The following is a 112676-nucleotide window of genomic DNA, read 5'->3' as shown; positions in this document are numbered from 1 at the left end:
AGCTGATCGGCCAGATGGAAGACCCGTCACGCGACGACGCGATCTCCGCCAACAACTTTCTCTACGGCCTGACGCTGAAGCACAAGCACGTGCCCGAGATGAAGGAACATGGCCTGCTCGATCGCGCGCCGCTGTTTTCGCCATCCGTCGGCCGCTTTGCGCAGGGCATGATCGTGCAGGTGCCGCTGTTCCTCGAAGACCTCAAGGATGGTGCCACGATCGAGAGCATTCATAGCGCTCTCGGCGCCCACTATGCGGGACAGGATATCGTTACCGTCGTGCCGCTCAACGAGAGCGCGACGCTTGCCCGCGTCGATGCCGAGGAACTGGTCAACACCGACAGGATGAAGCTGTTCGTGTTCGGCGCGGCTGGCAGCCCGCATGTCAATCTCGTGGCGCTGCTCGACAATCTCGGCAAGGGTGCCTCCGGTGCCGCCGTCCAGAACATGGACCTGATGCTGTCGGCCTAAAGCATTCAGAATTTGAAATCAGAGCCGCGGTGAACTCAGTTCGCCGCGGCTTTTCTGTCTTCAAGCGGATATTCGCCGACATAGCCACGCAGATGGGTAATGGCATAGCCGAGGACGACGAGCGCGCCGCCCTGATGCGCAAGCGCCAGATCCAGTGGCACCTGGTAGACCAGCGTCAGAATGCCGATCACGGCCTGCAGACAGACCAGCAGGAACAGGATGACGGCGCGGCCCGTATGGACCGAACCCGGTGCCTTGGACAGTGACACGATCATGTGGATCAGTGTTGCGGCCAGAAGCACATAGCCGCCGCAGCGGTGAACGAACTGCACGGTCTTCGGGTTCTCGAACAGATTAATCCACCAGGGATCGCGCAGGAACAGGTCGGCCGGAACAAAGGCGCCATCCATCATCGGCCAGGTGTTGTAGCTGAGGCCGGCATCGAGGCCTGCGACGAGTGCGCCGAGATAGATCTGGAACAGCGCCAGAAACGCGAGGCCGCCGGCGGCGATATAGGAGTGACGCGTCGGGGCTGCCCCCTGCTTCTGTGGCGTGAGGCCGCGCATGATCCAGACGCAGGCGGAAAAGATGAGACAGGCGATGACCAGATGCGTCGCAAGCCGGTACTGCGAGACGCTGACAAGCTTGGTGAGGCCCGACGACACCATCCACCAGCCGACAAAACCCTGAAATCCGCCGAGTGCCAGCGTGCCGACCAGCGGCCAGCGCAGGCGTTTCTCGATGCGACCGGTCACCCAGAAGAAGATCAGCGGTACGGCGAAGACCAAGCCGATCGAGCGCGCCAGGAAACGGTGCGCCCATTCCCACCAGAAGATCGTCTTGAACTCGTCCACCGTCATGCCCGCGTTGACCAGCTGGTATTGCGGAATGCGCTGATAAAGCTCGAACTCTTCCTGCCATTCTGCCGCATTGAGAGGCGGAATGACGCCGTGGATCGGTTTCCATTCGGTGATCGAGAGACCCGAATCGGTCAGCCGGGTCGCGCCGCCGACCAGGACGAGGCAGAACAGCACGAAGACGACGAAGCCGAGCCAGATGCGGACCGATTTGCGGTCGCGCTCGCGGCGTTTTGCTCCCGGATGGATGACATCGATGATGACGCTATCAGTCGCCGACATGCGGAAACTCCTGTCGTTCGAAGAAAGATCAGCCTTGCACGCGCTTGAGAGCACCATGCGGGCGGTAATCTTTCCGCTCCTGGCGTTGATTTGCCCCAAGGACACGTGCAAAACAAGCCCCGATGCTTTGCGGCATCGCGTCGCGGGAGGAGAAACGCGTTGGTCCCACGCCTGAGAAGTTTCATCGGCACGATCATGATCATCGTGCTCGTCATCGTCTACGCGCTGGCTGCAACCACGGTCGCGACGCTGTTGCTCGCGACATCGCCGTGGTGGGTGCATTTCCTCTACTTCCTGCTGTCGGGGCTTTTGTGGATCCTGCCGGCCATGCTGATCATCAAGTGGATGGCGGGCGCACGGCCGAAAGTCTAGGTTATGCCTGGGTTCACCCCGCATTAACCAGCCGTGATAGTATTGGCGGCGGGCGACACAGCAATAAACAGATTGTTGGTGCACGCTGCCTATTCTCCCCGCTTGAAAGACAGCGGAGCGCGTCATGCCAACCTCGAGACTGATTGAAGAGCTTGCGCCGGCAGGGACATCGGGATCGCCTTCCCGTGAGACTGTCCCGTTGCGTTTCGCGCAGATCGAAATGGCAGTCGCGACGGACATGGCGGATCTGAAGTCCGACTGGCACCGTCTGCAGGCGATCAAACTCAATTCGCTGCATCAGGGTTTCGACTGGTGCGAAGCCTGGGTAAAATCCCACGGCCGCACGCTCGCAGTCGTCGTCGGTCGCATCGGCGGTCGCGCCGTGTTTATCCTGCCGCTCGATATCGTGCTCGAAAAAAGCATCCGCATCGCCCGCCTCCCCGGCAACCATTACAACAATCTCAATACCGGCCTGTTCGATCCGGCACTCGAGGTGGCTTCCGCTGCCGAGCTGAAGCCGTTCCTGCGCATGCTGCGCACGGCTCTTTCTCCTTATGCCGATCTCGTGGTGCTCGATTGCGTGCCGCTCTCCTGGCGCGGCAGTCGGCATCCGCTGGGTGCGCTGGCGACGACCGAGAACCAGAACCATTCGTTCCAGCTGCCGCTTTTTCCGAATTTCGAGACGACGCTCGCACAGCTCAACGCCAAGACGCGGCGCAAGAAATTCCGCTCACAGAGCCGCAAGATCGAAGCAGCCGGCGGCTATGACCATGTGATCGCGCTAGACGCGGACGAAAAGCACGCGCTGCTCGATACGTTCTTCCGGCAGAAGGCGGCGCGGCTGAAAATGTTCGGCCTGCCTGATGTCTTCCACGCATCTGAGATCCGTGACTTCTTCCATCGCCTGATGGACGCGCCGAATGATGGGACAGACACGTCGCTCACCCTTCACGCGATCCGTATGCGGGGTGAGCACGAGGGACATGTGGTGGCGATTGCCGGCGTGTCGCGCAAGGGCGACCATGTGATCTGCCAGTTCAGCTCCATCGACGACAGCATCTGCCCCGAGGCAAGCCCCGGCGAGTTGCTGTTCTGGCTGATGATCGAGAAAAGCTGCCACGAAGGCGCGACACTGTTCGATTTCGGCGTGGGCGACCAGCCCTACAAGCGCAGCTGGTGCAGCCAGGAAACAGTCCTGCACGATATTCTGATCGCCATCACCCCGAAGGGCTCCGTCCTCAAACCGCTGATGGTTCTGGCAACAAGGGCAAAGGCTGCGATCAAGCACAACCCGCGCCTTTACACTCTTTTGCAGAAACTGCGGTCCGCCAAAACGAACAAGGCGGCCTGAAAGCCGCCTTGTAGATCGTGGTTCATGCGGTGTGGCTCACGCCACCTGTCGTCCAGCCTTGCGCGGCGAACTGCGGTCATTGGCGTCAGACATTACCAGCAGGTTGCGAATTCCCTCGCCTTGGAAGTCCTGGACGATCTTTGCGACATCCTCTTCCTTGAACTCAGGCACGGAGAGAATGACCTCCGCCTTTTCGTTGCGGGTCAGTCGCGACAGCATCGGCGCTTCCGCCGGGCCGCATTCGATCAGCACCAGATCATAGGCGTCTGCGAGTGCATCGACGACCATCGGCAGCCGATCGGCGCCCCTCATGGCGCGAACCGGATCGGCAGAACCGAACGGGATGATATGCGCATCCGAGAGACGGTCCGGATGTATGGCTTCCCCGAACGCAACCTCGCCGCACAGCAGATCGGTGATGCCGGCAAGCTTGACGTCCTGCGCCATCAGCCGTGTCGGGCAAGCCGAGCCGGTCATGTCGATCAGGGCGACGGTGCGACCGCGCTCCGAAATTTCACGGGCCAACATCACGGTCGCCGTCGAGCCTGCATCGCCACCGGGCGACACGACCAGGCCGATCGGCACCGCACGGCGCTGGAGGTAGCGGGCAACGGACGCGATCGTGAAGGATTCCTCCTCCCCGTCGTTCGCCGGCGGCGCCACGGCAATTTCTTCGACCGGTGGCTCGGCAGCGATCGAAGCCTCCTGCTTCTGATCAACTTCCGCGCCCTTCGCGGCAGCGGCATCCTTGCGGGAGGCAGCCAGCATTTCCTTTGCCGCCGCGAACAGTCTGTGTTCGCGCTTTGGCCGATCTGCAACAGTTTCTGCCGCAACCGGAGCTGCGGCGGGTGTTGTTGCAACCAAAGCGCCGGCAGGGGTCGGTTCGGGCTCGGCCGGGGCCGGTTCGACTGGAGGCGTTGCGACCTCGTGTGGTGTCAGCAGGAAATCGTCCTCGCGACGGCGATTGAGAGGGCGGAGCGCCCGGCCGCTGAACAGTTCGGCGATGATGACGACCAGGCAGCTGACGATCAGTGTCGCAAGCGTCGCCACGATGACGATCGGAATGACCTTCGGAAAGAAGGGTTCCGACGGTTCGACCGCGCTCGATACGATGCGGGCATCCGCAGGGCTTGAATTGGCGTCGCGGCGCGACGTCGCCTCGCGGTAGCGCACGAGATAGGTTTCGAGCAGCTGGCGCTGGGCAGACGCTTCGCGTTCCAGGGCCCGCAGCCCGACTTCCTCTTCACCGGCCTTGGCCGAATCAGCCTTCAAGCCGTTCATCTGCTGCGTCAGCTGACGCTCGCGGAGCCGTGCAATCTCTCTCTCGTTGTCGAGGCTTGCCAGGATCTTCTGGGTTTCACGCTCGATCTGCTGATTGATACCGCTGAGCTGCGCGCGAAGTCCCCGAAGACGCGGATGGTTGTCGAGCAGGGATGTCGAGAGATCATTGATCTGCGCCTGCAAATTGGTCTGGGTTTCCTTCAGACGCTGGATGACCGCCGATCCAGCGACGTCCGCCAGCGTGTCCGAAGCGCGGCCGGCTCTCAAACCAGCGCGGACGTTTTCCGAACGGGCCTCGGCATTGGCGAGATCGGCGCGAACGCGGGCAAGTTCGGTCGATATATCGTTCAACTGCTTGCTGGAAAAACTGTTGGCTTCGCTGGTCTGGAAAAGGCCGTTCGAGGAGCGGTAGTCCGCCACCTTCTTTTCGGCATCGTTGACGCGGGTCGTCAGGTTGGCGATTTCCGGCTCCAACCAGCGGGCGGTTTCGGCATGGGTGTCCACCTTCGAGCCACTCTGGATCTGAAGATAGGCTTCGGCCATCCGGTTCGGCACATCAGCCGCGAGCTTCGGATCATGCGATGCAAATTCGACGGCGATGACGCGCGAGCCCTCGACCGGATAGACCGACAGCTTTTCGCGGAACTTCTGGATGACCCGGTCTTCCGGATCGATCGCCATCGGATCCTGCTTCAGGCCGACCATCACCAGAAGGTCCGGCAGTGCCGACTGTCCAGCCGGGTCGAATTCCGGGCGATCGGAAAGCTTCAGATCGCGCGCAACCCGCTTGATGAGGTCGGTCGATTGCAGCAGCTGGGCCTGGCTGGTGATGTTAAGCGTGTCCAGAACCGGATCGTTGGAACTGCCTGCCCCTTCCCCGCCGGAGAGGTTCGGCGATCGCGATTCGATCAGCAGCCTGGTTTCGGCCTTGTAGCTGGGTTTGATCAGCGAGGCGCCGACCAGCGCCAGCGCGCCCGCCGCGATCGTGACGGCAAGGATCTTCGCCTTGCGTTCCCAGACGGCCGCGATGACCTGCCTGAGGTCGATATCCACATCCTGATGGCCGCCGTTTACGCCAGACATTGCCCGCTCCAAACTGGTCTATTTGGGCGGACAGTAAATTATCATGGTAACGCTACAGTTAATGAGCCGCGGCTTCGAAGAAAAACCGGACTCTGATCTTGCAGGCATTATTTCCGATGGTCGTCGCGCCTCTCTTTACCGGGCATTAACCCTAATGGATCGATAACAGGCTCGAAATCGTCGAACCACCACCCCGAGCCTGGGACGCGAACATGCTATTCGCCCAAGACAAGAAAAATCCGACGCGCAACCAGCGCGCCAAAACCGTTCTGGCTCTTGCGGCGGCAGCCGTTGCGATGACGCTGTCGGGCTGCGCCTCCTACAAACCGGCTCCCAAAAGCTTTCAGGAAGCGACTATCCAGCCTTACCGGCTGGACAGCGGCGATCGGCTACGTGTCAGCGTCTTCGAACAGCCGAGCCTTTCCAACACCTATACCGTCGATCAGGCCGGCTATATCGCCTTCCCGCTGATCGGTCAGATCACGGCCCGGGGCCAGACCATGCCGACGCTCGAGGGTGCAATCGCCGCCAAGCTCAAGCAGGGCTATCTGCGCGATCCCGACGTGACGATCGAAATGGATCGCTACCGCCCGGTTTTCGTCATGGGCGAAGTCGGACGACCCGGACAGTATTCCTATGTGCCCGGCATGACGGCACAGAACGCCATCGCAATCGCCGGAGGCTTTACCTCTCGCGGAAACCAGCGCGATGTCGACGTCACACGCAAGATCAACGGCGAGGTCATCACGGGCCGTACGACGATTTCCTCACAGGTCCTCGCTGGCGACACGGTCTACGTCCGCGAGCGGCTGTTCTGACATCATCATGTCGGCTGAGGCCCCTCCCTTGCGCATCCTCCATTGTTTCAGGTCGCCTGTCGGCGGGATCTTCCGCCATGTGCGGGATCTGGTGGAAGAACATCGGGCTGCCGGCCACGAGGTCGGCATCCTTTGCGACAGCTCGACCGGTGGCGAGCATGAGGACAGGTTGTTCGACACGATCCGGCCGCAGCTTTCGCTTGGCCTGACACGAATTCCGATGCGCCGTTCGATCGCTCCTTCCGATCTTGCGGCACTCTACAGAAGCTACAAGCATATCAAGAGCTTGCGGCCGGACATATTGCACGGACACGGCGCCAAGGGCGGCGTTCTGGCGCGATTGATCGGCTCAGCCTTGCGGGTTAACAGGTATTGCGTGGCCCGCCTCTATTCGCCGCACGGCGGCAGTCTGCATTTCGACCGGTCCAGTCTTTCGGGCAAGGTCGTGCTGCAGCTCGAACGGTTCCAGGAACGCTTCGGCGATGCCCTGGTCTTTGTCTGCGATTACGAGCGCCGCACCTACGAGGAAAAGGTCGGAAAACCGCTCAAGACGGCGCGCGTGATCTATAACGGCATTGGCGAGGCCGAGTTCGAGCCGGTCCCAGCGGTCATTTCCGCGGTCGACTTTCTCTATATCGGCATGCTGCGCGACCTAAAGGGACCGGATGTCTTCATCGACGCCTTTGCCCGAACGGAACGCGCGGTCGGGCGGCCTCTCTCGGCGCTGATGGTCGGCGACGGTCCGGACCGTGAGCGCTACGAAGCCATGATTTCCGAACGTGGCCTTGGCCGCCGGCTGACGATGATGCCGGCCATGCCCGCCCGCAAGGCGTTTGCCCTCACAAATTTCGTCGTCGTTCCGTCGCGGGCGGAAGCGATGCCCTATATCGTGCTGGAAGCGCTCGCCGCCGGGAAGCCTGTCATCGCATCGCGTGTCGGCGGCATTCCCGAAGTGCTGGGAGTGAAAAGTGCGGCCCTTGCCGTCCCCGGCGACGCCACAAGCCTTTCCGACGTGATGACGCAGGCACTGCAGACACCGGAGTGGCATGACCGCGTCATGCCGAAGCCGTCCGATTTTAAGGCAGTGTTTTCCGCCTCCGTTATGGCGGACGACATGCTTCACTTGTACCAGGATCTACTCGGCCAAATCCCTGACCGAAGGTACAGCTAAAGGCTTCTTTAGCTTCTTTTTGCTACTGGACTGAGACTACTTCTGCGCCTTCGCGGCAGCTGAGTCGAGGATCCTGGCATGAGCCCGCTGAACAAGCCCGATGAATTCGACGTCGAAAGCCTTCGCCGCAAGGTCTCAGAGATGCGTGCGAGCGAGGAGAAGGAAGCGGGCGCGGTCCTCAATCCCTTCGCACGCCAGATCGCCCAGCAGTTCCGCGAAACCAGCTATTCGCCATCCCTGCTGGTCGGACTGATCCGGCTTACCGAATTTGCCGCGATCCTGATTGTCGGCCTCATCGTCGACCTGATCTACGGCGCGACCGAGATGTCGCTTTCCCGCCTGGTCATCATCACCTTCGGTTCTGCCATCACGCTTCTGCTTCTGCAGATTGCCGACACCTATCAGATCCCCTCCCTGAGGTCCGCCAACAGGACCTTGAAGCGGGTTCTCATCACATGGGCCTTCGGTTTTGTCCTGACCAATCTCGCGCTCAGCTTTGCCGCGGGCGGCTGGGTGCCCGTGACCGGTCTCATCGTCTGGTTCTCCGTCAGCTGCGTCGTCCTTGCCGCCGAGCGGCAGGCGATCGCGCTTGGCATCCGCCACTGGGCGCGCAACGGCGTTATGGAACGCCGCGCCGTAATCGTCGGCGGCGGCGAACCTGCCAAGCAACTGGTGCGCGCCCTGGAACGCCAGTCGGATAATGACATCCGCATCTGCGGCATCTTCGACGACCGCAACAGCGACCGCTCGCCGACCGTCGTTGCCGGCTACCCGAAGCTTGGTACCTTTGCCGAGCTTGTGGAATTCTCGCGCCTTGCCCGTATCGACATGCTCATCATCGCGCTTCCTGCCAGCGCCGAGCAGCGTATCCTGCAGCTTCTGCGCAAACTCTGGGTTCTGCCGGTCGATATCCGGCTTGCGGCGCATGCGAACCGCCTGCGCTTCCGCCCACGGGCCTATAGTCACGTGGGCACCGTTCCGATGTTCGATATTTTCGACAAGCCGATCCGCGACTGGGATTCGGTCGCAAAGCGCATCTTCGATATCGTCTTTGCCGTGTTCGCGATCGCCTGCCTCTGGCCCGTCATGCTGGCTGCCGGCATTGCCGTGAAGCTCAGCTCGAAAGGGCCGATGCTGTTTCGCCAGAAGCGCCACGGCTTCAACAATGAGATCATCAACGTTCTCAAATTCCGCTCGATGTACACGAGCATGAGCGACCAGACCGCGATCAGGGCCGTGACCAAGGGCGATCCGCGGGTCACGCCCGTCGGCCGGTTTCTGCGCAAGTCCTCGATCGACGAGCTACCGCAGCTGTTCAACGTGCTGAAAGGAGAGCTGTCTCTCGTTGGTCCCCGTCCGCATGCGGTCAGTGCCCAGACTGGCGAACGCAGATATGTGGACGTCGTCGAAGGCTACTTCGCCCGCCACCGCGTGAAACCCGGCGTGACTGGCTGGGCGCAGATCAACGGACTGCGCGGCGAGTTGGACAGCGACGAAAAGATCCGTGCCCGCACCGCCCACGATCTCGACTATATCGAGAACTGGTCGATCCTGTTCGATCTCAAGATCCTGTTCCTGACGCCGATCCGGCTTCTCAACACGGACAATGCATATTGACGACGCTGGCCGCACATGAGACCCGGCCGTTCAACGTCCAGCTGGCCGTGTTCGCTCTCGTGGCAAACGGCATGCTGGCCTTTGGCGTCTTTCTGTCCGGCTTCGTTATGTCGGAGCCTGCCCCTTACGAACTGATGATGGTGGCCCAGATCGGCCTCTGGTTCCTGTTTGGGCTCAGGATCTCCCGGACGGTCGCGATGCTCATGGCGATGCTGCTGATCTTCAACATTAGCGGCCTGTTTTCCATCTTCGTGATGAAGGATTCGTCCGGCGCCGGTATGTATTATGCGGTCTCGATCTTTCTCGCGCTCACCGCCGTGTTCTTTGCAGCGGTCATAGAGAACGACCATCGGCGGCTGAAGATCATCTTTCATGCCTGGGTGGCGGCCGCCATCATCACGGCCACTCTCGGCATCCTCGGCTATTTCGACGCGTTTCCCGGGGCCCATGTCTTTACCCGCTATAACCGCGCCATGGGCGCCTTTCAGGACCCCAACGTGTTCGGCCCCTATCTGGTCGGCCCGCTCCTCTATCTCCTTTACCGCATGCTGACCGGCCCGGTCATCCGTACCCCCCTTCTCATCCTCGGCATGCTGGTGCTGGCGATCGGCATCTTCCTGTCGTTTTCACGCGCGGCCTGGGGCCTCCTGCTGTTCGGCGCCATCGCACTGATCGTCCTGATGCTCCTCAAGGAGCGCACGACGGCATTCCGCCTGAAGATCCTGGTCATCTCGATTTGTGCCGGCGTGGCTCTCGTGCTCGCCCTTGCGATCGCTTTGCAGATCCCGCAGATCGCCGATCTGTTTTCCAATCGTGCGAAACTGGTGCAGGATTACGACGGCGCGCGGCTTGGTCGCTTCGAGCGGCATAAGATCGGCTTCCTGATGGCGATGGAGCGACCGCTCGGCATGGGACCGATGGCGCTTGGAAAAATCTTCGGCGAAGACGAGCACAATATCTGGCTGAAGACACTCACGACCTATGGCTGGGTGGGTGCGGTGACGTATCAGATCATGATCTGGTCCAGCCTGTGGATGGGTTTCCGCTATATGCTGCGCGAGAGGCCGTGGCAGCCTTTTCTGATGATTGCATGGGTCCTGATCCTGGGACATGCGATGATCGGCAACGTCATCGACACCGACCACTGGCGGCATTTCTATCTCTCGCTCGGCATTCTCTGGGCGTGCGTCGCCCTGGAAAACCGCTATCAGCGAAACACCACTGCCGCGATGCCGCCGTTACAGGCCTGAGTTGTTGCCTCAAGCGCAAGTCCTTGACATTGGGTCGCCTTGCGCCAGATTTCTCGTATGTTGACCTCATCACAAATTCGCGCAGCGCGCGCACTCACCGGCATCTCGAAAGAGGCGCTTTGCGCCGCTTCGGGCCTGTCCGCCGTCGAATTCGACAACGCGGAGGCCCATGACGCACTGCCCGACCCAACCATCAGTGAGAGACTGAGGGCATTCTTCGAGACAAGGGGCGTTATATTCCTGGCAGCCGGCGACGGCGGATCCGGAATGGGACCGGGTGTGAGACTGAAGCAAGACGGTCAGGAAGAGGGCATGCGCCCCGAAGATCTCAACGCCGCAAACGACGATTGAAAAAAACCTGAAACTCGCTGGAACATATTGAGCTCATAGGCGTTCCCGGCGAGAATTGCATAGTCGGGGAAATTCATGACGCGTTCCAATAATCTGTACTTCATCATCGGCGCTCTCGTTGTTCTGGTCGTCGGTCTGGGGTTCTATGTCTACCGCGAAGAAACCAAGCCAAAGGGCGTAGAATTCAGCATCGGCCAGGATGGCGTCAAGGTCGAGGAAAAGTAGTTTCTCCGCGCAAACCGAGCTTAAGAAGTTTCTCTATTTAACGTCGTTTTTATATCCACTGGATATTGGAGGATACCATCCTCCAATATCTGTGAGGGGGCACAATGTCGCATATTACACCCGTCGATCTTCAGCAGTCCGGAATGAAGAAGGTGTGGAGCGTAACTGACTTTGCGCGCCGTTACCGTCTCGACAAGGACGAGGAAAACCGTCTTCTGCAGCTCCTGGGGTCGTTTGCTTCCGAGCAGGAGCTTCTGATGAATGCGAGCCGGACAGCGCGTTTTCGCTAACGCGAACTACTATCACGTGTGCTACGCCTATACTTGCTGATTGATCGCAGGCGGAACTTTACCACTCACAAATCAGTTACATCCCCGTGAATATCTTGCGCCGCAGGCCCTGCCCCGGCTCCATACACGGAGGATACAATGATCAATGTTTTCGCAAAGGCAGGCCTGGCCTTGGCCTTGTCCGTCTGCACCCTTGGTGCGGCCACTGCCCCGGCATCGGCCCAGGACGTACAGCTGCGCATCGGACCTGACGGCGTGCGCCCGGTGATCCGCGACAGGGATCGCGATTACGACAGACGCGATCGCCGCATGGGCTGCAGCCCTGGCGAAGCACGCGCCGCCGCTCGCGACGAAGGCTTCCGTCAGACGGAGATCGTCCGCGCAACTCGCCGCAGCATCACCGTCCAGGGCATGACCCGTCGGGGCCCCGACCGGATCACCTTCGCCAATCGCCCTGGTTGCCCGGAAATCTGAGACTCACCGAAAAGGCCCCGCGAGTGCGGGGCCTTTTTTTGCCTAGAGCTATATCTCGACAACAGCTGCCAAAATGAAAAAGGGTCAGCTCGTGTCTCGGAGCTGACCCTTCTAGATCGAAATGCGCTGGCCGTTACCGCCAGAGATCCAGAACTTTAGAATACGAATGCGTAGAGCAGCACGATTACAAGGATCGGAACGCCCATCGCCCAAAGTACAACACCCTTCAACATCACATTCTCCTTTGTTTTCCTATCTGACAACGCGTCGGGAACACTGACGTTCCAGCCAAATGCAAATTGTAGTCAGATAAGTCGAACGCGGTTCGGGATGATCCATCATTCGTTCACAGGTTCTGGTGAGTGACGTCGCAACAGGTTGGCGTGACGAGAGACGAGTTCGCCCATGGCGAGCTCAGGTCAAAGCGGCTCTGGGGGAGCCTGTCGCCGAAGGAAGAATGGTCGGAATGGCCGGATTCGAACCGACGACCCCTTGACCCCCAGTCAAGTGCGCTACCGGGCTGCGCTACATTCCGCCACATCGCTTCGAGCCGGCGGACCGGCGTCGCGTGAAGCATGCATTCCATACTGACATGATCTTCACCACGCAAGGAAAAAATCGGCTTTCAGTGGATCCTGGATCGAAGGTCTTGCTTCAATAAGAAAGCCGGCCCCATTGTCTGGGGCCGGCCTGTCAGGACGCCTTGGCGACTGCCCTATCAGTAGGGCGAGTAGCACAGCTGGCGCGGGCCGTTATAGGGCTGGAATGTATTGTCATAAGCCCTGTAGGACCGGTAGCGGTTGGCGCACCAGTTGACGTGCGCGCTATTGGCGTTCACGTAACGACGTGGCTGCACGTAACGCGGTTCGGCGTAGCGCGGCTGGGATGCAATGGCGCCGCCAATCAGAGCGCCGGCAGCAAGACCGCCGATGATCGCACCCGAATTATGGCCACGGTAGTGGCGACCGCGATAATAGTCGCCGCGGCGGTAGTCGCGATGGTGACGATAGTAGCGACGACCTTCCCAACGATCACGATGCCGCCACTGAACCTGCTGGACCTGATCAACGCTCTGCGGCGCTTCGATGGTCTTCGGTGCGTTGACGACAGGGAAGGCGTGTGCCGGTACCATGCTCGTCAGTGCCGTCATGGCCGAGACGACAATGATTGCGAGTTTTTTCACGTTTGCATCTCCTCTAGTGTTTCCTCGTAGGTAAATGTTGTACCTTCGCGTTTGAACCAGAGGTGAACGGTAAATTTACAGTGAGTTCATGTAAGCAGGTATCGGATCAACGAACCTGGTCCAGCAGACGCTTGCATTCGAGAAGGTCAAACAGTGCCTCCTGCAGCAGGGCACGGTCTTCCTTGCCGACGCTCGATTTTCCAACCGACACTTCCAACTGGTCCTCCCCGGCACCGCCGAAACCGAAGAACCGGCCGCTCGGCTTTACCTTCGGGCGCCCGACGACCTGATCTTCTTCCTGGGTGGAAATTTTAGGCTCGGCATTCTTCTCGCTGTTGGCCGCCATGATGGCTTCCATTGTGGCGATATCACCCGATGCGATTGCTGAGACGAACTTGTTGCCATTCGTCTTCAGGAGCTTCTGAACGCCCTTGATCGTGTATCCGTGGTCGTAGAGAAGGTGACGGATCCCCTTCAACAGGTCCACGTCCTCCGGGCGGTAGTAGCGACGGCCGCCTCCCCGCTTCATCGGCTTGATTTGCGGAAACCGCGTTTCCCAGAAGCGCAGGACGTGTTGCGGCAGGTCGAGATCGTCAGCGACTTCGCTGATGGTGCGGAATGCGTCCGGGCTCTTGTCCAAGTGTCAATCTCCAGGGATCGAACGGCCGTGCGGCGCGAAAGGGGTCAGCACGAAAGGCTGGACGAGGATTATGCGTCGAATCGCACATTTCTCAACGGCTTGCACCGAAAGATTCAAGTGTGTTCACAAGATTGGTGTTTTGGCAGGGGTGCCAGCGTGCAAAACGGGCGTGTCAGCTCGCAGGGCTTGCCGGCTTCTGCTTGACCTTGCGCAATGTGTGCGCTTTGAGGATGCGTTGCTTCAAAACATTGGATGCCTTGAAGGTCATCACCCGGCGGGGTGAGATCGGTACTTCCTCGCCTGTCTTCGGATTGCGACCGATGCGCTCGTTCTTGGCGCGCACCTGAAATGTCGCAAACGACGAAAGCTTGACCATTTCGCCGCGAACGATGGCGTTGCAGATTTCGTCGATTACCGTTTCGACGAGTTCCGCCGATTCCGTGCGAGAGAGGCCAACCTTGCGAAAAACCGATTCCGCCAGATCCGCGCGTGTGACTGTCTTGCCGGCCATGGTCCCCCGCCTGATTTAATGTGATATTATCAAAGCCCGCAAACAGTATTTTGGTTGTGCCCCACGGTCAAGCGCCCCCGGGCCAAGCATCTGTTCGGCATTGATTATTTCATAATATGGCTCAGGTTTTCAGCCGGCATCACCAGCGGATCAGGACGGCCCCCCAGGTGAAGCCGCCACCCATGGCTTCCAGCATCACAAGATCGCCCTTCTTGATGCGACCGTCGGCACAGGCAACTGAAAGCGCAAGCGGGATCGATGCCGCAGACGTGTTGCCGTGAATGTCGACGGTGACGACGACTTTCTCGGTGGGAATGTTGAGCTTCTTGGCAGATCCATCAATGATACGACGGTTGGCCTGGTGCGGTACCAGCCAGTCGATATCCTCGGCAGTCGTGCCGGTCGCCTCGAATGCGTCCTCGATCACGTCGGTGATCATAGCCACCGCATGCTTGAAGACCTCACGGCCTTCCATCTTCAGGTGCCCGACCGTGCCGGTCGTCGATGGGCCGCCATCGACGTAGAGCTTGTCCTTGTGGGATCCGTCCGAGCGCAGATGCGCCGTCAGGATACCGCGGTCGGCAATCGTGCCCTCGCCTTCCTGAGCCTCCAGCACAACGGCGCCGGCGCCGTCGCCGAACAGCACGCAGGTCGTGCGGTCGTTCCAGTCCAGAATGCGGGAAAAGGTTTCGGCGCCGATCACCAGCGCGCGCTTGGCAAGCCCGCCACGCAGGTGGAGGTCTGCCGTCGTCATCGCGTAAACGAAGCCGCTGCAGACCGCCTGCATGTCGAAAGCGTAGCCATGCTTCATGCCGAGCCGGTTCTGGATCTCGACGGCGGTCGCGGGAAAGGTGTTGTTCGGCGTCGAAGTCGCCAGAAGGACCAGATCGATGTCGTCAGGTGTCAGGCCGGCATTATCGAGCGCTGCCCGCGCTGCCTTCTCACCGAGCGATGCCGTCGTTTCGTCGTCGCCGGCGATGTAGCGCTGGGTGATGCCGGTGCGCTGGACGATCCACTCGTCCGACGTGTCGACAATCGTCTCCAGCTCGCGATTGGTGACGACCCGTTTCGGGAGCGCTGCCCCGTAACCGCGAACAACTGATCGAATCATAGTCAAATCACATCCTAACGTCATGCGGCTTCAGGGCCGGCCGGCGGCAGGCGTCTGGCATGATAAATCTTCAAATCCTGCGAAATTTTGGCGTTGAGGTCATTTCGCGCCATGTCGTAGCCGACTGCGATCGCGGCTGCGATGCCTTCGGCGTTGGCGCTACCGTGGCTCTTGATCACAATACCGTTGAGGCCGAGAAAGACGCCGCCATTGACCTTGTTCGGGTCCATCTTCTCGCGCAAGCGATCGAATGCTGGCTTTGCGAGAAGGTAGCCGATCCGGGCAAGCAGCGTGCGCGACATGGATTCGCGCAAAAGCGTGGCGATCTGGCGCGCGGTTCCCTCGGCGGTCTTCAGAGCGATATTGCCGGTAAAGCCTTCGGTCACCACAACGTCGACAGTGCCCCTGCCGATGTCGTCGCCCTCGACGAAGCCGTGATAGGAGAGATGCGGCAGGTTGGCTTCGCGGATAAGCCGACCGGCTTCCTTCACCTCTTCCTGCCCCTTGACCTCTTCGACACCCACATTGAGAAGTCCGACGGTGGGGCAATCCACTTCGAATAGGGCCCGCGCCATGGCACCACCCATCAGCGCGAAATCGAGCAGCTGCTGGCTGTCAGCGCCGATCGTCGCGCCGATGTCGAGGACGATGCTTTCGCCCTTCAAGGTTGGCCAGATGCCTGCAATTGCGGGGCGTTCGATACTCGCCAACGTGCGAAGACAGAATTTCGACATTGCCATCAGCGCACCGGTATTGCCGGCGGACACAACGACATCAGCTTCGCCAAGCTTCACGGCTTCGATGGAACGCCACATGGTCGAGACATAGCGACCACGGCGTAGCGCCGCACTCGGCTTCTCGTCCATGGCAACGGCCAGTTCACACGCATGGAACACGGACCGCTCGCGCAATTTCGGATAGCGCGCAAGCCACGGCTCGCATTCGGCTTTCAGTCCGTAGAGGAGGAAACTGACGTCGGGATGGCGTTCGAGCGCCTTCGCGGCGCCCGCCATGACAACCTCGGGGCCAAAGTCGCCACCCATGGCGTCAATCGAAATTCTGATCACGCGTCCCTGATCCTTGTTTTAACCGGCCGCACGCGCCTGCAACGAATGCCTGCGCCGACTTTTGCTTCTTCAGTGGGCACGCTCATGCGCCGCCCTGCCGGCGAAATCGTGGCCAAAATATAGGTTTTGTTTCTGCTTACAACCGGTCTCAGTCTTTTTTCCAATCCTTGAGCGCGGCAAACGGATTGGGTTTGGTCGCCGGATCGTTCGGGTCGCTCTCGATATGGTCCTTGAAATCGATGCCCGGCCTGCGCGGATAAGGGTCCATCGCCAGTGCCACGAACTCGGCAACGACCTCGCCCGCATCGATCGTATCGCCGACAAACATTTCCGGCAGGTCCGGACCATCAGGATCGACCACCATCTCGGCGCTTTCGGCCGTGACGACGCGCGCAAGCTTGGATCCCTCAGGCACGAAGACCTGATCGAAATCTTCTGAAATGGTCGACGACACAGGATCGAGCGTCACCACGCAGGCCTGGGTGACGGCGGCCTTGACGTGGCCCTTGAGGCGCACGCCGTCCTTCTTCCAGCGGGCAATGTAGATCTCCGCCTTCAACGAATTGACCGATACGACGTCCCAGAGAACGGCCAAGCCCTTCAGCTCGTTTTCATCGGCTTCAACAGTGACAGTGACGGGATTGGCCGAAATGTTTCCGACCTTCACAGGATAGGAGAACGGAGGCTTGCCGCCTCTGGCCTTGCTGGGTTCTTGATCGCTTTTCATTGTTCCTCGCCTTCCCGGACCGGCTGCGGCACGACCAGCAGCCCACGGGAAATCGTATCTTCCGAGACCGCTGACATAGCGGTTTCGGTGGTTGTCATCCAGTGCGCAAGTGCGCTCATGTCTTGTATATCGGTGGCTTTAGGATGGATATTACGGTGCAGCGCTGCGGCAAGCGCGGTTTCGTCGCCGCTGTCGAGAGCCGCGGCATAGGTCTCGAGCCGACCATAGAACATGCCCGCGAGCTTCTTCATCCGCTTCGGAACCCCCTGGTCGCCGATGCCGAGCTCGCGAATCGAATGGTCGATATCCTGAAAGAAGGCATCGACGATCTCCTGCGCCAGTTCCTGCCCGCTCGGCCCCGACTTCGCCGTCCGGCGAAAAAACAGGATCATCACGATGGACAGCATTTCAAACCGGCCCATCACGGTATCGGGTACGCCGAAATCCTCGTAGAAGACGGGGATGCGCGCTGCCGACGTCAGGGCGTAGTATTGCCGGTTGACGATGGTCTGATTGCTGTTTTTCTTTTTGAACAGGCCGAATATCATCGTGTTTCCTGCATTTGCCTTCATGTTTGCGTCATGGTCGAAGCTGGCGATGTTGCATGCAAACGAAAGCTGGTTTACCGAAGCAGGCACGAATTGCAATGCATTCGCCATCGGCGGGCTTCGGTTCGGCTATCCGGAAGCGGCAGTCAGCTGTCCCCGGAATAGCCACAATGGTATGAGCAGCAGAGTAACCGGCTTCCGCCGGCACATCGACATGTGGGGGATACCGTTGAAGAAGCGGGTTTTCGGATACGAAATGAAAGCGTTGAGCAAAACGGCGGCGGCCCTTGTCGTTGCATCGATTGCAGTTTCCGGCTGCACGTCCATGGAAATCGGCGACACGATGTACAACGGCTATGTCGTTGACCAGCAGTCGCTGAACCTGATCCCTGTCGGTTCAAGCCGCGAGCAGGTGATCCTGACCATGGGTACACCGTCGACGACCGCGACCTTCGATACGGAAGTGTTCTATTACATTTCCCAGAAGCGCCACCGTCGGGCAGCCTTCATGAAGCCGCAGATCGTCGAGCAGAGCGTGCTTGCCATCTATTTCGACAAGAACGGCGTGGTCGCCCAGCGCGCCAACTACGCACTTCAGGACGGCAAGGTGTTCGACACGATCTCGCGCACGACGCCAACCGGCGGCCGCGACCTTACCTTCCTGCAGCAGCTTCTGTCGGGTGGTTCCGGAGCAGCAAGCGGCGGTGCTGGCCAGATCCGCAACATGCTGCAGAGCATGGGCAACTAACAAGCGCATTACCGAGTATCAAAAAGCCCGCGATACCAATGGTACCGCGGGCTTTCTTTTGTCTGGATGAGATATGGTTCTAGTGGGCGAGAACCGCCAGCAGCAGAAGGGCGACGATGTTGGTGATCTTGATCGCCGGATTGACGGCAGGGCCTGCCGTATCCTTGTAGGGATCGCCGACCGTATCGCCTGTCACCGAAGCCTTGTGGGCATCGGATCCCTTCATGTGGCGGGTGCCGTCCTTATCGACGAAACCGTCCTCGAAGCTTTTCTTGGCATTGTCCCAAGCGCCGCCGCCCGAGGTCATCGAGATCGCGACGAACAGGCCGTTGATGATGACGCCGAGAAGCGAGGCACCGAGCGCTGCAAAGGCGGACGCCTTGTCGCCGCCCGAGACGAGAAGCACACCGAAATAGACGAAGATCGGCGCGAGAACCGGGAGCAGCGAGGGCACGATCATTTCGCGAATCGCAGCCTTGGTCAGGATATCGACCGCGCGGCCGTAGTCGGGTTTTTCCGTTCCCTGCATGATGCCGGGCTTTTCGCGGAACTGCCGGCGAACTTCCTCGACAATCGAGCTTGCCGCCTTGCCGACCGCCGTCATGGCGATGCCGCCGAACAGATACGGGATGAGACCGCCAAACAGCAGGCCCGCCACCACATACGGATTGGACAGGCTGAACGAGATCTGGCCTACCCCCTGGAAGTACGGATATTTATCGGCGTTTGCCACGAAGTACTGGAGATCGTTGGCGTAGGCCGCAAACAGCACCAGTGCGCCGAGACCGGCCGAGCCGATCGCGTAGCCCTTGGTGACGGCCTTGGTCGTATTGCCGACGGCATCCAGAGCATCCGTGGCTTTGCGAACATCCGGCGGCAGATGCGCCATTTCGGCAATGCCGCCGGCATTGTCGGTGACAGGGCCGAAGGCATCGAGTGCCACGATCATTCCGGCAAGGCCGAGCATGGCGGTGACGGCGATGCCTGTGCCGAACAGTCCGGCGAGCTGATAGGTGGAGATGATGCCACCAACGATGACGAGTGCCGGCAGTGCGGTCGATTCCAGCGAGACGGCCAGTCCCTGGATGACGTTGGTGCCGTGGCCCGTGACGGAAGCCTGGGCGATGGAATTGACCGGCCGCTTGTTGGTGCCGGTATAGTATTCGGTGATGACAACGATCAGCGCTGTCACGACCAGCCCGACGAGGCCGCAGGCAAACAGTCTGGCGCCGGTGATGTCCATGCCGGCAACCGTGCCGATCGTGCCCCAACCGATGGTGATCGAGGTCGCGATCGCAAGCCCGACGATGGACAGCAGCCCCGTCACGATCAGTCCCTTGTAGAGGGCGCCCATGATCGAGCCGTTTGTGCCGAGCTTGACGAAGAACGTGCCGACGATCGAGGTGATGATGCAGGTGCCGCAGATCGCCAGCGGATAGAGCATCGCCTGGTCGATGACGGCGCTGCCGGCAAAGAAGATTGCCGCGAGCACCATGGTCGCAACGACCGAGACTGCGTAGGTCTCGAACAGGTCGGCCGCCATGCCGGCGCAGTCACCGACATTGTCGCCCACATTGTCGGCGATCGTTGCCGGGTTGCGTGGATCGTCTTCCGGAATACCGGCTTCCACCTTGCCGACGAGATCGCCGCCGACATCGGCGCCTTTGGTGAAGATGCCGCCGCCAAGGCGCGCGAAGATTGAGATCAGCGAGGCGCCGAAGCCGAGTGCCACAAGGGCATCGATCACTTCGCGTGAACCGACCGCATGGCCGAGCACGGTTGTCAGGATGAAAAAGTAGATGGACACGCCGAGCAGTGCGAGGCCCGCGACCAGCATGCCGGTGATGGCGCCAGACTTGAAGGCAATGTCGAGACCTGCTGCCAGACTATGGGATGCCGCCTGCGCCGTGCGCACATTGGCCCGCACCGAGACGTGCATGCCGATGAAGCCGGCAGCGCCCGAGAGAACGGCGCCGATGATGAAGCCGATGGCTGCCGTGCCAGACAGAAGAAACCATGTGAGACCCGCAACCAGCACACCGACGATGGCAATCGTCATATACTGGCGAGACAGATAGGCCTGTGCGCCTTCGCGGATATAACCGGCGATCTCCTGCATCCGCTGATTGCCTTGATCGGCGGCAAGTACGGAACGCGTGGCCCATGCAGCATAAATGATCGACAGCAGACCGCAGACGATCACACCTAGAATTACAGTCATGCGAATTTTCCTCTCCCTGACCGGCTGCGGCCGATGCCGCCCCGGCATTCTGCACCCTCCAGCAACGGCTTTCCCCTCCCAAGGAACGCAGCCGTTGCCATGCGCGGGTGAGATTGCGGTGAGGAACAACCGCCGTCAAGCGCTACGACGGTAATAGAACCGGGTCAGTTGGCTTTTGCGACGGGCCTGCGCAGCATCAGCGCCAGAATGAGAAGAAGGCAAAAGATCGCGACCGGCCAGATCACCAGGTTGATGAATGACCAGCCCCAGGTGACGAACACCTTGCCCGAGGAGAAGGAGGACAGCGCCACCGTGCCGAAGAGGACGATGTCGTGAAACCCCTGCACCTTGTCGGCCTCCTGCGGGCGATAGCTGGAGGCGACGATCGTGGTCGAGCCGATGAAACCGAAATTCCAACCTATCCCGAGCAGGACCAGCGCCAGCCAGAAATTCCACAATTCCACGCCCATATGGGCAACGATCGCGCAGCCCATCAGCGTGACGAGGCCGGCGGCGACCACTTTTTCCGCGCCGAAGCGGGTGATCAGCATGCCGGTGAAAAAGCTTGGGCCGAACATGGCGAGCACATGCCACTGAATGCCGAGCGCCGCCAGTTCCGTCGGAAAGCCGCAGCCGATCACCATGGCGAGCGGCGCACCAGTCATCACGAAGGTCATCAGCGCGTAGGTGCAGATACCGCAGACCATGCCGGTCATGAACCGCTGCGTCACGACGATTTCCCGCAGCGACCGTGCCGGCGGCTGCTGGGTTGAGAGCGACGCATCCGCCTTGGTCGGAAGACGCAGGAAGGCCATGATGCAGATACCGGCAAGGCAGAGCGGGATCAGCATCAGGAACGCACCGGCGAAGGTCACCGGCGCCAGCCAATCCTTTGCGGCGATGGAGAGCTGCGGTCCGACGATCGCCGAGACGATACCGGCCCCGAGGATCCAGGAGATGGCTCGCGGCTTATAGGCTTTGGGAGAAATATCGGCAGCGGCGAAGCGGATCTTCTGGGTGAAGCCGGCGCAGGACCCGACCAGCAGAAGCGCGAAGGCAAACAGCCAGAAATCACCGCGAAACAGTGCAATTGCCGCAAGCCCGCCGCCGATCGCGCCGAGCATGCCGCCCGACATGAAGGCCGCCTTGCGGCCCAGGAACTTGGACGCGATGGCAATCAGCACCGCACCGACGGCCGTGCCGAGGTTGAACGCGGTGATCGGCGCTGTCGCAAGCGACTTGTCGTCGCCGAGAAGCTGGTAGCCGGCAAGAGCGCCGATCGACACGGTGAGAGGTGTGGCAGACCCCAGGATGGCCTGGGTGCCTGCGAGCAGAAAGACGCTGCGGCGGGCGGTGCTCAAGTCAATTCTTTGACGCTCGACCGCTTCGTCCATCTGATGCTCTTTCCGGGATGTTACTTCTTCGCGTCGCCGCGGATTTGCTTGGCAATGCGGTCGAGAACCGCATTGACGACCTTCGGCTCGTCTTCCTCGAAGAACGCGCGAGCAATTTCGACATACTCGGTGACGATGACGGCCACCGGGACATCCTTGCGCTCGACGATCTCGAACGTTCCGGCACGCAGGATGGCGCGCAGGGTCGAATCGATCCGCGACAGCAGCCAGTCTTCCTGCAGCGCCGAGCGGATCAGCGGGTCGATCTTGTCCTGATCGCGCACGACGCCGGCAACGATCGAGCGGAACCAGGAGGCATCCGCCTTCAGATAGGTATCGCCGTCGAGTTCCTGGCCGAGGCGATGGGCCTCATATTCGGCCACGACCTCGAGAACGCCGGTGCCGCCCACATCCATCTGATACAGAGCCTGGACGGCTGCCAAACGCGCCGCGCCACGCTGATTTGCCGGCTTGACCGGATGCTCGCCTTCTTTGGACATTCTATCAACCACCATTCAGCTTTTCGCGCAGCGCGATCATGGTGAGGCAGGCACGGGCCGCAAAGCCGCCCTTGTCCTTTTCGGACCGCTTGATGCGCACCCAGGCCTGCTCGTCGTTCTCGACGGTCATAATGCCGTTGCCGATCGCCAGCGATTCGGAGACCGCAAGATCCATCAGCGCGCGCGAGGATTCGTTCGAGACGATGTCGAAATGGTAGGTTTCGCCACGGATGACCATGCCGAGCGCGACAAAGCCGTCATAGGACGTGCCGTCCTGATCGCCGGCATCGAGCGCCATGGCGATTGCCGGCGGAATTTCGAGGGCTCCCGGAACCGTCACCACGTCGTAGGTCGCACCCGCATCCTTGAGAGCGGTCGTTGCGCCATCGAGCAGCGCGTCCGCCATGTCGTCATAAAACCGTGCTTCCACGATCAGGATGTGAGGTGCGTGTTCTTGCGGCATGATTTCACCTTGGTTACATCGGCGCGTTGGGCGACAAGCCGAATAGTCGGCGGTCAAAACATGCCCGGCCGGGATTGGCAAGTGGTTTTCGCTGAACGCTGCGTTGCAGGGCGCGAATACCTATTCTGCAACGTCATCGGGGCGGAACAGGAGGAGCGCAGCTTGCACGCTGCCGCCTGTTTCCGCATGTCGTCGGGTCAGCCTCAGCCTGTCGGGAACTGGGCCAGCCTTGCTGCGTAGCGGGCCATCGTATCGACTTCGAAATTGACGAAATCGCCGGCCTGGCGATCGCCCCATGTGGTGACGCCCAGCGTGTGCCTGATCAGCAGCACGTCGAAATCGGTGCCATCGACAGCGTTGACGGTGAGCGATGTGCCATCGAGCGCAACCGAACCCTTCGGCGCGACGAAGCAGGCGAGACTTTCCGGCGCCCGAAGGCGAATGCGGACTGCTTCGCCTTCGGAGGTCACGGACAGGATCTCCGCCTTGCCGTCGACATGGCCGGAGACGATGTGGCCGCCCAGTTCGTCGCCGATCTTCAGCGCCCGCTCCAGATTGACGCGGGTACCGGATGTCCAGCCAGCGATCGTTGTCAGCCGCAGCGCTTCTTCCCAGGCTTCCACCTCGAACCAGCGCTCATTGCTGCCGTCCTCAGGCAAGTTGGTCACGGTCAGGCAAACGCCGCCATGGGCGATCGAGGCACCCATCGCGATCGTCTTCGGATCGTAGCTGGTGGCGATACGGAGCTTGACGCCCTCGTCCATCGGGGTCGTCGCCGCTACGGTTCCGACATCGGTGACAATTCCGGTAAACATCGACGACCTCTATGACTGCTCGATTTTCTGGAAATCGTAGGAACGGTCGGGACCGAACGTATCCTCACGAACCAGCTGGAAACCCTCCGGCATATCGGATGGCGACAGAGGCGATTCAAGACCGCCGTCGCCCACCATCGTCGGCCCCTGCGACAGCACGATCCGATCGACGAGGCCGGCATCCAGAAAGGCCTTGCCAACCGTCGCGCCGCCTTCAACGAATAGAAGGGAAATACCGCGTGTCGCCAACTGGTCGAGAAGTGCTGCGAGATCGCCTGCCTCGATCACATCGACACCTGCGGCCAGAAGTTTCTCGCGCTTTTCGGACTCTTGCGAGACCGGCACGCAGGCGACGATCACAGGCACGTCGTGGGCGGACCGAACCAGAAGGCTGTCGAGCGGCAGTTCGAGACGGCGGTCGAGAATGATGCGGATGGGCGATCTGTCGCTCATCTCGGGAAGCCTGACCGTCAGTTGCGGATCGTCGGAACGGACGGTTCCCATGCCGACCAGGATCGCATCGCTTTCGGCCCGCATGACATGCACCTGGGCACGGGCGAGCGGCCCGGTGATCAGCACTTCCTCGCCACGGCGTCCCAGCATTCCATCGGCCGAGACGGCAAGCTTGAGCGTGACGTAAGGGCGGTGGCGGATCTGGCGGGAGAGATAACCGGCGAGCGCGCGCTTGCCGTCATCTTCCATCAGGCCAAGCTCGGTCGCGATGCCCGCATCGTGCAGGATCTTCAATCCCTGACCGGAGACGCGCGGATCGGGATCGGCGACGCTGACGACAACGCGGGAAACACCGGCTGCCACGAGCGCATTGGCGCAGGGCGGGGTCTTGCCGTGATGGGCGCAAGGTTCCAGCGTCACATAGGCGGTCGCCCCCCTCGCCTTCTCGCCGGCAACGGCGAGCGCGCGGGCTTCCGCATGTGGTCGGCCGTCGCGGGCCGTAACCGCTGCGCCGACAATCGCTCCGTCCCTGACGAGGATGCAGCCGACCGACGGATTGGTCATCGTCTGCCCTTCATGCCAGCGCGAAAGCCTCAGCGCTGCGGCCATGAACCGCTGGTCGTCGGCCTCCGACATGGCGTCAGGACTCCAGCCCGGGATCGCGGGCAATCTTGGCGTTGATCTCGGAAATCACTTTCTCGAAGTCCTCCGCATGGGAGAAGTCGCGATAGACGGATGCGTAGCGCACGAAGGCGACGTCATCGAGGCTTTTCAGCGATTCGAGCACCTGGAGGCCGATCTCTTCGGAGGAGATTTCGCTCTCGCCCGAGCTCTCCAAACGCCGGACGATGCCGGAGACGGCGCGCTCGATGCGGTCGGGATCGACCGGCCGCTTGCGCAGCGCAATCTGGAACGACCGCACCAGCTTGTTGCGGTCGAACGGTACCTTGCGGCCGGTCTTCTTGGACACCAGCAGCTCGCGCAACTGCACGCGCTCGAATGTCGTGAAGCGACCGCCGCAGTCAGGGCAAATGCGCCGCCGCCTTATGGAGGTGAAATCCTCGGCCGGACGCGAGTCCTTGACCTGGGTATCCTCCGAACCGCAATAGGGGCAGCGCATCGTGTTTCCTTAGAGGTACGGGTACATCGGGAAGCGATTGGTGAGCGTCATCACCTTTTCGCGGACACCCGCTTCCACCACCGCATTGCCCTCGTCCGAATTGGCCGTCTTCAGGCCGTCAAGCAGTTCGACGATCAGGTTGCCGATTTCGGTGAACTCGGCTTCCTTGAAGCCGCGCGTCGTTCCGGCCGGCGTGCCGAGACGGATACCGGACGTGACGAATGGCTTTTCAGGATCGAACGGAATGCCGTTCTTGTTGCAGGTGATATAGCCGCGGCCAAGCGCTGCTTCGGCCCGCTTTCCGGTCGCGTTCTTCTTGCGCAGATCGACCAGCATCAGGTGGTTGTCGGTGCCGCCGGAGACGATGTCGAGACCGCCTGCCACCAGCGTTTCCGACAGGGCCTTGGCGTTCTTGACGATCTGAGCCGCGTAATCCTGGAATTCAGGCTGCAGCGCTTCGCCGAAGGCCACCGCCTTGGCGGCGATGACATGCATCAGCGGGCCGCCCTGCAGGCCGGGGAAGACAGCCGAGTTGAATTTCTTCGCCAGATCCTCGTCATTGGTAAGGATCATGCCGCCGCGCGGTCCGCGCAGCGACTTGTGGGTCGTGGTGGTCGCGACATGGCAGTGCGGGAACGGCGACGGATGCTGGTTGCCGGCAACGAGACCGGCGATATGCGCCATGTCGACCATGAGCCAGGCGCCGACTTCGTCGGCGATCTCGCGGAAACGCTTCCAGTCCCAGGTGCGGGAATAGGCCGTGCCGCCGGCGATGATCAGCTTCGGCTTGGTCGTGCGGGCCTTCTCGGCCACGGCATCCATATCGAGAAGGTTGTCGCCTTCACGAACGCCGTAGGACACAACGTTGAACCACTTGCCGGACATGTTGACCGGCGAGCCGTGGGTCAGGTGACCGCCCGAGTTGAGATCGAGGCCCATGAATGTGTCGCCCGGCTGCAGCAGCGCCAGGAACACGGCCTGGTTCATCTGCGAACCGGAATTGGGCTGGACGTTGGCGAAGTTCACACCGAACAGCTTTTTGGCACGTTCGATGGCAAGTTCTTCGGCGATGTCGACGAACTGGCAGCCGCCGTAGTAGCGCTTGCCCGGATAGCCCTCGGCATACTTGTTGGTCATGATCGAGCCCTGGGCTTCGAGCACGGCACGCGACACGATGTTTTCCGAGGCGATCAGTTCGATCTCATGGCGTTGACGGCCAAGTTCCTTCTCGATCGCGCCAAAAATATCCGGATCGGATTCGGCCAGCGGGCGGGAGAAGAATGCTTCGGTATTGGACATGTGCGAGGCTCCTCGAAGGGTGGCAGGCGATGTGACGCGTCTTAGCCTTCCCTTCCGATCAGGGCAATACACGGAGCGACATTTGCGCGTCCAACTCCGTTTTGCGACAACGGCAAAAGGCCGCACCATCCTTTCGGGCGATGCGGCCTTTCAATCGACTTCGTCGTTCGTCAGCGACGTCCTGCTTATTGCGGCAGAAGATCCTGTTCGGTGATGGCACCGGAGGCACGCTCCACGCCGGTCGTGGTCTGCAGAGCCAGTTCCTGGTTGCCGTCGCGCTGGTAGATGTCGTCGCGGAACTGGACGACCTGGTCCTTTGCCGACCATGCCGTGACATAGACGATATAGACCGGAACTTCCTGGCTGAGCTTGATCGGGTTGTTCTGGCGAGCAGCGATAACCCGTTCGATTTCCTGACGCGACCAGCCGGGCGTGTCACGCAGCAGCCAGGTCACGAGATCGCGCACGTTCTGGATACGCATGCAGCCCGAGGACTCAAAGCGCATCAGCTTGTTGAACAGGCCCTGCTGGGGCGTGTCGTGCATGTATTCGTTGTTCGGGTTGTGGAAGTTGATCTTCGTCGAGGACATCGCGTTGATCTTGCCCGGATCCTGGCGGAACATGAAGTTCGGCGCCTTGGGGGCATTCCAATCCACGGTTTCCGGCGACACTTCCTGGCCACGACCGTCGATCAGACGGATGTTGTTGCGCGTCAGGTAGGTTGGGTCCTTGCGCATCAACGGCACGATGTCTTTTTCGACGATCGAGCGCGGTGCGGTCCAGTAAGGATTGAGGATGACTTCGTAGATCTTCGAATTGATCGCATGGGTCGGGCGGTCGATACGGCCGACGACCGCATTGGTGCGCAGCGCCACGCGATCGTTCTCGACCGCTTCAACATAGGCCGCCGGGATGTTGACCATGACGTAACGCGAACCGAGATCACCGGACATCGACTGCAGGCGAACCCGGTTGGTCTCAAGCTGCATCAGACGCGTCTGCGCCGGAACGTTCATCGCCTTGACGCTGAATTCGCCAAGCACGCCATCTGCCGGCAGGCCGTGACGGGCCTGGAAGCGCTTGACCGCACCGTCGACATTGCTGTCGAACGAGCTGGACATGCCTGCGGACTGATCGAGATCGCCGGCGATCATCAGGCGACGGCGCAGGTTCTGCACCGACGGATCAACGACGCCGAGCTGCAGGCGCACGGACGAATTGACATCGGGCCAGCCACCTGCAGAAACGATCTGCTGATAGAAGGCGATCGCCTGCTGGATGTTTGCCGGGCCTTCGGAACCAAGGATCGGATTGTTGGAGACGACACCGACGGCCGAGCGCGAACCACGCGCATCGAACTGGTCATCCCAGTTGCCACGACGGGGCGCGGTCATGATGCCATCGAGCGTCGACTGCGCCAAAGCCGGCGCGGCCAGAACGGCGGCACCCACGGAGACGGCCGAACGCAACATGGCGCGGCGGGAAAGCAATTCCGATCCGATCTTTTTCGACATCATCCTGTCCATCTGGTCCCAGAGGCTTCAAAACAAAAGCGCTACAGGGATATGGTTAATAAACGCGCAAAATTCCGCGGCTGGGCTGCTGGAAATGCTCGGGGGGCCATCTGGAGTAGCACGAGTTTCCCGAACCTGTTCAAGCATGGCGGTCCCATAGCAATATGGCCAATTCGTGTCAGTTGCTGCAGCGTCACAAAGCCGTGTGAAAGCGTGACTTTTCGGCCTCCTTCGAGATACTCAACGGGAAATGTGGCAGGCGCGAACTCGAAGCCATTTCGGGAGGTTGGGAGTGCGCTGTGGAGCGAGAGAACGCTGCGTTCCGGTGTTCTGAAAGAGCCTGCATCAGGCGACCATGATAGAGGACATCTGGAGCTCTGAAACGGGATCGGCGGAGCGTATTGCTACGCTCCGCCCGATATGTGTGTCGTGCCACTGCATGACTGGAGGAAATGCAGGCGCCGACAGTTGTCTTTGCCGTGCCGCCGTCGCGCCTCCGGTGGTTCAGGAGCGCGGCGCGGCGATGGCAGATATTACATGCGGTAAGCGATGCTGTCGTTCCAGAAACGGTCGAGGCGCTGCAGCAGCTTGTTCATCTGCGAGAACTCGCCCTCGCCGATGCCGCCGACCTTTTCGATCGAGCCGACGTGGCGATCATAGAGCTTGGCGACGGTTTCTGCGACTTCCTGGCCTTCCTTGGTCAGGCTGATGCGGACCGAGCGGCGGTCGATGCGCGAACGCTGGTGGTTGATGAAACCGAGGTCGACCAGCTTCTTGACGTTGTAGGAAACGTTGGAGCCGAGATAGTAACCGCGCGAGCGCAGTTCACCGGCAGTGAGTTCCGAGTTGCCGATGTTGAAGAGGAGAAGTGCCTGGATGGCGTTGACGTCGTCGCGACCCTGGCGGTCGAACTCGTCCTTGATGACGTCGAGCAGGCGGCGGTGAAGACGCTCGACCAGGTGGAGCGATTCCATATAAAGCGAACGGATCGGGTCTTCGTTGATGTCTGCTGCGACCGGTGCCTGCGGCTTCATTTTCGTGTTCATCATGACTGCCTCACTGTTTTGCTTGGCGGTGTGTTTGTTTATTCCCGCCTTGAGACAGACACTAACGAAAGCGCATAAAATTCGACTTAAAACAAAGGGTTAACAAAATCTTGCAGAAGTTTTTCCAATCGTCGGCAGTCTAGCTGCCTCCCCCTCACCCTTATTTCCGCCCTATTGAAATCAATGGGTTAGGTCGAAATTTCAGGCCAAATAAAGGCGCCAAAGCTTTAGGGTCAAGGTGAATCAATCCTTACCCGCTCCGCCTTGCGCCGCTCTTCCAGCCATAAAGAGAGCCGAAACACGCCGTAAATGGCGGCCACGAGGCCGTGCAGGATGGGCACAAGAGTGTTCCGTCCGAAGATTTCTGGCCAGACGAGATACATCAGCACCTGCGAGAACGCTGCGATAGTCCAGAGCACCGCGCCCCAGGACACGGTGAGCCACAAACCGAGCGAGGCAACCGGAAACAGAACGGCAAGCGAGGCCGCCGCCACTTTCCATGGCGGCGCCAGAAGATCGAAGCGCGCCATGCCGTGCAGCGAATAGCCGACCAGCATCGCCCAGTACTGGATGCCGAACCATAGGCAGGCAACCGCGATAATCCTGAGGAAGACGACGAAAAGGATTTCCGTCAGCGTGCGCTTGGGTACCGTGGGTGAATCAGATTCCATGCCTTCGATCATATCGGGAGACGTCGCGAGCCGCCAGCAGGCCGCATGGCAGCAATGCGCAGTAAGCCCCATTCATAAACAGTTTCTCGCGTGTTAGAGCGTTTGACCTGACACAAGCCTGCTCCGGCAGAATGTTTCAATCAGCCAGGAAACGCTCTCGTCAGCAGCGAGCAATAAGAACGGAGTATCCGTCATGGACAAGACCCACCTCGTCGACCACGTCACCGGTCATCGCCGCATGCGGCGCAACCGCAAGGCAGACTGGACGCGACGCATGGTGCAGGAGAACCGGCTGACCGTGGACGACCTGATCTGGCCGATCTTCATCGTGCCCGGCACCGGCATCGTCGATCCGATCAAGTCGATGCCCGGGGTCAACCGGATGAGCGTCGACAAGGCGGTGGAAGCCATACGGGAAGCGGCCGATCTCGGCATTCCAGCTGTTGCGCCCTTCCCCGACATCGAGATGAACCTGCGCGATGAAACCGGCTCGGCGATCCTCGATCCGAACAACCTCATCAACCAGTTCACCATCGCCGCGAAGAAAGCGGTGCCCAATATCGGCGTCATCACCGACGTGGCGCTCGATCCATTCACCAGCCATGGCCATGACGGCATCCTGCGTGAGGGCATGATCGTCAACGACGAGACGGTTGATCAGGTGATCAAGGCGGCGGTCCTGCAGGCGGATGCCGGGGCCGACATCATCGCGCCGTCCGAGATGATGGACGGTCGCATCGGCGCCATCCGCCGCGGGCTCGACGCTGCCGGTCACCAGGATGTCGGCATCATGTCCTATGCGACAAAGTTCTCCTCGGGATTTTACGGTCCGTACCGTGAGGCGATCAATACGAGCGGGCTCCTGAAGGGCGACAAGAACGCCTATTACATCTCGCCCGCCAACGGCACCGAAGCGATGCGCGACGCGGCACTCGACGTGGAAGAAGGCGCCGACATGCTGATGGTCAAGCCGGGTATCGCCTATCTCGATATCTGTTGGCGCGTGAAGGAAGCTTTCGGCCTGCCGACCTACGCCTATCAGGTCTCCGGCGAATATTCGCAGATCAAGGCGGCGGCGATGAACGGCTGGATCGACGGCGACCGGATCATGATGGAGACGCTGCTCTGCTTCAAGCGCGCCGGCTGCGACGGCATCCTGACCTACTTTGCGATCGAGGCCGCGAAGAAACTCGGCCGGGTTTAAAGCCTATGGTGGCAAACCTTGCTGTTGGGCTTGCCACCTCTTATATCGGGTTTGGTACAACTGGAGAACCACGCGAATGAGCTTCGAACCGAACCCGACCTATGCCGCACCGGACAATTGGCGCGCCTATAGCGGCGTTCTGTCACGCCGGATCTTCGCCTTTGTCATCGATTACCTGTTCGTTCTTCTGCTGTGCATCCCTGCAGCGGTGATCGTGTTCTTCTTGGGAATTCTGACGCTCGGGCTTGGCTTCATGCTCTATCCCGCGTTGTTCTTCATCGTCGCCCTCCTCTATTTCGGCCTGACGCTCGGTGGCGCCAGCCAGGGATCTCCGGGCATGCGCGCCATGGGGCTTGCCATGACACGGGTCGACGGGCGCCGGATGGATTTCCTGACTGCCATGGTTCACACGGTACTGTTCTGGGTGATCAATTCGGTACTGACGCCGCTGGTGCTCCTGGCCGGGCTGTTTATCGAGCGCTCGCGGCTGGTTCACGATCTCCTCCTCGGCACCGTCGTCGTCCGCAGGTCGTAAGACCGCAACAGTGATCCAGGGATGCGTCAACCGGCAAATGCGCCAGTTGACGTTTGCGCGTTATGCGCCATGCTAGGATCAGTAGCGCCACGAGCAAGACGACGGACCGGGCTGCACCTCCATGAACACACAGACAACGCCATCACCTCAGTTCTACCTGACGGCACCGGCGATTTGTCCGTATCTATCGGGTGAAATGGAACGCAAGGTGTTCACGCATCTCGTCGGTCCTCGCGCGGCGGAGATGAACGACCTATTGACCCAAGGCGGGTTTCGACGGTCCCAGAACATCGCCTACCGGCCAGCCTGCGAAGCGTGCCGTGCCTGCGTTTCTGTTCGAATCCTTGCAGGCGACTTCCAGCCGGCGAAGTCCATGAGGCGCGTTCTCGCGACCAACAGCGACATCATTGCGACCCTTGGTCCAGCGCAGCCGTCGACCGAACAGTTCTCCCTGTTCCGACGGTATCTCGACAGCCGTCACCAGCGCGGCGGGATGTCGGACATGTCCGCCCTCGACTACGCGATCATGGTCGAGGATTCGCACGTCAACACCCGCGTCATCGAATACCGCCGCCGCGAGCCGGGAGACGGTATCGCCGGCACGCCGAGGGGCGAATTGCTCGCCGTGGCGCTGACCGACATGATGAGCGACGGGCTGTCGATGGTCTATTCCTTCTTCAATCCCGATCTCGAAAAGCGCTCTCTCGGCACCTTCATGATCCTCGACCATATCAACCGCACGAAGACGCTCGGCCTGCCGCATGTCTATCTCGGCTACTGGGTGAAGGGGTCGCCCAAGATGGGCTACAAGACCCGCTACCAGCCTCAGGAACACCTGACGGCCCGCGGATGGGAACTTGCCGATCCGGCGCGCGACGTCTGACGCCCCCTCTCCCGACGGGATTGCAAATCGGCCATCCTCATGTTATAACTGCGTTGCAACATGAGGATACGCGCATGAACACCACCATCCGCAAGATCGGCAATTCCGAAGGCATCATCATCCCGAAGGAGATTCTGGAGCGGATGGGGTTGCGCGCGGGAGATAATATCGATCTTAGCGAAGAAGCAGGGAAGCTGGTCTTGAAGCCGCTCGATGACGATTTCAACCGTCAGCTAGAGCATGCGGAGCGCTTCATGGACAGATACAAGGTTGCCCTCAAGAAGCTGGCCGAGTGATGGCCATCCAATTTCTTTCACGAGCGCTGGTTGAACGCCTCCACCTGCGCCAGATCGAAAGATTCGGTGGGGCTTATGGTTTGCGCGATGAGGGCGCGCTGGAATCTGCGCTGATGCTTGCCGTCAACAAGGTTGCATATGGATCGACAGACCTCATCGAGCTGGCGGTAGCGTATCTTTACGTTCTTGCAATGAACAATGCTTTTATCGACGGAAACAAGCGGATCGCGATCGTCTCAGCCGGTGTCTTCCTGATGGACAACGGGTATGCCATCGATACCGATGACGCCACGCTCTACCAATTCATCCTCTCCGTCGCAGCCGGCGAGATCGACGAGGATGGTGCAGCGCGGTTCCTTCGCGATCACACGGTCCCCTACCCCTGAACCGGTCCGCCCATCAGGGCGAACCGTCTCAATCCAAAGGCCTGATCAGCCGGCGAATTTGCCGCTGCGCGGAAAGCCCTTCGGAACGGTGCGGCCGGCGGAGGCGCGGTCACCCATCCATTCGAGAAGCTCATCCTTGCTGCGGTTGAAGGCGCGTCCGGCACTGTCTTCCCAGGCAAGCCCGGTATCGATTGCGAAACACTTGATGTCGGAGATGCCGCCGTCCTTGTAGCGCTGCAGGCGCACGCCCTTGCCGCGTGTCATTTCCGGCAACTGGTCGAGCGGAAAGACCAGCATCTTGCGGTTCTCGCCGACAATCGCGACGTGATCGCCCTTGACCTGAACGACCAGCTTTGCCTCGTCCGGCATCGAGACGTTCATGACTTGCTTGCCCTTGCGGGTGTTGGCCACCATCTCGCTTTCGGCAATGACAAAGCCATAGCCCGCTGTCGACGCGATCACCATCTTGCGGCTGGCGTCGTGGACGAAGGCGGTCAGGATGTCCTGGTCGTTCTCCATGTCGACGATGATGCGGATCGGCTCGCCATGGCCGCGGCCGCCCGGCAGCTTATCGGCGCCGAGCGTGTAGGCCTTGCCGCCTGTTGTCACCAGCAGGAGCTTGTCGGTCGTCTGCGCCGTGAACGCGATCTTCGGTCCGTCTCCTTCCTTGAAGACGAGGCCCGACGTATCGGTCACATGCCCCTTCAAAGCGCGGATCCAGCCCTTCTGCGAAATCACGACGGTGATCGGTTCCTTTTCGATCATCGCCTGTTGGATTGCTTCCAGATTGGCTTCCGGCGCATTGGCGAACTGGGTGCGCCGGCGGCCGAGCTCGGTCGCCTTGGCATACTGTTTCTTGACCTCCTGGATCTCCCAGGCGACGGTCTTCCACTGCTGTTCGTCGGAGGCGAGAAGCGCTTCGATCTCGCCCTTTTCCTTGGTCAGATTATCGTGCTCGGTGCGGATCTCGAACTCTTCGAGCTTGCGCAAATTGCGCAGCCGCATGTTGAGGATCGATTCCACCTGCAGGTCGGTCAGAGACCAGCGCGCCACCATGACAGGCTTCGGCTCGTCCTCCTCGCGGATGATGCGGATCACCTCGTCGATGTTGAGGTAGGCGATCAGCAGGCCGCCGAGGATTTCCAGCCGCCGGTCGATTGCTGCCAGACGGTAGCGGGAGCGGCGAACCAGCACGTCCTTGCGATGCGCCAGCCATTCGAGCAGCACCTCGTTCAGCGCCATCACCCGCGGCACGCGCCCCATCGAGAGCAAGTTCATGTTGAGCGGAATGCGGTTTTCAAGCTCGGTCAGCTTGAACATCGATTCCATCAGCAGCGTCGCATCGACCGTGCGGTTCTTCGGCACGATGATGATGCGGACGTCTTCGGCGGATTCGTCGCGGATGTCGTCGAGCAGCGGCAGCCTGCGGGCAATCAGCAGTTCGGCGATCTTTTCGATCAGCCGCGACTTCTGCACCTGGTAGGGAATTTCGGTGACGACGATCTGATAGCCGCCGCGGCCGAGATCCTCGATCTCCCACTTGGCGCGGACGCGGAAGCCGCCGCGACCTGTCTTGTAGCTCTCGAGGATCGACTCGCGGTTATCGATGATGATGCCGCCGGTCGGAAGATCCGGACCCGGCATGAACTCGAGCAGCTTTTCGACGCTGGCATCCGGATGGGCGATGAGATGCAGCGCGGCGTCGCAGACTTCATGGGCATTGTGCGACGGGATCGACGTCGCCATGCCGACCGCGATCCCGGAGGCGCCGTTGGCCAGCAGGTTCGGGAAGGCACCGGGCAGAACCGTCGGTTCGGAGTTGCTCTCGTCATAGGTATCGCGAAAGTCGACCGCATCCTCGCCGATTCCCTGCAGCAGCAGTTCGGCAACGGCAGTCATCTTCGATTCGGTGTAACGCATCGCGGCGGGGCTATCGCCGTCGATATTGCCGAAATTGCCCTGGCCGTTGACCAGCGGATAGCGCTGCGAGAAATCCTGCGCGAGACGGGCAAGCGCATCGTAGATCGATTGGTCGCCGTGCGGATGGTAGTTACCCATCACTTCACCGACGATCTTTGCGCACTTGCGGAAGGCCGAGTTGGGGCGAAGGCCCATCTCGTTCATCGCGTAGACGATACGGCGATGGACGGGTTTCAGACCGTCGCGCACATCAGGCAGAGCACGGTGCATGATCGTGGAAAGAGCGTAGGCGAGATAGCGCTCTTCGAGCGCTGCCTTCAGGTCAACCGCCTGAATGTGGTCGCCGCCGCCGTCTCCCGAGCCGTCGCCAGGTGGAGTTACAATTTTTCCCATGGCACTTGACTATAGAAATCCCTGATTCCCGGCAAGAAACCTATCCAAACGCCCTGTGGATGATCGGGCCGATGACACAAGTTTTCACTGTTTGGCGACAAACATTTACGCTGCCGCAATTATGCCGAAGCGAATGGACACTACGGCATGGACGTTTTGCACCGTCCGCCTTAACTCTTGCCTCAGCCAGACTGTAATTGATCCCGGGCCGTGCCGCCCGCCAGGAGGACCTATGACCCACTTTTCCACCACGGCGCGCCTGCTTGCCGCCGCCACAGCGCTGTCGGTGTTTGCCGGGCCGGCCTTGGCTCTCGACGGCAACGATCTTCTGAAGAAGATCAACGCCGCGCTCGTCATCCAGGGCGGCGCGCTCGAAGCCCAGTCGGTTGCCGTCGACGGGTCGAAGGTGACGCTTACAGGCGCGACCTACAATCCCTCAGGGGCTCCGCAGAAGATGCCGATCGGCACTGTGACGATGGATGGCGTCGAAGAAGCCGAGGGTGGCTACACGATCGACAAGGTGACCTTCCCCAACATCAACGTTTCGCATGAAGCCACCACGATCAGCGCGTCCGACATCACGATGAGCGGCGTCACGGTACCGGCGGACGCCACGAAGAACACAATCGAGTCGCTCCTGCTCTACGAGGAAGCCAAGACCGGCGCCACGACCGTCGCAGTCGGCGGCAAGACCGTTCTCACAGTCGGCCCGAGCAGCGTCACGACGGAGGTTGCGGACGACAATTCCGGTATCGACTTCGATATGGCGCTGAACGAAATCAAGGCGGATCTCAGCATCATCGACGACCCGCAGTCGCGCGAGGCAATCCAGGCGCTTGGGGTCAACACTCTGGATGGCAGCATCAACCTCAACGGCACATGGACGCAGAACGACGGTACTGTCGCCGTCGAGGAATATGCGATCGACTTCGACAAGGTTGGCCGCCTCGACCTGTCCTTCAGCTTTTCCGGCTATACGATCGACTTCCTGAAGTCCGCGCAGGAAACCGCAAAGGCGCTGGAAGCCAACCCGAACAAGCAGGAAGCGCAGCAGGCGGCAAACCTTGCCATGCTCGGCCTGATGCAGCGGCTCACGTTCAACGCCGCCCAGATCCGCTTCGAGGATGACGGCGTGACGGCGAAGGCGCTGGATTATGCCGGCAAGAAGCAGGGTTCGAACGGCCCGCAGATGGCACAGATGATCAAGGCGATGACGCCGATCGTGCTTTCGCAGTACAACATTCCGGAACTGCAGAACATGCTGAGCCAGGCCGTCAACACCTATCTCGACAAGCCCGAGAACCTGACGATCACAGCAGAGCCGGCAAACCCTGTTCCGTTCCCGATGATCATGGGCGCAGCGATGGGCGCACCGAACACGCTGCCCAACGTGCTGGGCGTCAAGGTCTCCGCGAACGACTGATCGATTCCCTCTACGGAATGAATGAAAAAGCCCCGGCAAGCGATTGCCGGGGCTTTGTTTTGTTCAGGATAGGTGCGCCGCTTTAGTGTCCGGGGGTTGCCGAAAGGGCTGCGTGTTCCTTGTCGTGCAGCGCGAACCGGTCGATCATCGAGGCGCTTGCCTCGTTGGCACCGATCACCTCGACGGCGATGCCGCGGCTACGGAATTTCATCACCGCACGGTCGAGTGCGCCGACGGCCGAGATATCCCAGAGGTGCGCACGGCGAACGTCGATCGTGACGCGTTCCAGGCTTTCGGCGAAATCGAAGGCGTCAACGAGAGCGTCTGCCGAGGCGAAGAAGACCTGTCCTTCAACCGCATAGGTTCTTACCTTGCCGTCTTCGGAAAGGCTGGAGGACACGCGCACCATCCTGGCCACCTTGCCCGCAAAGAACACACCCGACAAAAGCACGCCGACGATGACGCCCTTCGACAGATCGTGCGTTGCCAGAACAACCGCGACGGTCGAGAGCATGACGATCGAGGATGTACCGGGATGCCGCTTGAGATCGATGACCGACTTCCAAGAGAACGTGCCGATCGCCACCATGATCATGACGGCCACGAGTGCTGCAACCGGCACAATGCGCAGGATATCATCCAGCACCAGAAGCAGGATCAGCAGGTATATGCCGGAGGCAAAGGTCGAAAGCCGGCCTCGCCCGCCTGACGTGACGTTGATCACCGATTGGCCGATCATGGCGCAGCCGCCCATGCCGCCGAACAGGGCTGCAACGATGTTGCCGCTGCCCTGACCGAAACATTCTTTTGTCTTGCTGCTGGTCGTGTCTGTCATTTCATCGACGATCTGTGCGGTCAGCAGCGATTCCAGAAGACCGACGGCTGCGAGTGCCAGCGAATACGGAAAGATGATCCGCAGCGTCTCGAAGGTCAGTGGCACATCCGGCAACAGGAAGTCCGGAAGCGCCGTCGGCATCGCGCCAAGATCGGCAACGGTCGGAACCTCTATGCCGAAGGAGAGCGCCAGAATGGTAACGGCAGCGATCGCCACAAGGGGTGACGGGATGGCTTTGGTTACATAGGGAAACAGATAGATGATGCCGAGCGCCAATGCGATGAGCAGGTAGGTTACTTCGGGAACGTTGATGAGCTGCGGAAGCTGAGCCAAAAAGATCAGGATCGCCAGTGAGTTGACGAAGCCGGTCATGACCGATTTCGACACGAACCGCATCAGGCGACCGAGTTTCAGCATGCCGGCGAAGATCTGCAGGATGCCCATCAGGATGGTTGCGGCAAACAGGTACTGGATGCCGTGATCGCGTACCAGGGGCCCCATCAGCACCGCAGTGGCAGCCGTGGCGGCCGAAATCATGGCCGGGCGGCCACCGGTGATCGCGGTGGTGCAGGCAATGGCGACCGAGGCGAACAGGCCGACCTTTGGATCAACGCCGGCAATGATGGAAAAACCGACAGCTTCGGGGATGAGCGCAAGCGCAACGACGATGCCGGCAAGGAGATCGCCGCGAATGTTCGAAAACCATTCGCGCCGATAGGCGGAAATTGACTGTGTCATGTATTGGAAACTTCGCAAATAAAGCGCATCCGCCGGGAGGTATCCTCCAGGGTGAGAAAGACGGCTGATGCTTTGCGTTGTCCGGCGGATCGGCGGCCGGAAGAGCCACTCGGGAGTTTCACCTGAGTCCTTGTGATGGGCGACCTATAGCGGAGAGAATTGCAGATGCCAAGCGTGGTACGGGAATATCTGCGAGACGGCGACGGTAGCGGCCCCGAAGCGATACGGACTAAAAGCTCCGACGCAAAAAGACCGGAGCTGCGGTGGCAGCCCCGGTTTCTCAAATACTATCCGAAATCAGACGGGTACTATTCCAGGACCTGAATAACCGTGCGCGTCTGCGGGTCGACGATGACGCGGCGATCGTTCACGACCGTGTAACCGTAGGAGTCATATCCCTGCACAGGACGAACCTGGACGGCTTCCGGCAGCACGCGGCCGACCAGAACGTCGCCTTCGTACGGCACGGATTCAACCGGCTGCTCCATCACGTAGGTGCGGACTTCGCCTGGCATGACAACCGTTGCGGGTGCCATTGCTGGTTCCTGCGTGATGATCGTCGTCTGGGCGAAGGCTGCACTCGAAAGCGCCATGAATGCCGCCGAAGCGGTCAGTACGATCTTGCGCATAGTCTTACTCCATTTGTTTATTCTGCCTCTACAACTCGAAGTACGCGGCGATGGTTCCGTCCGACCAAGGTCTGATCGCTGCACTGCAACCAAGCCCTGCCCTGCTGAAACGGGAAAGCCCGGCATCTTTCGAGCGCCGGGCTTTGCAATCTCGTCACAGAAATAGAACCGAAGATCAGTCCTTCTTAACCGGCGGGATCGGGCGGATCGCCAGTTCGCGCAGCTGCGCGGGGCTCGCTTCCGAAGGCGCTCCCATCAGAAGGTCCTGAGCCTGCTGGTTCATCGGGAACAGCGTGATCTCGCGCAGGTTCTTGGCACCGGTCAGAAGCATGACGACGCGGTCGACGCCGGCTGCCATGCCGCCATGCGGCGGTGCGCCGTACTGGAATGCGCGGTAGAGGCCGCCGAAGCGGTCTTCCACGTCCTGCTGCGAAAGGCCGACCATTTCGAAGGCCTTGACCATCACTTCCGGCAGCTGGTTACGGATCGAGCCAGACGCGATTTCGAAACCGTTGCAGACCATGTCGTACTGGTAGGCCTTGATCGTCAGCGGATCCTGGTTTTCCAGCGCGTCTAGGCCGCCCTGCGGCATCGAGAACGGGTTGTGGGCGAAGTCGATCTTCTTGTCTTCCTCGTTGTATTCGAAGAACGGGAAGTCGACGATCCAGCACAGAGCGAACTGGTTCTTGTCGGAAAGGTTCAGTTCGTCGGCAGCGCGGTTACGGGCTTCGCCGGCAAACTTGTAGAACTTGTCCGGATCGCCAGCGACGAAGAAGCAGGCATCGCCCGCTTCGAGGCCGAGCTGGGTGCGAACGGCTTCGGTGCGCTCCTCGCCGATGTTCTTGGCGAGCGGACCGGAGCCCGCGATCTTGCCGTCTTCTTCCTTCCAGAAGATGTAGCCGAGACCCGGCTGGCCCTGGCCCTGCGCCCAGGCGTTCATACGGTCGCAGAACGCTCTTGAGCCGCCGGTCTTGGCCGGGATCGCCCAGACTTCGACCTTCGGGTTGGACGCGATCATGTTTGCGAACACTTTGAAGCCGGAGCCGGCGAAATGCTCGGTGACGGCTTCCATCTCGATCGGGTTGCGCAGGTCCGGCTTGTCGGAGCCGTATTTGCGCAGCGCGACGTCGTAAGGAATCCGCGGAAACTCCTTGGTAACCGGCTTGCCTTCGGCAAACTCTTCGAAGATGCCGCGCATGACCGGCTCCATCGTCTCCCAGACTTCTTCCTGGGTAACGAAGCTCATTTCCAGGTCGAGCTGGTAGAATTCGCCTGGCAGGCGGTCGGCACGCGGGTCTTCGTCGCGGAAACACGGTGCGATCTGGAAGTAGCGGTCAAAGCCCGCCACCATCATCAGCTGCTTGTACTGCTGCGGCGCCTGCGGCAGCGCGAAGAACTTGCCGGGATGGATACGGCTTGGAACCAGGAAGTCGCGCGCGCCTTCGGGCGACGATGCGGTCAGGATCGGCGTCGAATATTCGGTAAAGCCACAGGTAGCCATTTCGCGGCGCATGGCCGCAATGATCTGCGTGCGCTTGACGATGTTCTTGTGCAGCGTTTCGCGGCGAAGATCGAGAAAGCGGTACTTGAGGCGCACATCTTCCGGATATTCCGGCTCGCCGAACACAGGCAGTGGCAGTTCCTTGGCAGCGGAGAGAACTTCGATCTCCTGTGCGTAGAGTTCGATCTCGCCGGTCGCCATCGTCTTGTTGACGGTCTCGTCGGAACGCGCCTTGACGGTGCCGTCGATGCGGATGACCCATTCGCCACGCACGACTTCGGCCGACTTGAAAGCCGGGCTGTCCGGGTCGGCAACGACCTGGGTCATGCCATAATGGTCGCGAAGGTCGATGAACAGAACGCCGCCATGGTCACGGACGCGATGAACCCAGCCGGAGATACGGACATTGGAGCCGACGTCCGACTTGCGGAGGGCTGCACAGGTATGGCTGCGGTAACGATGCATTGTCTTTTATCCTGGACTGATGCTGAAAGCGGCTTCATCGGCGCGCGAAGCACAGCCGTACGAACCCATGAAAATCGGCCGGAAAAGCGCATGGTGGGCCTGCTTTGTCAAGACTTGTCACAGTCTCCCGCGGCGCTCGAGCCCTTTCCCCCGCTTTTACGGCTAGAGTTGCATAGGAGGATGTCATAACCAGAATGGGTCGATACGGCCAGCGCGCTGGCTGAGTCTCTGCGCCTGCCGACCATGCCCGAAAGCATCCGATGAACCACATCCGCCCGCTGATACCGCTTCTGATCACCGCAGGGATCCTGATCGGCGGCAATGGGCTCCAGGGCACCTATATCGCGCTGCGCGGTTCGGCCGAGGGTTTTTCGCCGTCGGTCATCGGCCTGATCGGTGCCGGCTACAGTGTCGGCTTTGCGATCGGCTGCATCTATGTGGCAAGGCTGCTGCGCTCGATCGGCCATATCCGCACCTTTGCGGCCATGGCGGCAATCGCTGCGTCTGCCTCGATCGCCCTATCGATGGTGATCGATCCCGTCTTCTGGTTCGCCATGCGCTTCCTGATCGGCATCACCATCGCCAGCCTGTTTGCCACCGTCGAGAGCTGGATCAACTCGCAGGTGACCAACGAGAACCGCGCGCGGACGCTGTCGATCTACCGTTTCGTCGATCTCGGCTCGGTCACGATCGCGCAATACCTGATCCCGACCTTCGGCATCGACGGACCTGTCATCTTCAACATCATCGCCATCGCGCTGACGCTTTCGCTTGTGCCGATATCCATCGCCGACAAGTCGGGGCCGACGCCACCGGCCTCCATCTCATTCGATCTGAGAACCGTGTGGCGCATTTCGCCGCTCGCTGTGGTCGGCGTCGTGGCGGTCGGTCTGTCGATGGCGGCCTTTCGCAATATTGGGCCGATCTACGCCAAGGAGATCGGCATGAGTATCACGTCGATCGCGACCTTCATGAGTGCCGGCATCATCGGCGGCGTGGTACTGCAATATCCGCTCGGCGTCTATTCGGACAAGCTCGACCGGCGGCGCGTCATCCTGTGGACGACGATCGGGTCCGTCATCACCGGCGCCTATCTGTCGTTCGGCGCGGGCAGCAACGAGACGGCCAATATCATCAGCGTCTTCCTGTTCGGCGCCTTTTCGATGCCGCTCTATTCGCTCTGCTCGGCGCATGGCAACGACCACGCGAAACCAGGCGAGCACGCGGTGATCGCGGCAGGCTTGCTGTTCTTCTGGTCGGTCGGCGCCACGTTCGGACCGCTGCTTGCCGCAGCACTGCTGGAATTCTATGGCCCGCGCGCATTCTTTCTCTACACGTCCTTCATCTTTGCCGGTTTTGCGATCTACACGCTGCGCCGGATGCAGGTGCGGGCACCGGTGCCGCCGCAGCAGCGCAACTCGCGATTTCGGGCGCTCTTGCGCACGTCGGCTTATTTCAACCGGCTTGCAGACCCTGCGGACCGTGGTGGCGACAAGGACAGGGACGCTGACGGCAACAATAGGAAATAGCCGCCCGCTGCCGGGAAAGGCTGGCCGTTTGTCTTGACATCTGCGGCGGGAAGGGAAAGGAAGGTTGACCACCTGCACGTGAATGAGACGATGATCGAAACAACAATTGCCCTTCAGGAAGCCTGCGAAAAGCTGGCTCAGTCAGACTTCATCACCATCGATACAGAGTTCTTGAGAGAGACGACCTTCTGGCCGGAACTCTGCCTGATCCAGATGGCGAGCCCGACAGTCGAAGTTCTCGTCGATCCGCTGGCAAAAGGGCTCGACCTCAAGCCCTTCTTCGAGCTGATGGCGAATACGGCGGTCACCAAGGTGTTTCATGCCGCCCGCCAGGATATCGAGATCATCCATCATCTCGGCAATCTCGTCCCGCATCCGATCTTCGATACGCAGGTTGCAGCCATGGTCTGCGGCTTCGGCGACAGCGTGTCCTATGACCAGCTCGTCAACCGCATCAAGGGCGTGCAGATCGACAAGTCGTCGCGCTTTACCGACTGGAGCCGCCGGCCGCTTTCCGAAAAGCAGCTCGACTATGCGCTGGCTGACGTCACCCATCTGCGCGACGTCTATCTGTTCCTGAAGGAACAGCTGGAACGCGAAGGCCGTGCCCTGTGGCTGACCGAGGAAATGGCGGTTCTCGAGAGCGCCTCGACCTACGATCTGCATCCTGACGATGCCTGGCTTCGGTTGAAGTCGCGTCTGAGGAAGCCGAGCGAACTGGCGATCCTGAAATTCGTTGCCGCATGGCGCGAACGGGAAGCGCGCAGCCGCAACGTGCCGCGCTCGCGCGTGTTGAAGGACGATGCGATCTACGAGATCGCCCAGCAGCAGCCCAAGGATACCGAAGCGCTCGGACGTCTGCGCACCGTGCCGAAAGGCTGGGAGCGCTCGTCCTCAGGGGCCGCGATTGTCGAGGCTGTCAATACGGCGCTGGCGCTGCCGAAGACCGAGATGCCGCATGCGCCGAAGCATGTGCACCTGCCGGAAGGCACGGGCGCTGCCGTCGAACTCTTGAAGGTTCTGCTGAAGCTCATTTCCGACAAGCAGGGCGTTGCCGCCAAGGTGCTTGCCAATACCGACGATCTGGAAAAGATTGCTGCCGAAGGCGAGTTGGCCGAAGTGGCCGCCCTTTCCGGCTGGCGTCGCGAACTGTTCGGCGACACGGCGCTCAAGCTGATCCAAGGCGGCGTGGCGCTGCGCTTCGTCAACAAGAAGGTCGAGGCGGTCGAGCTGTAAGGCTCGTCCTCACCGTCTTTCATAATACAAGGGATCGGCCACCGGAGCTCCGGAGCGCGATCCCTGTTCGTTTAAATCCCAGTTATTTGCAGCGTTCCGGGCCGGCTCCGCGACGCTCGAACTACCTGCTCTGGCACCGTCAAGAAACAGACGTAAAACGTTCATCCAAGCGTCAAGCGATCATCACCTCACCGTCATGCGTGCCGCCTATCGACGTCGCGTGTTCTTCTCAATCGAACAGGTGATTTGATGACCAAGACCTTTTTAGCCTCCGTCTTCGTAAGTGCCCTCCTCGCCGGCACGGTATTGGCCGACGACCGCGAATTTCCGGCAAAGCTCGCGGGCCAGGCAATCCTGCCGGCCAATACGGTGACTGCTTCCCCATCCGATGTTCCTGAATTTCTCAAGACCTCGGGCAAGTTCACGACGCCGGACCGCAAGCGCACGGAAAAGCTTGGCTCGATCGACGGCAAGGACGGTGTTCGCGTCACCGACGTCAAGCTGCCGTTCAACGGTCAGCCGATCCAGGGCTTTTCCGGGATCAAGGCGATGGCAGACGGTACGTTCTGGACGCTGTCCGACAACGGCTTCGGCTCCAAGGCCAACTCCTCCGACGCGATGCTGTTCCTGCATCAGGTGAAGTTCGACTGGGCGACCAACAAGGTCGATGTCGTCAAGAACATCTTCCTGTCGGACCCGAACAAGATCGCCCCCTTCCCGATCGCCATGGAAGGCAGCGACAAGCGCTACCTGACCGGCGCCGATTTCGACATCGAATCGATCCAGCCCGTCGCAGACGGTTTTTGGCTCGGCGAGGAATTCGGGCCTTACCTCATCAAGGTCGACATGCTCGGCCAGCTGACTGACGTCGTTGCCACCAACGTCGACGGCAAGAAAGTCACCTCGCCCGACAACCCGACGCTGTCCATGCCGGCCAACCCCGCCGCCAAAATGCCGGTCTTCAACCTGAAGCGTTCGGGTGGCTATGAAGGCATGGCAATGTCGAAGGATGGGCAGAAGCTTTACGGTCTGCTGGAAGGCCCGATCTTCCTCGAAGACGGCAAGGTCGAACAGGCCGATGGCCGCACCGCGCTGCGCGTCATCGAATTCGACATCGCTTCGAAAAGCTGGACCGGTCGTTCCTGGCTCTATCCGCTGTCTGAAAAGGGTGTCGCGATCGGCGATTTCAACATGCTGGACGCCACGACCGCACTCGTCATCGAGCGCGACAACGGCGCCGGCACCAAGGACAAGGCCTGCGCTGATCCGAAGCAGCCGAAGCCGGATTGCTTCGATGCACCGGCCGAGTTGAAGCGCGTCTACAAGATCGAGATGACCGACGCCAATGTCGGCGCTGCCGTCCGCAAGATCGGCTATATCGACCTTCTGAACATCAAGGACCCCGACAGCAAGAAGATGGCTGGCTCGAAGGACGGCGTCTACGACATGCCGTTCGTGACGATCGAGAATGTCGACCAGATCGACGCGACACACCTAATCATCGGCAATGACAACAACCTGCCCTTCTCGGCCGGTCGCGCCGTCAACAAGGCTGACGACAACGAGTTCAGCCTGATCGAAGCCGCCGAGTTCCTCAACGCGAAGTAAAGCGGTGAGGTGGTGATCGGCAGGCCTCTAGAGCCCGGACATCACCACGACGAAACAGAAAAGGGTATCTGCATCAGCAGGTACCCTTTTCGACTCCATGACACCTCGAACCTGGACGTATTAAAGCTCAGGTATCGCCAGGATTACCATTTCAGGACGTCGTTAAGCGATGATGGCGCTTTCAAGCTTCTGTTCAAGTTCGTCGAAGGATCATTGAGCTGACGGACGATGTCGCTCTTTTGCGACGAGGAAAGATTGCTCCCCGACTGCCGCAGGATCAGGATCTGGTTATTGGCCACACCCTGATCTGTCGTATCCTTGGCAGCGTTTACGCTCAGCTCCACGGCCCGCGGATCCTGCAGGCGGTACAGAAAATCTGCTGCCTGGTAGCGAATGGTCTTGTCCGGATCTGCGGCCGCCTGGATCAGCAACGGAAAATCCTCAGCGGCCAACTTTTGCGACAGAGACGACGCCAGATTGGGGTCGGAGCGGATCATTTCTGCCAGGGCATAGACCACGCCGAGCTTGACGCGGTAATCGTCCGGCGATGCGTGCAGCGCAGACAGCATCATGGGCACTGCGACAACTCCGGCAGAGACCAGAAAGTCGCGGGAATTGCGCCTCAGGAACGTATCCTCGTTCCGTAGGCCGGCAAGCGCCTTCTGAATTTGGTCGACCGATGCTTCCGGCCGAACCGCCGCCTGAGCGAACGCGCTCAGATCCCACCATGCACCTGTCGTGCTGCCGCTAACCTCCGCTGTCGGCCCAGGTGAAAGCGTATCCAGTTCGGACAGGAGAACCAGCGAGCCGTTCTTGACCTGCCGCGCATTATAGTCGAAGCGCCACTGGACCGGCCGGCCTTCGGCGAAAATTGCCCGGATTTTCTGGGCATCGCCGATAAGCTCGAAATACTCTTTGCCAGCTTCCTTTTCGATTGTATCGACCTGCATCCGCATCTGCGTGCTTTGTAGCGATGTACCGAGGCCAAGAAACTTGATCCGTCGGACCATGGCATCCTTGTAGATGTAGAGCGGCTCGTCATCGATTATGCGGATATCGGCGACATGCGAGAAGTCGCCGCTGATCTCGCCTTTAAACAGCGCCGGCGTGCCAGGCGGCGTAAATTGCTGGAGCATTAGAAACAGAACGACTGCCATGGCGCCGGCCCCGGTCACCGACCAGCCGGCCCAGTTCCCTGCAACCTTTGCACCGAACGCCGCAAGCACCAGCCCGAAACCGACGCAGATGGTCAGCGAGGAGGCGGTCTGGCTGCGTCCCAAGAGAAGGATCGCAGTACCCAGCAGCACGAGAAAGAGCCCGACGGCCACGCCGGCAACAAAGTATTTTTCCGGAAAATTGTTCTCGGGCGCCAGCGCGTTATTGGCCCCACGGTCCGCATGATTGTTCGCGCCTTGATCTGCCACTGCCATGTTCGAGCCCCCCTCGAAGCCAACACCAACATAAGGCATGCCTGTTCAACCGAAGATAAGCCGAAGCTCGATCAGTTGCAACCGTCTAGATCTGATGCATCTGTTCTCGCAACAGCTGCTATTTGAACACGAAGGCGAGCTTCTTGCCGGTCAGCTTGGCAAGCTGCTGCAGCCGACCTTCCAGCCGCTCCCCAGCGAAGTTGCGGTAAGCGTGCGGAACGACGAATTCCATGTCGAGATCGGGCGAACTCGACTGTCGGAAGGTCAGGTTATTGACGATGCCAGGCATCGAGGCCGAAAACAGATAGACGACCCGCAAAAGCCCGCCGAGCAGTTTGGCGAGCTCAAGAAGCCGCGGTGTCGCGATCGTCGAGAGCGGGCCGGTGGCACCGTCGTCGCTCAAACCCTCGAACCGGTAGTAGTTGGCGAGCGCTAGGTAGGCGCGGCCCGCATGGGTAATGCCGACGAAGGACGAGTGGGCGATGACGTTAAGTGCCTGGGCGCCGCGGTAATCGGGATGCGCACGCCAGCTGATATCGGCCAGCAGGCAGGCAGCCCTGCGATAGCGGCTTTCTTCCTCGGTCTCGGTAATGCCGAAGAACGGCACCATGCGGCCGGTCCAATCGGCAAGCTCGCGCGCATGTTCCGGCGAACGCGCGCGCAGGATGGCGAGTTGATCGGCAGCCACGACCAGCGGATCGGCCTGCTTTTCCTCATCCGGCATCAGATGATAGAGATAGCCTTCCCGCACCCCCTGCGCCGAAAAGCTGACGACCGACGGCTTCATGACGGAGAGCACTTCCTGCAGGGCCACGGCGCCGAAGGGCAGAAGCGAACGACGGCTTTTCGAGACGGCCTGCCAGGCAGGATCCTTGGAATCCTTGGCATCAATCACGTCCTCGAGGAATTTCTGGATTTCCTCGAAGGTCAGTTCATACCCCTGCATCATGTGCAGCGGATATTTGGTGATTTCCATGTGCAGCTTGGCGATGTTGCGCCAGGTACCGCCAACGGCGTAGAAGGTGCGGCCCTCGCCCTTTTCCAGGAAGCGGGCGGTATTGACCTGCTTGCGGGCAAAGGTGCGCGCCTTGGAGATGGAGCCACCTGATGATTCCGACAGGCGCAGGCCGCCGAGAGGCAGGGTGATCCCCTTGCCGAACTCATGTCCCTTGATGTCGATCAGTTCAAGCGAACCGCCGCCAAGATCGCCGGCAACACCGTCGACATCGTGGAAGCCGCTGATCACGCCGAGAGCCGAATACTTGGCTTCTTCCTCGCCGGACAGGAGCTGGATTTCCTGGCCGAGGATTTCCTCCGCCTTGGCGATGAAATCAGGGCCGTTGGAGGCTTCGCGGGCGGCGGCCGTTGCAAGGACGTAGATTTCCGTCGCCTGCGCCTGGTCGGACAGCGCCTTGAACCGTCTGAGAGCGGCGAGCGCGCGCAACACGCCCTCGTCGTCCATCCGGCCGTTCGAGCCGAGACCCTTGCCAAGACCGCACAGAACCTTCTCGTTGAAGAGAACGGTCGGTGCCCTGGTCAGGCCTTCGTAAATCACCACGCGAACCGAGTTCGAGCCAATGTCGATGACGGAAACAGGGGCGATGCCAGGCAGGCGCCCTTGAGCTTCAGATCGTACCATGCTGCCTATTTCTTGACTGTTCTTGCCGGCTACTTTTTGCGTCCGGACATGACGCCGGCAATCAGTTTCGGAGCGCTGGATTTCAGGGCTTCACCACGCCCCGAGAGGCTAGGATTGGTCATGAAATAATGCTGCGCGTTGAACGGTTCTTCACCCTTGCGCACTTCCATGCGCCTTGACGTACCGTCCGCCAATATCTCGTAGCTCTGTTGATTGTCAATGAGATTGCCCAGCATGATCTGTGAAAGAACCTGCTCGTGCACGGTCGGATTGAGCAGCGGTACCAGCGTTTCGACGCGGCGATCGAGGTTGCGGGGCATCATGTCGGCGGACCCGATGTAGAGCAAAGCCTTGTCCGAAGGCAGGCCGTTACCGTTGCCGAAGCAGAAGATGCGGCTGTGTTCGAGGAAGCGCCCGACGATCGATTTGACGCGGATATTGTCGGAAAGACCGGATACCTGCGGGCGCAGGCAGCAGATGCCGCGGATGACCAGATCGATTTCGACACCGGCGCGGCTGGCGCGATAGAGGGCGTCGATAATCTCGGGATCGACCAGTGAATTCATCTTCATCCAGATCGCGGCCGGAGCTCCCGCCTTCGCGTGCGCGATCTCTTCCTCGATGTGTTTGAGAATGCGCGGTCGCAGCGTGTAGGGCGACATGGCGATCTTGGTGCTTTCCTTCGGCTCGCCGTAACCGGTGATAAAGTTGAAGATATTCGCCATGTCGTGGGCGATCTTCGGGTTGCAGGTGAAGAAGGAAAGGTCCGTGTAGATCTTTGCGGTGATGGGATGGTAGTTGCCAGTACCAAGGTGGCAGTAGGTTCTCAGCTTGCCGTCCTCACGGCGCACCACCATCGACATCTTCGAATGTGTCTTGAGCTCGATAAAGCCGAAAACGACCTGCACGCCAGCGCGCTCCAGGTCTCGCGCCCAGCGGATGTTGGCCTCTTCGTCGAAGCGTGCCTTCAACTCGACCAGCGCCGTCACCGACTTGCCGGCCTCGGCCGCATCAATCAGGGCTCGGACGATGGGGCTGTCGTTGGAGGTTCTGTAGAGGGTCTGCTTGATGGCGAGGACGTCGGGGTCACGGGCTGCCTGAAGAAGAAACTGCACCACAACGTCGAAACTCTCGTACGGGTGGTGGACCACCATGTCCTTTTCGCGGATGGCGGCGAGGCAGTCTCCGGCGTGTTCGCGGACGCGTTCGGGAAATCGGGCGTTGTAGCTTTCGAACCGCAGATCGTCGCGCGGCGCCTTGGTGATTTCCGACAGCGTGTTGAGTGCCAGAAGACCCGGCAAGACCGCGACGCGGTTGTCCGGAACCCCGAGTTCCTGCACCACGAACTGGCGCAGTTCCGCCGGCATTTCCGAATCGGTCTCGATGCGGATGACCTTCCCGCGACGGCGGCGCTTGAGAGCCGTCTCGAAGAAGCGCACCAGATCTTCGGCTTCTTCCTCGACTTCGAGATCGCTGTCGCGGATGATGCGGAACGTACCGCCGCCCTTGACCTCGTAACCGGGGAAAAGCCGGTCGGTAAACATGGCGACCGCATCTTCGAGCGTGATGTAGCGGATCGTGTTTGCGTCGTCGGGCAGACGGATGAAGCGGTCAAGCGTCGTCGGCAGGCGCAGAAGACCCGTCATCGGCTCCTTGCCGTTCAGGCTGTGCAATTGCAGCCCCATCGAGAAGCCAAGATTGGGGATGAACGGGAACGGATGCGCCGGATCGATCGAAAGCGGTGTCAGGATCGGGAACAGCTCGTCGTCGAACGTCCCGGACAGCCAGTTACGGTCTTCGTCCGAAAGTGCTGCCGGACGGACGATCAAAATCTCTTCCTGCGCCAGATACTGCTGTAACACGGCGAGCGAGGCCTGCTGCTCCATCTGCAGATTGTCGATTTCCTGCAGGATCGCATCCAGCTGTTCTGCCGGCGTCTTGCCATCGGGGCTCTTGATGACGATGCCCTGGCGGACTTGCCCCTCAAGACCGGCAACGCGCACCATGAAGAATTCGTCGAGGTTTGCAGCCGAGATCGACAGGAAGCGGATGCGCTCCAGAAGCGGATGCGACGCGTTCAGCGTTTCCTCGAGAACGCGGCGGTTGAACTGCAGCCAGGAAAACTCGCGGTTGATGAACCGCTCGGGGCTGGAAAGCAGCGCCTCGCCCACATCCGCCGCTTCGTCCCTGCTGGCTGCCTCGCCCTTTTTGGGCTGCTCAATCTCGGTCGTCATCGATTCCATCTTCATCCATCCCAGAGCCAGCCCCATAACCGGTATGCGTGGGGCCGTGCGATACGTTTGACGACGCGACCGTCATAGTCAATTGCCGGCGCAGACGTTGCTAATCATTCGGTCCGGCACTGCCGAAATCCTTAAGGACTTCGGTCGCCAGAGGACGGGTGATCCGGGTCCCGCGCGCCAATGCCAACCGGTCAAGCCGGTCGACGATGGTCTGCGCAGCGCCCAGGGATCGCTCCATCCTAGTGACGATGTAACTGAGAAGTTTGTCATCAATATAAAGCTGACGATCGGCAAACAGTTTTACCATCACCTGGGCCAGCAATTCCTCATCGGGCTCGCCGATTTCCACCACGGTTGCAGCCTTCAGCCGTGATTTGAGGTCTGGCAGCGTCACGGACCAGGACATCGGCCATAGACGCGATGTCATCAACAAAGTGCGGCCATTCTGGCGCACGGCATTGATGACGTGGAAAAGCGTCGTCTCGTCGAAGTCGCGCCGATCGGCGTCCTCAAACAGCACCGGGCCGTCCGCTGCGACAGTTGCTGCATTCGAACCCGAGATCGGCTGGATCTCGGCAGCCCCTGCCCGCTCCCGCCAAATATGGGCGAGATGCGATTTTCCGGAACCGATCGGGCCGGCGAGGATGACAACGGGCGATGGCCAAGCCGGCCATTCATCGACGATCGAGACCGCGGCGGCCAGCCGTTCAGAGACCAGGAGATCATCCCGGCTCTGCGCGGAATCATGGGTGAATTGCAGCGGAAGCTGTTCGCTTCTGCGCTGGTCGCGTTCGCTCGATCCGGTCATTCGCTTTTCAGATGTCTTTCTGGTCGCTCTTGGGAGCATCGAGACGCTGCATGCCGGTATTTTCATTGACCACGGCCTGTGGCGCCCCTTCCCACGGCAGATCTACCGATCGGCCGTAATAGAGATCGCTGTCAAGATACCGTGAGATCGCGAAGCGGACAAGCACACCGACGACTGCCGCTGCGGGCACGGCCAGAAGAAGACCGACAAAGCCGAACATGGCACCGAAGGCAAACAGCGCAAACATCAGCCAGACCGGATGCAGACCAACGCTTTCGCCGACCAGCTTCGGCTGCAGGATATTGCCTTCCAGGAACTGGCCGGAGAAGAACACGGCAGCGACCGCCATGATCCACAGATAGTCCGGCCAGAACTGTACGAGCGCCACACCGATCGCCATGATCAGACCGATCATCGAACCGATATAGGGAATAAACGAGATCATGCCGGCGACGAAGCCGATCAGCAGACCGAAATTCAGGCCCACCAGCGACAGACCGACGGCATAGTAGATGCCGAGGATAAGGCAGAGCGATCCCTGGCCGCGGATAAAGCCGGCGACGGATCCATCCATGTCGCGGGCGATATCGCGCACCGTCTGGACCTGATCGCGCGGGATCCAGCTATCGACTTTCGACACCATGCGGTCCCAGTCCAGCAGCAGATAGAAGGCGACGACCGGGGTAACGATCAGGAGCGACACGACGTCGACGATCGCCTTGCCGGAGTTCCAGATCTGCGCAAACAGGGTGCCGATGAAACCGGCGCCCTGGCTCAGCACTTCGGAGAAATTCTGTTTGACGGTCTCGATCTGGCTGGAGACCCAGCTCGGCAGGAACGAGTTCTCCGGGTTGGAAATGATCTGCTGCAACTGGGTGATGTAACCGGGTAAAGCGGCGGCGAACTGGGTGAACTGGGTGACGATGATCGGGATGACCAGCATCAGCGACAGCGCGAACACCGTGACGAACGAGACCAGGATTAGCACGGAAGCCATCATCCGGCTTAGTCCGCGGCGCTGCAGCCAGTCTGCGACAGGATCGAGGAAATAGGCGAGCGCCATGCCTGCGACGAAGGGAAGAAGGATGGAGCTGAAAAACCACAGAAACAGCGCGAAGATGAAAAGAACGGCTGCCCAGAAGAAGACATGGCGGCGAAGGCTCGCTCCGCTAATATGATAGGGCATCTTTACGTCCTTTTTTGCACTGCATTCCCGGTATCACGCATATGAGCCCGGACCGGGTAAGGTCAAGATCGGCATCGACTTCGCCGCGTCGCCAGAGGCCGGGCCTGTGAAAAGCCTTGAAAGCCCACGCTTCTGCTTGCATCCTCCGCCTTGTCATGCAATGGCGGGCCGGAGATTTTTGCGCAGCCGCACCACGCCGAAAGGTCTCGATCTTCGGTTCGCGCGGCATGTCCCAACGGAGAATTACGATGAGCGAGACGGGCAAGAACGGTCTCACCTATAGCGATGCCGGCGTCGATATCGACGCGGGCAACCTGATGGTCGAGAAGATCAAGCCGGCGGTACGCTCAACCCGCCGTCCCGGCGCAGACGGCGAAATCGGTGGCTTCGGCGGCCTGTTCGACCTGAAAGCTGCAGGATTTACCGATCCGATCCTGGTGGCTGCCAATGACGGCGTCGGCACCAAGCTGAAGATCGCGATCGATGCCAATTTCCACGACACGGTCGGCATCGATCTCGTCGCCATGTGCGTCAACGACCTCGTCGTGCAGGGCGCAGAGCCGCTGCTGTTTCTTGACTACTTTGCCACCGGCAAGCTTGATCCGGACCAGGGCGCTGCCATCGTCAAGGGCATCGCTGCGGGCTGCGTCGATGCAGGCTGTGCGCTGATCGGCGGCGAGACGGCAGAAATGCCGGGCATGTATTCCGATGGCGACTACGACCTTGCCGGCTTTGCAGTGGGCGCTGCCGAACGTGGCCAGCTTCTGCCAGTCGGCGACCTGGCCGCCGGCGACGTCATTCTTGGCCTCACCTCCTCGGGCGTGCATTCCAACGGTTTTTCGCTGGTGCGCAAGATCGTCTCGATCTCCGGCCTCGGCTGGGACGCGCCTGCGCCGTTCTTCGACGGCAAGTCGCTCGGCGAAGCGCTTTTGACGCCGACCCGCATCTATGTGAAGCCGCTGCTGAAGGCGATCCGCGAAACCGGCGCCCTGAAGGCGCTCGCCCACATCACTGGCGGCGGCTTTCCCGAAAACATTCCGCGCGTGCTGCCGAAGAACCTAGCGGCCGAAGTCGATCTCGACTCGATCCCTGTTCCGCCCGTGTTCTCGTGGCTGGCAAAGACCGGCGGTGTTGAGCCGAAGGAAATGCTACGCACGTTCAACTGCGGCATCGGCATGATCGTCGTCGTTTCGGCTGAGAATGCGCAGACGGTGACGGATGTGCTCACCCGCGAAGGCGAAATCGTCGTCCCGCTCGGCCGCATGATCGACCGTGCAGAAGGCGAAGCAGGCGTCGTCTACAAGGGCACGCTCGGTCTATGAGCGAAGCACTCGCCAGCGTGCAGAAGAAGCGCGTCGTCGTGTTTATTTCCGGCGGCGGCTCCAACATGCTGTCGCTGGCGGACGCCTGTGAAGATCCAGGCTTCCCGGCCGAAATCGTTGCCGTCATCTCCGACAAACCGCAAGCCGGCGGGCTTGCGAAGGCTGAGGCGCGCGGCATCCAGACACTCGCCTTCGAGCGCAAGTCCTATGCCGGCAAGGCTGAGCACGAGGCGGCGATCCTGGCGGCTCTATCGGGTATTCAGCCGGATATTATCTGTCTTGCGGGTTATATGCGGCTGATTTCGGGAGAGTTCATTTCCCGCTACGAGGGCCGGATGCTCAACATCCACCCATCAATCCTGCCGTTGTTTCCGGGTCTGCACACGCATCAGCGCGCGCTCGATGCCGGGATGAGGGTCGCCGGTTGTACGGTGCATTTCGTGACCGAAGGCATGGACGAAGGCCCGATTGTCGCGCAGGACTGCGTGCCCGTTCATATCGACGACACGCCTGATACGCTCGCCGCACGGGTACTGACCGTCGAACACCGGCTTTACCCGGAAGCGCTTGCGCTTCTGGCAACGGGAGGCGTCAGTCTCAAGGCCGGCAGGGCAAAATTCGACTCAGAGGTTTAGTACACTTCCGCGCCGCACGCCGGCGATACCCATCCGGCGTGCAGCGTTCATCACTTAGCTACGCAGGAACGCCATCAGGTCGTCCGTCAGCTGCTGCTTGTTCGAGGCAAACAGCCCGTGGGGCGCGCCGTCGTACTCGATCAGCGTCGCGCCAGGGATCGCGGCAGCGGCGGCACGGCCGGACGTCTCGATCGGCACGGTCTGGTCACCTGTTCCGTGGATGATCAGCGTCGGCACCTTGAAGCTCGGCAGGTCCGGACGGAAATCCGTCGAGGAGAAGGCCTTGGCGCAAGCAAGCGTTGGCCGAAGACCCGCCATCATCGTCTGCTGGAACGACCAGTCGAGCACGGCTTCGCTCACCGAACCGGTGAACACGCCGACGCCGTAGAAGCTTTTCAAAAAGCCGTGGAAGAAATGCGCCCGGTCTTCCTTCATGCCGGCCGTCATCTCGTCGAACACCGACTGCGGCACACCATCAGGGTTGTCGGGCGTCTGCGCCATATAGGGCACGACCGACGCGATCAGCGCGGCCTTGGAAACGCCCTCGCCGCCGTGGCGCGACATGTAGCGGGCAACCTCGCCGCCGCCCATGGAAAAGCCGAACAGTGCCGCATCCTGCGCGCCGGTCGCCTCGATGACATCGGCAAGATCGTCGGCCAGCGTATCGTACTCATAACCGTCCCACGGCTGTTCGGAGCGGCCGAACCCGCGTCGGTCATAGGAAATGGCGCGGAAACCGGCGTCTGCTGCCACCACCGCGAAGTCGTCCCAAGTGTCCGACGTCAGCGGCCAACCGTGCATCATGATAACGGGACGGCCGGTCTTCGGACCCCAGTCCTTGACATAAAGCTGCGTTCCGTCGCGGGTGGTGATCATGGTCATCTTTGCATCCCTTCTTCCGGCAATTGAACCAGTCTAACGGGAGGTCTCTGGCAATTGTTCCCCGACGTGGAAGCGATGCATCCCTCCCAACGACCAGCCATTTGACGACCGGCTTGGCGCGGACTACCTTGGATTGAACCGGAGGTGTGAGATGACGATCACGGTCAAGCTGGGTGATGCGAAAACCGAACTTTCCGAGCTCCTGCCCCTCGTCGAAGCCGGCCAGGAGGTGGTGATTGCGCGTGGCGAAACACCGGTCGCGCGGCTCAGCCCGATCGCGGCCACGCCCGGTATGAGTGCTGAGTTCACCGAAGAACAACTCGCGCGGCGGCGGGCCCTTATTGAGACGATCATATCTGAGCGCGACGCTCGAATGTCCGCCACTGCCGAAGAAATCGACGAATGGAAAAAAGAAGGTCGGCGTTAGTGCAGACTTTCGTGGTTGATGCCTCGGTTGCAGCCGGCTGGTTCATAGCTGATGAGGCCAATCCATATTCGAACCATGTCTTGAAAGTCTCAGTGGCGTTGGGCGCGGTTGTGCCTGACCTTTTCTGGCACGAAATGCGCAGCCTGCTGACTATCGCCGCCCGAAGGAAGCGGATCGTCTTGGAAGATGTTGCTACATCGATGACACGCTTGCGAGAGCTGGAAATCACGACCGTCACAGGGCAAGAGGACGGGCGTATCCTCGAGCTGATAGCCCGTTACCAGCTATCCGCCTACGACGCCGCCTATCTTGCGCTGTCGCTCGAGGAAAACCTCGAACTCGCAACGCTCGACAAGCAGTTGATCGCGGCAGCCCCGTCGGCCGGGTGCAGCCTCGTGCGGGCCTAAAGCGCCGCCCGGTTAAGCACGGCCCACTGCAGCAGCATGATTGTCTTGGCATCGATGATCTCGCCGTCGGTGATCATCGTGACGGCCTTGTCGAGCGGAAGCTCAAGCACTTCTATATCCTCGTGCTCGTCGGCGAGCCCGCCACCCTCGTTGATCCGGTCGGAAAGATCGATCGAGGCGTGGAAGAAGTGGATGACCTCCGTCACGGAGCCCGGCGACGTCAGTGCCTTGAAGACGAAACGCACGTCGCGGATCCGGTAGCCGGTTTCCTCCATCGCCTCGCGGCGGATCGCGTCTTCGGCGTCTTCGCCATCAAGAAGGCCGGCCGGGACCTCGATCATGAAGGACGGCTCGCCGATGAGATGTGCGGGCAGCCGGAACTGTTTGACAAGGACCACGATATCGCGTTCGCGGTCGTGCAGCAGGATGCAGGCGGCCGGCGTGCGATGGAAAACCTCGCGCTTGATCCGCTGCGTCTCGCCGTTGCGATCGGTATAGTCGAGTTGATAATCGGAAAGCCGCGTCCAGCCCTGCGACAGCGTCGTATCGCTGACGATCTTCACCCGGTCATTCACGTCGCTCATGCGATTTCCCTGCGTAGCCAAACCTTGTTGTCGTGCACGGCAGCACCTCCGAAAGGCGCCACCGGGTCGGCGCCGGTGAGGACGTTGATGCCCTCGCCGTCGAGATGCGCGTCGTTGGGCCACAGTCCTTCGGCGATCAGCACGCCCGGTTTCGCGCCGGCCACGAGTCTCGCATGCAGACGGATCTCGCCCCGACGGTTGCCGAGCGTGACTATATCGCCGTCAACGATGTCGAGACGTGCGGCGTCCGTCGGATCGATCATCACGTCCGGCCGCCCTTCCTTCTCCACCGAGCTTTTGGTCTCGGCAAAGGATGAATTGAGGAAGCGGCGCGACGGCGAGGTCGCGAGGCGGAACGGATGCTCGGCGTCGGCCGTCTCGATCACGTCGACCTGGTCCGGAAAACGTGGCAACTGCCCATGCGGCCCGAGCGGACCGACGCTATCGGGCGTCCGGTCCGGCGATGGGCCATTGATCCAGTCGGGGCTGAAGCGGAATTTGCCGTCCGGATAGCCGAAGCCGTTGATGTAATGCGCAGTGTCGAAATCCGGTTGCGCATCGATCCACTTGTCGGCCTTCAGCGCGTCATAGGATCCCCAACCGCTGGCGCTCAGGATACGGTCGATATGGGTACGCTCGTCCATGCCGAAGCCGGTAAATCCGTCGACGCCCAGACGCTTTGCCAGTTCCTCGATGACGAAGAGGTTGGTGCGCACCGTTGCCGGCGGCTCGACCAGTTTCGGGCCGAGCAGGATATGCTGATGCCCGCCGCCGCGATAAAGGTCGTCATGCTCGAGGAACATGGTCGCGGGCAGAACGATATCGGCAACCTTTGCCGTATCGGTCATGAACTGCTCGTGGACGGCGGTAAAAAGATCGTCGCGCAGGAAGCCTTCGCGTACCAGGCGCTGTTCCGGGGCAATGTTCATCGGGTTGGTGTTCTGGATCAACAGCGCCGTCACCGGTCCGCGATGACGGAGAGCCTCCGCGTCGCCGGTCAGCACACGGCCGATCTGCGACTGGTCGAGCATGCGGATGTCCGGATCCTTGTAGGCCGTGCCCATCAGCTCGGCCTTGTTGAATCGATATATCTCGCCGTTGTTGTGGAAGGCGCCGCCGCCCTCATGCTGCCAGGAGCCGAGCACAGTCGCGATCGACAGCGCCGCGTGCATCGCCGCCGTGCCGTTGCGCTGACGGGAAAAGCCGTAGCCCAACCGGAAGAAACTCTTCGGCGTGGTGCCGACGAGCCTGGCGAACCCCTCGATCTCCTCGACGGTGAGGCCTGTGATCGCCGACGCCCATTCCGGCGTGCGGCTTTTCAGATGCGCTTCGAGGCCTGCCGGATCATCGGCATATTTCGCCATATAGGCACGGTCGGCATAGCCATCACGGAAGGCGACATGCATCACGGCGCAGGCGAGTGCCGCATCGGTGCCGGGGCGCAGCACCAGCTTGACGTCGGCCTGTTTCATTGTCGGATTGTCGTAGATGTCGATGACGACGATCTTGGCGCCGCGCTGTTTGCGGGCCTTTATCGCATGGGTCATCACATTGACCTGGGTGGAGACCGCGTTGGTGCCCCAGATCACGACGCAATCGGATTTCGCGATCTCGCGCGGGTCGGGTCCGCGCAAGGCGCCTGTGCCCATCACATAGCCGGTCCAGGCCATGTTGGTGCAGATCGTCCCCATGAAGCCGGAATATTTCTTGGCATGGCGCAGGCGCTCAATCGAATCGCGCTGCACCTGACCCATCGTTCCCGCGTAGAAATAGGGCCAGACCGCTTCGGATCCGTGCTTCGCTTCGGCCTTGACGAAAGCGTCGGCGATCTCGTCCAGCGCCGCGTCCCAGGAGATCTCCTGCCAGAGCCCTTCGCCCTTGGCACCCATGCGGCGCTGTGGCACCATCAAGCGGCCGGGATGATAGATGCGCTCTGTATAGCGCGCGACCTTGGCGCAGATGACGCCAGCCGTGTAGGTATTGTCGGACGAGCCGCGGACACGACCGATCCTGCCATCCGCGGTCAGCTCGACATCCAGCGCACAGGCGCTCGGACAGTCATGCGGACAGACGGTATGGCCGACGGAATTGTGACCGACGACGGGGCTTTCGGGAATGGGGGTCGCAACGTTCATGGCTTTTCTATATGGCATGGCGACGGATGCAAAAAGCGCCATTTGCAGTGCATCAATTTTATTCAAGCGAGACACAAGCTGAGATGAACTATCGGCACATCTACCACGCAGGCAATTTCGCCGACGTCCTCAAGCACGTCGTTCTGTCGCGCCTCGTTCTTTATGCCCAGAACAAGGACAAGGCGTTCCGCTTCCTCGACACGCATGCGGGCATCGGGCTCTACGACTTATCCTCGGAAGAAGCGCAGAAGACCGGAGAATGGCTCGACGGCATCGGCAAGCTGGTTGACGCGGAGTTTTCTCCCGACGTGGCCGACATTCTTGCGCCCTATCTCGGTGCTGTGAAGGAACTGAACCCGAAGGGTGGCGTCAAGTTCTATCCCGGCTCACCGAAACTCGCCCGCATGCTGTTTCGCCCGCAGGACCGTCTCTCGGCAATGGAGCTGCATCCGGAAGACTTTGCCCGCCTGTCGCGCCTGTTCGAAGGCGACTACCAGGCACGTGTGACCGAACTCGACGGCTGGCTGGCGCTCGGCGCGCATCTGCCGCCGAAGGAAAAGCGCGGCATCGTGCTGATCGATCCGCCCTTCGAGGAGGAAGGCGAGTACGACCGGATGGTCAAGGGTCTCGCCAATGCCTATCGCAAGTTCTCCGGCGGCACCTATTGCCTCTGGTACCCGATGAAGAAGGGCGCACCGATCAAGGATTTTCACGAGCAGCTGAACGCGCTGGATATCCCCAAAATGCTCTGCGTCGAGCTGACCGTGAAAAGCGACCGGGATCTAGCCGGCCTCAACGGCTCGGGCCTCGTCATCGTCAACCCGCCTTTCACGCTCAAGGATGAGCTGCATACGATCCTGCCCCCGATAAAGACGGCGCTGGCACAGGATCGTTACGCCTCGCAGCGATGCTTCTGGATAAGAGGTGAACACACCGACGCCGAGGCTTGACCCGTCGGCGCATCCCTTTCATGGTGCGGCGCGACTGGAGGCCGCCCACCATGAAACGCTTGTTCGCCGCCCTTGCAGGCCTCGTCGTCCTTCTCGCCTTCACTACTGCGTCGACGGCGCAGGAGCGGCAGCGCAACCGGGGTCAGCAAGGCTCCGAGGACCGTGCGGGCGCTTTCGATTTCTACGTCCTCTCTCTGTCCTGGTCGCCAACCTTCTGCGCATCCGATGACGGAGGCCGCAACCGGCAGCAATGCGGCACCGACAAGCGTTTCCGCTTCGTCGTACACGGGCTCTGGCCGCAATACGAAACCGGCTTCCCGGATTTCTGCCGCTCGTCGGAACCCGATCGCGTGCCGCGCCAGCTTGGTGAAAAGCTGTTCGACATCATGCCGTCGATGGGTCTGATCGGTCACCAGTGGCGCAAGCATGGAAGCTGCACCGGCCTCGACCAGCCAACCTATTTCGACACTGTCCGCAAGGCTTTTGAGCACGTCAAACTTCCGGCGGACCTTGCTGGCGGGCAAAGCCCGCTCAAGCTTTCCCCTGATGCCATCGAGCAGGCCTTCATGTCCGCCAACCCGGGTCTTTCCCGCCGCGGTATCGCTGCGAGCTGCGAAGGTGAAAAGCTCGATGAAATTCGTATCTGCCTTAGCAAGGATCTACAGTTTCGCGATTGCGCGGAGGTCGACCGCCGCGGCTGCCGGATTGGCCAGATTACGCTTCCTCCGGCCCGCTGACATCCGCTTGCTCAAGATGACACCAGCGGCCCTCGATATCAGAACAAGGACATACCGATGAAGATCCTCCACTCCCCGGCCTCGCCCTACTCCGTCAAGGTTCGCATGGCCGCCCGCCATCTCGGTCTCGACGTGACCGAAGAAAAGACCGACACGAATGCGGCGCCTCCCGAACTCATCGACAACAATCCGCTCGGGAAGATCCCGGTTCTGATCCGCAAGAACGAGCCGCCGGTCTATGACAGCGTCGCGATCATGCACTTCCTCGATCGTCACTCCGGCGGCAAGCTTTACCCGAAGAAGGACGTGAAGCGGACCGAGGCGGAAGTGCTCGAAGCGCTCTGCGACGGCATTACCGATAGCCTTCTCGCGATCGTCTACGAGCGTCGCTCGCGCGAGGAGGAAAAGGTCCACCAGCCCTGGATCGACAAGCAGTGGGACAAGGTGGTGCGCGGGCTGGACTATCTGGAAAAGAACCTGCCGAAGACCGGCAAGAAGCTGCATGGTGGCCATTTCGCGCTTGCCGCTATGATCGGTTATCTCGACCTGCGCTTTAACGGCCAGTGGGCCGAAGGTCGTCCGGAACTCGCCTCCTGGCCTTACACGTTCTCCAAGCGCTTTCCGGCCTATATGGAAATGAAGCCCTACGCCTGAACCGAATGAGATCCGCGGCCGCCCTAGAACTCTTGGGTTGCCGCGGATCCCGGCACAACCTGCCGGTCGTTCTAAACCTTCTCCCATTTACACAAGCAATTGAAACGCTTGCCCTCCGGTTTTCCTCCGCTACTATGACGAGAACGGCGGGAGGCCGTTTGAAGCATTTCGGAGGAATTTCATGAAGCGATCAGCGTTGACGCGGCGAACCGCCCTGCGCCTTTCCGTAGCCCTTGCAGGCTCGGCCCTGTCCCTGATGTCACTGGGACTGTCAGCCACCCGGGCTGCGGCCCAGTCGTTCCCCGACCAGACGATCACCCTTGTCGTGCCGTTCGCAGCCGGCGGATCGACGGATGTTGTCGGTCGAGTCGTCGCGCAGAAGATGGGCGATATCCTCGGCCAGCAGATCGTGGTCGAAAACGTCGCTGGTGCCGGCGGCAATCTCGGCGCCGACCGCGTCGCGCGTGCGGAGCCGGACGGTTACACGATCCTGATGGGCACGGTTGCGACCCACGCGCTCAACCCGCTGATCCTGAAGCAGAAGCCCTACGACCCCGAGAAGGACTTTGCGCCTGTCTCGCTACTGGTCATCGTGCCGAACGTTCTGGTCATCAATCCGAAACTGCCGGTCAACACGGTGGCGGAACTGGTGGAGCTCCTCAAGAAGGAGCCGGAGAAGTATTCTTACGCGTCGTCGGGCAACGGCACGCCCCTGCATCTCTCGGGCGAATTGTTCAAGGCGATGACCGGCGTCAAGATGGAGCATGTTCCTTACAAGGGCGCGGGTCCTGCCCTCAACGACCTGATCGGCAACCAGATCTCGATCATGTTCGACAACCTGCCCTCCTCGTCTCCGCATATCAAGGCGGGAACTCTGAAGGCACTGGGCGTCACCACTGCCGAGCGGGCAGCTTCGTTCCCGGACGTGCCGACGATTGCCGAGACGGTACCGGGTTACGAGACCTACACCTGGAACGCCCTGTTCGCACCGGCCGGCACGCCGCCTGAAGTGGTCGCAAAACTGAACGACGCCGCCAACAAGGCGCTACAGGACCCGGCAGTTGTCGCGAGGATGAAGGATTTCAGCGCCAAGATCGTCGGTTCCACCCCGGGGGAACTCGGTAAACACGTGACAGCCGAACTCGCAAAATGGACCCCGGTCGTCAAGAACGCCAATATCCAGATGGACTGACCGTTATACCGACCGAAAACCACGCATGAAAAAAGCCCGTTGGTGACAACGGGCTTTTAGATGAGAAGCCGGGAAACGCTCCCGGCTTTTTATTGTTCTTATTAGAACTTTACGCCGATACCGACCTTAACGCTGTGGTCGTCGAAGCCCTTGGAGACGTTGCCGCTGTCGAGGCTGTAGTCCTTGGCTGCGAAGTCCGTGTAGCGATATTCGATACGGGTCGTGATGTTGCTGGTGACGAATGCTTCAGCACCGACGCCGACCGTGTAACCAACGGATGTCTTGTCGTCAGACGACGTTGCATCCTTGAGTTCGTTGTTCTGCAGCGCGACACCAGCCGTACCGTAGATCAGGAAGGGGTTGAGGTCGTAACCGACGCGGCCGCGGACCGAACCGTCCCAGCCAGCTTCGCCACGATAACCGCCGGACGTTCTGCCGTCCTGGCCGTTGTAGCCGACGTCAGCTTCGATACCGTACACAACCTGGCCGCTCTGCCAGTTGTAACCGGTGTAAGCACCGCCGCCTGCACCCTTGGCATTGTAGTCGCCACCGCCGAAACGGCCCCAGTCGTAGGAACCGGTGGCGCCGAGGTAGAAGCCCTGCCACGTAGCGGCCGGTGCGACTTCTTCAACAGCCATAGGAGCTGCAGGGATCTGGTCGACGGCGTCAGCAGCGCTGGCCGAGGAAATTGCAATAAAGCTGGCAGCCGAGGCCATCAGAGTCGCGACGAGAATACGCATACCTTTTTCTCCGTTTGGCGCATCGGCTCAAAAACCACTTCGGGTTTCGGAAGGTCCGACACGAGTATTCCTAATTGCTACAACGTCCCTGCGCACCCATTCGGGTATCGGCGCTGTAGGCTGCCGGGCAAGTGTCACATCAACAGAGTTGACGACAGCTTTGTTCCCTGCTGGCTGAGGACGAATTTGGGGGGCAATTGAGGAATTGAAAGAGCCGAAATGTGAATTGTTTGTGGCAGCTAGACGGCTAAATTTCGATGTTGCTTCATCGCCACAGGTATATCGTTAAGGATAATGAGACGTTAATCGCACTATAGAGCATTTTACATTTCTTGATCGTTTCTTAACATTGCGAACAAACGCTGTCAAACAGCCTCGATACATATCACGACTCCGAGAGGCGCGAGATTTAGCCTCCTTTATTCGAGTTTAACTCAAATTTAGCCGAGCAACGCATCAACGCCATCACAGCATCCTGCAGAACTCCTACTTGCAAATCGTCATTTCCGGTCGAAACGAGGCCGAATTCCTGCCGTATTCGCTTCCAGGACCCCGCGAGCACGTTTGCTGAGAGAGAAATGCAGGCGTAGTGGCACGCTTCCAAAGCTGCCGGCAAAACACTATCTGTTGGCGAACAGCTTCAGCCCCGAGTCGCCGATTTCTTCGGGTTGGATGATCACAAAGACGAGATGAGCCCGCAGAAATAGTCGTCTGAACTGATTCTGCCGGCGGAGACATGCGATGAACGCGAAGAATGTGCCCGATGGCGGCGTTCTTTATGACGGAAACGAAGAAGACGACGACGATGCCCTGGCACCGGAAGCGGTCGCTGCGGCTATCACCACGTCCATCGACTGGAACGAGGCTGTCCGCCACGACACGGGCCTCAAGGGCGCCGACCTGATCGCCGAGTTCGTCAAGCACCTTCCGAACGCGCCGGGCGTCTACCGGATGTTCAACCAGGCCGGCGACGTGATGTATGTCGGCAAGGCGAAGAGCCTCAAGAAACGCGTCAGCAATTATGCGCAGGGCCGACTGCATTCCAACCGCCTCACCCGCATGGTGCGCGAAACCACGCATATGGAATTCGTCACGACGCGGACGGAGACCGAGGCGCTGCTGCTTGAAGCGAACCTCATCAAGCGGCTACGTCCGCGGTTCAACGTTCTGCTGCGCGACGACAAGTCGTTTCCGTATATTCTCATCAGCGGCGATCACCGTGCCCCTGCCCTGATGAAACACAGAGGCGCCCGCGCCCGCAAAGGCCAGTATTTCGGACCGTTCGCATCGGCCTCTGCCGTCGGCCGAACGATCAACTCGCTACAGCGTGCGTTCCTGCTGCGCACCTGCACAGACAGCGTGTTCGAGAGCCGCACGCGTCCCTGTCTTCTTTATCAGATCAAACGCTGTTCCGGCCCCTGCACCCATGAAGTCAGCGACGAGGGCTATGCCGAGCTCGTCAAGGAAGCATCGGACTTTCTTTCGGGCCAGAGCCAGAACGTGAAGACCGTCATCGCCAGGCAGATGTCGGAAGCCTCCGAAGACATGGATTTCGAGCGCGCCGCGATCTATCGCGATCGGCTGGCAGCGCTCAGCCACGTTCAAAGCCACCAGGGCATCAATCCGGCCGGCGTCGAGGAAGCCGATATCTTCGCCATCCACCACGAAGGCGGGCTTACCTGCATCCAGGTGTTCTTCTTCCGCACCGGCCAGAACTGGGGCAACCGCGCCTATTTCCCGAAGGCCGATCCGCAGATGGCAGGAGCGGAGGTCCTCAACGCGTTTCTCGCGCAGTTCTATGACGACAAGCCGGTTCCCAAGCAGATCTTGCTGTCGGAAACAGTCGAGGAGCAGGAACTGCTGGCGCTCGCGTTTTCCGAAAAGGCGGGACACAAGGTCTCGATCCTGGTGCCGCAGCGTGGCGAAAAGCGCGATCTTGTCGATCACGTCGCTGCCAATGCGCGCGAAGCACATGGCCGCAAGCTGGCCGAAACATCGTCGCAGGCGCGCCTTCTCAAGGGTCTCGCCGAAACCTTCAGCCTGCCCTACCAGCCCCGGCGCATCGAGATCTACGATAACTCGCATATGATGGGGACCAATGCCGTCGGCGGCATGGTCGTCGCGGGTCCGGAAGGATTTGTGAAGGGCCAGTACCGCAAGTTCAACATCAAATCGACCGACATCACCCCCGGCGACGACTTCGGCATGATGCGAGAGGTCATGACCCGGCGCTTCTCGCGACTGATCAAGGAAGAAGGCATTCCTGATCGCAGCATCTCGACGCCGAAACCCGTCGAGGCGACCAGCGATGACATCAACGATGCCGCGTTTCCGGCCTGGCCCGATGTCATCCTGATTGATGGCGGCCAGGGCCAGATGACGGCTGTGCGCACCATCCTCGACGAACTTGGCATCCGAGACGTGGTGACGGCGATCGGGGTGGCCAAAGGTGTCGACCGCGATGCCGGCCGCGAACGCTTCTTTGCCGATGGCCGCAGCGATTTTTCTCTGCCGCCACGCGATCCCGTCCTCTACTTCGTCCAGCGCATGCGCGACGAAGCGCACCGGTTCGCGATCGGCTCGCACCGGGCCCGGCGCAAAAAGGAAATGATCAAGAACCCGCTCGACGAAATCGCGGGCATCGGGCCGGGCCGAAAGCGCAAGCTGCTGCAGCATTTCGGCACCGCAAAGGCCGTGTCCCGCGCAGGTCTCAACGATCTGATGGCGGTCGAAGGAATTTCCGAAGCGGTGGCAAAACAGGTCTATAATCACTTCCACGAAAGCCGAAGTGGATGACGATGAACGACATGCATGGGTCATCAAAACAGCGTATGCATCTCAACCAACTGTAAAAAAGCCGCGAAAACTGTTGACGCTGGCGTCTCGAAACCTCAACTAGAGGCAACCCTCAAGCACAGGTCCATCATGGCTTCCCGCGCGTACAACATTCCCAATCTTCTGACCTATGCGCGCATCCTTGCCGTACCGGTGATCGTTCTGTGCTTCTTCATCGAAGGAAAGCTGGAAAGCTCGGATTTTGCCCGCTGGGCCGGTTTCTGGATCTTCGTTGTGGCGTCGCTGACCGACTATCTGGATGGCTATCTGGCCCGTATCTGGAACCAGACCTCGAATATCGGCCGCATGCTGGATCCGATCGCCGACAAGCTTCTGGTTGCCGCCGTGCTTCTGCTGCTTGCTGCCGACCAGACGATTGCCGGCTGGTCGCTGTGGGCTGCAATCACGATTCTCTGCCGCGAAATTCTCGTCTCGGGCCTGCGTGAATATCTGGCGGCGCTCAAGGTCTCGGTGCCGGTGACCCGCATCGCCAAGTGGAAGACGACGATCCAGATGGTGTCGATCGCGTTCCTGCTGGCCGGACCTGCCGGCGACAAGTTCCTGCCGTTCACGACGCAGATCGGCATCGGCCTTCTCTGGGTCGCAGCGGCCCTCACCTTCTACAGCGGCTACGACTATTTCCGCGCCGGTCTCAAGCATCTCGTGGATGACGAGGGATGACAAAACTCGTCTATTTCGCCTGGGTGCGCGAGAGAATCGGCAAGACCGAGGAGGATCTCGACCTACCGCCTGAGGTCGTTACCGCGCGTGATCTCCTCAATCACCTGAAGACGCTCGGCGAGGAATACGAGAACGCGCTGCAATATCCCGAGGTCATTCGCGTCGCGATTGACCAGGAGCATGTGGAGCATTTTGAAAAGATCGCCGGAGCACGCGAGATCGGCATTTTCCCCCCGATGACAGGCGGGTAAACGGAACCATTCTGATGACCATGCCCACGATCCGCGTCCAGACCGACGATTTCGATCTGCAATCGGAGATCGATCTCCTGACGGCGGGCCGCATGGATATCGGCGCGGTGGTCAGCTTCTGCGGTCTCTGCCGTGACGAGCAGGGAGCGCTCTCGGCGCTGGAGCTCGAGCATTATCCGGGCATGGCGGAAGCCGAGATGAACCGCATCGCCCTTCTTGCCATCGACCGCTTTTCGCTTCTCGGACTGACCGCCATCCACCGCTACGGCAAGATTGCCCCCGGGGCCAACATCGTCCTGGTCATTGCCGTCGCCTCGCATCGCCAGGCAGCCTTCGACGGCGCCAATTTCGTGATGGATTTTCTGAAGACATCGGCGCCGTTCTGGAAAAAGGAACATGCGGCCGACGGTTCGCCCCGGTCCTGGGTCGATGCCAAAGACGCCGACGATACCGCACGCGACCGTTGGCGCTGAGGTTTACAGGACCACCCTTTCCCGCCGGCTCATGACGAGAACCGCAACCAGCACAAGGCCGATGGCGAAGTCCCGCCACAGGATCGGACCGTAACCGCTCCACAGTGTTTCGGCGAAACCGACAGCGGCGGCACCGGCTGCCGACCGCAGCGGATGCGAATGGCCTCCGGCTGCAGCAATCAGGACGATCTTGATGCTGATCAGCAACCCGGCGCCGAAGTCCATCGTTCCGTAATACGAGGTCGCCAACACGCCTGCGACGGAGGCGTACAGAGATGCTGCCGCGTAGGCGAGGACGAATACCAGGCGGGAACTGATGCCGCAGAGTTGGGCCGCAATCTTGTCGTCGGCCACCGCCCGCCAGATGCGCCCGAGGCTTGTATGATCGATCACCAGCCAGCCGGCCGCGATCATTGCCAGCATCAGGCCGGAATTGAGCAACTGGATCAGCGTCAGGGTTACCGCGAAGCCATCACCCGCCCAGAGCGGAACGGCACGGTTCAGAAACGGCGACAGCCAGATCTCCCGGGAGCCGGAGGCAAGCCGAGCGCCCTCCATCAGCACCAGCAGCACGCCCAGCGCGGCGACGATCGGCGCGTTGCGCGCATGCCTTTCGATCAACCGCAGGGTCAGCCCGCCGACCACGATCCCGGTCGCGACGCCGCCGACGATCGCCGCGCCCGCCCCCATCGCCAGTGCCGCCGGCAGGACAAGCCAGAACTCGTCCCAGCCGAGCTGCGCGAACAACACGTAGAGATGGCCGGAAAAAGCAAAGATGGCGCCATAGGCGATGTCTGCGCGCTTCGTCAGCGCAAAGCCGATCACGTAGCCGAAGGCAAGCGTTGCGTAGAGTACCGACAGCGGCACAGCATTCGCCAATTGCTGGAGCAGATAGGCCATCGGCAAACCCCAAAAGGATGACACGAATATAACTGGTAAACCGCTTTACACCAGTTATAATTCTGGGATGGATTTCACCTGGACCCCGCATCGTTTCGTCGGTGGCGCCTTGGCGCTCGATGTCGCCAACAGCGTCATACTGCGCATCGATCCGTCACGCCGCATTGATCGCTTCGCCTCTCCGCAGCAGATGGATGCCTTTCCCGAGGCGGCCGGAGAATTCTCGGCGGAGCGGGCGTTGTTTGGAGAAGTGACGCCAGTCGCCGCGGAAAGACGCGCCGATTTCCTCGTGCTTCGGGAAGCGATCGACCGGTATTTCCGTGCTCGAGCGGATGGCGAGGATGACCCGCACAAACTGGCCGATCTGCTTGGCGCGACGGCTATGGCGTTGCGCGGAACCGGCACCGGCTCACTTGAGGCCGCCACCGCCCGCTCGGCCTTGCGGCTTCTCGGCGACGATCAGATTTCCCGCCTGAAGACCTGCCGCAATTGCGGCTGGCTGTTTATCGACCGAAGCCGCAACCGCAGCAGAAGCTGGTGCGACATGACCGTCTGCGGCAACCGCGTAAAGGCGAACCGCCACTATCGCCGCAGCCGCGATGGCGGACCTTCGGCTGGAGACGCAACATGAGGTGGAGGGCAGCGATATCAGCCGGGCTCTGCGTGATGGGCCTGATTGTGACTGGCTGCCAGCGACCGTCGGAAGGCGTGTATTTCGAACTGTCCGGCCGGATTTTCGTCTTCAACTACCGGGTGGCCACCGCTAACTACCTCGTTACGCTGCGAAGGGTCGCTGCCATCCCTAAGGAAAGCCGCGCCAGAGCGGAATTCGAAGATCCGCAGGGCGGACCGGCGCTTTTCACCGAAGAGAAAGTTCTCGATGTCGACGATGGGCTCACGCTTGCCAGCCCGTTCGTCCAGTGCGTCCGGAAGGACAGGCCCTACCGCGTGGCCATCACGCTGACAGGCGCGTCCGGCGAGGTGCTGCAGGTGATCGAAACCACCGTGACGTCGGATGTCGATCAGTCTGTGATACCGGCGGCACCGCTGGTCGTCGGCCCGGCCTACACACCCAACCCCGACATGTTCAAGGCCGATGGCTCGACCGACTTCTCCGGGCGAACCGGCTGCCCGGCGACTCCATGACCTTGCCGCAGACAGCAAAAAAGGCCGGAGCGAATGCCCCGGCCTTTTGTAGATCGAACCGATCCGTGCAGCAATCAGCCGACGATTTCGGTTTCGGCGAACCAGTAGGCGATTTCCTGGGCAGCGGTTTCCGGAGCATCCGAGCCGTGAACCGAATTTTCACCGATCGACAGGGCGAACTGCTTGCGGATCGTGCCTTCGTCGGCGTTGGCCGGGTTGGTCGCGCCCATGATTTCGCGGTTCTTCAGGATGGCGCCTTCGCCTTCGAGAACCTGAACGATGGTCGGGCCGGACGTCATGCCGTCGACGAGTTCGCCGAAGAAAGGACGTTCCTTGTGAACGGCGTAGAAGCCTTCAGCTTCGCGCTTGCTCATCCAGACGCGCTTGGATGCGATGATGCGCAGGCCGTTGTCTTCAAATACCTTGGTGATGGCACCGGTCAGGTTGCGCTTCGTTGCGTCCGGCTTGATCATCGAAAACGTGCGTTCAATCGCCATTGGTCTCATCCTTTGTTTCCACGGAAAGTGGGCGGTGTTTAACCGCCCCTTTCGCCGGAAACAAGGGGGATGGGCCTAATTTCACGCAGCCGTCACAACGCGTCCTGCGCTGTCATGAAGGTCGAGCAGACGCTCGAACCACGAAGCCAGCAAGCCGTCCTTGCCCAGCACGTCGGCACCATCCGTCACCCGCAGCCACTGCAGCGCGCCGAACAGAATGTAGTCGGCAAACAGCGGCGCCTCGCCGCCAAGGAAAGGCTGGAATTTCAGCGTGTGCGTAACCGGCTTCAGTTTCTCGGCGAAGGTGTCGATTTCCCTCTGCCGGTCGGCGGCGACCTCTTCCAGCGACCGGCCGAATATGGCCTCGCGGCTGCTGCGGAAATAGGCCTGGTCGGCCGGCCCCAGCGTATCGTGTACGCTCTTGATTGCGATCCTCGCGATTGCGCCGTGTACCACCGTCTGCGAAAAACCCTCGACAAACCGGGAAAGCGCCTTGCCGCCTTCCCCGCCGAACAGGGTCGGACGGTCGGGATAGCGCTCGTCCAGATAGACCGCGATGTCGAAACTGTCACGGATCAGTTCGTTTCCGTCCCGCAGGATCGGTACGGTCTTGGAAAACCCGTTCTCCAGGTTGGGGATCTGCGTAAACGGTGTCGGCTGCTCCGTGTATTCGAGCCCCTTGTGTTTGAGCGCCATTACCACTTTCCACGCATGCGGCGAAAATGGCCGGTGCGCGTCAGCGCCGCAGAGGGAATAGAGAATGCGTGTCATCATGGGCTCCTGATCTGTCACTCACCGCACATGATGGGATGGGAAGCCTCACAAATCCAGTCAGGAAATTTCATGGGTGGTATCAACCCCTGCCCCTCGGGTTGGCCGACAAATCCGGTATGATTACACGTGAACAACCGGAGACGCTTTGAATGCTGCGCCATTTCCAGATGCTTGCCGCTTACAATTCCTGGGCAAATTCACAGGTCTATGATGCCTGTGCCGCGCTGACGGACGCCGAATACCGCGAAGATCGTGGCGCCTTCTTCGGATCAATCCACCGCACGCTCAACCACATTCTCGTTGCCGACCGCATCTGGATGCGCCGCCTGACCGGAGACGGCACGGCCTCGACGGATCTGGGGGCCGTTCTGTTCGAGGATTTCTCTGACCTGCGCACGGCGCGTGACGCAGAAGATGTCCGTATTACGAACTATCTCGGGTCTCTGACCGATAACGCGCTCAGCACCACCGTCACCTATACGCCGGTGACCGTTCCGACGGAGGTCACCGAACCAGTGGCGCCTGTTCTCGCCCATCTCTTCAACCACCAGACCCACCACCGGGGACAGGTGCACGCCATCCTCACCTCGCTCGGCAAGCCCTCCGTAGTGCTCGATATGATCGCCTTCCTGCGCGGGCATGGAAAACAGTGGATGCAGGTTTAATGTAATACGGCTTTAGGACAAACAGGGGTTGTGAACTCAGCCTTAACCGTATTCGCAACGAGACGTCTTCAAACGCCTGACAAAAGCCAACGTTTCAGGCGTTCTTAACCCTCCGTCTCGCGTACTGTTTTCCTGAAACGAGACAGTAACGAGACCCTGAGGAATAGGTGGATCATGTCGGCGGACAATGCACGGCAATCGCGTGACAGGAGCCTGGCTGTGGTGGCGCAGCAGATGGCAAAGCAGGACGTTGCCGGTCTTCCACGCAATTACACGCTGTTCCACGAAGCGCTGTCGGGGTCCGATCCGGCGCTTACCCGCGACGTCGCCACGCTTCCGGCCGGCGCTACCCAGGCCCAGATCGACGAGATTGGCCTGCGCTACCAGCTTCCCGGCTTCGTGGTTCTATCGATCGCCAACCGGGACGAGGAAACGAGACGCGTTCTCGATCTCGTCGGCACGATTGCCCAGGCCACGCTGAAGAAGCAGAATTTCGTGCGTGCGCTGGAGACGGCGGCCGAAAGCCTTCGGAGCGGAAGTGCCAGCGGTCTCGCCGACATCCAGGTCGAGCTCGATCATCTTCAGGCGAACCTCAGCGAAACGCTCTCCGCCGAGATCGGTCTCACCAAATCTCTGGAGCTTGCCGCCGACCGGCTGCTGATGTCGAGCAATCTGGCGGAAGCGGCCCGAACCAATTCTCTGTCCGACCGGCTGACCGGGCTTCCCAACCATGTGGCGCTGGCGGAAAAGCTGGATCTCCTCTACGCCCCTTCAACCGAGCACCGCCCGGCCACGCTGTTTGTCGTCCGCCTCGTCGATCTCGGCGAGATGGCGCAGACCTATGGCCAGGTGACTGCCGGCCGGATCGTCAAGCGCGCCGCCGCGATTTTCCGCAAGGCGATCAAGAAGAACGACTTTCTGGCCCGGACCGCGACCGACAGCTTTGCGTTTCTGTTCGAGGATGTCGATCGGAGCGGTGCAAAAGCGATCGCCGATCGACTCGTAACTTCGATCGCCGACAGCCTCGTGTTTGCAGGTTCCGGTGAAGGGCATTACCCCCACATGCGGCTGTCGATCGGCGTGGCGCTCTCGACCGAGGCATTCTCGCCGCAGCAGATCAAGCTGCATGCGGCAACGGCACTCGAAAGTCTACGTGCCCAGGGTTCAGGCGCCGGAACCGACACCGTGGCGATCTTCGGCGATCCAAGCCGTCGCGTTTCCTGAACGCATCGACCGATCCCCATACGACAGTGACGCGGCGGCCATCCGGGCGCCGCGTCCTGCATTTCAGCAAAAAGTCGATCGCGTCGGCGTCAGGCGGGAACGAACTGGTTTTCCTGCGTGAAGCGGATTGTCTTTCTCGTCACGCCCTGCGCGAACTGGACCGGAAACGCTGCGGACGAGATGGCCGTATCGATCACCTGCCCCTCGATGAACGAGCCGGCGATGATGAAATAGCTCGGCTTCGGTGTGAACGTGTAGTCGAGGTTTGGCTCGAGCTGCACCGCGACGGCCGGTTTGCCGCCCATCGCAAGACCCACATTCAGCGACATCCGGACACTGGCCTGCTGCAGAACCGACGGGATCAGGTTGTTCGCCCGCACGAGAAACACACCGGCCGGACCCGCTGTCGGATTTGTCGGAAACGCCGGAGCACCGTTCGGGAACGCGCCCTGGTAGGTGATCGCGACGTTGTTAAGACCCTCGAGCATGACGTCGCATTTGCTGGCGGTCGCAAAGGCCCGCGGGCTGAGCGTCGACCCGAGTTCCTGGATGTAACCGGCGCTGATCGAGTAGTCGATCGTCCAGCTGAATGTCGACATGCTCGGGTTTTCCGGGCTGCCCGAGGCCGCGTTGCCGATCATCCATGCCAGGGACAAAGGGCTCTGAGACGCGCCGACCACGTCCGGTATCGTCTGGAACAACGCATAACTCTGGAACTTCGGGTTCTCGTTCATGACCGTAAGCGTATAGGGCGTCCCCAGATCCTGTTTCTCGAAGATCTCGATCGCTTCCCTTCCCATCATAACACGCATGCTGACCTCTCCTCTTTCACATTCTTGCCGCCGCGACATGCGGAGTGGACCGAGCGGTCCGTTCGGCTACCAACGGCAACTCCTGCCGTGAGCACAACCTAGAATGATTTATCGCTGGAGAATGTCACGCATGTAACAACTTTTGATTGCATTTATTCGTATCACGGCTCAGACGGCAAGCGACACCTCAGCGTCCGAGTGGGTTTATGACATCGAACCTTATCTCCAAGATCAACAACGATATCCGACATTCCGCGTGGTTCGACGATCTCGACGACGACACGTACTCGCGTCTCGTGTCGGGGTCGGCGAGCCGGCTCTATAGGGACGGCCAGACGCTGTTTTTCAGCGGTCAGGCCTGCGACGCGCTGTCGATCATCGTGTCCGGTTGCGTGCACCTCTATTTCATCTCGGAGGATGGGCATGAAGTGATCTTCGCCGAGCTCGGAGCCGGCGACGTTCTGGGAGATGTCGAACTCACCCTCGGCTGCACCCACTTCGCGAACGCGGTCGCCGCCGGCGAGACCCGCGTGATGGTGGTCCGGCGCAGCGCTTTCAGCGAAATCACCCGCATGCCCCAGATGTCGGCTTTTCTCATGAAGACATTCGCACGCAAACTCAGAAAGACGATGGCCTTTGCCGAAGGCATGGCACTGCATACGCTGCAGACCAGGCTCGCGCGTCTTCTCGTCGATCTCGCCCGCCTGCACGGCCGCAGCACAGCGGAGGGGCTGCTGATCGACAGAGCGATATCGCAGGAGAAAATGGGGCAACTGATCAATGCCAGCCGCCCACGAGTGAACGCGCAGCTTCAGGCTTGGAAGGGCGACGGCGTGCTCGGCATGCGGCGCGGCCGCCTGATCATCCTCGACTACCGATCGCTGAAGATCATGTCGCGCGAAGGGGCTACCGACAATTGACAGGGTGGTCCAGGCCGCGACGCCAAGCGCGACGGATTTTGAGGTCCGTCGCGCAGGTCGCCTGCCCTTTTGCGATCGCTACTTGCAGCCACCCTTGACGTACTCGATCATTTCCTCGGTCTCATGCGTGAAATGCGGCCCCTTGACGTTACTAGGGCTGCCATTAGACACGACGCTGAAGATTTCGAACGCCTTATTCTCAGCCGGCAGGAACCACGCTCCGCCACTGGCACCGCCGCCGTACATCGGATGCGGCTTTGCCTCGTAAGCCGTCGCATCGCTGACGCTGATCGACGGGTCCTCCATGAACATGTACTCGCCACCATCCAGCCGTCCGGGATATCCCATCAGGGTGAGTTCGGTTTTCTCAGGCACCTTAGCGAGACGCAGCTGGAATTTTCCAGACGTCGATGCCTTGGTACTGCGCATGACCGCGTAATCGACTGCGGCCGCGGCAAGGCCCGGGACTTGCGGTATCTTCGTCCACGCCGTCAGGACGGACGCCATTTCGATAGGATAAGCCTCGCCCGGCGCTCCGTCATAACCCGGATAGAACACCACGTTGCTGGCCTGGTCTCCATTCAGCCACATGGCGTGTGCCGCCCCGATAATGATCTTGTCGTCGGAGACGAACTGGGCGCTGGCCGCTTGATCGATTCCGCCCAGGCTAAAGAACAGCTTGCCACCGAACTTGAACGGAGCCTCCTTGATCGGTGCCAGCTTGACCTCGGTCCCTTCGAGGGAATGTACGTCGCCACCTGGCATGCCGCTCTCCGGCAGTAGGCCGGGAGCGGGGATTGCATTGCGACGGCGCTCGTCCGTCCAGTAGTCTGCGGTAAAGGCCGCCTGCGCCGCGGTCGGCGCCCAGCAGGTGAACCGGTCATCGGCGAATGCGCCTGTCGGTGCCAGGGAAACCGACACCAAAAGTGTCAGGCATGACGCTTTCCAAAACTTCATCTCTCAACCCTCCTTGTTCGAACATCCGTCAGGGATGCTTCGGCCGAGTGGCCAGGGACGAACCTAGATGGGCGAGGTCTGGAGGGCTGTTCCCGGAGGAACAGGGGGAGATCCTTGAGAGATTGTCCCTTCGCAGCGCACAATGCCCGCAAATCGCGACGGCCGCCGTCTTGCCTTCACGCCCGGTTTCGGCCAAAACCGCGGCCATGATTACCATTACCGACCTTTCCGCCCGTATTGCCGGGCGCCTTCTCCTCGACCATGCCAGCGTGACGCTGCCCGCCGGCACCAAAGCCGGGCTTGTGGGCCGCAACGGTGCGGGCAAATCGACGCTGTTCAAGCTGATTACCGGCGAGCTCAGCTCGGAGACCGGCTCGGTCTCCTATCCGAAGAGCGCCAAGCTCGGACAGGTGGCTCAGGAAGCGCCCGGCACCGAGGATTCGCTGCTGGAAATCGTGCTCGCCGCCGACAAGGAACGCGCAGCGCTGATGGCCGAGTCGGAGACGGCCACCGATCCGGACAGGATTGCCGACATCCAGATGCGCCTCGTCGACATCGACGCCCATTCGGCGGAAGCGCGCGCCGCCAGCATTCTCGCGGGCCTTGGCTTTTCGCAGGAAGCTCAGCTTCGGCCTGCCTCGTCATTTTCCGGCGGCTGGCGAATGCGTGTGGCGCTTGCTTCGGTTCTGTTTGCCGAGCCGGACCTGCTTTTGCTCGACGAGCCGACCAACTATCTCGATCTTGAAGGCACGCTCTGGCTGGAAGATTACGTGCGCCGCTATCCGCACACGGTGATCGTCATCAGCCATGACCGCGACATGCTCAACAATGCGGTCACTTCGATTGTCCATCTCGACCAGAAGAAGCTTACCTTCTATCGCGGCGGCTATGACCAGTTCGAACGCCAGAAGGCGGAAAACGACGAGCTGCAGACCAAGGCCAAGGTGAAGAACGATGCAGCCCGCAAGCATTTGCAGACCTTCATCGACCGCTTCAAGGCCAAGGCCTCCAAGGCCAAGCAGGCGCAGAGCCGCGTCAAGGCGCTGGAGCGGATGGGAACGGTCGCCTCTGTTATCGAGGATCACGTCCAGCCGATCACCTTCCCCGAGCCCGAAAAGCAACCCGCCTCGCCGATCATCTCGGTGCAGAACGGTGCCGTCGGGTACGAGCCGGGCAAGCCGATCCTCAAGAACATCACGCTCCGGATCGACCATGACGACCGCATCGCCCTCCTCGGCTCGAACGGCAACGGCAAGTCGACCTTCGCCAAGTTCATCGCCGGCCGGCTTGCCGCCGAAAGCGGCGAACTGAAGCTCGCGCCAAGCCTGAAGATCGGCTTCTTCGCACAGCACCAGCTCGACGACCTCGTCCCGGGTGATTCTCCCGTGGAGCACGTGCGCCGCCTGATGCCGTCAGTCCCGGAAGGCAAGGTACGCGCCCGCGTCGCCCAGATGGGGCTTGCGACGGAAAAGATGTCGACGCCCGCCAAGGATCTGTCGGGCGGCGAAAAGGCGCGCCTGCTGATGGGGCTTGCCGCCTTCCACGCGCCCAACCTCCTCATCCTCGACGAGCCGACCAACCATCTGGACATCGACAGCCGAAGGGCCCTGATCGAGGCGCTCAACGACTATCAGGGCGCCGTCATCCTGATCTCCCATGACCGGCATCTGATCGAGGCGACGGTCGATCGTCTCTGGCTCGTCAACAACGGCACGGTGCAAACCTTCGAGGGAGATCTCGAAGAATACCGCGACCTGATTGTCAGTTCCGGTAAAAAAAAAGAAGAAAAACCGCAGCTGATTGACGATGCGGCATCGAAGGTCGAACAGCGCAAGGCGAGCGCGGAAAGGCGTGCCTCGCTCGCCCCCTTGCGCAAAAAGATCAACGATGCCGAGGCCTTGACGGCCAAGCTTGAGAAGCTGATCCAGGCGCTTGATAAAGAGCTTGCAGACCCGGCGCTCTATGAAAAGACGCCGGCGAAGGCTGCAACCAAGGCCAAGGAACGGGGCGAGGCCGCCGCCAAACTGTCGGCCGCCGAAGAGCAATGGCTGATGCTGTCTTCCGAATACGAAGAGGCGATGGCCGGCTGAGTTTCGAAATCCGGTTGCCCCGGCCCCGCTGCATGCCTAGCTAAGTGGCTGCAGACACAGGAGGCCTTCGATGGATCTTTATCTCGAAACCGACGACGACGCCCGCACGCTCGCCTTTATAGCCGAGCAGAACGCGATCTCGGCCGAGGCGCTCGAAACACAGCAGTTCGAGGCGGACCGCGACACGCTAAAGGCGATGTTCGAGCGCGAGGACCGGCTGATCGTGCCGGCGCGGCGCGGACGCTGGCAGTTCGACTTTCATCGCACCAAGGACAATTCGCTCGGTCTCTGGCGCCGACTGCCCGCGACGGACGAGCCGCGCCACGATGCGGCCTGGGAAACCATTTTCGATTTCGATGCCTTTTGCGTTACCGAAGGCAAGCGCTGGATCTACAGCGGCGCCGTCACCTCCCCTTACGAGCCGACCCGTGTTCTCGTCATCCTGTCCGATGGCGGATCCGACCAGATGCGTCTCCTCGAATTCGACACGGAGGCGAAGGCGGTCGTCGAGGGCGGTTTCGACACACCGGCAGCGCGAGCCCATGCAAGCTGGATCGGTCCCGACGAGATTGCCTATTTCGGCTCGATCGACGAATTCTCCGCCACCCGCTCTGGCTGGCCCCGCGTCGGACGCCGGTTGAAGCGCGCCATGGATCCGAAAGATGCGCCGATCCTCTTCGAAGCAGGCCCCGACGACGTTCAGGCGACCGGCGGGATCATCGATCCACTGTTCTGGAACGGCGGACCGGACGAGAAGCCGATCGAGTTCTTTACCGTCATCCACGAGATCGACCGGATGAGCGTCCATGTCCGCGATGGACAAGGTGCGCTCCGGCGTCTCGATCTGCCGGACAGGATCGATGTCACAGCCAACCATCGCCAACTGCTTTGGCGGGCCAAGAGTGACGAGCGCTATCCAACCGGCAGCCTCGTCCTGCAGGAATTCATCCCGTTTTCGGATGAACCTCTGGGCGCGGCCCGTGTCGTCTTCGCTCCAGAACACGGCCAGACCGTCACCCAGTTCTCGCTGTTCAAGACCTGGGGCGCATTCGTCGTCAGCGACGTGATGGTGCCGCGGTTATTCCTGATCGACCTCACGAAACCGGATGCGCAGCCGCAGGAACTGCAGCTGCCGTCCACTCTGCAGACCGTCGGATTCCGCACGCTCGATGCCGACCTCACGCGCGGCGAGGAAATCCTGACCGTCATCGGCCAGGGCTTCCTGCAGCCTTACGGGACATGGCGTCTCGACCTGACGGATCGCGCCCGCTTGCCCGATTTGGTTCCGACAGGTGTCTCTCCCGCCTATTTCGATGCGCAAGGGATGCAGTCCGAGCTTCTGCAGGCGACATCGGAAGACGGGACGAAAATCCCCTATCACATCGTCTATCCGAAGACGTGGGAGAAGGGCGAACTGCCGGTCCTGATGTATGGCTATGGTGGTTTCGGCTGGCCGCTTGCTCCCTACTACTCGGGCAATACCGGCGTCTGGCTCGAGCATGGCGGCGCCTATGTACAGGCCTATATCCGCGGCGGCGCGGAATTCGGCCCCGACTGGCACACGGTCGCCAAGGGAAAGGGCCGTCACAAGGCGTTCGGGGATTTCGTCGCAGTCTCCCGCGATCTTGTCGCACGTGGCATCACAAAACCGTCGCGCATCGCCTGCCATGGCGGCAGCAATGGCGGTCTTCTGACCGCGGTCATGGCAACCCGTTACCCGGAAGACTTCGGCGCGATCTGGACCTCGGTCCCCGTCATCGACATGTCGCGTTTCCACGTCTTCCCAGCCGGCAAGGCCTGGATGGACGAATACGGCAACCCTGACGTCGCGGAAGAGCTTGCCGCGATGCTGACCTATTCGCCGCTCCACAATATCGACCCCGCGGCTGAGGTGACCTATCCGCCGATCTACATCGAAAGCTCGACCAACGACGACCGCGTGCATCCATCGCATGCCCGCCGTTTCGCCAAGCGGCTGATCGATGCCGGGCATAGGCCTCTGTTTCACGAATACGGCTCCGGCGGTCACGGCGGCGCCGGCGATACGCTTGAACAGGCCGCGCGATTGGCGATGGGCTACAGTTTCCTGCGCGAAACGATCATGAAAGCGTGAGCGGTAGCCATCGGTTGTGCCAAATCCGCGGATACACTATCGTTCGTTCGCAACCCCGTGAGGCATGACATGACGCTTCATATCACCGACCCGGTTCTCGATGCGCTTGCCGAACGGGCGCAGAAAATTCTGAATGCTCCGAGCAAGGAGGATGCGGTCCGGCAGGCGCTGATTCGCGTGGTGGGAACGCCTTCAGGAGAGACAACTGCCGTGCCGGACGAGAATACGCGTCGGGAAAGACTTGAGGCCATTCGCAAACGCTATCTGGCAATGGGTAAGCCCAATCCTGATTTCGACGAAAAGAAATTCCTCGATGACATGTGGGAGAGCTGATGTTTCTGGAAACATCAGCTCTGGTTGAATATTTCATCGGCGGCCCCGATTACGAGCGCGTTGCAAGAGCCTTGGATCGGAGGGAAACGCCCTTCTGTACGTCGCCAACGGTGCTTTTTGAGGCCGCTACCGTGCTTGCCAGCAAGAGGAGCATCCCGGTTCAGGATGCCGCTGCGCTCGTGCACGATCTTCTTGCAGAACTGAATGTCGAGGTTCTGTCTGCCACGAGAGACACCGCTTCGATCGCCATCGACGCCTTCGCCCGTTACGGCAAGGGCCGCCATCCGGCAAAGCTCAATTTCGGGGATTGCTTTTCCTATGCCGGTGCGCGCCAGTCCGGACTGCCGCTTCTCTACGTCGGCGGAGATTTTGCGCGGACCGACCTTGCCTGATCAGGCCTTCTTCACCCAACGTCCCTCGGGTGATTGCTGCCAGTAGGTCAGCGCATGTCCATCGCCCTTCAGCTTCTTCCACTGAGCGCGCGCGCCTTCCAGCTGGAGCTGGTCGTAGCCGTCGAACATGAAGACGACGCGCTCATAGGGGTCGAGCGGCGGCGGCTCGGCGCCGTCGACGACGAAGCGCACGGTTGCGGAATTCTGGTTCTCCGGGGTCGCCGTCAGCAGGACCGGTTGTTCCTGCGGCATCGGCGCTGCATCGGTGCCGTGCGGCAAAAAACTGTCATCGCGAAACGTCCACAAATGTGCGTCGAGAAAATCCCGACGCACGTCTTCGGCTGTCTGAACGACCACCTTCCAGCCGCGCTCGACGCTCTTTTCGAGAAGCGCCGGCAGCGCATCCTCGAGCTTCGATTCGGTCAGGTGATAGAACAGAACTTCGGTCATCAGTTCTCGTAGTTCTTGCGGACGAGTTCGTCCAGCAGGCGCACGCCGTAGCCGGATGCCCAGGACTGGTTGATCTCGTTCTGCGGCGAGTTGAGCGCCGTTGCCGCGATGTCGAGATGCGCCCAGGGCGTATCGCCGACGAAACGCTTGAGGAACTGCGCCGCGGTGATCGAGCCGGCCTGCCTGCCGCCGCTGTTCTTCATGTCGGCAAAGCGGCTGTCGATCATCTTGTCGTAGTCCTTGGAAAGCGGCATGCGCCAAAGCTTCTCGCCGCTTGTCTCGCCCGCCTGTGTCAGTTCGTCCGCCAGCGCGTCATCGTTGGAAAACAGTCCGGCATGGAGGTTGCCGAGTGCGACAACGATGGCGCCGGTCAGCGTCGCGAGATCGATCATGAAGCGCGGCTTGAAGCGTTCCTTGCAGTACCAGAGCGCATCGCCCAGCACGAGACGGCCTTCCGCATCGGTATTGACGATCTCGATCGTCTGGCCGGACATCGAGGTGACGATATCGCCGGGTCTCTGGGCGTTGCCGTCAGGCATGTTTTCGACCAGGCCGATAATGCCGATGACGTTCGCCTTGGCCTTGCGGGCGGCGAGCGTGTGCATCAGGCCGGTCACGGCGGCAGCTCCGCCCATGTCGCCCTTCATGTCTTCCATGCCGAGGCTCGGCTTGATCGAGATGCCGCCGGTATCGAAAACGACACCCTTGCCGACAAAGGCGACCGGCTGATCTCCCGGCGTGCCGCCGTTCCAGGTCATGATCGCCAGCCGCGGTGGCCGGGAAGAGCCCTGGGCGACGCCGAGCAGAGCGCCCATGCCGAGTTCCGTCATCTCGGTCTCGGTCAGGATCTCTACGTCAACGCCAAGCGATTCCAGATCCTTCGCCTTCTGCGCAAACTCGATCGGGCCAAGCACGTTGGGCGGCAGATTGACCAGGTCGCGGGCAAGAACCACACCCTCGGCAATGGCCTTCGCCGAGACAAATTGCTCAGTCGCCGCATCCGCTTTTGCGGTGACGATGGTGACGGTCACCGTCTTCGGCGACTTGTCCTCATCGTCGTCCTTCTTCTTGGTCTTGTAGGTATCGAACTTGTAGGCGCGCAGCAGCATGCCGGTCGCGAAATCCGCAGCTTCAGCCGCGCCGACGTCGGCGCCGGGTGCATCGAGGAACACCGTCACCTTCTCCATCGTCTTGACCGCAGCGGCCGCGACGCCACCCGCTTTCAGCCAGTCGTAGGCTGTCAGCTTGTCGGCCTTGCCGAGACCCAGCACAATAAGCCGATCGGCCTTCGATCCGGCCGGGGCCAGAATATCCAGCGTCGACAACGCCTTGCCTTTGAACTTGGCGATGCCCGCCGCCCTTACTGCGACAGCCTGCGGATCGACTTCGGCGACACCGGCGGCTACGGCATCTCCCGAAAGCTTGAGCTGAATCGCAAGTCCTCCATCGATGACGGCGGAGGCGGAAAAGGCGATATCGAATTTCATGGACATTACAGCTCCAGGCATTGTGGTGCGGAAGAAAGGCCCGATCTTCACCCTTTCGGTCGCGAACGCAAGCGCGCAGGATCGAACTTCGTGCCTTCCTAAAGCCCGTATTGATGTCCAATCCACTGTTTCCAAATGTCACAACGCCGAAGAAAACCGGGGTTGCCAACATTTTGTGACAGGGGCCCTGTCGCAATGCCGTTCCCAATCGCTTAGATAGGCGCGGCTACCATCGATCGAATGCGGGACGAAAGCCCCTTAGGACCTGAGGCATAATGCGGGAATGAAGCTTCTCGAACTCTACATATTGCGCCGAATCCTGCAGATGTTCCTGGTGGCACTCGTTCCGGTGCTCACGATCATCTGGACGATTCAGGTGCTCGGCCGCATCAACCTGGTCACCGACACCGGCCAGTCGATGGGCTCGTTCATGCAGCTCGCAAGCTATATCCTGCCGACCATCATTCCGGTTGTCCTGCCCTTCGCCTTTGTCATCGGCATCACCCAGACGCTGACGGCGATGAACAACGATTCGGAACTGCCTGTGATCGACGCGGCCGGTGCGGCCCGCAGCATCATCTACAAGCCGGTGATCCTGCTCGCGGTCGCGCTCAGCCTCGTCTCCTTCACCATCACCAATTTCATCGAACCAAAATCACGGCTCGGCGCGCGCGAAATGGTCGCAGCTGCCTATGCTGACCTTCTATCTTCCGTAATCGAGGAAAAGACCTTTCGCAGCATCGAGGACGGGCTTTACGTCCAGATCTCCGAGCGCCATTCAGGCCGGGTGCTGAAAGGCCTGTTCATCGTCGATTACCGCGACCCGAATTTCGGCCTGATCTATTATGCCCGCGAAGGATCGGTCGATCCTGGCGGCACATCGCTTACCATGCGCGACGGCGAAGTGCATCGCAAAGGCCCGGACGGCCGGATCTCGATCGTCAAGTTCGCGTCCTATGCGTTCGATTTGTCAGCGATGACCCAATCGGATGAGGGCGGCCTTCCGCTTTATTCCGGTGACCGGCCGCTGAGCTTCCTGCTCAACCCCGACAAGACCGATCCCGCCTATCAGAAAAAGCCCGAGAGCTTCCGCAGCGAACTGCATCGTCGCCTGTCCGACTGGCTGTTCCCGATCACCTTCGCGCTGGTGTCTCTGCTTGTGGCCGGCAACACGCGGTCGCACCGGTCGGCACGGCTGCATCCGATGATCTATGTGCTGCTTTTCGCTTTCCTGCTGCGCTGGCTGGGCTTCTCGGCCACCAATCTGACGGAACGCAACGCCGCCTACGTGCCGCTGGTTTACGCGATTCCGCTGGTGACCTGCTTGGTGACGGGCTTCATGCTGGCCACCAACCGGCAGATCCAGATGCCTCGCCTGTTCAGCCGCAGCATCACGAAAGCGACAACCGTCGTGCAGAAGCGCCTTTCGCCGACGGGACGCGGAACCACGGGAGAAGCGAAATGATCTTCTCCACTCTCGGCCGCTATTTCTTCAAGCGCTATATCAGCACCGCGTTCTGGTTCCTGCTCGGTGTCAGCGCCATTATCTTTCTTGCCGATTTCAGCGAGACGAGCCGTCGCCTCTCGGGCCTCAACGGCTACAGCCTCTACGGCGCGCTGGCGATGACGGCGTTGCGCGTGCCGCAGATCCTGCAGCAGGCCATCCCGACGCTGAGCCTGTTTATCGGCATGACGGTGCTGATCGCGCTCAACCGTCGCTACGAACTGGTCGTCACCCGTGCAGCCGGAATTTCCGTCTGGCAGTTCGTCGCACCTTTCATTGTCGGATCGTTTCTGCTCGGTCTGTTCACGCTGTTCGTCGTCAACCCGATCGGCGCCTGGGGCCAGCGCGAATCAATTTCGCTCGAGACCACGTGGCGGCAGGCCAGCAACAAGTCCAAGTCGTCCAAGTTCGTACCGTGGATCCGCCAGCTGTCCGGCGACGAAGACGTGATCATCGGCGCCAAGACCTATCGCGAAAGCGGTACCGAGCTCCTCGACGTGGTGGTTTTCCACTTCGACAAGGACGACGTCATCACCATGCGGCAGGACGCCAAGACCGCTAAGTTGGAAGATGGTTACTGGCTTCTTAACGACGTTCTGGAGAATCGGCCGGGCGAAATTCCGACCCGTCTCGAGACGGCACAGGTCAAAACCAATTTGAGACGCGAGTATCTTCAGGAGAGCCTTGCTCAGCCGGAAACCGTTGCGTTTCTTGGTCTTTCCAGAAAGATCGAGATCGGCAAATCCTTTGGAATCTCGACGAAGGCGCTGGAAACCCAGTTTCACTCCCTGCTTTCACTGCCGCTGCTGCTCGTCGCCATGACGATGATTGCGGCAACAGTGTCGTTAAAATTCAGTCGCTTCGCACAGTCCAGGTCGATGATTCTGGGTGGAATAGTTTCGGGCTTCGTGCTTTATGTCGTCTCGGTGCTTGTGAAGGCATTCGGGAGCAGCGGGGCGATTCCTCCTTTCGTGGCGGTCTGGATTCCAGTCGTCGTCGCGACTGCCCTGGGCGCTACGATCTTGCTTCATCAGGAGGATGGCTAGTGGCGGTAAGTAACCGCGGAAATATCAGTCGGCTCGCCGCCGCCCTGCTGACCGGTGTGTCTGTATGTGTCTCTGGCGTCGCTGCATTGACGGGCGGCGCGTATGCGCAGGGCCTCGTGCCGGCTGCTGAAGACGGTGCGAAGATGCTTCTGCGCGCCAACGAACTGACCTACAATCAGGACAACAAGCGCGTCACCGCGACCGGTGGCGTCCAGATCTATTACAACCGTTACCGCATGGTCGCGCAGCGGGTGGAATACGATCAGAACACCGGCCGCGTCATGGCGACCGGCAATATCGAGTTCATCGAACCGTCGGGCAGCCGCGTCTACGCGGAAGAGCTCGACGTGACCGACGATTTCGGCCAGGGCTTCATCAATGCCCTACGCGTGGAAACCACTGACAATACCCGCCTTGCGGCTGAAAGCGCCGAGCGCCAGACCGGCGATATCATGGTGCTCAACAACACCGTGTACACCGCCTGCCTTCCATGCGCCGCCACACCCGGCAAGGCGCCTCTTTGGCAAGTCAAGGCGCAGCGCGTCATTCGCAACGGACAGAAGCATACGATTCGCCTCGAGAATGCACAGTTCGAGTTGTTCGGCTTTTCGCTTGGAAAACTGCCCTTCCCGATCGAGGTTCCCGACGAGACTGTCGAGCGCAAGTCCGGCGTGCTGTTTCCGAAGTTCATCGTCAGCGACAACCTCGGGTTCGGCGTCACCGTCCCCTATTACCATGTCTTCTCGCCAAGCATGGATGCGACGATCAGCCCGACCTACTATTCGAGCCAGGGACTTCTGGTCGAAGGCGAAGTGCGCAACCGGTTCGACAACGGCGACCACACGTTCCGTTTTGCCGGCATCGATCAGCGCGATCCCGGCTCGTTCGACGCTGGCACAAGCGACCGCGAGCAGAACAGCCGCTTCATGGCCGCCTCCAAGGGCGAGTTTCAGATCAACCCGCGCTGGGCCTTCGGCTGGAACGTCATGGCCCAGACGGACGCGAACTTCTCGCGGACCTACAGCCTGACCGATGTCAGCCAGGATACGTTCACCAACGACGTCTACCTGACCGGCCTTGGCAAGCGTAACTATTTCGACCTGCACGCCTACTATTTCGACGTCCAGGACAATGGCACGTCGAACACGCTCGAGCGCCAGCAGGCGATCGCCTATCCGTCGTTGGACTACCAGTATATCGCGCCCGAATCGGTGTACGGCGGTGAGCTTTCGTTCAACGCCAACCTGACCAACCTGTCGCGTCGCGAAGAGGATTCCTACTTCGAGGGCACCACATACCGCTTCCCTGGTCTCGAAGGCGATTACGCCCGCGTGACGACCGAAGCCGAATGGAAGCGCACCTACACGACATCGGGCGGCCTGCTGCTGACGCCGCTGTTTGCAGCACGCGCCGATGGCATCCGCCACGATGTGTCCAATCCGAACTTTGCCTATGACGGCAATCTGGAGCCGAACGGTACGAACGGCCGATACATGCTGACGGCTGGCCTCGAGGCCCGCTATCCGTTCCTGATCACCAGCGAAAACAGCAGCCACATCATCGAGCCGATCGCGCAGATCTATGCGCGTCCGGACGAACAGATGTCCGGCGGCCTTCCCAACGAGGATGCGCAGAGCTTCGTGTTCGATGCCACTTCGCTGTTCGAACGGGACAAGTTCTCCGGCTACGACCGTGTCGAAGGCGGCACCCGTGCCAATGTTGGCTTCCGCTATACCGGCTCGTTCAACAACGGCATCGGCGTGCGCGGCATCTTCGGCCAGTCCTACCAGATTGCCGGCGAGAATTCCTTTGCCAGCGACGATCTTGTTCAGGCCGGGGCCAATTCGGGCCTCGAAACATCGCGATCCGATTACGTCGCCATGGCGGCGATCGACCTGCCGCAGGGCTTCTCGCTTTCCAACAACGTGCGGCTCGATGAAAAGTCGCTCGATATCCGTCGCACCGATACAGCGTTCAGCTATTCCACACCGCGGGTCAGCGGCAAGCTGATCTACACTAAGGTCGATGCGCAGGACGAGTACGGCGACAGCGACGCGACGGACGTGCTGAAGAACAGCATGTCGCTCCGGGTGAACGAAAACTGGTCGCTGGCCGGTTCCGCCACGTGGGACCTGACAGACAGTTCGCTCATCCGGCGCGGCGTCGGTATCAGCTACGCCGACGAGTGCACGATCTTCACGCTTGCCTATACCGACAAGCCTTCGGAAGCCGATGCGAACGACTGGACGATCAGTGCGCGCCTGAGTTTCCGCACGCTTGGCGACGTCAATATCGGCACGACCAAGGATTACGATCAAACCTTCCGTTACTGAGACCGGTAACGGAAGAATCGTCATGGTTTTGCCGCAACGATTGTGCAATCGGACGCCAATCGGCTAGTATGGCGGCCGAAAGCGCGCAAAGTCGCGCGACAAGTGCCCGGGCGGAAAAAAGGGATTGGTTTCATGTTTGCAATGACCGCGACACGCAAGATCGTGCTGGCAGTCTCCGTGCTCGCCGCGACCACGGTCGCCACGCCGGTGATGACACCAATCGTGGCAATGGCACAGTCGACGAGCGGCGTCGCAGCCGTCGTCAACCGGTCGGCGATCACCACCGCCGACGTTGCTCGCCGTTCGGCCTTCATGCGCCTTCAGCGTCAGAAGCCGAGCAACAAGGTAGCTCTCGATCAGCTGATCGACGAAACGCTGAAGCGCCAGGAAATCTCGCGCGTCAAGATGTCCGTCAGCACCGAGGACGTCGATCGTTCGTTTGCCCGCTTCGCGCAGGGCAACAAGATGACGCCCGAGCAGTTGAGCAGCGTGCTCAATCAGGCCGGCGTCACACCGGACCATTTCAAGGCCTATATCGCTGTGCAGATGAGCTGGCCGCGCCTGGTCAACGCCCGTTACGGCGGCGGTCGTCAGCGCATGTCGACCGACCAGCTTGTCACCCGCATGATGGAAAACAAGCAAAAGCCCGTCACCACCGAATATTTCCTGAAACAGGTAATCTTCGTTGTTCCCGCGGCAAAGCGGAACGCCATCCTCAACAAGCGCAAGGCGGAAGCCGACGCGTCGCGGTCGCGGTTCCCAGGCTGCGCCGAAGCTAAAACCTTTGCAGCGACGATGCTGGACGTTTCCATCCGTGATCTGGGCCGCGTGCTTGCGCCGGATTTGCCGGAAGACTGGAAGCCTCTGATCGAGAAGTCCTCCGGCAACACGACCGGCACCCGCGTTACCGAGCGTGGCGTCGAGTTCCTGGCGATCTGCGAGCAGCGTCAGGTTTCGGACGACGTGGCGGCCGAAGCCGTGTTCCGCGCCGAGGATCTCGGCAAGGCTGAAAAGTCCGGTGAAGACCCGAATAGCAAGAAGTACATGGACGATCTGCGCGCCAAGGCCCAGATCGATTACATCCAGAAGTCGTAAAGCCCAAAGGGCCTGAACGGAGACCGCATGCCTTTTGATCGTCCGCTCGCGCTGACCCAGGGCGATCCTGCCGGCATTGGTCCAGACATCACGCTCGCCGCATGGACGGCGAGACGGACACACGGCATTCCGCCGTTTCTCTTTCTCGGCGACCCGGCGGTCCTTGCATCGCGCGCGGCCCTGCTTGGCCTCGACGTTGCGATCTGTGAAACCGACGCGGACGGCGCCGTTTCGATCTTCGAAGACGCGCTTCCCGTTCTGCCGATCCCGGCCGGAGCCGAAGTCGCCGCCGGCGAGCCGCATGTCGCCACCGCCCGTGGGACGATCGAGGCGATCGAGACCGCCGTGTCGCTGTCGTTTGCGGGAAAGACGCTCGGCGTCGTCACCAATCCGATTGCCAAGTCCGTTCTATACCAGGCCGGCTTCGGCTTTCCCGGCCATACGGAATTCCTGGCGGACCTTGCGCACAAGCATACCGGCAGGCCCGTGCGCCCCGTCATGCTGCTGGCCGGACCGAAGCTGCGCGCCATCCCCGTCACGATCCACATTCCGCTCAAGGACATTCCGGCGGCGCTCACCGAAACGCTGATCCTTGAAACCTGCCGCGTGACCCATCACGACCTGAAAGTCCGGTTCGGCATCGACCAGCCGCGCATCGCGATTGCCGGTCTCAATCCGCATGCGGGCGAAGACGGCACGCTGGGCACCGAAGAACGCGACATCATCCATCCGGCCATCGTCAAGCTGCGCGCAGAAGGGATCAACGCCTTCGGGCCGCTGCCGGCCGATACGATGTTTCATGACGAAGCCCGCGGCCGCTACGACGTGGCAATCTGCATGTATCACGATCAGGCGCTGATCCCGGCCAAGGCGCTGGGTTTTGACACATCCGTCAACGTCACGCTCGGCTTGCCCTTCATCCGGACCTCTCCCGACCACGGCACCGCCTTCGGCATCGCCGGCAAGGGTGTCGCCCGCGAGACGAGCCTGGTCGAGGCAATCCGGCTTGCAGGCGCCATGGCCGGAACAATGACACCGAGCCTTGCGGGGCGAATCTGATGGCGACGCTCGATGGGCTGCCGCCGCTGCGTGACGTCGTCCAGCGTCATGGACTGGACGCCAAGAAATCGCTTGGCCAGAACTTTCTGTTCGATCTCAACCTCACCCAGAAGATCGCCCGCGCGGCCGGACCGTTGGAGGACGTGACCGTATTTGAGGTTGGGCCGGGTCCCGGCGGCCTTACCCGCGCCATCCTGTCGCTCGGCGCCAAGAAGGTGATTGCCATCGAGCGCGACGCGCGCGCACTTCCGGTGCTCCAGGAAATCTCCGACCACTATCCCGGACGGCTTGAGGTTATCGAGGGCGATGCGCTGCAGATCGATTTCGCGGCGCTCGCAGCCGAGAAGGCTGGCGGCGGACCGGTCAAGATCATCGCCAACCTCCCCTACAATATCGGCACGCAACTGCTCCTGAACTGGCTTCTGCCCGAGGACAAGAGCTGGCCGCCGTTCTGGCAGAGCCTGACGCTGATGTTTCAGAGGGAAGTCGGTCTGCGCATCGTCGCCGACCAGGAAGACGACCACTATGGCCGCCTTGGCGTGCTCGCGGGATGGCGCACCGATCCCCACATGATGTTCGACGTGCCGCCTCAGGCCTTTTCGCCGCCACCCAAGGTGACCTCGACCGTCGTGCATCTGATCCCGCGGGCCAATCCCCTGCCCTGCGACGTCTCCAAGCTGGAACGCATCACCCACGCCGCCTTCGGCCAACGCCGCAAGATGCTGCGCCAGAGCCTGAAACCGGTCGGTGGCGAAGCTCTGCTCGCCAAAGCCGGCATCGACCCGCAACGCCGCGCCGAAACGCTGTCGGTGGAAGAGTTCGTAAGACTGGCGAACTTGCTTTAAGGGGTCGCGGCGAGCGCTAGAGCCCCGTTTACACCAGAACCTAGAGTGTCGGCTCTTCCGTCAGAAGATTGCTGACGAACTCGAACAGGCCGTGCCTGCGGTCGCGGCGGACGCGTTCGGCGTTGACGATGCAGCTGACGTTGTGGAAGGCTTCGTCGAGATCGTCGTTGACGATGACGTAGTCGTATTCGCGCCAGCGCTCGATTTCCGAGCGGGAATTGGCAAGCCGGGTGCGGATCACCTCTTCGCTGTCTTCGGCACGGCGGTGCAGACGTGACTGCAGCTCGGTCATGGTCGGCGGCAGCACGAAGATCGAGACAACGTCCGCCTTCATCTTTTCCTGCAGCTGAAGTGCGCCTTGCCAGTCGATGTCGAACAGCATGTCGCGTCCCTCGGCCATCGCCTTTTCGACCGGCTCGCGCGGCGTGCCGTAGAAATTGCCATGTACCTCGGCCCATTCCAGCAGATCGTCGGCATCGCGCATGCGCTCGAACTGCGGCACGGTGATGAAATGGTAGTGGGTGTCGGCGATCTCGCTTGGACGCTTGGCGCGGGTGGTGACACTGACCGAGATCTCGAGGCTATGGTCGCCGCGCAAGAGATTGCCGGCGATGGTGGATTTGCCAGCGCCTGACGGCGACGACAGGACCAGCATCAATCCCCGGCGCGCGATCGTCGTCTTCATCTTCGAGGGCGACGAGGTTTTCGGTGTCGAGGGGGCCGGGCTCATGGTCGTGTCACTCCAGATTCTGAACCTGTTCGCGGAACTGGTCGATCACGACTTTCAGTTCCAGTCCTGCTGCCGTTACAGCAGCGGCGTTGGATTTGGAACAGATCGTATTCGATTCCCGGTTAAATTCCTGTGCAAGGAAGTCGAGACGGCGCCCGGCAGGCCCGCCCGTCTGCAGAAGCTCGCGGGCTACGACGACATGGGCCTTCAGCCGGTCGATCTCCTCGCGCAGATCGGCGCGGGTCGCAAGCAGTGCTGCCTCGCCATAAAGCCTGTCGCGGTCGAGGGTCGGCGCCTCTGCCATCAAGGCGGCGAGCTGCGTGGAAAGCTTCTTGGCAATCTCTTCCGGCGAGCGGGACGGGTCGTTCTCCACCAGCGTCGTCAGTTCGGCGATGCGGTCCACATGGCGGCTGAGAATATCCCGCAGTGCCGACCCTTCGTGCTCGCGCATCTCTTCAAGTTTGAAAAGCGCGTCGCCGAGACAGTTGAGAATGGCGGCGTCGCGCGCCGTCACCGCCTGTTCGTCATCCTCGGCCTCGCGGATCTCGACGAGACCACGGATGCCAAGCAACGTGTCCAGACGCAGCGGTGCGGAATCGACCAGATCGCCCAGTTCAGCGCGGAGCGCCATCACGGCGGCCAGTGCATCGCGGTTCAGCACCGCTTCCACCTTCGCGTCCTCGGTCGAGAGCGACAGCGCCACCTGCAGATTGCCGCGCGAAAACCGTTCGGAAATCCGCTTGCGGACATCCTGCTCAAGACGATCAAGGCCGGAGGGCAGCCGCAATCGCATGTCGAGCCCCTTGCCGTTGACCGAGCGCAGCTCCCAGGCAAAGCGGTTGCGGCCGCTTGTTCCTTCGCTGCGAGCAAAGCCGGTCATCGACTGCAGGGATTTCGGGTTAGACGGCAGGCTCATACGCTTCTCCGGACTGCCTTCCCCAGAGGCAAGGCGTCAGTTGCTTTTCGGTGGCTTTTCGGCGTCGTCGCCATCCGGCTGGCCATCGACCACTTCTTCACCGCGGGCTGCCGCATTGCCGGTTGACCGTTCGGCCTCGATCCGGCGCCAGCGACGTACGTTGGCATTGTGCTCTTCCAGTGTGGCTGCAAACACGTGCCCGCCTGTGCCGTCTGCCACGAAATAGAGATCGTTGGTGCGCCACGGATTGGCAACCGCCTCGAGTGCGGCGCGGCCGGGGTTGGAGATCGGCGTCGGCGGCAGGCCCTTGATCTGATAGGTATTGTAGGGCGTCTGCTTGGTCAGATCGGACTTGTAGATCGGCCGATCGGACGGTTTGCCCTCACCGCCGAAGATGCCGTAGACAATGGTCGGGTCAGACTGCAGCCGCATCTCCTTGTTCAGCCGGTTGATGAAGACCGAGGCGACATGGGCGCGCTCGTCGTCCTTGCCGGTTTCCTTCTCGACGATCGAGGCCAGCACCACGAACTCTGCCTTGGTCTTGACCGGCAGGTCGGGGTCGCGCTTCTCCCAGATCTGGTCGATCGTCTTCTGCTGAGCGGCGTGCATCTGCGAGAGGATTTCCGACCTCTTGGTGCCGCGCGAGAACTTGTAGGTATCGGGCCGCAGGCTGCCTTCGGCGGGAAGCTCCGCCGGCATATCGCCTTCCAGCACCGCATCCTCGTTGAGACGCAGCATCATCTGGCGCACGGTCAGGCCTTCCGGAAAGACGACGGAATAGAGGATGGACTTGCCGGAGATCAGCGTCTCCATCACGTCCTTCATCGAAGCCTTCGCCTTGATGTCGTATTCGCCGGCCTTCAGCGTCTCGCCGCCGCGCAGATAGGTCGCGGTCACGTAGCGGAACACGCGCGCGTCGGACACGACGCCGTTGCGCTCGAGATTGTTGGCAATCTCCGCCAGGCCGTTACCGGGACGGACCATGAAGTGGGCGTTCGTTTCCAGCGGGCCCGGATCCTGAAACGTCCGGATCATGTAATACAGGCCGCCGATCACCACGATGCAGACGAGCACGACCATGGTCATGACGAAGTTCAGGAAGATCACCAGCTGGCTGCGCGCCTTCTTGGAGCGACGCGGCGGTTCCGGCACCCGTTCGGGCTTCAGGGCCTCGTTCGGCGATTTCGGAATGATCGGACCACGGTTTCCACCGGTGCCATTGCCGCCATGGCCGTTTCCACTGCCATAACCCGGCTGATCATTCGATGAATTCATGTCGCTCAACCGTTTCCCCTCGACTCTGGACTTTCAACCGGCTGTTTGGCCAAGCAATACGGCAAAAAGCAGGTTCGGAAAATGATATCGGCCGGACTGTCGAAGTCCAGCCGAGAAGCGAAGGCCGAATGTGCGTCAGGCTTCGTAGCGCTTGAGCACCAGAGACGCGTTGGTACCGCCGAAACCAAAGGAGTTCGACAGCGCCACGTTGATTTCGCGCTTGCGCGCGGTATGCGGAACAAGATCGATCACAGTGTCGACATCAGGGTTGTCGAGGTTCAGCGTCGGCGGCGCGATATTGTCACGGATCGCCAATGCCGAGAAGATGGCTTCGACAGCGCCGGCTGCACCGAGAAGGTGACCGATTGCCGACTTGGTCGACGACATGGAGACCTTGGAGGCCGCATCGCCAACCAGGCGTTCGACAGCACCGAGTTCGATCGTGTCGGCCATGGTCGATGTGCCATGCGCGTTGATGTAGTCGATGTCGGATGCGCCAAGACCAGCGCGCTTCAGGGCCGACGTCATGCAACGGAAAGCACCATCGCCGTCTTCGGAAGGAGCCGTGATGTGGAAGGCATCGCCGGACATGCCGTAACCGACGACTTCGGCGTAAATCTTGGCACCGCGCGCCTTGGCGTGTTCGAGCTCTTCCAGCACGACGATACCGGCGCCCTCGCCCATCACGAAACCGTCACGGTCGCGGTCGTAGGGGCGCGAGGCGCTTTGCGGGTCGTCGTTGCGAAGGGTCGACAGCGCCTTGCAGGCAGCAAAGCCCGCCAGCGCGATCCGGCAGATGGGCGATTCGGCGCCACCGGCCACCATGACCTCCGCGTCGCCCAGCATGATCAGCCGGGCGGCATCGCCAATCGCGTGTGCGCCGGTGGAACAGGCAGTGACGACCGAATGGTTCGGGCCGCGCAGCTTGTGCTTGATTGAGACCTGTCCGGAGACAAGGTTTATCAGGCGGCCGGGAATAAAGAACGGCGAGATGCGGCGCGGGCCTTTGTCTCGCAAAGTGTAGCCAGCCTCGACGATACCCTCGAGACCACCGATGCCGGAGCCGATCAGGACGCCGGTCTCGATCTGGTCCTGGTCGGTCTGCGGGTGCCAGCCGGCGTCGGCCAGCGCCATGTCGGCGGCGGCAACACCATAAAGAATAAATGGATCGATCTTGCGCTGTTCTTTCGGCTCCATCCAGTTGTCGGCATTGAATGTGCCGTTGGAACCGTCGCCGACCGGAATGCGGCAGGCGATTTTGGCCGGAAGATCTTCGACTTCAAATTCGGTCACGACCCGGGCGGCGTTGTCGCCGGCCAGCAGACGTTGCCAGCTGACTTCCGTTCCGCATCCCAGAGGAGATACCATGCCGGTACCGGTGATAACGACACGCCTCATCGCCAGTGCCCCACCCTGTAGTAGTATTGTCAGTTAGTTGCTGAAACGGCCCGAACAAGCGGGCCGTCATGAGAGATCGCGGCCTCGCAACGAGGCGCGCGTCCCGAATATGGTTCGATCAGGCCTGAGCCTTTTCGATGAACTTTACAGCGTCGCCGACCGTCAGGATCGAGTCAGCTGCATCGTCCGGAATTTCCACGCCGAATTCTTCTTCGAACGCCATGACCAGTTCGACCGTATCGAGCGAGTCCGCGCCGAGGTCGTCGATGAAGCTAGCGCCTTCGACAACCTTTTCGGCGTCGACGCCGAGATGATCAACAACAATTTTCTTAACGCGTTCTGCGATATCGCTCATGTCGGTTTCCTCGACCTTTTGTCTTCTCGAATGCCTGAATGGCATCCGTATCCTGTTAATACCTGCCGCCGGCACTTCATGGTGCCGATGCGGGCAAACCCCTTCGCCCCTCTTCAGGTTCCAGTCACATGCTCACGCATTATGACGCCCTGAATTTCGGGGTGACTTCGTGTAGTCAAGGCCCGCTTAACACGGTTTCCGTGCTACGCAAAGCCAGAATCTGTTCCGCCGCACAGCCGCCAACAGCCGATTTTACTCGGATTTGCTGCGCCCGTGCCCCGGATCAGATCATCGCCATACCGCCATTGATATGCAAGGTCTGTCCAGTCACATATCCCGCTTCATTCGAAGCGAGGTAAAGAACAGCGGCGGCAATGTCGGATCCGGCGCCCATCCGCTTCATCGGAATGGCACCCATGATGGCGTCTTTCTGCTTGTCGTTCAGCTTGCCGGTCATGGCGCTCTCGATAAAGCCTGGCGCGACGCAGTTAACGGTCACGTTGCGCGTGGCGATTTCCTGCGCCAGCGACTTCGAGAAGCCAATCATGCCGGCCTTGGAGGCGCAATAGTTGGCCTGGCCCGGATTGCCGGTGACGCCGACGATCGAGGTGATGTTGATAATGCGGCCGAAGCGACGGCGCATCATCGGATGGGTCAGCTCGCGGGTCAGGCGGAACACGGAGGTCAGGTTGACTTCAAGGACTGCGTCCCAGTCCTCGTCGCTCATGCGCACGAACAGTCCGTCCTTGGTGATGCCCGCATTGTTGACGAGAATGTCAACGCCGCCGAGTTCCGCTTCCGCCTTTTCACCGAGCGCCTTGACCGCGGCGCGGTCGGAAAGATTGGCCGGAAAGATGTGGACGCGATCGCCGAGTTCGGCAGCGAGTGCTTCCAGCTTCTCGACGCGAGTGCCGTGCAGGCCGACGGTTGCGCCCTGCGCATGCAGCATGCGGGCGATTTCTTCGCCGAGGCCGCCGGTGGCACCGGTGACGAGGGCCTTGCGGCCGGTCAGGTCAAACATGTTGAATTCCTTCTCTTCAGCCGAGGATGGCAGCCAGCGCCGCTTCGATATCGGCCGGGGTGTTGAGGGCTATGCCAGAGATATTCTTGTCGATGCGGCGGGCAAGACCCGTCAGCACCTTGCCGGAACCAATTTCGTAGAGCGTCGTCACGCCATTGGCGCCGAACCACTCGACGGTTTCGCGCCAGCGCACCTGTCCGGTCACCTGCGCCACCAGCAACGTCGCGATCTCGTTCGCGTCGCTGACCGGCGTTGCGCGCACATTGGCGATGACAGGCACGACCGGATCGTTTTTCTGGACGGTGTCCAGCGCGTGGCGCATGGCGTCAGCCGCCGGCGCCATCAGGTCGCTGTGGAAGGGCGCAGAGACCGGCAGCATGATCGCGCGCTTGGCGCCTTTTTCGGTTGCCAGAGCCGCTGCCTTTTCGACAGCAAGCTTGGAGCCGGAAATCACCAGCTGGCCGCCGCCATTGTCGTTGGCGATCTGACACACGCCTTCCGACTTCGCCTCCACGCAGATCGCTTCGACATCGGCATGATCGAGACCGATGATCGCAGCCATCGCGCCCTGACCGACCGGAACGGCGGACTGCATCGCGTCACCGCGAATGCGCAACAGCCGTGCTGTGTCTGCGAGAGAGAACGTGCCGGCCGCACAAAGTGCCGAATATTCGCCGAGCGAATGGCCGGCGACGAAACCGACCTTGTCGGCGAGAACGAGGCCGCGGGCTTCGAGCACGCGCATCGTCGCGATGGAAACAGCCATCAGAGCCGGCTGGGCATTGGCCGTCAGGGTCAATGTTTCTTCCGGGCCGTCCCACATGATCTGCGACAGTTTCTGGCCGAGCGCCTCGTCGACTTCGTCGAACACGGCACGGGCTTCGGGAAAGGCGTCGGCCAGTTCCTTGCCCATGCCGACGGCCTGGCTTCCCTGACCCGGGAATGTGAATGCGATACTGCTCGCCGGACTGCTCATAAGGTCGTTTCCTTTCCCTATTTTTGCCCTTTCCATTCACATTCCCGCCTTGCAAGTCAAGGGTTTCGGGCATTTACCCCGCTTTTGGCCGGTGCTTACCCCCTGTTATCAGCCCGAAATCAGGCTGATCACTTCGTTGACGCAAAGAACGACGAACAGCAGCGCTGCAGCGCCGAGCAGGCCGTTCGACAGCCAGCCATTGCGCCATTCCTTCGGGACGCGGGCAGAGTTCAGCAGCCAGATCAACGTGACCGCCAGGAACGGCATGAAGAAGGCTCCGAGCGCGCCATAGATGATGACGAGCGTGAACGGGCGGCCGAACCACAACAGCGACATCGGCGGGATCGTCAGCCAGAACAGGTAGAACTTGAAGGCCGGCGTCTTTTCCAGTCCCTGCCGCGAGCCACTGGTTTCGCCACGCACGGTGCGGACGAAATCCGCAAACAGCAGCGACACGCCATGCCAGACGCCGAGGATGGAGGAGATCGTGGTGGCAAAGAAACCGACCAGGAAGGCCTTTGCGACAAACGGACCGAACCGCTCCTGGAGCACCGCGTCGAGATCGAGCAGCCCGCGGTCACCGGTCGAGAGCGCGATCTGCGCCGTGTAGAGAAGCTCGGCGCCGACGATCAGCATGGCGATGACGAAAATGCCGGTCATGATGTAGGCGACGCGGTTGTCGAGGCGCATGACGCCCATCCAGGACGGGGTGCGCCATCCCTTGGCATTCACCCAGTAGCCGTAGGAGGCCATTGTGATGGTACCGCCGACGCCACCGATCAGGCCGAGCGTGTAGATGGCCGAGCCCTCGGGGATGGTCGGGATCAGACCGGTCAGCGCATTGCCGACATCAGGCACAACAAGAATCGCGATACCGACGACGATGGTGAACATGATGGCGATGAAGACCTTCATCACGGTCTCGAAGACTTCGTAGTTGTTGAAGGCAACGAAGGCCGCGCAGACGAGGCCTGAGATCATGGCCCAGGCCCAGAGCGGCAGGAACGGGAAGAGAGCCGCCAGCGGCAGTGCCGTCGCGCTCATGGCGGTAGCGCCGTACACGAAGCCCCAGATCATGATGTAGATGCCGAAGTACCAGCTCGTCCATTTGCCGAGCGACCGCCAGCCGTCGAGCATGGTCGAACCGGTAGCGAGGTGATAGCGGGCCGATCCCTCGGCAAGCGCAATCTTGACGATACAGCCAATGACCGCTGCCCAGAGAAGCGCATAGCCGAAACGCGAGCCGGCAATCAGCGTGGCGATCAGATCGCCTGCGCCGACGCCGGTAACGGCAACCACGATACCGGGACCGATCAGTTTCCATCGACCCGTCTTCGGCGGTTCGCCGGCGTCAGGAAACCCCTTGTCGTCGTATTGTGTCGTCTCATGCTGCGTCGCGTTATCGACCATTCAAAATGCCCTCCAAAAATTTGTTCTGCGCCAGACGCAAATCCGGCCGCAAAATTGCCGTATCGGGAACAAGTTGGAAAAAATTCTCTCCCGTCCAGCAAACTCTTGATAAATTTTACGCTACCGACGCGCGAAACCGGCACCGATCTACTCTTGCACTGCGTCAAATCCGATCTAAAGTCCGGCCACTTTTTCAGACGGGATCGATCTTTATGAAATACAATAAACTGGGCCGCACCGACCTCTCCGTTTCGGAGATCTGCCTGGGCACGATGACCTGGGGGACGCAGAATTCCGAGGCTGAAGCCCATGAACAGATGGACTATGCCTTCGACAACGGCATCAACTTCTTTGATACAGCCGAACTCTACCCGACGACGCCTCCGGGTGCCGAAACCTACGGTGACACGGAAACGATCATCGGCACCTGGCTGCAAAAGAGCGGCAAGAGACAGGACCTGATCCTCGCCTCCAAGATCGCCGGCAGCGGTCGCTCCTACATTCGCGACGGCCGCCCGATTACCCGCGAGACGATTCGGGAAGCACTCGATGCCAGCCTCTTGCGCCTCAAGACGGATTACCTCGACCTCTACCAGATCCACTGGCCGAACCGCGGCACGTTCCACTTCCGCAATTCCTGGAAATTCGATGCGTCGAAACAGGATCGCGAACAGGCACGCACGAGTTTTCTGGAAAAACTCGAAACGCTCGGCGAACTGGTGAAGGAGGGCAAGATCCGCGCGATCGGGCTTTCCAACGAAAGCACCTGGGGCACGATGCGCTATCTCGATGTGGCCGAGGAGAAGGGTCTGCCCCGCGTCGCGACGCTGCAGAACGAATACAATCTTCTCTATCGCCAGTTCGATCTGGATCTTGCGGAAATGTCCCATCATGAGGATGTCGGCCTGCTCGCCTATTCGCCGCTCGCAGCCGGGCTGCTTTCCGGCAAGTATCAGGGCGGCGCGCGTCCCGACGGTTCGCGCGGGTCGATCAACCAGGATCTCGGCGGACGTCTTCAGCCGCGGCAGGAGCCGGCGGTCAAAGCCTATCTCGACATCGCCAAGAAGCACGACCTCGATCCGTCGCAGATGGCGCTCGCCTTCTGTCTGACGCGCCCCTTCATGGCCTCCGTCATCATCGGTGCAACGACGATGGACCAGTTGACAACCAACATCGCCGCTGCCGACGTGACGCTGTCGGATGAGGTTCTGAGAGAGATCGCCGCGGTCTATCGCGACTATCCGATGCCGATCTGAGGTCGCGACGGATTGCGGATGACCGGCTGAAACACGCTGTCGTCATCCGCAAACTTGCGCTATTTCTTCCGGCGGAGGACAAGCCATGATCGACATTCCAAGGCCCGGAAGCCCGTTCCACGAGGCCTATCTGGTGGCCGCCGCGCAATGCGGTCAGCTGCCGATTACCGAGATATCCGACACGAACGAGAACTGCATCGTCAGCTCGATCGCCTGGATCGCCATGCGCGACCAGGTCAGGGCGGACCGGACCTTCGTGACGGAAGCTGGATTTCCGCTCGCCGCCCTCCTCATCGTGATTGCCGTGGTCAGATACCGGAAAAGCCGGGCGGCGCGGTAGGTCAGCATAAAGGTGGCCGGAACGATAAGTCCCGGCCGCCGGATATATCTCTGTCGCCGCTCAATCGCTCGGCTATTTTACGACAACTCAGCCGGCGGGTTTGCGATCAAGGATGGTGCCGACTGAAGGAAGCTGATCGATGGAGCGAAGAAGTACTCGCCGCCCATCAAGGTCACCGTCTGCACGAAATCCATCACGCCGACCTTTTGTGGCTGACTATGGCCATCGATCCATTCCTTTTCGGACGGATCGCCACTGTTTGCGACCTGGCTGATGATGAAATCGACACCTTTCTTCGCCGGAACCGCCGGCTGGAATGGAAACGACGTATTGTTCGCCCAGGCACTCTGGGTGAACTCGAACTGCTGATTGACGTCGGCCATGTAAGCCATGAAAATAAGACCGACTCCCTTGTCTGGCTCATCTGAAAAATCGGGTGCCCGATCGCCATAGGTTATGCCTCGGCGCGCCATGATATGCGAGCGCTCGAATTCGTCGCCCGGCGTGCGCGGATTGGTCTTCCTGACATGCGCTCGAACGGGACATTTCAGCCCGACCGGGTCGAGTGTGTAGTCGAAGTCATTGGTTGGCGCGCCCGCCACTGGACCGCTCTGCAGTGCCGGTGTTCCGTCCTCGAAGCGACCGACAACCATCGCACCCGCGCGGTCCTCATCGGGGTTCTGTGGATCCACCGACTGTCCAAGCAGACGTTCCCTCTGCTTGGACAGCTTCACGTTCTGCTCGAGCTTGCGGTAGACGAAATAGCTGCCGCATGAAAATGTCGTGGGATTGCCCGGATCCGAGACGACGAACTGCGACGCCTTGAACTCCTCGTTCCATTTGCCACGAGGTTTGGGCACTCCACTGTTGTCGAGGAAATCTTCAGTCAGAAACAGTGGCTGGCTGATACCATCGACATAACCGAAATGCTCGATGCCTTCGCCTCGAACATCGCCGCCCGCCTGCTTGCGCCTCTGCGCCAGGCCGATGTCCGAACCCAGAACCGTTGCGCCGTGCTTTGCGAAAACCTTCTGCAACGCGCTGTAGGAATTGCCCACAAGTGAGGCCTGTTCGTCTGCAATCAGAACCATGGCGTCGGGGTCGTCCTTGGCGCTGTCCCAAGCCTCACCCTTTTCCCAGTGCTCCTTTTCCGGATCATTGATTGGAGGACCGGCAAACGGAAGCGGCATCGGATTGAGCCGTCCGCGGTTCCGCATCCCGGCCCTGAATGAGGCATCAGCGGGAATGTTGGCATCCGGCAAACTAAGGGCTGCATACCCTTTTGCGCTGAGGAAGACGCTGACGACCGTTCCGCCGCCGAGTTTCGTTGCCTTGAATGCTTCTGCCTCGCGCAGTTGCGTCAGCGCGGATGTCGTCACGAACGAAAGATCCCGCAGCAGGCCGGCGACCGCATCAGACTTCATGCCAGCGAAACTGAGAAAGACATTCTTGGTATGATCTCTGCCGTGCCCCTTCAGGATATTGGCCTGCAGGTCCGACAAAAGCGAAAGAAGATCCGCATCCGACGTCCAATTTTTCCAGGTGATGGTAGTATTCAAAATAGTATCGAGCTTAGCCATGCCTCCTGCTCCTCTTGGCAAAGGGTCGAATTGACCCGAACCCAAATTACAACCCAAGGTGCTATGAAGTCCATTTAACTATTTTTGCGAGCGTCGACCCCCTCCCCCTTGCCTTATCGTCAAAAATCCGTATAAGCCGCCTTGTTCGAAACACCCGGTCTTCTGGCTGGTGGCTGAACGGAGGGTAGGTCGCGTGAGCGGCCGTAGGAACGAAAAGCGTTCCGGCCTCCCGTGTCTCCGCTCTCGACCGTCTCGATACAACAGCTTTTCTTGCCTGGGCTTGTCCCATTCCAAGAGCAGTCGTTGAGGCTTAGCCGCCGAACCCGGGTGACAAAACAACCGCAAGAAAGGCAAAGCTTACATGGCTCTTTATGAACACGTATTCCTTGCTCGACAGGATATGTCCGCACAGCAGGTTGATGCCCTCGTAGAACAGTACAAGGGTGTCCTCGAAGCAAATGGCGGCAAAGTCGGGCGCGTAGAAAACTGGGGCCTCAAGTCCCTCACATACCGCATCAAGAAGAACCGCAAGGCGCATTACGCCCTTATGGACATCGACGCACCGGCAGCTGCCGTGCACGAGATGGAACGCCAGATGCGCATCAACGAAGACGTTCTTCGCTACATGACGCTTGCCGTCGAGAAGCACGAAGAAGGTGCGTCTGCAATGATGCAGAAGCGCGATCGTGACGACCGTCCGCGCCGTGATGGCGACGACCGTGGTCCTCGCCGCGACTTCGGCGATCGTGGCCCGCGCCGCGATTTCGGCGATCGTCCCCCGCGTGAAGGTGGTTTCGAGCGCGCACCGCGCCCGCCACGTGACGCTTAATCGGTTCGAAGGAGAAAACACCAATGGCTGACTCATCCTCCTCCGCGGCACGCCGTCCGTTCCACCGCCGTCGCAAGACCTGCCCGTTCTCGGGCGCGAATGCACCGCGGATCGACTACAAGGACGTTCGTCTTCTGCAGCGCTACATTTCCGAGCGCGGCAAGATCGTACCTTCGCGTATCACGGCCGTTTCCCAGAAGAAGCAGCGCGAACTGGCCCAGGCCATCAAGCGCGCCCGCTTCCTCGGCCTGCTGCCTTACGTTCTTTCGTAATCTGATATCGGACCTGCCGGCTTTAGCGCCGGCGGGTCCATCTTCCCTTCCGCGTTGGGCGCGGATCGGCAAAACCAAAACCCCATGTTGGGGATCAAGGCCATTGCGACATCCGTCCCGGCCTATCCCCTAACTGCTTGATGTGGCAGGACAGCGAGACAAAGTGACGAACAAGTTCCAGACAGTGCTGCCGACCGGTATCCTTGCCGGTGTTATCGCCACCGTGCTTGTCATGGGTGCGAGCGCACAGTCGTCGTTTGCCTCCATTCTCTATGCCGCTTCCGCTCTTCCCATCCTGATTGCCGGCCTTGGCTGGGGCAATCGCGCCGCCATCGTCGGTGTCGTCACCGCAGGCGTACTTGGTGCACTTCTCGTGTCGCCGATGTTTGCGCTTGCCATGGCAGTGTTCACGCTGATCCCCGCCGGCTGGTTGTCGCATCTTGCCAATCTTGCCCGTCCCGCCTCCGAACTCGGCGGCCCGGACAATCTGATGGCCTGGTACCCGATTTCCGACATTCTGCTGCATCTCTGCGGCCTCGTCACGATTGCCGTGATCGCGCTCGGCTTTGCGATCGGCTATGGCCCGGAACTGATCGACCAGATGGTCGATGCGATGACGACAGCGCTTCAGGCGCAAGAGCCGACGCTCGCCCCCGATGTCGCGAGCCTTTCCCAGACCAAGTCGCTGCTGGTGCTGATGCTGCCGATGTTCCAGGGCGGCATCTGGGTAACGCTTTTGTTTGCGGCCTTCTACATCGCCGTGCGCGTCGTCTCGCGGTCGGGCCGTGCGGTTCGCCCGCGCGAGGACATGCCGTCGGCGCTGCGCATGAACCGCAATGCCATCTTCATCTTCCTCGCCGGCACCGTGATGACTTTCTTCGGCGGCGCTCCGGCGATGATCGGCGCAGTCGTCTGCGGCACGTTCGGCGCCGGCTTTCTCATGGCAGGCTATGCCTCGCTTCACTTTCGCACCCGCGACAAGGACTGGCGCCTGCCGGTTCTCGTCCTCTGCTACCTGTCGTCGATGCTTATCCTGCCGGCGATCGCCATTGTCGTGCTGGGTCTTTCCGACACACGCCGCACCATTGCCCTGACGCCTGCAAAATCCGCAGACGGCAGTGACGAACCACCTATGAATTGAAACTTGAAAGGAACCACAACATGCAAGTCATTCTGCTTGAACGCGTGGCCAAGCTTGGCCAGATGGGCGAAACGGTAAAGGTCAAGGACGGCTTTGCCCGTAACTTCCTTCTGCCGCAGGGCAAGGCGCTGCGCGCCAACGAAGCCAACAAGAAGCGCTTCGAATCCGAGCGTGCAACGCTTGAAGCCCGTAACCTGGAGCGCAAGGGCGAAGCCCAGACCGTTGCCGACGCGCTTGACGGCAAGACCTTCGTGATCGTTCGCTCGGCTGGGGAAACCGGCCAGCTCTACGGTTCGGTTGCTGCCCGCGACATCCTTGAGGCACTGGCTGCCGAAGGCTTCAACGTCGGCCGCAACCAGGTCGATCTCAACACCCCGATCAAGGCAATCGGCCTGCACAAGGTCGTTCTGCACCTGCATTCGGAAGTAGAAACCGAAATCGCCGTTAACGTTGCCCGTTCCGCTGAAGAAGCCGAGCGCCAGGCCAAGGGCGAAAGCCTTACCTCGGCTGACGCCATCTACGGCGTCGACGAAGACGCGCTTCGTCCGGAAGACTTCTTCGATCCGGACGCAGACGGCAACGCTGAAGACGACGAATAAGCCGTCATCGTCTAACCAGTTCGAGAAACGCCCGGGTCATCAGCCCGGGCGTTTTTTTGTCTTCTTGGGCTATACTGATGCGACCAATGACTGAGTCGCAGCGAAACACAGTCAACCGGATTCATCGTTTCACTGCGTTCTTTCTGGCACCGGCAAAATGGCGCTGTGGATAGCTGTGGAAAAGCCGCTGGGGCAAAAGGCCGGTTTCAGCACGGCGCATTTACCAGTAGAACCGGCAGCTTCGAACGGACAGGACGGACAGAGATCATGAACGAAGTCGCGCGCAACATCGCATCGCTGAGCAACAAGGATGCAGCGCCGCACTACCGTGAGGCTCCCAACAACATCGAAGCCGAGCAGGCGCTGCTGGGTGCGATCCTCGTCAACAACGACGCCTATTACCGCGTTTCGGACTTTCTGAAGCCGACCCATCTCTACGAGCCGCTGCACCGCAAGATCTTCGAAGTGGCGGGCGACATCATCCGCATGGGCAAGACCGCCAACCCGGTCACCATCAAGAATTTCGTGCCCGCGGACGAGAAGGTCGGCGACATGACGGTGGCGCAGTATCTCGCCCGTCTCGCCGCCGAAGCCGTGTCGATCATCAATGCCGAGGACTATGGCCGGGCGATCTACGATCTGGCACTGCGCCGGGCGCTGATCACCATCGGCGAGGACGTCGTCAACATCGCCTATGACGCGCCGCTCGACATGCCGCCGCAGAGCCAGATCGAAGATACCGAGCGGCGCCTGTTCGAGCTTGCCGAAAACGGCCGCTACGACGGCGGCTTCCAGTCGTTCAACGACGCGGTGGCCCTTGCCATCGACATGGCCGGCCAGGCCTTCGAGCGCGACGGGCATCTGTCGGGCATTTCCACCGGCATCATGTCGCTCGACGGCAAGATGGGCGGGTTGCAGCGGTCCGACTTGATCGTGCTTGCCGGTCGTCCGGGCATGGGCAAGACCTCGCTTGCCACCAACATCGCCTATAATATCGCAGCATCTTACGAGCCTGAGGTGCAGCCGGACGGATCGATGAAAGCCAAGAACGGAGGCGTCGTCGGTTTCTATTCGCTCGAAATGTCGTCCGAACAGCTGGCCACCCGTATCATCTCCGAGCAGACCGAAGTGTCCTCGTCAAAAATCCGCCGCGGCGACATTACCGAGGCCGATTTCGAAAAGCTCGTCGCCTGCAGCCAGATGATGCAGAAAGTGCCGCTGTTCATCGACCAGACCGGTGGTATCTCGATCGCCCAGCTCTCTGCCCGCGCCCGCCGCCTCAAGCGCCAACGTGGCCTCGACTGCCTCGTGGTCGACTATATCCAGCTGATGACGGGGTCGGGCAAATCCGGCGAGAACCGCGTGCAGGAAATCACCCAGATCACCACGGGCCTCAAGGCGCTCGGCAAGGAACTCAACGTGCCGATCATCGCGCTCTCCCAGCTTTCGCGCCAGGTGGAAAGCCGCGAAGACAAGCGTCCGCAGCTTTCCGACCTTCGCGAATCGGGCTCGATCGAGCAGGACGCCGACGTGGTTCTGTTCGTGTTCCGCGAAGAGTATTACGTGAAGAACTCAGAGCCGCGCGATATGGCCGATCCGAAATATCCGGAATGGGAACAGCTGATGGACAAGGTGAAGGGGACGGCCGACGTCATCATCGCCAAGCAGCGCCACGGACCAACCGGCACCGTCAAGCTCGCCTTCCAGGCGGAATTCACCCGGTTTGCCGATCTCGCGGAGCCGAGCTTCACGCAATACGAAGAGCATTGATGAGCTCATTGCGGCACAAGTCTCTGTGATAAGATGGTCAATGCCCGCCGCCGCAAAGCGGCCGGCATCGACCAGTTTAGGGTCGCTGATCGACTACTGGGTCCGGCAGCGTCCGGTCCGGGTGCTTTCCTTGTCGCCGTCATCATAGGCGATCCCGATTTTCTCGCCTGCCAGCGCGGTGATCTTGCCCGGGTACCAGTCGCCGGCGCCCTTGTAGTTGCATTCGACCTTCATGCCGATCATCCAGTCGTACGGCCGCACCGCGCTTGAAGCCACCGTCTCCCGGTCACCGTCATCGTAGCGGATGGTAACGCTGCCGCCGCCGATCTTTTCGATAACACCCGGAAACCAGTAACCGGCACCCTTATAGTTGCCGAGAACCCAGTCGCCCTTCGTCTGCGCCAAGGCTGCAGACGCGCCGGAAGCAAGAAAGCTTGCTGTCAATATGACTGAAATTACATTTTTCACATTAGTCTCCTGAAATATATTTCTGCCCTCCCCCTGCCCAATGACGCGGGGAAATTCAATTAATTGAACAGTAAATCTGATACACAATACAATCTGAACACTGAATTAATACGTTGTGGATGTGTCTGTTTTTATCGGATTGCTTGGAATGTTTGAAAAAAAGCGTGCAGCGCGCAAAATCTCGCCCGTACGTCTTTTTCCGGCCGTGGAAACGGGTAAGGATTGGCGTCGATCCGATCCATTCTGCTGAGCGCTCATGACAGATTTCGACGACGACGCCCTGCCTTTCGACGAATTCGATATCGCCCCTGCCCGGCTGACCATCGATCTCGTAGCGCTTGCCGACAACTGGCGGGAGATGGCTGATCTCTCCGGCAATGCCTCGACTGCGGCCGTGGTCAAGGCGGATGCCTATGGGCTGGGTCTTGAGGATTGCGGTACGGCCCTTTACGAGGCCGGCGCGCGCGATTTCTTTGTGGCCGTGGTTCAGGAAGGCGTGACGCTTCGAACCTATGCGCCCGATGCCCGGATCTATGTGCTGTCAGGCGTCTGGCCCGGTCAGGAACGCACGTTCTACGAACATGGACTGGTTCCAGTCCTCGTTTCGGAAGAGCAGCTGAGCTTCTGGATGGCGGTGACCGCAGAACACGGCGATCATCCTTGCGCGCTGCATATCGATACCGGGTTCAACCGGCTCGGCATTCCGCTCGAGGACGCGCTCGCCTTTGCCGACGACGTGTCGCGGCCGGCGAGTTTCTCGCCCGTCCTCGTGCTGTCGCATCTGCACAGCGGCGATACGCCCTCCTCTTCCTTCAACCGCCAGCAGCTTGAATCATTCCAGAAGGTTGCGGCGGCTTATGAAGGCATTCCGGCAAGTCTTGCCGCTTCTTCCGGCATCCTTCTCGGATCCGAGTACCATTTCGACCTCACCCGCCCGGGCATCGCCGTCTATGGCGGCGAGGCTGTCGGCGGCGTCAGCAATCCGATGCGGCCGGTCGCCAAGGCCGAGGCGCGCATCATCCAGATCCGCAGCGCCAAGACCGGCGAAACCGTCAGCTATGGCGGCACACACCGCCTGACCCGCGACAGCCGGCTGGCGATCGTCGCGGCGGGCTATGCGGATGGCTACAAGCGGTCGCTGTCCGGCTCCGGCGTTCCGATCCGCGACAGCATTCACGAAGGCGGTTTCGGTTTCATCGCCGGCCACCGCGTGCCGGTCGTCGGGCGCGTCACCATGGACCTGACGATCTTCGACATCACCGATGTGCCGGAACGCGATGTTCGCACCGGCGATTATATCGAGCTGTTCGGTCCCAACATGCCGCTCGACGACGTCGCGCGCGCGGCCGGCACGATCGGCTACGAACTCCTCACCAGCCTTGGCCTGCGATACGAGCGGCGGTATCTTTACGCCGACGAGTGAGACCGCAAGCGCATGCGGAGATCCCCTCTTTCGCGGGCGAAATCTTCGTGCTAAATGAGAACAAAAGGAGATCGAAATGACCGAGATCCATCTCAATGACGAGGCTCTGGCGTTTATCGAAGAGCAGGTGAAGACGGGCGCTTATGAAAGCGCTGAGGATGTCGTCGCGGCGGGACTAAGCCGTCTTGGAAGCGAAGACGAGCTCTTGAGGACGATGATCGCCGAGGCGGATGCCCAGCTGGAGAGAGGCGAGTTCGTGCGTTTCGACATGCTGACACACACGCGGATTCGATCATCGAACGGGGGATGCGCATATTGAACCGAAAGAGCTGATTTATTCCCCGCTGGCCGATCAGGATCTCCTCGACATATTCCTGTACATCGCCGTCGACGATCCGGTCGCGGCCGGCCACTTCGTCCGAGATCTTACTCGAAAAGCTGCGTGGATTGCCTTCACCGGTTTTCCAGGTTCGCCGCGCGATAATCTCTCACCCGGTCTCAAAGCACTCCCATACCGCAAGCGCTGGATCTACTTCCGCCGAACGGAAACGGCTGTCCGCATCGTCCGGGTCCTGCACGGCCACCAAAACCTTCATCCCGACCCCTTCAAGACTGACGAAACCTGATCTCATGGCAAAACCTAAAACTCAATTCGTGTGCCAGAACTGCGGCACGGTGCACAGCCGCTGGGCGGGCAAGTGCGAAGGCTGCGGCGAGTGGAATACGATCGTCGAGGAAGATCCGATGGGCGGCATCGGGTCCGGTCCCGGCAAGGTGCCGAAAAAGGGCCGCGCCGTGACGCTGACCGCCCTTTCCGGTGAGACCGAGGAAGCACCGCGCATCCATACCGGCATTTCCGAACTCGACCGTGCCACCGGCGGCGGATTCGTGCGTGGGTCGGCGGTGCTGATCGGCGGCGATCCGGGCATCGGCAAGTCGACGCTTCTGATGCAGGCGGCGGCCGCCCTTTCGCGTCGTGGTCATCGCATCATCTATGTATCCGGCGAAGAAGCCGTCGCTCAGGTTCGCCTTCGGGCCCAGCGGCTGGGTGCTGCCGATACGGAAGTGCTTTTGGCGGCCGAAACCAATGTCGAGGACATTCTCGCCACGGTGTCGGAAGGCAAGCGGCCGGATCTCGTCATCATCGATTCGATCCAGACGCTGTGGAGCGATACGGCCGATTCGGCGCCGGGCACCGTCACCCAGGTGCGCACCGGCGTGCAGGCAATGATCCGCTTTGCCAAGCAGACGGGTGCCGCCATGGTGCTGGTCGGCCATGTGACGAAGGAAGGCCAGATCGCCGGTCCGCGGGTGGTCGAGCACATGGTCGATGCGGTGCTTTATTTCGAGGGCGACCGCGGCCATCACTACCGCATCCTGCGCACGGTGAAAAACCGGTTCGGGCCGACCGACGAGATCGGCGTGTTCGAAATGTCCGACAAGGGCCTGCGCGAAGTCACCAACCCGTCGGAACTGTTTCTCGGCGAACGCAATGCGAAATCTCCTGGCGCCGCGGTGTTTGCCGGCATGGAAGGCACAAGGCCGGTTCTGGTGGAAGTTCAGGCGCTGGTGGCGGCAACCTCTCTCGGCACGCCGCGCCGCGCGGTGGTCGGCTGGGACTCATCCCGTCTCGCCATGATCCTTGCGGTTCTCGAAGCCCATTGCGGCTTGCGGCTCGGCCAGCACGACGTTTATTTGAACGTCGCCGGCGGTTACCGCATCTCGGAGCCGGCAGCCGATATGGCGATCGCTTCCGCGCTTGTCTCGTCGCTCGCCGGCATCGCTCTTCCGGCCGACCATGTGTTCTTCGGCGAGATCAGTCTATCCGGCGCGGTGCGGCCCGTTTCGCAGACGGCGCAGCGCCTGAAGGAAGCTGAAAAGCTCGGCTTTTCCGGTGCCATGCTGCCGGCCACATCCGCCGAGTTGCCGAAGGGTTCCAGCGCCCGCTGGACGATGATCGAGGACCTGCCGGATCTCGTCTCGCGCATCGCCGGTTCGGTCAAAAAACTGGGGAAGCAGGAGGAAGATGATTGATCTTCCGTTAACGCCACGGCTGATGTAAGACACGCGCTCGACGCTCTGGATCAGGCTGGAAACTCCGGTCGGATTCAGGCACGAAAACGGCTGGCCCACATTGGCTTCACCAAGACGGCAGGCATGCAACGGCAGGTTCTGGAGTAGAGTTTACATGCCCATCACCATCTTTGACGGTATTGTCATCGGCGTCACCCTGTTTTCGGCCGTGCTTGCCATGGTTCGCGGTTTCTCCCGCGAGGTTCTGTCGATCGCAAGCTGGGCCGGCGCCATTGCCGCCGCCTATTATCTCTACCCGCTGCTTGTCCCTTACGCGGAAAAGTACACATCCGATCACCGCATCGCCATTGCCGGTTCGGCGGGCGTCATCTTCCTAGTGGCGCTGATCATCATCTCCTTCATCACATCCAGAATTGCCGACTTCATCATCGACAGCCGCATCGGTGCGCTCGACCGCACGCTCGGCTTCCTGTTCGGAGCTGCCCGCGGCATCCTGCTTCTCGTCGTGGCCGTTGCCTTCTGGAACTGGCTGGTCGCTGAAAGTGCCCAGCCGACCTGGGTCACCAACGCCAAGTCGAAGCCGTTCCTCGATACGCTGGTCGGACGCCTCGAAGCCGTGCTGCCAGCCGATATCGAGCCGCAGATCCGCGCCCGTATCCTCGGCAAGGAAGAAGCGCCGGCCGATGGCGCTGTTGGTACCGACCAGACGCCGGCCGAAGACGCACCGGTTACAAATAATTGACGCTGTGTTGCGCTTGATGCAGCGCACACCATCACCATTTGTGGTAACATTCGAAATCTGATGATAGACGGGCTGGTCTCCGGGGGAATCTCCCCCGGCCAGCCTTTCCATTTTTCCTGAAAGGGTACGGCCAGATGCAGCAGCCGGGATCGCAAACATTCGATGTCAACCGCTCCAACGTATGGGACGAAGACACCCTTCATGAAGAATGCGGCGTCTTTGGCGTCCTCGGCCACCCGGATGCGGCAACGCTGACGGCGCTCGGCCTGCACGCCCTGCAGCATCGCGGTCAGGAAGCCGCCGGTATCGTCTCGTTCGACGGTTTGCGCTTCCATTCGGAGCGCCGGATGGGCCTGGTTGGCGATCACTATACGGACCCGGTCACGCTCGCGAAGCTTCCCGGCAATATCTCGATCGGCCACAACCGCTATTCGACGACCGGCGAAGTCGCTCTTCGCAACGTCCAGCCGCTGTTTGCGGAACTTGAAGTCGGGGGTATCGCGATTGCCCACAACGGCAATTTCACCAACGGTCTCACGCTGCGCCGGCAATTGATCGCCGGCGGCGCTATCTGTCAGTCGACATCCGATACGGAAGTCGTCCTTCACCTCATCGCGCGCTCGCGCTACTCCTCCACCGCAGACCGCTTCATTGATGCCATCAGGCAGATGGAAGGCGGTTATTCGATGCTTGCCATCACCCGCACCAAGCTGATCGCGGCGCGTGATCCGACCGGTATTCGTCCCCTCGTGATGGGCGAACTCGACGGCAAGCCTGTGTTTGCTTCTGAAACCTGCGCGCTCGACATCATCGGTGCAAAATTCATCCGCGACGTCGAAAACGGCGAAGTGATCATCTGCGAGATCCAGTCAGACGGCTCGATCTCGATCGATGCCCGCAAGGCCGGCAATGGCCAGCCGGAACGGCTCTGCCTGTTCGAATACGTCTATTTCGCTCGTCCCGATTCCGTTGTCGGCGGTCGCTCGGTCTATGTGGCGCGCAAGAACATGGGCATCAACCTCGCCAAGGAAGCGCCTGTCGAAGCTGATGTCGTCGTGCCGGTTCCCGATGGCGGCACGCCGGCAGCTCTTGGGTACGCCCAGGAGAGCGGCATTCCGTTCGAATACGGCATCATCCGCAACCATTATGTCGGTCGCACCTTCATCGAGCCCACTCAGCAGATCCGCGCTTTCGGTGTGAAGCTGAAGCATTCGGCCAACCGGGCGATGATCGAGGGCAAGCGCGTCGTGCTGGTCGACGATTCGGTCGTGCGCGGCACCACGTCGCTGAAGATCGTCCAGATGATCCGCGATGCCGGCGCCAAGGAAGTTCACCTGCGCGTCGCAAGCCCGATGATCTACTATCCCGATTTCTACGGCATCGACACGCCGGACCGGGAAAAGCTGCTGGCCAACCAGTACGACAGCCTCGAAGCGATGTGCAAATATATCGGCGCGGACTCGCTCGAATTCCTGTCGATCAACGGGCTTTACCGCGCTGTCGGCGGCGAAGACCGCAACGATGCACGGCCGCAGTTCACCGACCATTATTTCACCGGCGACTACCCGACGCGTCTACTCGACAAGGACGGTGAAGCGGTCGGCCGCAAGGTCTCGCTTCTGGCCAGTAACGGCTGAATGGTTTTCAATCGATCATGAACGTTTTAGAAGGCTGCGGGAACGCGGCCTTCTTTTTTGGTCGCGACTGGCAGGGATGGAACAATGACGATCGACTTGAAGGGTAGGATTGCGCTGGTCACCGGCGCCTCGCGCGGCATCGGTTAC

At 60.6% G+C, this 112676-nt stretch carries 112 protein-coding genes, 1 tRNA gene and 1 other annotated feature (2 of these 114 only partly in view); of the genes, 62 read left to right on the top strand and 51 right to left on the bottom strand.

Going from position 1 to position 112676, the window contains the following annotated elements; genetic code table 11:
* Positions 1–470: the 3' portion of an N-acetyl-gamma-glutamyl-phosphate reductase gene (gene argC / locus BLW69_RS11155; protein WP_092661957.1), read on the top strand. 463 nt of this gene lie to the left of the window's left edge; the window shows 470 of its 933 coding nt (coding positions 464–933); its start codon lies beyond the left edge, outside the window; it ends in the stop codon at positions 468–470.
* Between the two features lie 35 nt (positions 471–505).
* Here argC and BLW69_RS11150 read toward each other — a convergent pair whose 3' ends face one another.
* Positions 506–1609: a COX15/CtaA family protein gene (locus BLW69_RS11150; protein ID WP_092662532.1), complete on the bottom strand. Its 1104-nt coding sequence runs from the start codon at positions 1607–1609 to the stop codon at positions 506–508.
* A 159-nt stretch (positions 1610–1768) separates the two neighbouring features.
* Here BLW69_RS11150 and BLW69_RS11145 point away from each other — a divergent pair, with 159 nt between their 5' ends.
* Both BLW69_RS11145 and BLW69_RS11140 read left to right on the top strand, forming a co-directional pair.
* The gene (locus BLW69_RS11145; protein ID WP_062453259.1) at positions 1769–1981 is read left to right on the top strand and encodes a DUF2842 domain-containing protein; all 213 of its coding nucleotides are present in this window, start codon (positions 1769–1771) and stop codon (positions 1979–1981) included.
* A 124-nt stretch (positions 1982–2105) separates the two neighbouring features.
* Positions 2106–3332, top strand: a complete 1227-nt coding sequence (locus BLW69_RS11140) for a GNAT family N-acetyltransferase (protein WP_092661955.1) — start codon at positions 2106–2108, stop codon at positions 3330–3332.
* Between the two features lie 36 nt (positions 3333–3368).
* Here BLW69_RS11140 and BLW69_RS11135 read toward each other — a convergent pair whose 3' ends face one another.
* A complete protein-coding gene (locus BLW69_RS11135; protein WP_092661953.1) occupies positions 3369–5696 on the bottom strand; it encodes an exopolysaccharide transport family protein in 2328 nt (775 codons plus the stop codon).
* A gap of 296 nt (positions 5697–5992) precedes the next feature.
* Between BLW69_RS11135 and BLW69_RS11130 the strand changes: the two genes are divergently transcribed.
* The 8 genes from BLW69_RS11130 (at position 5993) to BLW69_RS11095 (ending at position 11892) form a co-directional block, all read left to right on the top strand.
* Positions 5993–6514: a polysaccharide biosynthesis/export family protein gene (locus tag BLW69_RS11130; RefSeq protein WP_062454730.1), complete on the top strand. Its 522-nt coding sequence runs from the start codon at positions 5993–5995 to the stop codon at positions 6512–6514.
* Positions 6515–6521: 7 nt separating this feature from the next.
* Positions 6522–7685: a glycosyltransferase family 4 protein gene (locus BLW69_RS11125; protein WP_092661951.1), complete on the top strand. Its 1164-nt coding sequence runs from the start codon at positions 6522–6524 to the stop codon at positions 7683–7685.
* 78 nt (positions 7686–7763) lie between these two features.
* Entirely contained in the window at positions 7764–9302 is a 1539-nt protein-coding gene (locus tag BLW69_RS11120) for an undecaprenyl-phosphate glucose phosphotransferase (RefSeq protein ID WP_062453263.1), read from the top strand.
* Between the two features lie 5 nt (positions 9303–9307).
* Positions 9308–10552, top strand: a complete 1245-nt coding sequence (locus tag BLW69_RS11115; protein WP_244508826.1) for an O-antigen ligase family protein — start codon at positions 9308–9310, stop codon at positions 10550–10552.
* A gap of 57 nt (positions 10553–10609) precedes the next feature.
* Positions 10610–10903, top strand: coding sequence for a hypothetical protein (locus BLW69_RS11110; RefSeq protein ID WP_062579963.1), 294 nt, complete (start codon positions 10610–10612; stop codon positions 10901–10903).
* A gap of 75 nt (positions 10904–10978) precedes the next feature.
* Positions 10979–11128: a hypothetical protein gene (locus BLW69_RS22765; RefSeq protein ID WP_092661949.1), complete on the top strand. Its 150-nt coding sequence runs from the start codon at positions 10979–10981 to the stop codon at positions 11126–11128.
* Between the two features lie 104 nt (positions 11129–11232).
* Entirely contained in the window at positions 11233–11418 is a 186-nt protein-coding gene (locus BLW69_RS11100; RefSeq protein WP_062453266.1) for a hypothetical protein, read from the top strand.
* Between the two features lie 138 nt (positions 11419–11556).
* On the top strand, positions 11557–11892 hold the full coding sequence (locus BLW69_RS11095; RefSeq protein ID WP_062579960.1) for a hypothetical protein: 336 nt from the start codon (positions 11557–11559) through the stop codon (positions 11890–11892).
* A 458-nt stretch (positions 11893–12350) separates the two neighbouring features.
* Here the strand turns inward: BLW69_RS11095 and BLW69_RS11090 are convergent.
* The 8 genes from BLW69_RS11090 to BLW69_RS11055 all read right to left on the bottom strand — a co-directional run bounded on the left by BLW69_RS11090 (position 12351) and on the right by BLW69_RS11055 (position 17679).
* Positions 12351–12427 (bottom strand) — tRNA-Pro (locus BLW69_RS11090).
* A 183-nt stretch (positions 12428–12610) separates the two neighbouring features.
* Positions 12611–13075 (bottom strand): BA14K family protein, encoded by a 465-nt coding sequence (locus BLW69_RS11085; RefSeq protein ID WP_062579958.1) that lies wholly within the window; start codon positions 13073–13075, stop codon positions 12611–12613.
* Positions 13076–13181: 106 nt separating this feature from the next.
* Positions 13182–13715 (bottom strand): MerR family transcriptional regulator, encoded by a 534-nt coding sequence (locus BLW69_RS11080; protein WP_062453269.1) that lies wholly within the window; start codon positions 13713–13715, stop codon positions 13182–13184.
* 172 nt (positions 13716–13887) lie between these two features.
* Complete coding sequence (locus tag BLW69_RS11075) at positions 13888–14226, bottom strand: integration host factor subunit alpha (protein ID WP_062453270.1); 339 nt, start codon at positions 14224–14226, stop codon at positions 13888–13890.
* 139 nt (positions 14227–14365) lie between these two features.
* The gene (locus BLW69_RS11070) at positions 14366–15337 is read right to left on the bottom strand and encodes a beta-ketoacyl-ACP synthase III (protein ID WP_092661947.1); all 972 of its coding nucleotides are present in this window, start codon (positions 15335–15337) and stop codon (positions 14366–14368) included.
* Between the two features lie 20 nt (positions 15338–15357).
* On the bottom strand, positions 15358–16404 hold the full coding sequence (gene plsX / locus BLW69_RS11065) for a phosphate acyltransferase PlsX (protein WP_062453272.1): 1047 nt from the start codon (positions 16402–16404) through the stop codon (positions 15358–15360).
* 148 nt (positions 16405–16552) lie between these two features.
* Complete coding sequence (locus tag BLW69_RS11060) at positions 16553–17131, bottom strand: YceD family protein (RefSeq protein WP_092661945.1); 579 nt, start codon at positions 17129–17131, stop codon at positions 16553–16555.
* Positions 17128–17679: a ubiquinol-cytochrome C chaperone family protein gene (locus tag BLW69_RS11055; RefSeq protein ID WP_062579953.1), complete on the bottom strand. Its 552-nt coding sequence runs from the start codon at positions 17677–17679 to the stop codon at positions 17128–17130. The genes BLW69_RS11060 and BLW69_RS11055 overlap by 4 nt, the downstream gene beginning before the upstream one ends.
* Before the next feature lie 223 nt (positions 17680–17902).
* Here BLW69_RS11055 and BLW69_RS11050 point away from each other — a divergent pair, with 223 nt between their 5' ends.
* Positions 17903–18427 (top strand): outer membrane protein assembly factor BamE, encoded by a 525-nt coding sequence (locus BLW69_RS11050; RefSeq protein WP_062454732.1) that lies wholly within the window; start codon positions 17903–17905, stop codon positions 18425–18427.
* Positions 18428–18506: 79 nt separating this feature from the next.
* Here the strand turns inward: BLW69_RS11050 and BLW69_RS11045 are convergent, their stop codons facing one another.
* The 11 genes from BLW69_RS11045 to BLW69_RS10995 all read right to left on the bottom strand — a co-directional run bounded on the left by BLW69_RS11045 (position 18507) and on the right by BLW69_RS10995 (position 29923).
* Positions 18507–20648 (bottom strand): sodium-translocating pyrophosphatase, encoded by a 2142-nt coding sequence (locus tag BLW69_RS11045; protein ID WP_062453275.1) that lies wholly within the window; start codon positions 20646–20648, stop codon positions 18507–18509.
* A 164-nt stretch (positions 20649–20812) separates the two neighbouring features.
* On the bottom strand, positions 20813–22042 hold the full coding sequence (locus BLW69_RS11040; RefSeq protein ID WP_062579950.1) for an MFS transporter: 1230 nt from the start codon (positions 22040–22042) through the stop codon (positions 20813–20815).
* 20 nt (positions 22043–22062) lie between these two features.
* Positions 22063–22542, bottom strand: a complete 480-nt coding sequence (nusB, locus tag BLW69_RS11035; RefSeq protein WP_062453277.1) for a transcription antitermination factor NusB — start codon at positions 22540–22542, stop codon at positions 22063–22065.
* Positions 22543–22546: 4 nt separating this feature from the next.
* A complete protein-coding gene (gene ribH, locus BLW69_RS11030; RefSeq protein ID WP_062453278.1) occupies positions 22547–23005 on the bottom strand; it encodes a 6,7-dimethyl-8-ribityllumazine synthase in 459 nt (152 codons plus the stop codon).
* A 203-nt stretch (positions 23006–23208) separates the two neighbouring features.
* The gene (locus BLW69_RS11025; protein ID WP_092661943.1) at positions 23209–23820 is read right to left on the bottom strand and encodes a riboflavin synthase; all 612 of its coding nucleotides are present in this window, start codon (positions 23818–23820) and stop codon (positions 23209–23211) included.
* A gap of 9 nt (positions 23821–23829) precedes the next feature.
* Entirely contained in the window at positions 23830–24909 is a 1080-nt protein-coding gene (ribD, locus tag BLW69_RS11020) for a bifunctional diaminohydroxyphosphoribosylaminopyrimidine deaminase/5-amino-6-(5-phosphoribosylamino)uracil reductase RibD (RefSeq protein WP_092661941.1), read from the bottom strand.
* 4 nt (positions 24910–24913) lie between these two features.
* Positions 24914–25393: a transcriptional regulator NrdR gene (gene nrdR, locus BLW69_RS11015; protein WP_062453281.1), complete on the bottom strand. Its 480-nt coding sequence runs from the start codon at positions 25391–25393 to the stop codon at positions 24914–24916.
* 9 nt (positions 25394–25402) lie between these two features.
* Positions 25403–26692: a serine hydroxymethyltransferase gene (gene glyA, locus BLW69_RS11010; RefSeq protein ID WP_062579943.1), complete on the bottom strand. Its 1290-nt coding sequence runs from the start codon at positions 26690–26692 to the stop codon at positions 25403–25405.
* A 185-nt stretch (positions 26693–26877) separates the two neighbouring features.
* Positions 26878–28206 (bottom strand): L,D-transpeptidase family protein, encoded by a 1329-nt coding sequence (locus tag BLW69_RS11005; RefSeq protein WP_062454734.1) that lies wholly within the window; start codon positions 28204–28206, stop codon positions 26878–26880.
* 533 nt (positions 28207–28739) lie between these two features.
* A complete protein-coding gene (locus BLW69_RS11000) occupies positions 28740–29252 on the bottom strand; it encodes a transcriptional regulator LdtR (protein WP_062454736.1) in 513 nt (170 codons plus the stop codon).
* 233 nt (positions 29253–29485) lie between these two features.
* Positions 29486–29923, bottom strand: coding sequence for a DUF6163 family protein (locus BLW69_RS10995; protein WP_062454738.1), 438 nt, complete (start codon positions 29921–29923; stop codon positions 29486–29488).
* A 193-nt stretch (positions 29924–30116) separates the two neighbouring features.
* On the opposite strand from BLW69_RS10995, the gene hemB reads away from it, so the two are divergent.
* The 5 genes from hemB (at position 30117) to BLW69_RS10970 (ending at position 33227) form a co-directional block, all read left to right on the top strand.
* Entirely contained in the window at positions 30117–31127 is a 1011-nt protein-coding gene (gene hemB / locus BLW69_RS10990) for a porphobilinogen synthase (RefSeq protein ID WP_092661939.1), read from the top strand.
* A gap of 76 nt (positions 31128–31203) precedes the next feature.
* A complete protein-coding gene (locus BLW69_RS10985) occupies positions 31204–31662 on the top strand; it encodes an RDD family protein (RefSeq protein WP_062453284.1) in 459 nt (152 codons plus the stop codon).
* 121 nt (positions 31663–31783) lie between these two features.
* Entirely contained in the window at positions 31784–32545 is a 762-nt protein-coding gene (locus BLW69_RS10980; RefSeq protein ID WP_062453285.1) for an arginyltransferase, read from the top strand.
* Positions 32546–32619: 74 nt separating this feature from the next.
* Positions 32620–32841, top strand: a complete 222-nt coding sequence (locus tag BLW69_RS10975; RefSeq protein WP_092661937.1) for an AbrB/MazE/SpoVT family DNA-binding domain-containing protein — start codon at positions 32620–32622, stop codon at positions 32839–32841.
* Positions 32841–33227 carry a type II toxin-antitoxin system death-on-curing family toxin gene (locus tag BLW69_RS10970; RefSeq protein ID WP_092661935.1) on the top strand — a complete coding sequence of 129 codons (387 nt, stop codon included), beginning with the start codon at positions 32841–32843 and terminating at the stop codon, positions 33225–33227. Before BLW69_RS10975 ends, BLW69_RS10970 begins: the two co-directional genes overlap by 1 nt.
* Positions 33228–33272: 45 nt before the next feature.
* Here the strand turns inward: BLW69_RS10970 and parC are convergent, their stop codons facing one another.
* Positions 33273–35540, bottom strand: a complete 2268-nt coding sequence (gene parC / locus BLW69_RS10965) for a DNA topoisomerase IV subunit A (RefSeq protein ID WP_062579939.1) — start codon at positions 35538–35540, stop codon at positions 33273–33275.
* Positions 35541–35772: 232 nt separating this feature from the next.
* On the opposite strand from parC, the gene BLW69_RS10960 reads away from it, so the two are divergent.
* Complete coding sequence (locus BLW69_RS10960; protein WP_062453289.1) at positions 35773–36963, top strand: hypothetical protein; 1191 nt, start codon at positions 35773–35775, stop codon at positions 36961–36963.
* A gap of 82 nt (positions 36964–37045) precedes the next feature.
* Here BLW69_RS10960 and BLW69_RS10955 read toward each other — a convergent pair whose 3' ends face one another.
* The 3 genes from BLW69_RS10955 to aspS form a co-directional block, all read right to left on the bottom strand.
* Complete coding sequence (locus BLW69_RS10955) at positions 37046–38536, bottom strand: SulP family inorganic anion transporter (protein ID WP_092661933.1); 1491 nt, start codon at positions 38534–38536, stop codon at positions 37046–37048.
* 75 nt (positions 38537–38611) lie between these two features.
* Positions 38612–38669, bottom strand: a sequence feature (sul1 is cis-regulatory element that is thought to sense ions involved in sulfur or methionine metabolism; They are found in Alphaproteobacteria).
* A gap of 175 nt (positions 38670–38844) precedes the next feature.
* Positions 38845–39165 (bottom strand): DUF1236 domain-containing protein, encoded by a 321-nt coding sequence (locus tag BLW69_RS10950; RefSeq protein WP_062579936.1) that lies wholly within the window; start codon positions 39163–39165, stop codon positions 38845–38847.
* 175 nt (positions 39166–39340) lie between these two features.
* On the bottom strand, positions 39341–41131 hold the full coding sequence (gene aspS / locus BLW69_RS10945; protein WP_092661931.1) for an aspartate--tRNA ligase: 1791 nt from the start codon (positions 41129–41131) through the stop codon (positions 39341–39343).
* Between the two features lie 260 nt (positions 41132–41391).
* Between aspS and BLW69_RS10940 the strand changes: the two genes are divergently transcribed.
* The 3 genes from BLW69_RS10940 to BLW69_RS10930 all read left to right on the top strand — a co-directional run bounded on the left by BLW69_RS10940 (position 41392) and on the right by BLW69_RS10930 (position 45504).
* Entirely contained in the window at positions 41392–42660 is a 1269-nt protein-coding gene (locus tag BLW69_RS10940; protein ID WP_092661929.1) for an MFS transporter, read from the top strand.
* 90 nt (positions 42661–42750) lie between these two features.
* Complete coding sequence (gene rnd / locus BLW69_RS10935) at positions 42751–43896, top strand: ribonuclease D (RefSeq protein WP_092661927.1); 1146 nt, start codon at positions 42751–42753, stop codon at positions 43894–43896.
* A 249-nt stretch (positions 43897–44145) separates the two neighbouring features.
* Positions 44146–45504 carry an esterase-like activity of phytase family protein gene (locus tag BLW69_RS10930; RefSeq protein ID WP_092661925.1) on the top strand — a complete coding sequence of 453 codons (1359 nt, stop codon included), beginning with the start codon at positions 44146–44148 and terminating at the stop codon, positions 45502–45504.
* A gap of 143 nt (positions 45505–45647) precedes the next feature.
* Here the strand turns inward: BLW69_RS10930 and BLW69_RS10925 are convergent, their stop codons facing one another.
* The 5 genes from BLW69_RS10925 to BLW69_RS10905 all read right to left on the bottom strand — a co-directional run bounded on the left by BLW69_RS10925 (position 45648) and on the right by BLW69_RS10905 (position 52810).
* Complete coding sequence (locus BLW69_RS10925; RefSeq protein WP_139283846.1) at positions 45648–46934, bottom strand: HEAT repeat domain-containing protein; 1287 nt, start codon at positions 46932–46934, stop codon at positions 45648–45650.
* A gap of 118 nt (positions 46935–47052) precedes the next feature.
* Positions 47053–48573: an exopolyphosphatase gene (gene ppx / locus BLW69_RS10920; protein WP_092661923.1), complete on the bottom strand. Its 1521-nt coding sequence runs from the start codon at positions 48571–48573 to the stop codon at positions 47053–47055.
* Between the two features lie 29 nt (positions 48574–48602).
* Entirely contained in the window at positions 48603–50816 is a 2214-nt protein-coding gene (locus tag BLW69_RS10915) for an RNA degradosome polyphosphate kinase (RefSeq protein ID WP_175487265.1), read from the bottom strand.
* 100 nt (positions 50817–50916) lie between these two features.
* Entirely contained in the window at positions 50917–51624 is a 708-nt protein-coding gene (gene hdaA / locus BLW69_RS10910) for a DnaA regulatory inactivator HdaA (protein ID WP_092661921.1), read from the bottom strand.
* A 7-nt stretch (positions 51625–51631) separates the two neighbouring features.
* On the bottom strand, positions 51632–52810 hold the full coding sequence (locus BLW69_RS10905; protein ID WP_062453299.1) for an AI-2E family transporter: 1179 nt from the start codon (positions 52808–52810) through the stop codon (positions 51632–51634).
* A 248-nt stretch (positions 52811–53058) separates the two neighbouring features.
* Here BLW69_RS10905 and purM point away from each other — a divergent pair, with 248 nt between their 5' ends.
* Positions 53059–54132: a phosphoribosylformylglycinamidine cyclo-ligase gene (purM, locus tag BLW69_RS10900; RefSeq protein WP_062453300.1), complete on the top strand. Its 1074-nt coding sequence runs from the start codon at positions 53059–53061 to the stop codon at positions 54130–54132.
* Positions 54129–54767: a phosphoribosylglycinamide formyltransferase gene (purN, locus tag BLW69_RS10895; RefSeq protein WP_092661919.1), complete on the top strand. Its 639-nt coding sequence runs from the start codon at positions 54129–54131 to the stop codon at positions 54765–54767. Before purM ends, purN begins: the two co-directional genes overlap by 4 nt.
* Before the next feature lie 54 nt (positions 54768–54821).
* On the opposite strand, the gene BLW69_RS10890 is transcribed toward purN, so the two are convergent.
* Positions 54822–55649 (bottom strand): alpha/beta fold hydrolase, encoded by an 828-nt coding sequence (locus tag BLW69_RS10890; RefSeq protein WP_092661917.1) that lies wholly within the window; start codon positions 55647–55649, stop codon positions 54822–54824.
* Between the two features lie 151 nt (positions 55650–55800).
* Here BLW69_RS10890 and BLW69_RS10885 point away from each other — a divergent pair, with 151 nt between their 5' ends.
* Complete coding sequence (locus BLW69_RS10885; protein WP_062579918.1) at positions 55801–56076, top strand: type II toxin-antitoxin system Phd/YefM family antitoxin; 276 nt, start codon at positions 55801–55803, stop codon at positions 56074–56076.
* A complete protein-coding gene (locus BLW69_RS10880; RefSeq protein WP_092661916.1) occupies positions 56052–56483 on the top strand; it encodes a type II toxin-antitoxin system VapC family toxin in 432 nt (143 codons plus the stop codon). Before BLW69_RS10885 ends, BLW69_RS10880 begins: the two co-directional genes overlap by 25 nt.
* Here the strand turns inward: BLW69_RS10880 and BLW69_RS10875 are convergent.
* Positions 56480–57067, bottom strand: a complete 588-nt coding sequence (locus BLW69_RS10875) for an NUDIX domain-containing protein (RefSeq protein WP_092661914.1) — start codon at positions 57065–57067, stop codon at positions 56480–56482. The genes BLW69_RS10880 and BLW69_RS10875 overlap by 4 nt on opposite strands.
* Complete coding sequence (locus tag BLW69_RS10870) at positions 57064–59202, bottom strand: molybdopterin-containing oxidoreductase family protein (protein WP_092662524.1); 2139 nt, start codon at positions 59200–59202, stop codon at positions 57064–57066. The genes BLW69_RS10875 and BLW69_RS10870 overlap by 4 nt, the downstream gene beginning before the upstream one ends.
* An 83-nt stretch (positions 59203–59285) precedes the next feature.
* On the opposite strand from BLW69_RS10870, the gene BLW69_RS10865 reads away from it, so the two are divergent.
* From BLW69_RS10865 to BLW69_RS10850, 4 genes are all read left to right on the top strand, one after another.
* Positions 59286–60152, top strand: coding sequence for a 23S rRNA (adenine(2030)-N(6))-methyltransferase RlmJ (locus BLW69_RS10865; RefSeq protein ID WP_092661912.1), 867 nt, complete (start codon positions 59286–59288; stop codon positions 60150–60152).
* Between the two features lie 50 nt (positions 60153–60202).
* Complete coding sequence (locus tag BLW69_RS10860; protein ID WP_062453308.1) at positions 60203–60889, top strand: ribonuclease T2 family protein; 687 nt, start codon at positions 60203–60205, stop codon at positions 60887–60889.
* Positions 60890–60946: 57 nt separating this feature from the next.
* Positions 60947–61543 carry a glutathione S-transferase family protein gene (locus BLW69_RS10855; RefSeq protein WP_092661910.1) on the top strand — a complete coding sequence of 199 codons (597 nt, stop codon included), beginning with the start codon at positions 60947–60949 and terminating at the stop codon, positions 61541–61543.
* 256 nt (positions 61544–61799) lie between these two features.
* A complete protein-coding gene (locus tag BLW69_RS10850) occupies positions 61800–62735 on the top strand; it encodes a Bug family tripartite tricarboxylate transporter substrate binding protein (protein ID WP_244508825.1) in 936 nt (311 codons plus the stop codon).
* A gap of 101 nt (positions 62736–62836) precedes the next feature.
* Here BLW69_RS10850 and BLW69_RS10845 read toward each other — a convergent pair whose 3' ends face one another.
* A complete protein-coding gene (locus BLW69_RS10845; RefSeq protein ID WP_062453311.1) occupies positions 62837–63475 on the bottom strand; it encodes an outer membrane protein in 639 nt (212 codons plus the stop codon).
* 741 nt (positions 63476–64216) lie between these two features.
* On the opposite strand from BLW69_RS10845, the gene uvrC reads away from it, so the two are divergent.
* From uvrC to BLW69_RS10825, 4 genes are all read left to right on the top strand, one after another.
* The gene (gene uvrC / locus BLW69_RS10840) at positions 64217–66271 is read left to right on the top strand and encodes an excinuclease ABC subunit UvrC (protein WP_092661906.1); all 2055 of its coding nucleotides are present in this window, start codon (positions 64217–64219) and stop codon (positions 66269–66271) included.
* A 129-nt stretch (positions 66272–66400) separates the two neighbouring features.
* Positions 66401–66991, top strand: coding sequence for a CDP-diacylglycerol--glycerol-3-phosphate 3-phosphatidyltransferase (gene pgsA, locus BLW69_RS10835; RefSeq protein ID WP_062453313.1), 591 nt, complete (start codon positions 66401–66403; stop codon positions 66989–66991).
* Positions 66988–67242 (top strand): molybdopterin converting factor subunit 1, encoded by a 255-nt coding sequence (gene moaD, locus BLW69_RS10830; RefSeq protein ID WP_062453314.1) that lies wholly within the window; start codon positions 66988–66990, stop codon positions 67240–67242. Before pgsA ends, moaD begins: the two co-directional genes overlap by 4 nt.
* 14 nt (positions 67243–67256) lie before the next feature.
* Positions 67257–67715 carry a molybdenum cofactor biosynthesis protein MoaE gene (locus BLW69_RS10825; RefSeq protein ID WP_092661904.1) on the top strand — a complete coding sequence of 153 codons (459 nt, stop codon included), beginning with the start codon at positions 67257–67259 and terminating at the stop codon, positions 67713–67715.
* Between the two features lie 3 nt (positions 67716–67718).
* On the opposite strand, the gene BLW69_RS10820 is transcribed toward BLW69_RS10825, so the two are convergent.
* Positions 67719–68615: a branched-chain amino acid ABC transporter permease gene (locus tag BLW69_RS10820; protein WP_092661902.1), complete on the bottom strand. Its 897-nt coding sequence runs from the start codon at positions 68613–68615 to the stop codon at positions 67719–67721.
* A gap of 67 nt (positions 68616–68682) precedes the next feature.
* On the opposite strand from BLW69_RS10820, the gene BLW69_RS10815 reads away from it, so the two are divergent.
* Both BLW69_RS10815 and BLW69_RS10810 read left to right on the top strand, forming a co-directional pair.
* Positions 68683–69246, top strand: a complete 564-nt coding sequence (locus BLW69_RS10815; protein ID WP_092661900.1) for a CGNR zinc finger domain-containing protein — start codon at positions 68683–68685, stop codon at positions 69244–69246.
* Complete coding sequence (locus tag BLW69_RS10810) at positions 69243–69761, top strand: hypothetical protein (RefSeq protein WP_092661898.1); 519 nt, start codon at positions 69243–69245, stop codon at positions 69759–69761. The genes BLW69_RS10815 and BLW69_RS10810 overlap by 4 nt, the downstream gene beginning before the upstream one ends.
* Before the next feature lie 74 nt (positions 69762–69835).
* Here the strand turns inward: BLW69_RS10810 and ndk are convergent, their stop codons facing one another.
* Together ndk and BLW69_RS10800 are read right to left on the bottom strand one after the other, a co-directional pair.
* Positions 69836–70258: a nucleoside-diphosphate kinase gene (gene ndk, locus BLW69_RS10805; protein WP_062453319.1), complete on the bottom strand. Its 423-nt coding sequence runs from the start codon at positions 70256–70258 to the stop codon at positions 69836–69838.
* A gap of 81 nt (positions 70259–70339) precedes the next feature.
* Entirely contained in the window at positions 70340–71029 is a 690-nt protein-coding gene (locus BLW69_RS10800) for a glutathione S-transferase family protein (RefSeq protein ID WP_062454742.1), read from the bottom strand.
* Between the two features lie 152 nt (positions 71030–71181).
* On the opposite strand from BLW69_RS10800, the gene BLW69_RS10795 reads away from it, so the two are divergent.
* Both BLW69_RS10795 and BLW69_RS10790 read left to right on the top strand, forming a co-directional pair.
* Positions 71182–71697: a DinB family protein gene (locus BLW69_RS10795; protein WP_092661896.1), complete on the top strand. Its 516-nt coding sequence runs from the start codon at positions 71182–71184 to the stop codon at positions 71695–71697.
* Between the two features lie 174 nt (positions 71698–71871).
* Complete coding sequence (locus BLW69_RS10790) at positions 71872–72921, top strand: GGDEF domain-containing protein (protein ID WP_092661894.1); 1050 nt, start codon at positions 71872–71874, stop codon at positions 72919–72921.
* A gap of 89 nt (positions 72922–73010) precedes the next feature.
* On the opposite strand, the gene BLW69_RS10785 is transcribed toward BLW69_RS10790, so the two are convergent.
* On the bottom strand, positions 73011–73733 hold the full coding sequence (locus tag BLW69_RS10785; protein ID WP_062579892.1) for a hypothetical protein: 723 nt from the start codon (positions 73731–73733) through the stop codon (positions 73011–73013).
* A gap of 206 nt (positions 73734–73939) precedes the next feature.
* Here BLW69_RS10785 and BLW69_RS10780 point away from each other — a divergent pair, with 206 nt between their 5' ends.
* Positions 73940–74653 carry a Crp/Fnr family transcriptional regulator gene (locus BLW69_RS10780; protein ID WP_092661890.1) on the top strand — a complete coding sequence of 238 codons (714 nt, stop codon included), beginning with the start codon at positions 73940–73942 and terminating at the stop codon, positions 74651–74653.
* 78 nt (positions 74654–74731) lie between these two features.
* Here BLW69_RS10780 and BLW69_RS10775 read toward each other — a convergent pair whose 3' ends face one another.
* Entirely contained in the window at positions 74732–75610 is an 879-nt protein-coding gene (locus BLW69_RS10775; RefSeq protein ID WP_062453324.1) for a trypsin-like serine peptidase, read from the bottom strand.
* Positions 75611–75816: 206 nt separating this feature from the next.
* Between BLW69_RS10775 and BLW69_RS10770 the strand changes: the two genes are divergently transcribed.
* The 4 genes from BLW69_RS10770 to BLW69_RS10755 all read left to right on the top strand — a co-directional run bounded on the left by BLW69_RS10770 (position 75817) and on the right by BLW69_RS10755 (position 80538).
* Positions 75817–77700 carry an ABC-F family ATP-binding cassette domain-containing protein gene (locus tag BLW69_RS10770; protein WP_062453325.1) on the top strand — a complete coding sequence of 628 codons (1884 nt, stop codon included), beginning with the start codon at positions 75817–75819 and terminating at the stop codon, positions 77698–77700.
* Between the two features lie 70 nt (positions 77701–77770).
* Positions 77771–79813 carry a prolyl oligopeptidase family serine peptidase gene (locus BLW69_RS10765; RefSeq protein ID WP_092661888.1) on the top strand — a complete coding sequence of 681 codons (2043 nt, stop codon included), beginning with the start codon at positions 77771–77773 and terminating at the stop codon, positions 79811–79813.
* Between the two features lie 69 nt (positions 79814–79882).
* Positions 79883–80146, top strand: a complete 264-nt coding sequence (locus BLW69_RS10760) for a type II toxin-antitoxin system VapB family antitoxin (RefSeq protein WP_092661886.1) — start codon at positions 79883–79885, stop codon at positions 80144–80146.
* The gene (locus tag BLW69_RS10755) at positions 80146–80538 is read left to right on the top strand and encodes a type II toxin-antitoxin system VapC family toxin (RefSeq protein ID WP_092661884.1); all 393 of its coding nucleotides are present in this window, start codon (positions 80146–80148) and stop codon (positions 80536–80538) included. Before BLW69_RS10760 ends, BLW69_RS10755 begins: the two co-directional genes overlap by 1 nt.
* On the opposite strand, the gene BLW69_RS10750 is transcribed toward BLW69_RS10755, so the two are convergent.
* Both BLW69_RS10750 and BLW69_RS10745 read right to left on the bottom strand, forming a co-directional pair.
* Complete coding sequence (locus BLW69_RS10750; RefSeq protein WP_092661882.1) at positions 80539–80988, bottom strand: DNA polymerase III subunit chi; 450 nt, start codon at positions 80986–80988, stop codon at positions 80539–80541. It abuts the gene before it with no gap.
* Positions 80988–82481 (bottom strand): leucyl aminopeptidase, encoded by a 1494-nt coding sequence (locus BLW69_RS10745; RefSeq protein ID WP_092661880.1) that lies wholly within the window; start codon positions 82479–82481, stop codon positions 80988–80990. The genes BLW69_RS10750 and BLW69_RS10745 overlap by 1 nt, the downstream gene beginning before the upstream one ends.
* Positions 82482–82758: 277 nt before the next feature.
* On the opposite strand from BLW69_RS10745, the gene BLW69_RS10740 reads away from it, so the two are divergent.
* From BLW69_RS10740 to rsmA, 6 genes are all read left to right on the top strand, one after another.
* Entirely contained in the window at positions 82759–83940 is a 1182-nt protein-coding gene (locus BLW69_RS10740; RefSeq protein WP_062579873.1) for an LptF/LptG family permease, read from the top strand.
* Positions 83937–85025 carry an LPS export ABC transporter permease LptG gene (lptG, locus tag BLW69_RS10735; RefSeq protein ID WP_062453330.1) on the top strand — a complete coding sequence of 363 codons (1089 nt, stop codon included), beginning with the start codon at positions 83937–83939 and terminating at the stop codon, positions 85023–85025. Before BLW69_RS10740 ends, lptG begins: the two co-directional genes overlap by 4 nt.
* The gene (locus BLW69_RS10730; RefSeq protein ID WP_062453331.1) at positions 85025–87358 is read left to right on the top strand and encodes an LPS-assembly protein LptD; all 2334 of its coding nucleotides are present in this window, start codon (positions 85025–85027) and stop codon (positions 87356–87358) included. Before lptG ends, BLW69_RS10730 begins: the two co-directional genes overlap by 1 nt.
* A gap of 141 nt (positions 87359–87499) precedes the next feature.
* Positions 87500–88453 carry a SurA N-terminal domain-containing protein gene (locus tag BLW69_RS10725; protein ID WP_062580243.1) on the top strand — a complete coding sequence of 318 codons (954 nt, stop codon included), beginning with the start codon at positions 87500–87502 and terminating at the stop codon, positions 88451–88453.
* Positions 88454–88480: 27 nt separating this feature from the next.
* Positions 88481–89512 carry a 4-hydroxythreonine-4-phosphate dehydrogenase PdxA gene (gene pdxA, locus BLW69_RS10720; protein ID WP_092661876.1) on the top strand — a complete coding sequence of 344 codons (1032 nt, stop codon included), beginning with the start codon at positions 88481–88483 and terminating at the stop codon, positions 89510–89512.
* Entirely contained in the window at positions 89512–90357 is an 846-nt protein-coding gene (gene rsmA, locus BLW69_RS10715; protein ID WP_092661874.1) for a 16S rRNA (adenine(1518)-N(6)/adenine(1519)-N(6))-dimethyltransferase RsmA, read from the top strand. The genes pdxA and rsmA overlap by 1 nt, the downstream gene beginning before the upstream one ends.
* Before the next feature lie 40 nt (positions 90358–90397).
* Here rsmA and gmk read toward each other — a convergent pair whose 3' ends face one another.
* The 8 genes from gmk to BLW69_RS10675 all read right to left on the bottom strand — a co-directional run bounded on the left by gmk (position 90398) and on the right by BLW69_RS10675 (position 98438).
* Positions 90398–91087: a guanylate kinase gene (gene gmk / locus BLW69_RS10710; RefSeq protein WP_062579867.1), complete on the bottom strand. Its 690-nt coding sequence runs from the start codon at positions 91085–91087 to the stop codon at positions 90398–90400.
* A 7-nt stretch (positions 91088–91094) separates the two neighbouring features.
* Entirely contained in the window at positions 91095–92003 is a 909-nt protein-coding gene (locus BLW69_RS10705) for a YicC/YloC family endoribonuclease (RefSeq protein ID WP_244508804.1), read from the bottom strand.
* A gap of 36 nt (positions 92004–92039) precedes the next feature.
* Positions 92040–93278: an endolytic transglycosylase MltG gene (gene mltG, locus BLW69_RS10700; RefSeq protein ID WP_092661872.1), complete on the bottom strand. Its 1239-nt coding sequence runs from the start codon at positions 93276–93278 to the stop codon at positions 92040–92042.
* 135 nt (positions 93279–93413) lie between these two features.
* Positions 93414–94676 (bottom strand): beta-ketoacyl-ACP synthase II, encoded by a 1263-nt coding sequence (gene fabF / locus BLW69_RS10695; RefSeq protein ID WP_062453337.1) that lies wholly within the window; start codon positions 94674–94676, stop codon positions 93414–93416.
* Between the two features lie 118 nt (positions 94677–94794).
* A complete protein-coding gene (locus tag BLW69_RS10690; protein WP_006727438.1) occupies positions 94795–95031 on the bottom strand; it encodes an acyl carrier protein in 237 nt (78 codons plus the stop codon).
* A gap of 283 nt (positions 95032–95314) precedes the next feature.
* On the bottom strand, positions 95315–96052 hold the full coding sequence (gene fabG / locus BLW69_RS10685) for a 3-oxoacyl-[acyl-carrier-protein] reductase (RefSeq protein ID WP_062453338.1): 738 nt from the start codon (positions 96050–96052) through the stop codon (positions 95315–95317).
* 16 nt (positions 96053–96068) lie between these two features.
* Positions 96069–97028 carry an ACP S-malonyltransferase gene (gene fabD / locus BLW69_RS10680; RefSeq protein WP_092661870.1) on the bottom strand — a complete coding sequence of 320 codons (960 nt, stop codon included), beginning with the start codon at positions 97026–97028 and terminating at the stop codon, positions 96069–96071.
* A gap of 108 nt (positions 97029–97136) precedes the next feature.
* Positions 97137–98438 carry an Nramp family divalent metal transporter gene (locus BLW69_RS10675; RefSeq protein WP_092661868.1) on the bottom strand — a complete coding sequence of 434 codons (1302 nt, stop codon included), beginning with the start codon at positions 98436–98438 and terminating at the stop codon, positions 97137–97139.
* Between the two features lie 212 nt (positions 98439–98650).
* On the opposite strand from BLW69_RS10675, the gene BLW69_RS10670 reads away from it, so the two are divergent.
* Complete coding sequence (locus BLW69_RS10670) at positions 98651–99694, top strand: aldo/keto reductase (protein ID WP_092661866.1); 1044 nt, start codon at positions 98651–98653, stop codon at positions 99692–99694.
* Between the two features lie 85 nt (positions 99695–99779).
* Positions 99780–100034 carry a hypothetical protein gene (locus tag BLW69_RS10665; protein WP_092661864.1) on the top strand — a complete coding sequence of 85 codons (255 nt, stop codon included), beginning with the start codon at positions 99780–99782 and terminating at the stop codon, positions 100032–100034.
* A 77-nt stretch (positions 100035–100111) separates the two neighbouring features.
* Here the strand turns inward: BLW69_RS10665 and BLW69_RS10660 are convergent, their stop codons facing one another.
* Positions 100112–101614 (bottom strand): Dyp-type peroxidase, encoded by a 1503-nt coding sequence (locus BLW69_RS10660; RefSeq protein ID WP_092661862.1) that lies wholly within the window; start codon positions 101612–101614, stop codon positions 100112–100114.
* A gap of 361 nt (positions 101615–101975) precedes the next feature.
* Here BLW69_RS10660 and rpsF point away from each other — a divergent pair, with 361 nt between their 5' ends.
* The 5 genes from rpsF to BLW69_RS10635 all read left to right on the top strand — a co-directional run bounded on the left by rpsF (position 101976) and on the right by BLW69_RS10635 (position 106225).
* A complete protein-coding gene (rpsF, locus tag BLW69_RS10655) occupies positions 101976–102443 on the top strand; it encodes a 30S ribosomal protein S6 (RefSeq protein ID WP_062453344.1) in 468 nt (155 codons plus the stop codon).
* A gap of 23 nt (positions 102444–102466) precedes the next feature.
* Positions 102467–102715 carry a 30S ribosomal protein S18 gene (gene rpsR, locus BLW69_RS10650; RefSeq protein WP_062453345.1) on the top strand — a complete coding sequence of 83 codons (249 nt, stop codon included), beginning with the start codon at positions 102467–102469 and terminating at the stop codon, positions 102713–102715.
* A gap of 163 nt (positions 102716–102878) precedes the next feature.
* A complete protein-coding gene (locus BLW69_RS10645; RefSeq protein ID WP_092661860.1) occupies positions 102879–103856 on the top strand; it encodes a DUF2232 domain-containing protein in 978 nt (325 codons plus the stop codon).
* Between the two features lie 20 nt (positions 103857–103876).
* Positions 103877–104455 carry a 50S ribosomal protein L9 gene (gene rplI, locus BLW69_RS10640; RefSeq protein WP_062579849.1) on the top strand — a complete coding sequence of 193 codons (579 nt, stop codon included), beginning with the start codon at positions 103877–103879 and terminating at the stop codon, positions 104453–104455.
* Positions 104456–104722: 267 nt separating this feature from the next.
* The gene (locus BLW69_RS10635; protein WP_062579847.1) at positions 104723–106225 is read left to right on the top strand and encodes a replicative DNA helicase; all 1503 of its coding nucleotides are present in this window, start codon (positions 104723–104725) and stop codon (positions 106223–106225) included.
* A 93-nt stretch (positions 106226–106318) separates the two neighbouring features.
* Here BLW69_RS10635 and BLW69_RS10630 read toward each other — a convergent pair whose 3' ends face one another.
* A complete protein-coding gene (locus tag BLW69_RS10630) occupies positions 106319–106693 on the bottom strand; it encodes a tudor domain-containing protein (RefSeq protein WP_092661858.1) in 375 nt (124 codons plus the stop codon).
* 256 nt (positions 106694–106949) lie between these two features.
* Here BLW69_RS10630 and alr point away from each other — a divergent pair, with 256 nt between their 5' ends.
* From alr to BLW69_RS10595, 7 genes are all read left to right on the top strand, one after another.
* Positions 106950–108116, top strand: coding sequence for an alanine racemase (gene alr, locus BLW69_RS10625; protein ID WP_092661856.1), 1167 nt, complete (start codon positions 106950–106952; stop codon positions 108114–108116).
* A 76-nt stretch (positions 108117–108192) separates the two neighbouring features.
* Entirely contained in the window at positions 108193–108435 is a 243-nt protein-coding gene (locus tag BLW69_RS10620; protein WP_092661854.1) for a ribbon-helix-helix domain-containing protein, read from the top strand.
* A complete protein-coding gene (locus BLW69_RS10615) occupies positions 108431–108742 on the top strand; it encodes a type II toxin-antitoxin system RelE/ParE family toxin (RefSeq protein WP_348271847.1) in 312 nt (103 codons plus the stop codon). Before BLW69_RS10620 ends, BLW69_RS10615 begins: the two co-directional genes overlap by 5 nt.
* A gap of 4 nt (positions 108743–108746) precedes the next feature.
* Complete coding sequence (radA, locus tag BLW69_RS10610; RefSeq protein ID WP_092661852.1) at positions 108747–110150, top strand: DNA repair protein RadA; 1404 nt, start codon at positions 108747–108749, stop codon at positions 110148–110150.
* Between the two features lie 154 nt (positions 110151–110304).
* Entirely contained in the window at positions 110305–110892 is a 588-nt protein-coding gene (locus BLW69_RS10605; RefSeq protein ID WP_062453353.1) for a CvpA family protein, read from the top strand.
* Positions 110893–111026: 134 nt separating this feature from the next.
* A complete protein-coding gene (gene purF, locus BLW69_RS10600; protein ID WP_062579838.1) occupies positions 111027–112529 on the top strand; it encodes an amidophosphoribosyltransferase in 1503 nt (500 codons plus the stop codon).
* An 84-nt stretch (positions 112530–112613) separates the two neighbouring features.
* Positions 112614–112676 carry the 5' end (the start) of an SDR family NAD(P)-dependent oxidoreductase gene (locus tag BLW69_RS10595; protein WP_092661850.1) on the top strand. The gene runs 678 nt beyond the window's last position, so 63 of the gene's 741 nt are visible here — the first part of the coding sequence; its start codon is at positions 112614–112616; its stop codon lies beyond the right edge, outside the window.

Source organism: Rhizobium sp. NFR12, from assembly GCF_900108545.1.
GTDB classification, from domain to species: Bacteria; Pseudomonadota; Alphaproteobacteria; order Rhizobiales; family Rhizobiaceae; genus Neorhizobium; species Neorhizobium soli.
The sequence above is the reverse complement of the archived record's forward strand: the minus strand, read 5'-3'. Positions and strand labels throughout refer to the sequence as shown.

What these genes read in the sequence shown, in the direction of transcription:
- BLW69_RS10865 (WP_092661912.1), top strand. Translation starts at nt 59,286, where the DNA reads ATGAACTATCGGCACATCTACCACGCAGGCAATTTCGCCGACGTCCTC.
- BLW69_RS10980 (WP_062453285.1), top strand. Translation starts at nt 31,784, where the DNA reads ATGAACACACAGACAACGCCATCACCTCAGTTCTACCTGACGGCACCG.
- hdaA (WP_092661921.1), bottom strand. Translation starts at nt 51,624, where the DNA reads ATGACCGGATCGAGCGAACGCGACCAGCGCAGAAGCGAACAGCTTCCG.
- BLW69_RS10845 (WP_062453311.1), bottom strand. Translation starts at nt 63,475, where the DNA reads ATGCGTATTCTCGTCGCGACTCTGATGGCCTCGGCTGCCAGCTTTATT.
- BLW69_RS11120 (WP_062453263.1), top strand. Translation starts at nt 7,764, where the DNA reads ATGAGCCCGCTGAACAAGCCCGATGAATTCGACGTCGAAAGCCTTCGC.
- BLW69_RS11110 (WP_062579963.1), top strand. Translation starts at nt 10,610, where the DNA reads ATGTTGACCTCATCACAAATTCGCGCAGCGCGCGCACTCACCGGCATC.
- rpsR (WP_062453345.1), top strand. Translation starts at nt 102,467, where the DNA reads ATGGCTGACTCATCCTCCTCCGCGGCACGCCGTCCGTTCCACCGCCGT.
- BLW69_RS11140 (WP_092661955.1), top strand. Translation starts at nt 2,106, where the DNA reads ATGCCAACCTCGAGACTGATTGAAGAGCTTGCGCCGGCAGGGACATCG.
- BLW69_RS11040 (WP_062579950.1), bottom strand. Translation starts at nt 22,042, where the DNA reads ATGGACGAAGCGGTCGAGCGTCAAAGAATTGACTTGAGCACCGCCCGC.
- fabD (WP_092661870.1), bottom strand. Translation starts at nt 97,028, where the DNA reads ATGAGCAGTCCGGCGAGCAGTATCGCATTCACATTCCCGGGTCAGGGA.
- BLW69_RS11125 (WP_092661951.1), top strand. Translation starts at nt 6,522, where the DNA reads ATGTCGGCTGAGGCCCCTCCCTTGCGCATCCTCCATTGTTTCAGGTCG.
- BLW69_RS10765 (WP_092661888.1), top strand. Translation starts at nt 77,771, where the DNA reads ATGGATCTTTATCTCGAAACCGACGACGACGCCCGCACGCTCGCCTTT.
- BLW69_RS10665 (WP_092661864.1), top strand. Translation starts at nt 99,780, where the DNA reads ATGATCGACATTCCAAGGCCCGGAAGCCCGTTCCACGAGGCCTATCTG.
- nrdR (WP_062453281.1), bottom strand. Translation starts at nt 25,393, where the DNA reads ATGCGCTGCCCCTATTGCGGTTCGGAGGATACCCAGGTCAAGGACTCG.
- BLW69_RS10775 (WP_062453324.1), bottom strand. Translation starts at nt 75,610, where the DNA reads ATGAAGTTTTGGAAAGCGTCATGCCTGACACTTTTGGTGTCGGTTTCC.
- BLW69_RS11025 (WP_092661943.1), bottom strand. Translation starts at nt 23,820, where the DNA reads ATGTTTACCGGAATTGTCACCGATGTCGGAACCGTAGCGGCGACGACC.
- BLW69_RS22765 (WP_092661949.1), top strand. Translation starts at nt 10,979, where the DNA reads ATGACGCGTTCCAATAATCTGTACTTCATCATCGGCGCTCTCGTTGTT.
- BLW69_RS10690 (WP_006727438.1), bottom strand. Translation starts at nt 95,031, where the DNA reads ATGAGCGATATCGCAGAACGCGTTAAGAAAATTGTTGTTGATCATCTC.
- BLW69_RS10890 (WP_092661917.1), bottom strand. Translation starts at nt 55,649, where the DNA reads ATGACCATGATCACCACCCGCGACGGAACGCAGCTTTATGTCAAGGAC.
- pdxA (WP_092661876.1), top strand. Translation starts at nt 88,481, where the DNA reads ATGCCTTTTGATCGTCCGCTCGCGCTGACCCAGGGCGATCCTGCCGGC.
- BLW69_RS10995 (WP_062454738.1), bottom strand. Translation starts at nt 29,923, where the DNA reads ATGGAATCTGATTCACCCACGGTACCCAAGCGCACGCTGACGGAAATC.
- alr (WP_092661856.1), top strand. Translation starts at nt 106,950, where the DNA reads ATGACAGATTTCGACGACGACGCCCTGCCTTTCGACGAATTCGATATC.
- BLW69_RS11055 (WP_062579953.1), bottom strand. Translation starts at nt 17,679, where the DNA reads ATGATATTCGGCCTGTTCAAAAAGAAAAACAGCAATCAGACCATCGTC.
- BLW69_RS10825 (WP_092661904.1), top strand. Translation starts at nt 67,257, where the DNA reads ATGACCATGCCCACGATCCGCGTCCAGACCGACGATTTCGATCTGCAA.
- BLW69_RS11135 (WP_092661953.1), bottom strand. Translation starts at nt 5,696, where the DNA reads ATGTCTGGCGTAAACGGCGGCCATCAGGATGTGGATATCGACCTCAGG.
- BLW69_RS10800 (WP_062454742.1), bottom strand. Translation starts at nt 71,029, where the DNA reads ATGACACGCATTCTCTATTCCCTCTGCGGCGCTGACGCGCACCGGCCA.
- BLW69_RS10950 (WP_062579936.1), bottom strand. Translation starts at nt 39,165, where the DNA reads ATGCGCAAGATCGTACTGACCGCTTCGGCGGCATTCATGGCGCTTTCG.
- BLW69_RS10705 (WP_244508804.1), bottom strand. Translation starts at nt 92,003, where the DNA reads ATGAGCCTGCCGTCTAACCCGAAATCCCTGCAGTCGATGACCGGCTTT.
- BLW69_RS10975 (WP_092661937.1), top strand. Translation starts at nt 32,620, where the DNA reads ATGAACACCACCATCCGCAAGATCGGCAATTCCGAAGGCATCATCATC.
- ppx (WP_092661923.1), bottom strand. Translation starts at nt 48,573, where the DNA reads ATGGTACGATCTGAAGCTCAAGGGCGCCTGCCTGGCATCGCCCCTGTT.
- BLW69_RS10605 (WP_062453353.1), top strand. Translation starts at nt 110,305, where the DNA reads ATGCCCATCACCATCTTTGACGGTATTGTCATCGGCGTCACCCTGTTT.
- pgsA (WP_062453313.1), top strand. Translation starts at nt 66,401, where the DNA reads ATGGCTTCCCGCGCGTACAACATTCCCAATCTTCTGACCTATGCGCGC.
- BLW69_RS10785 (WP_062579892.1), bottom strand. Translation starts at nt 73,733, where the DNA reads ATGCGTGTTATGATGGGAAGGGAAGCGATCGAGATCTTCGAGAAACAG.
- rplI (WP_062579849.1), top strand. Translation starts at nt 103,877, where the DNA reads ATGCAAGTCATTCTGCTTGAACGCGTGGCCAAGCTTGGCCAGATGGGC.
- BLW69_RS11005 (WP_062454734.1), bottom strand. Translation starts at nt 28,206, where the DNA reads ATGTCGAAAAAGATCGGATCGGAATTGCTTTCCCGCCGCGCCATGTTG.
- rsmA (WP_092661874.1), top strand. Translation starts at nt 89,512, where the DNA reads ATGGCGACGCTCGATGGGCTGCCGCCGCTGCGTGACGTCGTCCAGCGT.
- BLW69_RS10925 (WP_139283846.1), bottom strand. Translation starts at nt 46,934, where the DNA reads ATGGCAGTGGCAGATCAAGGCGCGAACAATCATGCGGACCGTGGGGCC.
- hemB (WP_092661939.1), top strand. Translation starts at nt 30,117, where the DNA reads ATGGACAAGACCCACCTCGTCGACCACGTCACCGGTCATCGCCGCATG.
- BLW69_RS10790 (WP_092661894.1), top strand. Translation starts at nt 71,872, where the DNA reads ATGTCGGCGGACAATGCACGGCAATCGCGTGACAGGAGCCTGGCTGTG.
- fabG (WP_062453338.1), bottom strand. Translation starts at nt 96,052, where the DNA reads ATGTTTGACCTGACCGGCCGCAAGGCCCTCGTCACCGGTGCCACCGGC.
- BLW69_RS10880 (WP_092661916.1), top strand. Translation starts at nt 56,052, where the DNA reads ATGGAAAAAAGAAGGTCGGCGTTAGTGCAGACTTTCGTGGTTGATGCC.
- fabF (WP_062453337.1), bottom strand. Translation starts at nt 94,676, where the DNA reads ATGAGGCGTGTCGTTATCACCGGTACCGGCATGGTATCTCCTCTGGGA.
- purF (WP_062579838.1), top strand. Translation starts at nt 111,027, where the DNA reads ATGCAGCAGCCGGGATCGCAAACATTCGATGTCAACCGCTCCAACGTA.
- BLW69_RS10985 (WP_062453284.1), top strand. Translation starts at nt 31,204, where the DNA reads ATGAGCTTCGAACCGAACCCGACCTATGCCGCACCGGACAATTGGCGC.
- BLW69_RS11130 (WP_062454730.1), top strand. Translation starts at nt 5,993, where the DNA reads ATGACGCTGTCGGGCTGCGCCTCCTACAAACCGGCTCCCAAAAGCTTT.
- glyA (WP_062579943.1), bottom strand. Translation starts at nt 26,692, where the DNA reads ATGTCCAATACCGAAGCATTCTTCTCCCGCCCGCTGGCCGAATCCGAT.
- BLW69_RS10670 (WP_092661866.1), top strand. Translation starts at nt 98,651, where the DNA reads ATGAAATACAATAAACTGGGCCGCACCGACCTCTCCGTTTCGGAGATC.
- rpsF (WP_062453344.1), top strand. Translation starts at nt 101,976, where the DNA reads ATGGCTCTTTATGAACACGTATTCCTTGCTCGACAGGATATGTCCGCA.
- purN (WP_092661919.1), top strand. Translation starts at nt 54,129, where the DNA reads ATGAGCGAAGCACTCGCCAGCGTGCAGAAGAAGCGCGTCGTCGTGTTT.
- nusB (WP_062453277.1), bottom strand. Translation starts at nt 22,542, where the DNA reads ATGTCCAAAGAAGGCGAGCATCCGGTCAAGCCGGCAAATCAGCGTGGC.
- BLW69_RS10620 (WP_092661854.1), top strand. Translation starts at nt 108,193, where the DNA reads ATGACCGAGATCCATCTCAATGACGAGGCTCTGGCGTTTATCGAAGAG.
- BLW69_RS10750 (WP_092661882.1), bottom strand. Translation starts at nt 80,988, where the DNA reads ATGACCGAAGTTCTGTTCTATCACCTGACCGAATCGAAGCTCGAGGAT.
- BLW69_RS10745 (WP_092661880.1), bottom strand. Translation starts at nt 82,481, where the DNA reads ATGTCCATGAAATTCGATATCGCCTTTTCCGCCTCCGCCGTCATCGAT.
- BLW69_RS10780 (WP_092661890.1), top strand. Translation starts at nt 73,940, where the DNA reads ATGACATCGAACCTTATCTCCAAGATCAACAACGATATCCGACATTCC.
- BLW69_RS10955 (WP_092661933.1), bottom strand. Translation starts at nt 38,536, where the DNA reads ATGACACAGTCAATTTCCGCCTATCGGCGCGAATGGTTTTCGAACATT.
- uvrC (WP_092661906.1), top strand. Translation starts at nt 64,217, where the DNA reads ATGAACGCGAAGAATGTGCCCGATGGCGGCGTTCTTTATGACGGAAAC.
- lptG (WP_062453330.1), top strand. Translation starts at nt 83,937, where the DNA reads ATGATCTTCTCCACTCTCGGCCGCTATTTCTTCAAGCGCTATATCAGC.
- BLW69_RS11060 (WP_092661945.1), bottom strand. Translation starts at nt 17,131, where the DNA reads ATGAAAAGCGATCAAGAACCCAGCAAGGCCAGAGGCGGCAAGCCTCCG.
- BLW69_RS10770 (WP_062453325.1), top strand. Translation starts at nt 75,817, where the DNA reads ATGATTACCATTACCGACCTTTCCGCCCGTATTGCCGGGCGCCTTCTC.
- BLW69_RS10725 (WP_062580243.1), top strand. Translation starts at nt 87,500, where the DNA reads ATGACCGCGACACGCAAGATCGTGCTGGCAGTCTCCGTGCTCGCCGCG.
- BLW69_RS10870 (WP_092662524.1), bottom strand. Translation starts at nt 59,202, where the DNA reads ATGAACGTTGCGACCCCCATTCCCGAAAGCCCCGTCGTCGGTCACAAT.
- BLW69_RS10915 (WP_175487265.1), bottom strand. Translation starts at nt 50,816, where the DNA reads ATGGAATCGATGACGACCGAGATTGAGCAGCCCAAAAAGGGCGAGGCA.
- BLW69_RS10855 (WP_092661910.1), top strand. Translation starts at nt 60,947, where the DNA reads ATGAAGATCCTCCACTCCCCGGCCTCGCCCTACTCCGTCAAGGTTCGC.
- BLW69_RS10675 (WP_092661868.1), bottom strand. Translation starts at nt 98,438, where the DNA reads ATGGTCGATAACGCGACGCAGCATGAGACGACACAATACGACGACAAG.
- BLW69_RS10795 (WP_092661896.1), top strand. Translation starts at nt 71,182, where the DNA reads ATGCTGCGCCATTTCCAGATGCTTGCCGCTTACAATTCCTGGGCAAAT.
- purM (WP_062453300.1), top strand. Translation starts at nt 53,059, where the DNA reads ATGAGCGAGACGGGCAAGAACGGTCTCACCTATAGCGATGCCGGCGTC.
- BLW69_RS11095 (WP_062579960.1), top strand. Translation starts at nt 11,557, where the DNA reads ATGATCAATGTTTTCGCAAAGGCAGGCCTGGCCTTGGCCTTGTCCGTC.
- BLW69_RS10960 (WP_062453289.1), top strand. Translation starts at nt 35,773, where the DNA reads ATGACCCACTTTTCCACCACGGCGCGCCTGCTTGCCGCCGCCACAGCG.
- BLW69_RS10970 (WP_092661935.1), top strand. Translation starts at nt 32,841, where the DNA reads ATGGCCATCCAATTTCTTTCACGAGCGCTGGTTGAACGCCTCCACCTG.
- BLW69_RS11150 (WP_092662532.1), bottom strand. Translation starts at nt 1,609, where the DNA reads ATGTCGGCGACTGATAGCGTCATCATCGATGTCATCCATCCGGGAGCA.
- BLW69_RS10810 (WP_092661898.1), top strand. Translation starts at nt 69,243, where the DNA reads ATGAGGTGGAGGGCAGCGATATCAGCCGGGCTCTGCGTGATGGGCCTG.
- radA (WP_092661852.1), top strand. Translation starts at nt 108,747, where the DNA reads ATGGCAAAACCTAAAACTCAATTCGTGTGCCAGAACTGCGGCACGGTG.
- BLW69_RS10860 (WP_062453308.1), top strand. Translation starts at nt 60,203, where the DNA reads ATGAAACGCTTGTTCGCCGCCCTTGCAGGCCTCGTCGTCCTTCTCGCC.
- BLW69_RS10815 (WP_092661900.1), top strand. Translation starts at nt 68,683, where the DNA reads ATGGATTTCACCTGGACCCCGCATCGTTTCGTCGGTGGCGCCTTGGCG.
- BLW69_RS10755 (WP_092661884.1), top strand. Translation starts at nt 80,146, where the DNA reads ATGTTTCTGGAAACATCAGCTCTGGTTGAATATTTCATCGGCGGCCCC.
- ndk (WP_062453319.1), bottom strand. Translation starts at nt 70,258, where the DNA reads ATGGCGATTGAACGCACGTTTTCGATGATCAAGCCGGACGCAACGAAG.
- BLW69_RS11070 (WP_092661947.1), bottom strand. Translation starts at nt 15,337, where the DNA reads ATGATTCGATCAGTTGTTCGCGGTTACGGGGCAGCGCTCCCGAAACGG.
- BLW69_RS10875 (WP_092661914.1), bottom strand. Translation starts at nt 57,067, where the DNA reads ATGAGCGACGTGAATGACCGGGTGAAGATCGTCAGCGATACGACGCTG.
- BLW69_RS10850 (WP_244508825.1), top strand. Translation starts at nt 61,800, where the DNA reads ATGTCACTGGGACTGTCAGCCACCCGGGCTGCGGCCCAGTCGTTCCCC.
- BLW69_RS10740 (WP_062579873.1), top strand. Translation starts at nt 82,759, where the DNA reads ATGAAGCTTCTCGAACTCTACATATTGCGCCGAATCCTGCAGATGTTC.
- BLW69_RS10820 (WP_092661902.1), bottom strand. Translation starts at nt 68,615, where the DNA reads ATGGCCTATCTGCTCCAGCAATTGGCGAATGCTGTGCCGCTGTCGGTA.
- BLW69_RS11000 (WP_062454736.1), bottom strand. Translation starts at nt 29,252, where the DNA reads ATGAACACGAAAATGAAGCCGCAGGCACCGGTCGCAGCAGACATCAAC.
- BLW69_RS11045 (WP_062453275.1), bottom strand. Translation starts at nt 20,648, where the DNA reads ATGACTGTAATTCTAGGTGTGATCGTCTGCGGTCTGCTGTCGATCATT.
- BLW69_RS10905 (WP_062453299.1), bottom strand. Translation starts at nt 52,810, where the DNA reads ATGCCCTATCATATTAGCGGAGCGAGCCTTCGCCGCCATGTCTTCTTC.
- gmk (WP_062579867.1), bottom strand. Translation starts at nt 91,087, where the DNA reads ATGAGCCCGGCCCCCTCGACACCGAAAACCTCGTCGCCCTCGAAGATG.
- rnd (WP_092661927.1), top strand. Translation starts at nt 42,751, where the DNA reads ATGATCGAAACAACAATTGCCCTTCAGGAAGCCTGCGAAAAGCTGGCT.
- BLW69_RS10635 (WP_062579847.1), top strand. Translation starts at nt 104,723, where the DNA reads ATGAACGAAGTCGCGCGCAACATCGCATCGCTGAGCAACAAGGATGCA.
- mltG (WP_092661872.1), bottom strand. Translation starts at nt 93,278, where the DNA reads ATGAATTCATCGAATGATCAGCCGGGTTATGGCAGTGGAAACGGCCAT.
- BLW69_RS10885 (WP_062579918.1), top strand. Translation starts at nt 55,801, where the DNA reads ATGACGATCACGGTCAAGCTGGGTGATGCGAAAACCGAACTTTCCGAG.
- BLW69_RS10760 (WP_092661886.1), top strand. Translation starts at nt 79,883, where the DNA reads ATGACGCTTCATATCACCGACCCGGTTCTCGATGCGCTTGCCGAACGG.
- aspS (WP_092661931.1), bottom strand. Translation starts at nt 41,131, where the DNA reads ATGCATCGTTACCGCAGCCATACCTGTGCAGCCCTCCGCAAGTCGGAC.
- moaD (WP_062453314.1), top strand. Translation starts at nt 66,988, where the DNA reads ATGACAAAACTCGTCTATTTCGCCTGGGTGCGCGAGAGAATCGGCAAG.
- ribH (WP_062453278.1), bottom strand. Translation starts at nt 23,005, where the DNA reads ATGCCGCAAGAACACGCACCTCACATCCTGATCGTGGAAGCACGGTTT.
- BLW69_RS10930 (WP_092661925.1), top strand. Translation starts at nt 44,146, where the DNA reads ATGACCAAGACCTTTTTAGCCTCCGTCTTCGTAAGTGCCCTCCTCGCC.
- BLW69_RS10940 (WP_092661929.1), top strand. Translation starts at nt 41,392, where the DNA reads ATGAACCACATCCGCCCGCTGATACCGCTTCTGATCACCGCAGGGATC.
- BLW69_RS10660 (WP_092661862.1), bottom strand. Translation starts at nt 101,614, where the DNA reads ATGGCTAAGCTCGATACTATTTTGAATACTACCATCACCTGGAAAAAT.
- parC (WP_062579939.1), bottom strand. Translation starts at nt 35,540, where the DNA reads ATGGGAAAAATTGTAACTCCACCTGGCGACGGCTCGGGAGACGGCGGC.
- ribD (WP_092661941.1), bottom strand. Translation starts at nt 24,909, where the DNA reads ATGTCGGAGGCCGACGACCAGCGGTTCATGGCCGCAGCGCTGAGGCTT.
- BLW69_RS11100 (WP_062453266.1), top strand. Translation starts at nt 11,233, where the DNA reads ATGTCGCATATTACACCCGTCGATCTTCAGCAGTCCGGAATGAAGAAG.
- BLW69_RS11075 (WP_062453270.1), bottom strand. Translation starts at nt 14,226, where the DNA reads ATGGCCGGCAAGACAGTCACACGCGCGGATCTGGCGGAATCGGTTTTT.